This window comes from Streptomyces sp. RK62, from assembly GCF_018070255.1.
Taxonomy (GTDB): Bacteria; Actinomycetota; Actinomycetes; order Streptomycetales; family Streptomycetaceae; genus Streptomyces; species Streptomyces nigra.
In genome coordinates this window covers 1-112103 of record NZ_JAGPYD010000016.1, presented here as the reverse complement: position 1 = coordinate 112103, position 112103 = coordinate 1, and the positions used below count along the sequence as shown (strand labels likewise).

Genomic DNA, 112103 nt, shown 5'->3' with positions numbered 1-112103 from the left:
CCGAGACTCCAGGCGGTGGCCGAACCCCGATCCGAGCCGGGGCCCGTACGCGACGCCTTGCCTGGGGCCGTGCCCGGTGCCCTGCCGAGAGCCCTCAGCCCTCGCCGCGCGCTCACGACTCCACCACCACCATCTCCTCCGCCGCCGCCACGGCCTCCTCGCGCACCTCGAAGGGGAGCCCGCGCAGCACCGGCGGTCTTGCCACCACGACCACGCGGACCACGGCACCCTCCCGGGCGACCGTCACCTTCGCCCCGCGCGGTGCGACATCACCGGCGACCTTGACGACGGCGGCCTCCGGCTCCTGCCGAGCCGCCGCGCGGGCCCCGGTACGGGCCGCGTCCACGCACTGGATCTGCGCCGCCACCACGAGCAGACCCCACACCAGCGCCATCGCGAACATCACGAGCACCGGCAGGACGACAGCCGACTCGGCCGTCACGAACCCCCGATCCGACCCCAGCACACCGTCCCGCCGCCTCCACCGGCCCTTTCCACCGTCGGCGAGGGCCCCGCGGGCCGGACGACCGCCCGACCCGCGTCCCTCCTCCCGCTCACGCCCCGCCATCGAGTGCCCGCTTCACGATGTCCTGCAGCTCCGCACTGACCTCCCCGCTCGTCACGACCTTGTAGAGCACCACGGCGAACGCCACCGCCGCCACGATGCCCATCGCGTACTCGGAGGTGACCATCCCCGCGTCCCTCCGCGCCGTTCGCGCCCTGCCCGTCATGGCACCCATTCGTGCCCGTACCGCCTTGAACATCTGTAACCCCCGTAAGCTTTGGTCCCGTTGATTGAGCCGACTTGCATCCGTGCTCGACGCGCTCCTGTCGCGCGCCTCACGGCTCACCCCGTCATGCGCCTCCCCCTCCCAACACACCGCCCGCCAGCCCGATGACCACCGGCGCCACCCCGACCGCGATGAACGCGGGCAGGAAGCACAGCCCCACCGGAGCGGTGACCATGACGGCCGCCCGCCTGGCCCTCTCCGTCGACGCACGACTCCAGTCGGCGCGGGCCTCCGCCGCGAGCCGTGCGACCGGCCCAGCCGCCGGCAGTCCCGAGACCCCGGCGCGCTCCAGCAACCGCGCCAGCCCCGCGGCCCCCGGCATGGACGCCAACCGCCGCCAGGCGTCGCGCGGTTCACCGCCGAGCCGGCATTCCGCGGCGCCTCTCGCCAGCGCATCGCCGACTGGACCACCCAACGCCTCACCCACCGCCTGGGCGGCGATCACCGGACTGGCCCCGGCAGCGATGCATGCGGCCAACAGATCTGCCGCGAGCGGGAGTCGACGTGCCACCTCGCCACCGTCGACCGCGTCCACGCCCGCTCCAACTGCCCCCGCCCCCGCACCGGCGTCCTTCCTCCGACGCCACCACCACAGCCCAACCGCCCCGGCCACTCCGACCAGCAGCCCGGCCACACCACCCACGAGAGCCCAACCCGCAGCTCCGACGCCCGCCACGGGCGCCCACCGCCGCATCACCCGCCTGACATCGAGCCGTCTACGGCCCGGCCCCCGATCGGCACCTCTCAACAGGCCCGCCAGCCGTCCCCTGACCTGGCGCTCCCGGCGAACTTCCGCCCACCACCGCACCAGCCACCCGAGGATCAGCGCCGCCCCCACGGCCATCCCCAGCCTGTGGACAACTTCCCCACTCACCTCACACCCTCCTTCCTGTCGCACATGCCAGGTCGCTGCCTCATCCCGCCTCCGCTCCTCGCACGATGCGCGCCGCCCACCACATGCCGGCCCCTTCCAGCACGCCGCCGACCACCAGGCACCCGAACCCCGCGCCGGTGTGCAGCAGCACGTGCAGCGGCCTCGCTCCCATCGCCGCGCCGAGCAGCAGCCCCAGCACCGGCAGCCCGGCGAGCATCACCACCGTCGAGCGGGCTCCCGCCAACTGGGCTCTCAAGTCGGCGCGTTGATCGCGCTCGGCGCGGAGCGCCGCCTCCAACCGGTCCAGCCCGGCCGCGAGACCGGCGCCCTGGTCCACGGCGACCCGCCAGCACGCGGCCAGCCCCGACAGCCCTTCGGCGCCGGGCCGGCACGCCGCAGAAGCCAGCGCACCGGGCACATCGCCACCGAACCGCGCCGCCGCCAGCACGGCGGACTGCGCCGAGCCGAGCCCGCCGGAGTCACGCGCCGCCCTCAGCAACGCCTCTCCCGGCTGCCGCCCCGCCCGTACCTCCCCGGCCAGCGCCCCGCAGAGCGCGATCACCGAGCCCCCGCGCACCTCACGCGCCCGCCGCGCCTCCTGGGCCAGACGCATCCGCCTCAGCAACGGCACCCCGGCCGCCCCGGCGACCAGCGGCACCACCGACGCACCGAGCACCGCCAGCACCAACCCAGCGACCAGGGCCCACCCCTCGACCTTCAGCCGCCCACGTAACCGCCGTAGACTCCCCGCCACTCCCCGCCAGCCGGACGCCCCGGCCTCCAGGTCCCCACCATCCGCGAGCAGCCCCCGGAGCCTCCGAGCCCCCTGGTCCCGCCCACCCATCAGACAGACGGCCGCAGCTCCCAGACACGCACCGGCCGCCCCCAGCCCGTCCAGCGCGCCGGACGCCAGCTCATCCACGGACACCACCTCCCACGGCACCTCTGGCATCGACGCCCCCGCGCAGAAGGCACTGGAGCCGTTCCCAGCCCCGCTCGGCCACGAACCCCTCCGGGGCCCACCGCAACGCCGGCACCGTCCGCACCAGTCCGGTCGGGTCCCGCTCCAGCACCTGCACCTCGGCGATCCGCCGACGCCCGCCCCGGTCCCTTACAAGGTGCAGGACCACCGACAGCGCTGCCGCCAACTGGCTGTGCAGGGCCGCCCGGTCGAGCCCGGCCGCCGTCCCGAGGGCTTCCAGGCGGGCGGGCACATCGGAGGCGGCGTTGGCGTGAACAGTCCCGCAGCCGCCTTCATGGCCTGTATTGAGGGCTGCCAGCAGATGCACCACCTCGGGCCCGCGCACCTCGCCCACGACGAGCCGGTCCGGCCGCATCCGCAGGGCCTGCCGCACCAGGTCCTCCAGCGTCACGAGCCCCGCGCCTTCCTGGTTGGCGGGCCGGCTCTCCAGCCGTACGACGTGCGGATGGTCCGGCTTTAGCTCCGCCGAGTCCTCGGCGAGCACGATCCGCTCACCCGGCCCGACCAGCCCGAGCAGGGCACTGAGCAGCGTCGTCTTGCCGCTGCCGGTCCCGCCGCTGATGAGGAAGGACAGCCGCGCGTCGACCAGGGCCCGCAGCACCCGGTCCCCGCCCGGCGGCACCGTCCCCGCCGCGACCAGTTCGTCGAGCCTGAACGCCCGCGGCCGCGCCACCCGGAGCGACAGGCACGCGCACCCGACGGCCACCGGCGGGAGTACCGCGTGCAGACGGGTCCCGTCGGGCAACCGGGCGTCCACCCAGGGGCGGGCGTCGTCCAGCCGCCGGCCGGCCACCGCGGCGAGGCGCTGCGCGAGACGTCGTACGGCCGCCGCGTCGGGGAAGGACACGGAGGTCAACTCCAGGCCCCCGCCCCGGTCGACCCACACCCGGTCCGGTGCCGACACCAGCACGTCGGTGACCGCGGGATCGGCGAGGAGTGGTTCCAGCGGGCCGCTCCCGACCAGCTCCGACCGCAACTGCTCGGCCGCACCCAGCACTTCCGCGTCGCCCAGCACCCTGCCCTGCTCACGCAAGGCCTGCGCGACCCGGGCCGGGGTCGGTTCGGCCCCGCTCTCCGCCAGCCACTGCCGCACCCCGTCGAGCAACCCGGCCGGCACGTCCGCCGCAGCCCCGCCGGACGCCCACCGCGCCCCAGGCGAACAACCCCCACCACCGCGCACCTCAACGGCCCCCGACCGACCCCGCACCTCACCGGCCCCCGAGCGGACCGGCGCCCCGCCGGCCAACGACCGCACCCGCGCCCCACGCACCCCCGGCGCCAGCCCTTCCGGCCCTAACGCCACCTCTCTCCCACTCACATGCCGCGTCCCCCGCTCGGGAGGCCCACCCGTATCCCCCACACCACTCACAGCCCACCGAGGCACCCGAGGCCCCGGCCTCGCCCCCGCCTCCGACCTCACCACCGGTGCCGTCACCGTCCCCGCACCCACGCGCGCCCCCTCCGTACTCATCCGTCCGCCCGCCTCTCCCACAGCTCCACCCACTCCGTCACCCCGACCTTTGATCACGCCGCTCACCCCGGCCCTGCAACCGCCGCCCCTCACCCCACCCGCACCTCACACAACGCGCGCTCCCAGAACTCCCGGCAGAAGCGGGCCAGTGGGCCGCGCGCCGCCGCGCCGGGTGGCTCCCGGTGCTCGTGGGGCCGCAGCAGACCCGGCTCCACCGGCACCTCGCCCACCAACGGAAGATCGAGGAGCCGGGCCACCTCCCGGTCGTCCAGGCCGGGCGCGTAGGGCCCTCGTACAGTCACCCGCAGGTCCCTCAGCAGCAGCTGGACCGCCGAGGCCACCTGCCGGGCCGCCGCGACGGCGCGCAGTTCGGCGGGGACGACGAGGAGGCCGACATCGAGCTGGGCCAGGGCCTCGGCGACGCCGTCGTCGATCCGGCGCGGCAGGTCGACGACGACCGCCCCGCCTCGGCGCCGGGCCGCCGCCAGCACCGCGCGCATCGCCTGCGGAGGGACGGCGACGCTGTCGCCCCGGTCCCAGCTGAGAACGCGCAGGGAGTGCAGTTCGGGCAGGGACTCCTCCAAGGCGCCGCTGCCCAGCCGCCCCCTGGATCCGGCGAAGGCGGGCCAGCGCAGGCCCGCGGCGGCCTCCCCGCCGAGGACGACGTCGAGGCCGCCGCCCAGCGGATCACCGTCCACCAGGAGGGTCCGCAGCCCTTCCCGCGCGGCCGTCACGGCGAGGGCACACGCGAGCGTGGAGGCCCCGGCGCCCCCTCTGCCGCCGATGACGCCGACGGTGAGGGCGGGCCGGCCGACGCCTTCGGCTACGTCGGCGATCCGGTCGACCAACCACTGCTCGCCGTCGGGGAGCATCAGGACGTGGTCGGCACCGATCTCGACGGCCCGGCGCCAGACCCCCGAGTCGTCCTGGTCACGCCCGACGAGGACCACTCCGCCCCGGCGTCCGGCACCCCGCACCCGGCGTGCGGCGTCGTCGCCGACGAGCACGAGCGGCGCCGCCTCCCAGCTGCCGCGCGGCTCCGGCACCCCGTGGTGGACCTCGGGTGTCGCGCCGGCCGCCGCGCACAGGCGCAGCAGGTCGTCCAGCAGGTCGGCGTCCTCGGTGACGATCAACGGCTTCCCGGGGCGCCCGGAGGCGGGGCCCGGCGGATCGTGTGTGACGGCTGCGGTCACGGTTTCCATCCCCCATCGCTGCATCGCTCGCGCAGCCCTGCGGCCACGCCATTCCCAAAGGTGTGAAGAGCCGGTAAGCGGCCCCATATGAACGGCCGATACGAACCGGCCAATCACGCCCGACAAACCGGAACCGGCCATGAAGTCGGCCCGCCGGGACGCGTCGGAATCACGATGCAGCGATCCGGCAAATCGTGTGGATCTTGGTCAATAACTGTGGACAACTCGGTAGTTGTGAATATGACCGTCACCCAATCCGGTGAGGCATGCACCGATCCCTGGACGGTTCCCGCACAGCACCGTGTTAACTACTCAGCGTGACGAATCGGAAGCATGCCGAAAGGGCGGCACCAGCCGCCCGGCTACGGCCTCACAGCCGTACACGTAAGGGAAAAACCGCCCCGGACATGCGACGACCCCCGCCGGGGGGGAGAGCGGGGGTCGTCTCCACGGCCGACTCGGGGGGGGAGGAGTCGGACCGGGTTAGCACGGTCGCGAACGATCCGTGACTTCCATGGTGTACCCGAGAGCCTTCTCAAGCAAACCCACGCGCCAACCTTACGCCGAATGGGCTGCGCCTATGCTCAGGGTCGTGGAAAACCACTCCTTGCCCCGCACAGCCGCCTTCTTTGACCTGGACAAGACGGTCATTGCCAAGTCGAGCACGCTCACGTTCAGCAAGTCCTTCTACCAAGGCGGCCTGATCAACCGCAGGGCCGCCTTGCGGACCGCCTATGCGCAGTTCGTCTTCCGCGTGGGCGGTATGGACCACGACCAGATGGAGCGCACACGCGAGTACCTCTCCGCGATGGTCCGTGGCTGGAACGTCCAGCAGGTCAAAGAGATCGTCGCCGAGACGCTGCACGACCTCATCGACCCGATCATCTACGACGAGGCCGCCTCCCTCATCGAGGAGCACCACACGGCCGGCCGCGACGTCGTGATCGTGTCGACGTCCGGCGCCGAGGTCGTGGAACCCATCGGTGAGCTGCTCGGAGCCGACCGTGTGGTGGCCACCCGTATGGTCGTCGGCGACGACGGCTGCTTCACCGGGGAGGTGGAGTACTACGCGTACGGCCCGACCAAGGCCGAGGCGATCCGGGAGCTGGCCGCGTCCGAGGGCTACGATCTCGCGCGCTGCTACGCGTACAGCGACTCGGCGACCGACCTGCCGATGCTGCAGACCGTCGGACACCCGCACGCCGTGAACCCGGACCGCGCGCTGCGTCGCGAGGCGCTCGCGCGTGGGTGGCCGATTCTCGACTTCCACCGGCCGGTCCGGCTCAAGCAGCGCATCCCCGCGTTCTCGGTACCGCCGCGGCCCGCCCTCGTCGCGGCGGCCGCCATAGGGGCTGCGGCGGCCACGGCCGGCCTGGTCTGGTACGCGAGCCGGCGCCGTACGGCGCTCGTCTGATCCGCTACCCGCCGCCCCATCCGTCACGCACGGATATCGATGCCCGTTTGGCTCGTATTTGAGAGCAAAAGTAAAGAACTGCAGCGAGGTCTTCCGCTTGGTTGCGGTCTGGAGTACAAAGGACTCAACGGCCCGCGAGACCAAGGACATCCGAGAGGATCACCTTAGCTACGCAATTGGCCCCACGGACCGAGCATGAACATCGGGCACCCACGCGACGTCGACCCGTCGATTACGGGCCAGCCGCACCAGGTGACGGGCAAAGTTCCCGGCCTGATGGGCAATACATCGAGGACGCTTGGTAACCCGATGGACATGCCAGCGGCGGTACGAATCCTCGTACCGCCGCATTTAGTTGTCGGGGTTCTCCGCGGCCCGCGCGGCTTACGGAATTCGGGTCCTGCCGCGCGGCGTAAAACCGCTCAGGCGGCGCCGCGCTGCAGCGCCTCGCAGACCGCCATGGACTCACGCGCCCCGAGCTCGACCGCCTTGCCGCAGTGGGCGATCCAGGCCGCCATACCCTCGGGCGTGCCCGAGACATAGCCGTCGAGCGCCGCCAGATAGGCCGCGCGGCCCAGCTCGGCGTGCCCCACCTCGGCCGCGCACACCGACTTCGGGTCCAGTCCGCTGCCCACCAGGACGACCCGCTCGGCCGTACGCGCGACCAGGCCGTTGTGGGAGGTGAAGGGGCGCAGCGCGAGCAGCTCGCCGTGCACGACGGCGGCCGTCACCAGGGCGGGCGCGGAACCGCCCGCGATGATCAGCTCCGCGAGGCCGTCCAGCCGGCCGTGCGCCTCCGCCGCGCTCGGCAGGGGCAGCTCGATCAGCGGTTCCTCGACCGCCTCGCCCTCCTGCCGCGGCCGCCCGACCCGCTCGTCACCGTCCGCGGCGGCCACCAGGTGCAGCCGGGCCAGGACACGGAGCGGCGACTGGCGCCAGATCGACAGCAGTTGACCGGCCTCGGCGGTGAGCCGCAGGGCGGCGCCCATCACGCGCGCCTCGTCGTCCCCGCTGAAGTCGGTACGCCGGCGCACCTCCTCGAGCGCCCAGTCCGCCCCGGACAGCGCCGCCGAGCCACGGGCGCCACGCAGGGCCGCCTCGGACGTGATCTCGTTGCTGCGACGCCGCATGATGCGGTGCCCGTACACCCGGTCCACTGCCTTGCGCACCGACTCCACGGCCTCGGGAACACCGGGGAGCGACCCGAGGGCCGCGAGCGGATCGGCGGACGCTCCTGTCGTACTCATGAGTACGACATTACGCGCCGCCCCCGATCCGGCCGCCACCCCGCCCCGCTTCCCACGCCCGGAACAGCGGCCTCCACCCCTCCGACCGACGGCCTCCGACCCCTCGATCGACGGCCTCCCACTTCTCGACCGACAGCCTCCACCCCTCGATCGAGTGGCCTTCCGTCCCACGTATGCCACGTACAGCTATTAGCCGACTACGCTTGGTGAACATGAAAATTGCTTTCGTCGGGAAGGGCGGCAGCGGCAAGACGACGCTGTCCTCCCTGTTCATCCGCCATCTGGCGGCGGCCGGAGCGCCGGTCGTCGCCATCGACGCCGACATCAACCAGCACCTCGGAGCCGCGCTCGGTCTCGACGAGACGGAAGCCGCGGCCGTGCCCGCGATGGGCGAGCGGCTACCGCTGATCAAGGACCACCTGCGCGGCCACAACCCCCGGATCACGTCCACGGCGACGATGATCAAGACGACACCGCCCGGTGAGGGATCGCGGCTGGTGCGGGTGCGCGAGCCGAACCCGGTGTATGACGCCTGCGCCCGCCCGGTGGAACTCGACGGCGGCGCCGTCCGTTTGATGGTCACCGGCCCCTTCACCGACTCCGACCTCGGAGTCGCCTGCTACCACTCCAAGACCGGAGCGGTGGAGCTGTTCCTGAACCACCTGGTGGACGGCCCCGGCGAGTACGTCGTGGTCGACATGACGGCGGGCTCGGACTCCTTCGCCTCCGGGATGTTCACCCGCTTCGACATCACGTTCCTCGTCGCCGAGCCGACCCGGAAGGGGGTCTCCGTCTACCGCCAGTACCGCGACTACGCGCGCGACTACGGCGTCGTCCTGAAGGTCGTCGGCAACAAGGTGCAGGGCCAGGACGACCTCGACTTCCTGCGCGCCGAGGTCGGGGACGACCTGCTGGTGACCGTCGGGCACTCGGACTGGGTGCGGGCCATGGAGAAGGGCCGCCCGCCGCGGTTCGAGCTCCTGGAGGACGCCAACCACACGGCTCTGCGCCGCCTGCGGACGGCCGCGGACGCCACGTACGAGCTGCGCGACTGGGAGCGCTACACCCGTCAGATGGTGCACTTCCACCTGAAGAACGCCCAGTCCTGGGGCAACGAACGCACCGGGGCCGATCTGGCCGCGCAGATCGACCCCGGGTTCGTCCTCGGCGAGCACCTCGTCGCGCTCTCCGAGGCCGACGCCTCCTTGTCCCCCACCGCCTGATCGACCGATCGGCCCCTACCGTCCTGCCGGCGCCCCCGGCACCCCCTTCGGGGCCGGGGCCCCGCTGCCCGACAGGAAGGACGCCCAGCCCTGCTTCGGGGCCTCGCCGACGTTCAGCGAGCGCAGCTTGCGCAGGGTCGCGGGGTCCTGGGCGTCGAGCCAGTCGACGAGCTGGCGGAAGGAAACGCAGCGCACGTCGGGCTTGTTGCAGACGGCTTCGACGGTCTCCTCGACAGCACGCATGTAGGTACCGCCGTTCCAGGACTCGAAGTGGTTGCCGATGATCAGCGGGGCGCGGTTGCCGTCGTACGCCCGCCGGAAGCCCATGAGCAGCCCTTCACGCATCTGGTCGCCCCAGAAACGGTGCTTGGACGGGTCGCCCTGGGTCTTCGTGCCGGACTGGTTGACCATGAAGTTGTAGTCCATGGTGAGCTGTTCGTAGGAGTGCCCGGGGAACGGCACGAGCTGCAGCGACAGGTCCCACAGCCCGTGCCTCTTCGTGGGCCACAGCTGGTTGTTGACGCCGCTGGAGTCGTAGCGGAAGCCCAGGTCGCGCGCCGCCTTCACGAAGTTCGAGCGGCCCTCCAGGCAGGGCGTGCGCGCGCCGATGAGCTCCTTGTCGTAGTCGAAGGGCAGGGGGTCCGCCTGTGCCATCCCGGTGTTGGTCTTCCAGGACTTCACGAACTTCTTCGCCTGGCCGATCTCCTCCTTCCACTCCTTCACCGACCACTCGCCGACCCCGCCGCCGCTGCCGCAGAAGTGCCCGTTGAAGTGGGTGCCGATCTCGTTGCCCTCCAGCCACGCGAGCCGCAGCTGGCGCACGGTGTCGGCGATCCCCTCCTGGTCGTTGAAGCCGATGTCGGAGCGGCCCGGGGAGTGCTGGGGCGGCCGGTACAGGTCGCGCTTGTCCTCCGGCAGCAGGTACACGCCGCTCAGGAAGTACGTCATGGTCGCGTTGTTCTGCTTGGCGACCCTGCGGAAGTGCGAGAACAGCTTCTGGCTGTCCTCGCCGGCGCCGTCCCAGGAGAACACCACGAACTGCGGCGGCTTCTCGCCCGGCTTCAGCCTCTCGGGGCGCGGCAGACGCGGCTGTGCTCCGGTGTACGCCGTGGAGCCGTCGCCGATGAGGCGGATCGCGCTCTTCGGGGCGGGGGCCACAGGCTTCTGCTTCTGCGGCCCGGGCGCGGCGTGCCCGTCCGGCTCGGATCCGGCGCAGCCCGCCAGCGAGGCCGCGCAGACGGCGGCGAGCGCCGTGCACGCCGCGATTCTCCGGGCCCTGGCGGACCGGTGCGGTGGGACGACTCGGTGGGGTGTGGCCGACCTGGGGGCTGGGGCGGCAGTGCGGTGCGGAGCGGTCCTGCGGGTGGTGGCCATGTCCGTCCACCTTCTTCCTTCTCTCGGGTCCGGCGGCGCCGCCAAGATCGCATGAGCCGAAGGTGGAATTAGTACGACAAGCCGACTAATCCATTGCTTCACCCTCCAGAGCGATTTATTAGTCCATTTGCTCGGACACTCTATTCCCTCCCTTTACTCTCCATTACGATTCGTTTACCGACTGTCACCACCCGCCGCTGTACGCCGTGACCACACGGCCGCGACACCCCTGGCGCACGGCCAGGGGCCCGAAGAGATCCGCGACCGCGCTGCCCCGGAGGAGACGGGAACATGTCAGCCTGCACCCCCACCCGCCACGACGACCCCCATCGCAAGGAGCACAGCCACGAGCCCCACAGCCCGCCGTCGCCCCGGCCCCGCGGCCCCCGCCTCACGGGCGCCGACGTATCCGCGTCCATCGCGGTCTTCCTGATCGCCCTCCCCCTCTCCCTGGGCATCGCCCTCGCCACCGGCGCCCCGCTCCAGGCCGGCCTCGTGGCCGCCGCCGTCGGCGGAGTCGTCGTCGGACGGCTCGGCGGCGCCCCCCTCCAGGTCAGCGGCCCCGCCGCCGGGCTCACGGTCGTGACCGCCGAGCTCATCCAGCGCTACGGATGGCGTACGACCTGCGCCATCACCGTCCTCGCCGGACTCGCCCAGCTCGGCCTCGGACTCCTCCGCGTGGCCCGCACCGCGCTCGCCGTCAGCCCGGCCATCGTGCACGGCATGCTCGCCGGCATCGGCGTCACCATCGCCGTGGCCCAGCTGCACATCGTCCTCGGCGGCACCCCGCACAGCTCGGTCCTGCTCAACCTGCGGGACCTGCCCGCCCAACTGGCCCGGGTCCAGACGGCCGCCCTCTCGGTCAGCGCGCTGACCCTCTGCCTCCTGCTGGCCTGGCCCCGCCTCCCCGGCCGCGCCGGACGGCTCCTGCGGGTCGTCCCCGCACCCCTCGTCGCCGTCACCGGAGCCACCACCTCCGCGGCACTCCTCGGGTTCGGCCTGCCCAAGGTCGACCTGCCGTCCTGGAGCAGCCACGCCCTCGCCGGCCTCCCCGAGGGCCCCGCGCTCGGCCTGATCGCCGCCGTACTCACGATCACGCTCGTGTGCAGCGTGCAGTCGCTGCTCGGCGCGGTCGCCGTGGACAAGATGGTCGCCGCCCGGCCCGCGCTGTCCGGCCGCGTCCGCCGCGCCGACCTGGACCGGGAGCTGCTCGGGCAGGGCGCCGCCAACGTCGTCTCCGGCACCCTCGGCGGCCTGCCCGTCGCAGGAGTGGCCGTCCGCAGCACGGCGAACGTCAACGCCGGTGCCGTCAGCCGGAACTCCACGATGCTGCACGGCGTTCTCGTAGTGATCGCCGCGCTGCTGATGGTCCCGGTCCTCGAGCTCATCCCCCTCGCCTCGCTCGCCGCCCTGGTGATGGCCGTCGGCATCCAGATGGTGTCCCTGCACCACATCCGCACGGTGACCCGCCACCGCGAAGTGCTCGTCTACGCCGTCACCACCGTCGGCGTCGTGTTCCTCGGCGTCCTCGAGGGCGTCGCGCTGGGGATCGGCATGGCCGTCGCCGTCGCCCTGCACCGCCTCACCCGCACCCGGATCACGCACCACGAGAAGGAAGGAGTCCATCACGTACACGTCAGAGGGCAGTTGACGTTCCTCGCGGTGCCCCGGCTCAGCCGGACCCTGCACCTCGTACCCCAAGGAGCGCACGCCGTCGTCGAGTTGGACGGCTCCTTCATGGACCACGCGGCGTACGAGTCCCTGCAGGACTGGCAGAGCACCCAGACGGCGCACGGCGGCACCGTCGAACTGGTCGGCCGCCGCACCGGCGTCCGGATCGGCGAGCCGACGGGACCGGCCGGCCTCCACCCGGACGGCGGCACGACCGCACCGGACTCGTCCGGCTGCCGGTGCCACCCGTGGACTCCGTGGCGCAACCACCAGTGCGCCATCCCGGAAACCGGCTCCGCCCACCGGAGCGACGCCAAGACCACGACGACTCGCACGCCCGAGGACACAGAGCACACCGAGCCCTCCGGCCTCACCGCGAAACTCGACGCACTCGTCGCACTCGGCGCACTCGGCGCACCCGGCACCCCCGGCACCCCCGGCACCCCCGGCACCCCCGGTGCGACGGTCGAGGCCCCAGCGCCCCCCTCCAGCCCCCGCGCCCCGGACGCCACCACCCCGACAGCGAACCAACTCGCCCGCGGCATCAGCGCCTTCCAGCGCAACACCGCACCCCTTGTGCGGAGCGAGCTGGCGAGGCTGGCGCGGGAGGGGCAGCAGCCCTCGCAGCTCTTCCTCACCTGTGCGGACTCACGGCTGGTCACCTCGATGATCACCAGCAGCGGTCCCGGAGACCTCTTCGTCGTCCGCAATGTCGGCAACCTCGTCCCGCCACCCGGCGAGGAGAGCGGGGACGACTCGGTGGCCGCCGCCATCGAGTACGCCGTCGATGTGCTGCGGGTGCGGTCCATCACGGTGTGCGGCCACTCCGGGTGCGGGGCGATGCAGGCGCTGCTCGCCGCCGACCAGGACACCGCGCAGACCCCGCTGAGGCGATGGCTGCGGTACGGCGGGCCGAGTGTCGCCCGGATGGCCGACGGGAGCCGGCCCGCGGCCAGACTCGCCGGGCGGGCGGCGGCCGACACGGTCGAGCAGCTCTGCCTGACCAATGTGATCCAGCAGTTGGAGCATCTGCGGGCCCACGACTCGGTGAGCCGTGCCCTGCGGGCAGGGGAGCTGGAGCTGCACGGGATGTACTTCCACGTCGGCGAGGCACAGGCCTACCTGCTGTCCGAGGTGCACGAGGGCGAGGTGTTCGACCACGTGGGGGTGGCGGACCTGACGGCCTGACCCTCCGCAGACGCACGGCCCCACCCCAGCCCCTCCCCGGGCGCACGGCCCCGCCCCGCCCTTCCCGGGTGCGGTGCCGTGCGCCCCCACCGGCGGCCATCCGGGCGACTCCCCCGCGGATCCGCACAGGCCGGAGCATCAGGGAGCGTCCGAGTGTGAAAGGGATAACAGACCTGAACCGCGTGCATACGGCGTCCGTGGGAACGGATGACCCCCGGCGCCGACAGCACGTGTGCACCCGGCCGCAGACAGGTCTAAACCAATTATCCGTCGACCCTTGTCAGCGGGCCCTCGGGTCTGATGAGCTGTGGCCTGGGACACAACGGACACCCTGGGAAAGGGAGATGTCGTGAGCAACGAAAGCCTGGCCAACCTGCTCAAGGAAGAGCGCAGGTTCGCACCCCCCGCCGACCTGGCTGCCAACGCCAACGTCACGGCGGAGGCGTATGAACAGGCCAAGGCTGACAGGCTCGGCTTCTGGGCCGAGCAGGCCCGCCGCCTGACCTGGGCCAAGGAGCCGACCGAGACACTGGACTGGTCGAACCCGCCGTTCGCCAAGTGGTTCAAGGACGGCGAGCTCAACGTCGCCTACAACTGCGTGGACCGGCATGTCGAGGCCGGCCACGGCGACCGGGTGGCCATCCACTTCGAGGGTGAGCCCGGCGACAGCCGCGCCATCACCTACGCCGAGCTCAAGGACGAGGTCTCCAAGGCGGCCAACGCGCTGCTGGAGCTGGGCGTCCGCAAGGGCGACCGGGTCGCCGTCTACATGCCGATGATCCCCGAGACGGCCGTCGCGATGCTGGCCTGCGCACGCATCGGCGCCGCCCACTCGGTCGTCTTCGGCGGCTTCTCCGCGGACGCCCTCGCGACCCGGATCCAGGACGCCGACGCCAAGGTCGTCATCACCTCCGACGGCGGCTACCGGCGCGGCAAGCCGTCCGCGCTCAAGCCGGCCGTGGACGAGGCGATCTCCAAGGTGGACAACGTCGAGCATGTGCTCGTGGTCCGCCGTACCGGGCAGGACGTGGCCTGGGACGACAGCCGTGACGTGTGGTGGCACGAGCTGGTCGAGCGGCAGTCCGCCGAGCACACGGCTGAGGCGTTCGACGCCGAGCAGCCGCTCTTCATCCTGTACACGTCCGGGACGACGGGTAAGCCCAAGGGCATCCTGCACACCTCCGGCGGCTACCTCACCCAGACCGCCTACACGCACCACGCCGTCTTCGACCTCAAGCCGGAGACCGACGTCTACTGGTGCACGGCGGACGTCGGCTGGGTCACCGGGCACTCGTACATCGTCTACGGGCCGCTGGCGAACGGCGCGACGCAGGTCATGTACGAGGGCACGCCGGACACCCCGCACCAGGGGCGCTTCTGGGAGATCGTGCAGAAGTACGGCGTGACGATCCTCTACACGGCGCCGACCGCGATCCGGACGTTCATGAAGTGGGGCGACGACATCCCCGCGAAGTTCGACCTGTCGTCGCTGCGCGTCCTGGGCTCGGTAGGCGAGCCGATCAACCCCGAGGCGTGGATCTGGTACCGCAAGAACATCGGCGCCGACACCACCCCGGTCGTCGACACCTGGTGGCAGACCGAGACCGGCGCCATGATGATCTCGCCGCTGCCCGGCGTGACCGAGGCCAAGCCCGGCTCGGCCCAGCGGCCGCTGCCCGGCATCGCCGCGACCGTCGTCGACGACGAGGCCAACGAGGTGCCCAACGGTGGCGGCGGCTACCTGGTCCTCACCGAGCCGTGGCCGTCGATGCTGCGCACCATCTGGGGCGACGACCAGCGGTTCATCGACACGTACTGGTCGCGTTTCGAGGGCAAGTACTTCGCCGGTGACGGCGCGAAGAAGGACGACGACGGGGACATCTGGCTGCTCGGCCGGGTCGACGACGTGATGCTGGTGTCCGGACACAACATCTCGACCACCGAGGTGGAGTCGGCGCTGGTGTCCCACCCGTCGGTCGCCGAGGCGGCCGTCGTCGGCGCCACCGACGAGACGACCGGCCAGGCCATCGTCGCCTTCGTCATCCTGCGCGGCACGGCCGCCGAGACCGAGGACCTGGTCGCCGAGCTGCGCAACCACGTCGGCGCCACCCTCGGCCCGATCGCCAAGCCCAAGCGGATCCTGCCGGTGGCCGAGCTGCCGAAGACCCGCTCCGGCAAGATCATGCGCCGACTGCTCCGGGACGTCGCCGAGAACCGCCAGCTCGGTGATGTGACCACGCTGACCGACTCGACCGTCATGGACCTCATCCAGAAGAAGCTGCCGACGTCGTCCAGCGAGGACTGAGCACGCCCCACCGAAAGGCACCCGGCGACAGACACGCCGGGTGCCTTTCGCGTACGTACGACGCACCGGCCGTACACAGGACCACCCCCACACGACAAGCCCCCACGTGCACAGCTCTGCACCCTTAGGTAGGCTAAACAAAGCGAAACTCGTTCATAGGTGCGCCGGGAAGTCTGGTCGGCATGTGCTCCGTCCTGCCCACCGACCGAAGGTAGCCCCGTGACCGCGTCCCCTCCCCAGCCCCCCGCCCGCAAGGCCTTCGGACGGCTCTCGCTCCCCGAGCGGAACTTCGTGGCGGACGCGCTGCGCACCGAGACCGTCGGCGGCGTCCTGCTCCTCGTCGCCGCGATCGCCGCGCTGCTGTGGGCGAACCTCCCCGGGCTGGGACACAGTTACGAGACCGTCGGCCACTTCCACCTCGGCCCCGAAGCCCTGGGCCTCAGCCTCTCCATCGAGCACTGGGCGGCGGACGGCCTCCTCGCGATCTTCTTCTTCGTCGCCGGGATCGAGCTCAAGCGCGAACTGGTCGCAGGCGATCTGAAGGACCCGGGCAAGGCCGTCCTGCCGGTCGTCGCGGCGCTCTGCGGCATGGCCGTACCGGCGCTCGTGTACACGCTCACCGTGGTCACCGGCGGAGGCTCGACGGCGGGCTGGGCCGTGCCGACGGCGACCGACATCGCGTTCGCGCTGGCCGTCCTCGCGGTCATCGGCACCTCACTGCCGAGCGCGCTGCGCGCCTTCCTGCTGACCCTGGCCGTGGTCGACGACCTCTTCGCGATCCTGATCATCGCGCTCTTCTTCACCGAGACCCTCAACTTCGCCGCGCTCGGCGGCGCCGCGGCCGGCCTGCTCGTCTTCTGGCTGCTGCTGCGCAAGGGCGTACGCGGCTGGTACGTGTACGTGCCGCTCGCCGTCGTCATCTGGGGGCTGATGTACAACAGCGGCATCCACGCCACCATCGCCGGTGTCGCGATGGGCCTGATGCTGCGCTGCTCCCGGCACGAGGGCGAGGAGCAGTCCCCCGGCGAGCACATCGAGCACCTCGTACGACCGCTGTCGGCGGGTCTGGCCGTGCCGCTGTTCGCGCTGTTCAGCGCCGGGGTCGTGGTCTCCGGGGGCGCGCTGCGCGATGTGTTCACCCAGCCGGAGACGCTCGGGGTGCTGCTCGGGCTGGTCGTCGGCAAGGCCGTGGGCATCTTCGGCGGCACCTGGCTGACGGCACGCTTCACCCGGGCCTCGCTCAGCGACGACCTGGCGTGGGCGGACGTGTTCGCCGTGGCGGCCCTCGCCGGGATCGGCTTCACCGTCTCCCTGCTCATCGACGAGCTCGCCTTCGCGGGCGACACCGCGCTCACCGACTCGGTCAAGGCGGCCGTCCTCGTCGGCTCCCTGATCGCGGCCCTCCTGGCGACCGTGCTGCTGAAGATACGGAACGCCAAGTACCGCCGGATGTGGGAGGAAGAGGAGCGCGACGAGGACGCCGACGGCGTGCCGGACATCTACGAACAGGACGACCCCGCGTACCACCTGCGCATGGCCGCCCTGCACGAACGCAAGGCCGCCGAGCACCGCCGGCTCGCCGAGGAGAAGGCCGCGGCACGCCACGCGGTTGCCGAAGAGGCGGGCAGGGCAGGCGATGAGGGGCACCGTCGGGCATGATCTGACGGGACGGTACAAAAGACGGAACCGTACTCGGTCAGGCGGAAGACGGAACCGTGACTACGAGGGAGACCGCGATGAGCGCACCCGACGGCAGCCCGGTCGGCGCCGAACGCAGCATCGGCCAGCTGTTCGCCTCGGCGACGACCGAATTGTCGGCGCTGGTGCATGACGAGATCGCGCTGGCCAAGGCGCAGCTCAAGCAGGACGTGAAGCGCGGCGCGACGAGCGGCGGGGCGTTCTCGCTCGCCGGCGCGGTGCTGGTGTTCTCGCTGCCGATGCTGAACTTCGCGCTGGCGTACGGCATCAGGACCTGGAGCGACTGGAACCTCGCCATCTGCTTCCTGCTGTCCTTCGCCGCCAACGTCCTCGTCGCGGTCGTCCTCGCGCTGATCGGCGTCGTCTTCGCGAAGAAGGCCAAGAAGAGCAAGAGCCCGCAGAAGGTCGCGTCGTCGATGAAGGAGACGGCGGGCGTCCTGCAGAACGCCAAGCCGCACCCGCGTCCCGTTCCCGCGGCCGAGCTGGAGGACCGGGCACCCGCCGCCATCGAGGCTGTGGCACGCTCGTCGTCATGACGGATCCCGCCCCTTCGGCACCCACCGGTTCGGTCGTACGCCTCGACGGCCCCTGGACCCACCGGGACGTCGCGGCGAACGGCGCGCGTTTCCACATCGCCGAGATGGGCGACGGCCCCCTGGTCATGCTGCTGCACGGCTTCCCGCAGTTCTGGTGGGCGTGGCGGCACCAGCTCGTCGCGCTCGCCGACGCGGGCTTCCGCGCCGTCGCGATGGACCTGCGGGGCGTGGGCGGCAGCGACCGTACGCCGCGCGGCTACGACCCGGCCAACCTCGCCCTCGACATCACCGGCGTGGTCCGCTCGCTCGGCGAGCCCGACGCCGCCCTGGTCGGCCATGACCTGGGCGGATATCTGGCCTGGACGGCGGCCGTGATGCGCCCCAAGCTGGTCCGCCGACTCGCGGTCGCGTCCATGCCGCACCCGCGGCGCTGGCGTTCGGCGATGCTCTCGGACGTGAAGCAGACCAGCGCGAGCTCCTACATCTGGGGCTTCCAGCGGCCCTGGATCCCCGAGCGTCAGCTGACCGCCGACGACGGCGCCCTGGTCGGCCGGCTGATGCGCGACTGGTCGGGCCCGCGCCTGCCGGACGACGAGGCGGTGGAGACGTACCGCCAGGCGATCTGCATCCCGTCGACGGCGCACTGCTCGATCGAGCCGTACCGCTGGATGGTGCGCTCGCTGGCCCGCCCGGACGGCATCCAGTTCAACCGCCGGATGAAGCGCCCGGTCCGGGTGCCGACGCTCCACCTGCACGGCTCGCTCGACCCGGTGATGCGCACGCGCAGCGCGGCCGGTTCGGGCGAGTACGTCGAAGCCCCGTACCGCTGGCGCCTGTTCGACGGTCTGGGGCACTTCCCGCACGAGGAGGACCCGGTCGCCTTCTCCACCGAACTCATCAACTGGCTGAAGGATCCCGAGCCCGACCGGTGACCGGGCCGGCCCGCCCGCTATCCGGAACTGAACACCTGTTCTTCGAACAGCCAATTGCCTCCCGCATAGGCCAATTGGGGTCTCCCGGCGCGGTTATCGACCTTGGGGCGGGGGCAGACGTCGGGGTATGGGCTGGACGCACGACTACAGTGACGCGGCACGCAATCGGCGCTCGGCCGGCGGGCTGAGCTCCCACCAGCGAGGCAGCGCCCCGCAGATGCCGGTCGCGGACCCCCGGGTAGGGATTCCGCGCATCCTCCGCCGCCGGGCCCGCTGGGTCTCGGTACGCCTGCGCCACCCACGCGGCTGACCGGCGCGCGAGGCCCCCGGCGTCACAACGCGCAGCTGTCGCTGTCCACCTGCTGGTCGGCGGTACGCCCCTTGGCGATGTCCTCCCGGATCTCGTCCGCGGTCAGCGCGTAGCCGGTGTCGGCGTCGTCGAGAGACTTGGCGAACACCACGCCGTACACCTTGCCCCCGGGTGTGAGCAGCGGGCCGCCGGAGTTGCCCTGGCGCACGGTCGTGTACAGGGAGTAGACGTCACGGCTCACGGTGCCGCGGTGGTAGATGTCCGGTCCGTTCGCCGGCAGCCGCCCGCGGACGCGCGCCGCCCGCACGTCGTACGCGCCGTTCTCCGGGAAGCCCGCGATGATCGCGCCGTCGCCGCTCTCGGCGTCATCGGCCGTGAACCGCAGGGCGGGCGCGTCGAGCTTGGGCACGTCCAGGACGGCGATGTCGCGCTTCCAGTCGTACAGGACGACCGTCGCGTCGTACCGCTTGCCCTCGCCGCCTATCTGGACGGTGGGTTCGTCGACGCCGCCGACGACGTGCGCGTTGGTCATGACGCGGCGCTCGGCGAAGACGAAGCCGGTGCCCTCCAGCACCTTGCCGCAACTGGTCGCCGTACCCATGACCTTGACGATGGAGCGCTGGGCGCGGGTTGCCACGGGGCTCTTCGCGAGCGCGGGGTCGGGCGGCTGCACCTCGGTGATCGGCTCGTTGGAGAACGGGCTGAAGACCTGCGGGAAGCCGTTCTGCGCGAGGACGGAGGAAAAGTCCGCGAACCAGGTGTCGGCCTCGGCGGGCAGCGCCCGTGAGACCCCGAGGAGCACCTTGGAGCTGCGGACCTCCTTGCCGACCGTAGGCAGCGTCGTCCCGGCCAGAGCCGACCCGATCAGCCAGGCCACCAACAGCATCGCCACGACATTGACCAACGCACCGCCGGTGGCGTCCAGCGCACGGGCCGGGGACCAGGTGATGTAGCGCCGCAGCTTGTTCCCCAGATGAGTGGTCAGAGCCTGCCCGATGGAAGCACAGACGATCACCACCACCACAGCGACAACGGCCGCAGTGGTACTCACCTCGGCATTGTCCGTAAGGGCGTCCCAGATGACCGGAAGCAGGTACACGGCCACGAGCCCGCCGCCGAGGAAGCCGATCACCGACAGGATGCCGACGACGAAGCCCTGGCGATAACCCACGATCGCGAACCAGACGGCGGCGACCAGCAACAGGATGTCCAGCACGTTCACCGGTTCTTGCCTCGCCTCATCACTCTTCGCTCACCAGGTCAGCCATGGACCCGGCGGCATTTCGGACACGAGGCCCCCCGGGACGGCACAGCACCGCAGACACCCTGTCATGACCGCCAGTCGAGCGGGACCTGCTTCCCCCGGTCCCAGGGCCGCTCCCAGCCGGAGAAATGGAGCAGCCGGTCGATGACACCGGCCGTGAAGCCCCAGACGAGTGCCGATTCGACCAGAAATGCCGGACCTCGATGGCCACTGGGGTGAACAGTGGTGGCACGGTTGTCCGGATTCGTGAGATCCGCCACGGGGACGGTGAAGACCCGGGCGGTCTCGTTCGGGTCGACGACACCGACCGGACTCGGCTCACGCCACCAGCCCAGCACCGGGGTGACGACGAACCCGCTGACCGGGATGTACAGCCGGGGCAGCACCCCGAAGAGCTGCACGCCCGCCGGATCGAGCCCGGTCTCCTCCTCGGCCTCCCGCAGCGCGGCCCGCAACGGCCCGTCGGTCGCCGGATCACCGTCCTCGGGATCAAGAGCACCACCAGGAAACGACGGCTGCCCGGCATGCGACCTCAACGAGCTGGCCCGCTCCATGAGCAGCAGCTCAGGCCCCCGCTCGCCCTCCCCGAAAAGAATGAGGACGGCCGACTGCCGCCCGGCCCCGTCCTTGGGCGGCAGGAAACGGCTCAGCTGCAACGGCTCGACGGTGTCGACGACCCGCGCCACCGGCTCCAGCCAGTCGGGCAGCCCGTCCTTGCTGAGCACCACCGGGCCGCCCTGCGTACCGCTCACCCGCGCCATCGCCACCCCCGTCGCCCTGCCAGCTTCAACGCGGGACGCCCTCCAGATCGTTCCGCCGTGCAACGACTCACGCGGCCCCCAACGGCGGAGCCGGCCTGCCCCCCGCGTCCAGGTAGGCCTGCGGCGGCTTCAGGCGCTGCCCGGGGAAGCCGCCCTTCTCGTACTTCAGCAACTTCCGCGCCTTCTCCGGATCCGTCTCGCCCTCACCGTAAGCAGGACACAACGGGGCAATAGGGCACGCACCACAAGCAGGCTTACGCGCATGACAGATACGCCGCCCATGCCAGATCACATGGTGCGAAAGATCGGTCCACTCCTTCTTCGGGAACAGCGCCCCGACCTCGGCCTCGATCTTGTCCGGGTCGGTCTGCTCGGTCCACTGCCACCGCCGCACCAGCCGCTGAAAATGGGTGTCGACGGTGATCCCGGGCCGCCCGAACGCGTTCCCCAACACCACAAAGGCAGTCTTCCGCCCCACACCCGGCAGCTTGACCAGCTCCTCCAGCCGCCCCGGGACCTCCCCGCCGTAGTCCTCCACGAGCGCCTTGGACAGCCCCATCACCGACCGCGTCTTGGCCCGGAAGAACCCGCAGGGCCGCAGGATCTCCTCGACCTCCTCCGGATTGGCGGCAGCCAGATCCTCGGGCCCCGGATACTTGGCGAACAGCGCAGGCGTCGTCTGGTTCACCCGCAGATCAGTGGTCTGAGCACTCAGAACAGTCGCGACCAGCAGCTGGAACGGATTCTCGAAGTCCAGCTCGGGATGGGCGTACGGATACACCTCGGCAAGCTCCCGATTGATCCGCCGAGCCCGCCGCACCAGAGCGGTCCGCGACTGCCCCACGGCAAGCTTCGACGAGGCGGCCTTCTCAGCCGCCCTCTTGCCTCCACCAGGAGCCTGTTCGCCCACAGCGGAATCACGACGATCAACCACCCGCTCAGCCCCCTTGGCCTGTGCTCTCACCGGCGATTTGGACACTCGGCCAGCCTAAAGCCCGGCACCGACATCCGCCCTGGACCGCGAAGATCGGCCCCCAATTGGCCCCCTGCCGCTTACCCCAGGACAGGTGTGCGGCATCCTTGTGACAGATCACACTGTTTGGACCGTCCGGCAAAATGGGGAACACGGTCCCCTGGCACGCGGGGGAATCGACCCCCTGAGCAGGTCGACAAGGAGAGAACTCGTGGACGACGTTCTGCGGCGCAATCCGCTCTTCGCGGCTCTCGACGACGAGCAGTCCGCGGAACTGCGCGCCTCCATGAGTGAGGTGACGCTCGCACGGGGCGACTCCCTCTTCCATGAGGGCGACCCGGGCGACCGGCTCTACGTCGTCACCGAGGGCAAGGTCAAGCTTCACCGCACGTCCCCCGACGGCCGCGAGAACATGCTCGCCGTCGTCGGCCCCGGAGAGCTCATCGGCGAGCTCTCCCTGTTCGACCCGGGCCCGCGCACGGCCACGGCCACCGCGCTGACCGAGGTCAAGCTGCTGGGCCTCGGCCACGGCGACCTCCAGCCCTGGCTGAACGCCCGCCCCGAGGTGGCCACCGCGCTCCTGCGCGCCGTCGCCCGCCGCCTCCGGCGCACCAACGACGCGATGTCCGACCTCGTCTTCTCGGACGTCCCCGGCCGCGTGGCCCGTGCCCTGCTCGACCTCAGCCGCCGCTTCGGCGTGCAGTCCGAGGAGGGCATCCACGTCGTCCACGACCTCACGCAAGAAGAGCTGGCCCAGCTGGTCGGCGCCTCGCGCGAGACGGTCAACAAGGCCCTGGCCGACTTCGCCCAGCGCGGCTGGCTCCGCCTGGAGGCCCGCGCGGTGATCCTCCTCGACGTAGAACGCCTGGCCAAGCGCTCGCGCTAATCAGCCGCACACGAGGTCCCGCCCCCCACCGAGGCGGGACCTCGCTGCATGCGCCGCACCCGCGTACGGCGTGAGGGGCCGTGCCGGGGGGTGTCCGCCCGCAGCGGCCGGCGTCGACGTACGCCCACTGACAAACGCACCGAGCCGCCGGACCGAGGACGGACACCCCCCGGCACGGCCCCGCCCCCGAAAGACACCGCAGGCGCCAGGCGCACCCCCACGGCCCCGCACGGGCCGCCGCAGGCACAAACCCGCACCTCACCCCCCTGGCCCCCCTCGAACATCCGCGCGCCAAGAGATAGCCTCGCGCCCATGGCAAACGGGCAGTGGTACCCACCGGAGTGGCCGGACCGCATCCGCGCGCTCGCGGAAGGAAGCCTCACCCCGGTAGCCCCCAGACGCGCCGCGACGGTGATGCTGCTCAAAGACGACGACGCACCCACCGCAACCGCACCCGGCCCCCTGGTCCACATGCTCCGCCGCCGCACGTCGATGGCCTTCGCCGGCGGCGCCTACGCCTACCCCGGCGGCGGCGTGGACCCCCGCGACGAGCACGAGATCCGCTGGGCGGGCCCCACGCGCGCGTGGTGGTCCTCCCGCCTCGGCGTCGAGGAGGCCACGGCCCAGGCGATCGTCTGCGCCGCGGTCCGCGAGACCTACGAGGAGGCGGGCGTCCTGCTCGCCGGCCCCACCGAGGACACCGTCGTGGGCGACACCACGGGCGACGACTGGGAGGCGGACCGCGCGGCCCTGGTCGCCCGCGACCTGTCGTTCGCCGAGTTCCTGGACCGCCGCGGCCTCGTCCTCCGCTCCGACCTCCTCGGCGCCTGGACCCGCTGGATCACCCCCGAGTTCGAGCCCCGCCGCTACGACACGTGGTTCTTCGTCGCCGCCCTCCCCGAGGGCCAGCGCACCCGCAACGCCTCCACGGAGGCCGACCGCACCGTCTGGATCCACCCCTCCGAGGCCGCGGCGGCGTACGACAAGGGCGAACTCCTGATGATGCCGCCCACGATCGCGACCCTGCGCCAGCTGACCCCGTACGACACAGCAGCCGAGGCCCTCGCCGCCGCCCAAGACCGCGACCTCACCCCCGTCCTCGCACAGGCGACCCTCGTGAACGGCGAGATCGTCCTCGCCTGGCCCGGCCACGACGAGTTCACGAAGCACATCCCGACCGCCGGCGAAGCCCCCGCATGACCGCCCAGGCACCGGCACCCGCACCCGCCCCCGCACAGCCGCCAGCCCCCACACCCGCCCCGGAAGGCCGCACCGCATGACGGACGCCGCAACCCTCCCCGGCCAGCCACGAGACACGGTCGTCTCCGGCCCGGCCACCGCCCGCGCCGTCAACGTCCTGGCCCCCAACGCGTCGCCGATGACCTTGGACGGCACGAACACCTGGATCGTCGCGGAACCGGACTCCGACCTCGCCGTAGCGATCGACCCGGGCCCCCAGGACGAGGCCCACCTCCGCAACGTGATGTCGACAGCGGAACGCGCGGGCAGGCGCATCGCCCTGACCCTGCTCACGCACGGCCACCCGGACCACGCCGAGGGCGCCCTGAGGTTCGCGGAACTGACCGGCACGCACGTGCGTGCCCTCGATCCGGCGCTGCGCCTGGGCGACGAGGGCCTGGCCGCCGGGGACGTGGTCACCGTGGGCGGCCTGGAACTGCGAGTGGTCCCGACGCCGGGCCACACCGCCGACTCGCTGTGCTTCCACCTGCCCGCCGACCAGGCGGTCCTGACCGGCGACACGATCCTCGGCCGGGGGACGACCGTCGTGGCCCACCCCGACGGCCGCCTGGGCGACTACCTGGACTCCCTGAGGCGCCTGAGGTCCCTCACGGTCGACGACGGCGTCCACACGGTCCTGCCGGGCCACGGCCCGGTGCTGGAGGACGCGCAGGGAGCGGTCGAGTTCTACCTGGCGCACCGCGCCCACCGCCTGGCCCAGGTCGAGACGGCCGTGGAGAACGGCTACCGCTCACCGTCCGAGGTCGTGGCACACGTGTACGCGGACGTGGACCGCTCGCTCTGGCCGGCGGCGGAACTGTCGGTCCGGGCGCAGCTGGACTACTTGGAGGAACACGGCATCATCGAGCGCCCATCCCTCTGAAACCGGCCCGCAGGGACAAACCCACCTAAACCACAGAGGCTCGTCCCCACAAACCCCACCGCCCCGCAGGGCCAAGCGCCCCGCAGGACTAAGCCCCGCGCAGCTCCACCTGCACCTCGACCTCCACAGGCGCGTCCAGCGGAAGCACGGCGACCCCCACCGCGCTGCGCGCGTGGACGCCCTTCTCACCCAGCACCTCGGCGAACAGCTCGCTCGCGCCGTTGATGACACCCGGCTGCCCGGTGAAGTCCGAGGCGGAGGCCACGAAGCCGACCACCTTCACGACACGCGCGATCCGGTCGAGGTCACCCGCGACCGACTTCACGGCGGCGAGCGCGTTCAGGGCGCAGACACGCGCGAGGTCCTTCGCCTCCTCGGCGGTGACCTCGGCACCCACCTTGCCGGTCACCGGAAGCTTGCCGTCCACCATCGGCAGCTGCCCGGCGGTGTACACGTACACGCCGGACTGCACGGCAGGCTGGTAGGCGGCCAGCGGAGGAACGACCTCCGGCAGCGTCAGGCCCAACTCGGCGAGCTTCTCCTCGACCGCGCTCATGCCTGCCTCTCCCGCTTCAGGTAGGCGACGAGCTGCTCCGGGTTGTTCGGCCCGGGCACGACCTGGACGAGCTCCCAGCCGTCCTCGCCCCAGGTGTCCAGAATCTGCTTCGTGGCGTGGACGAGCAGAGGCACGGTTGCGTATTCCCACTTGGTCATGCGGCCGACTTTATCCGCTGCCCCGGCCGACCCGGACGGCCGACCGCGTCACGTTGTCCACAGGCTGTCGCGTAGTCGGCGCACCGACTGGTTAGGCTCGAAGACGTGAGCAGGCTCCAGGTCGTCAGCGGTAAGGGCGGGACCGGAAAGACCACGGTCGCCGCCGCACTCGCGCTCGCCCTCGCGACGGAGGGGAAGCGGGCGCTTCTCGTCGAGGTCGAGGGCAGGCAGGGCATCGCCCAGCTCTTCGAGACGGAGGCGCTGCCCTACGAGGAGCGGAAGATCGCCGTCGCACCCGGGGGCGGGGAGGTGTTCGCCCTGGCCATCGACCCCGAACTGGCCCTTCTGGACTACCTCCAGATGTTCTACAAGATGGGCGGCGCCGGCCGGGCCCTGAAGAAGCTCGGCGCCATCGACTTCGCCACCACGATCGCGCCGGGACTGCGGGACGTCCTCCTGACCGGCAAGGCCTGCGAGGCCGTGCGCCGCAAGGACAAGGCGGGCCGCTTCGTCTACGACTACGTGATCATGGACGCGCCGCCCACCGGGCGCATCACCCGCTTCCTGAACGTCAACGACGAGGTGGCGGGGCTGGCCCGGATAGGGCCGATACACAATCAGGCGCAGGCGGTGATGCGGGTCCTGAAGTCCCCGGAGACGGCTGTGCACCTGGTGACGCTGCTGGAGGAGATGCCCGTCCAGGAGACCGCGGACGGCATCGCCGAGCTGCGCGCGGCGCGGCTGCCGGTGGGCCGGATCATCGTGAACATGGTGCGCCCCGAGGTGTTGGACGCGACCGATCTGGAACTCGTCCGCAGCGTCCCGCGCGCCGCGGTGGCCAAGTCGCTGTCGGCGGCGGGGCTGGGCGGGGCGCGCCGGGGCGGGCTGGCCGAGCGGCTGGTCGACCCGCTGCTGGGCCAGGCCGCGGAGTACGCCGAACGGCACGCGCTGGAGCACGAGCAGCGCGGGGTCCTGACCGACCTGGGCCTTCCGGTGCACGAACTGCCGCTGCTGGCCGAGGGCATGGATCTGGCGGGCCTGTACGCCCTGGCGCGCGAGCTGCGGGAACAGGACCTGTCATGGTGACCGACCGCAGGTCAGGGGCGTGGGCCCTGGAAGCAGGGGATGAGGGGATGTCATGACTGGTCCGAAGCCCGCGGAAAAGAACCCGGCGCGGAAGCGGAACCCGGCGCAAACCCAAAGCCGAACACAGGCACAGCCACACCCACAGGCCCAGGACACCCCCCGCCGCCCCCACCTCTCCCCCTCCCGCGTCCTCGACCTGGACCCCCTGCTCGACGACCCGTCGACCCGGATCATCGTGTGCTGCGGCTCCGGCGGCGTAGGCAAGACCACGACGGCCGCGGCACTGGGCCTGCGGGCGGCCGAGCGCGGCCGCAAGGTGGTCGTGCTGACCATCGACCCGGCCCGCCGCCTCGCCCAGTCCATGGGCATCGACTCGCTGGACAACACTCCGCGCCGTGTGAAGGGCGTAGAGGGCGACGGCGAGCTGCACGCGATGATGCTCGACATGAAGCGCACCTTCGACGAGATCGTCGAGGCGCACGCGGACCCGGAACGCGCGGCCGCCATCCTGGGCAACCCCTTCTACCAGTCGCTCTCGGCGGGCTTCGCGGGCACGCAGGAGTACATGGCGATGGAGAAGCTGGGCCAGCTGCGGTCCAGGGACGAGTGGGACCTCATCGTCGTGGACACCCCGCCGTCCCGCTCCGCGCTGGACTTCCTGGACGCGCCCAAGCGGCTCGGCTCGTTCCTGGACGGCAAGCTGATCCGGGTCCTGCTGGCCCCGGCGAAGGTCGGCGGGCGCGCCGGCATGAAGTTCCTGAACGTCGGCATGTCGATGATGACCGGCGCCCTCGGCAAGCTCCTCGGCGGACAGCTGCTGAAGGACGTACAGACGTTCGTGGCGGCGATGGACTCGATGTTCGGCGGCTTCCGCACGCGCGCGGACGCCACGTACAAGCTGCTCCAGGCGCCCGGTACGGCGTTCCTGGTGGTGGCGGCGCCGGAGCGGGACGCGCTGCGGGAGGCGGCGTACTTCGTGGAGCGGCTGGCCGCGGAGGACATGCCGCTCGCCGGGCTGGTCCTCAACCGGGTCCACGGCAGCGGCGCCGACCGTCTGTCGGCCGAGCGGGCGCTCGCCGCCGCGGAAAATCTTGAAGAGCCCCGCATTGTGGATCAGGAGCACGGGAAAGCTGGTCTTCGTAACTCCCCCGACACGTACGACAGTTCAGACCCGGCCGCTCCCGAGGCACCAGCTCCCGACGCAGGCTCCCCCGCCGCCACGGACATGGAGCGCATCGCGGCCCCTGACGAGCCCGAGACGGGCGCTCCGCATGTGGAGCGGTCCGTCGACCAACTCACGGCCGGCCTGCTGAGACTGCACGCCGACCGTATGCAACTGCTCTCCCGCGAGCAGCGCACGCGCGACCGTTTCGCCGCGCTGCACCCCGAGGTGGCGGTGGCCGAAGTGGCCGCGCTGCCCGGCGACGTCCACGACCTGGCCGGGCTGCGGGACATCGGGAACCGGCTCGCGGCCAACAGGCCGGAGCTGCCGGACCCCGAGCCACCCACCACGGCGCCCGAGGCCTGACCCACCCTTGCGGCCGCGTTCACGGCCTCGATCCGTCAGCCGACGGCCGCGTAGTCCTCGTACACCTCGTCGTCGTCGAGGGGCAGCAGCCCCGCTCCCCGCTCGTACTCCGTGCGCGCCGTCTCCAGCAGCCGGCGCCACGACGTGACGGTGGGCCGCCGGCGCAGCAGTGCGCGGCGCTCTCGCTCCGTCATGCCTCCCCACACGCCGAACTCGACGCGGTTGTCGAGCGCGTCCGCCAGGCACTCCGTGCGCACCGGGCAGCCGGTGCACACCGCCTTGGCCCTGTTCTGCGCTGCTCCCTGAACGAACAGTTCATCCGGATCGGTAGTGCGGCAGGCCGCCTGCGCACTCCAGTCGACTACCCAGCCCATACCGGCGCCGTCCTCTCCCGAATCGAGGCTCCCCCACGGCGGCAGCGGCATATTCACCGCCGCCAGTTGAGGACGTTACGGAAGGTGGGCACAGCGCAACACCCCCAGCGGGCCCAATCTTGAATGGTCCGAACGGACTATGGGTAAGCGGCAGATCACCCGGGGGAGTGAGCTGGCGACATGCGCGACCTTCCCGGCAAAGCGGGACAGTTGGCTTGCGTCACAACGGACGCCGTGTGACACACGAGGCGGATTCGGACACGCGCCCACCAGAAAAAGTGGGGAACCTCCGGAACGATTCGGGGTCGCCGGACGTATTGATACGTGGCCGCACTGCTGTGACAGTTGAGAGCAGCTTAGGCCAAGGCCTGTGCGCCTGTCCGGCGAATGGGAAGGCACCGTGGCCCGCGTCACCCCGCCATGCCATGACCTGGCACGGTCGGCCCTCGGTTCGCTCATCTCTACGGTTTAGGCTTCCCCCATGCCAAAGAAGCGCTCGGGCGGTGGTCTGTCGGCAACGCAGCAGGCCGCGAAGTTCCTCGGTGTCAGTGTGCTCGCAGGAGCCGTGCTGGCGGGCATCGCGCTGCCCGCCGTCGGCGCGCTGGGGCTCGCGGCCAAGGGGTCGGTCGAGAGCTTCGACGAGCTCCCCGCCAATCTGAAGACCCCGCCGCTGAGCCAGCGCACCACGATCCTGGACGCCGAGGGCGGCATGATCGCCTCCGTCTACTCGCGCGACCGTACGGTGCTGGACCTCAAGGACATCTCGCCGTACATGCAGAAGGCGATCGTCGCGATCGAGGACGCCCGCTTCTACCAGCACGGCGCGGTCGACCTGAAGGGCATCCTGCGCGCGCTCAACAAGAACGCGCAGAGCGGCGGCGTCTCCGAGGGCGCCTCGACGCTCACCCAGCAGTACGTGAAGAACGTCTTCGTGGAGGAGGCCGGCGACGACCCGACCAAGGTCGCGCAGGCCACCCAGCAGACCCTCGGCCGCAAGATCAAGGAACTGAAGTTCGCGATCCAGGTCGAGGAGGAGCTCGGCAAGAAGAAGATCCTCGAGAACTACCTGAACATCACGTTCTTCGGCCAGCAGGCGTACGGCGTCGAGGCCGCCGCCCAGCGCTACTTCTCCAAGTCCGCCAAGGACCTGAAGCTGCAGGAGGCCGCGCTGCTCGCCGGCATCGTGCAGTCGCCGAGCCGGTACGACCCGATCAACGACGAGGCCGAGGCGACGAAGCGGCGCAATGTCGTCCTGCAGCGCATGGCCGACCTCGGTGACGTCTCGCAGCAGGAGGCCGACGCGGCGAAGAAGGCCCCGCTGGACCTGAAGGTCCACCGGCCGGAGAACGGCTGCATCACGGCCGTCAAGGGCGCCAGTTTCTTCTGCGAGTACGTCAAGCACGTCTTCCTCAACGATCCGGTCTTCGGGAAGAACCGCGAGGCCCGCGCCAAGATCTGGAACCGCGGCGGTCTGACGATCAAGACGACCATGGACCCGAAGGCCCAGAAGTCGGTCCAGGCCTCGCTCAAGCAGCACGTCTACAAGTCGGACAAGGTCGCCGCGGCGGCCACCCTCGTCGAGCCCGGCACCGGCAAGGTCCTCGCCATGGGCCAGTCGAAGCCGTACGGCTCCGGCAAGAACCAGACCGAGCTGAACTACTCGGTGGACGCGGCGTACGGCGGCTCCAACTTCGGCTTCCCGACAGGTTCGACGTTCAAGCCGTTCGTGGCCGCGGCCGCGCTGGAGGAGGGCCGGCCGCCGACGCAGGAGTACTCGTCGCCGTACCAGATGGAGTACCCGAGCCCGGTCCAGACGTGCGACAGCAAGCCGTGGACCAATCTGCGCGGCGAGAAGCTGGAGAACGAGAGCGAGTCGGAGCACGGCCCGTACCGCCTGCGCAAGGCGATGGAGCTGTCGGTCAACACGTACTTCGTGCAGATGATCGCCGACATCGGCCTGTGCCCGGTCGTGAACATGACCGACCACCTCCAGGTCCGCCAGGGCAACGGCGACAAGCTCCCGGAGCGGCCCGCCATCGCCCTCGGCTCCGTCGGCCTCTCCCCGCTGACCATGGCGAGCGCGTACGCCGCCTTCGCGTCGCGCGGCATGTACTGCACGCCGGTCGCCATCGAGGCGATCACGCAGCGGGTCGGCGACCAGCAGAAGACGCTGGAGGTGCCGAAGTCGACGTGCTCGCGGGCGATGTCCGAGAAGACCGCCGACACCGTGAACAGCCTGCTGCAGGGCGTGGTCGACTCCGGCACCGGCAAGGAGGCCGGCCTCACGTCCCGGGACAGCGCCGGCAAGACCGGTACGACGGACGAGCGGCGCAACGCCTGGTTCGTGGGCTACACCCCGAACCTGTCGGGCGCGGTCTGGGTCGGCAGCGCCACCCAGAAGGTCAAGATGCGGAACATCTACATCGGCGGCCAGTACCACGACCTGGTCTACGGCGGCCGGGTCCCGGGCCCGATCTGGCGGGACGCGATGTCGGGCGCGCTGGAGGGCAAGCCGGCCGACCAGTTCCACACCGTGCACATCCCGGACGAGGACGAGGACCGGGACAAGGGCCGCGGCGACGACGATGACGACGACCACGGGCGCGGCGACGACAACGGCAACGGCGACGGCTTCATCGGCGGCCTGGTCGGCGGGGCCAACGGCGGCGGCGCCGCCGACGGTGGCACGGGCGGCCCCGAGCCCGACCCGTCCGTCTCCATCCCGGAGGGCTTCTGGCGGGGCCAGTCGAACGGGAACGGCACCGGAGGGCGTGGCTGACGCCCGTTGATGCGGCAATGACGAAGGGCCCGGCACATAGGCCGGGCCCTTCGTCGTATCGCCCCTGGCTAGGGCCTTTCAGCCGGCGAGAAGCTTCTTCACGGCGGCGGCGACCCGGCCGCCCTCGGCCTGCCCGGCCACCTTCGGATTCACGATCTTCATGACCGCGCCCATGGCCCGCGGGCCCTCGGCACCGGCGGCCTTGGCCTCCTCGACGGCCTGCGCCACGATCTGGTTCAGCTCGTCGTCGCTGAGCTGCTTGGGCAGGTAGGCGGCGAGGACCTCGCCCTCCGCCTTCTCCCGCTCGGCCTGCTCGGCACGCCCGCCCTGCGCGAACGCCTCGGCGGCCTCCCGGCGCTTCTTCGCCTCGCGGGTGATCACCTTCTGCACCTCGTCGTCGGAGAGCTCGCGCTTCGTCTTGCCCGCGACCTCCTCCTTGGTGATCGCGGCGAGCGTCAGCCGGAGCGTCGAGGAGCGGAGCTCGTCGCGCTCCTTGATCGCGGCGTTGAGGTCTTCCTGCAGCTTCGACTTGAGCGTGGTCATGTGTCCGATTGTCGCAGGTGCGGGGACCGGAACGCCCGCTTATTTAAAGGGACCTGCGCCAGGAGGCCGTACCGGAGGCAGAGGCGGCCGCTCAGGGACCGCCGGGCGCGGGGCACTTCCCCGGTCTGACACGATGGTCGTATGCGCGCGCGATACGGAGTACCCCTTGGCATCACGGCGGTAGGCGCCGCCGGTCTGCTCTACTCGGCCGGTTTCGAGGCCCGTTCCTTCCGGCTGCGACGGGTGACGGTCCCCGTCCTCCCGGCCGGCATGCGGCCGCTGCGCGTGCTCCAGGTCTCCGACATCCACATGGTCGGCGGCCAGCGCAAGAAGCAGCGCTGGCTGCGCTCCCTGGCCGGGCTGCGCCCCGACTTCGTGATCAACACGGGCGACAACCTGTCCGACCCGGAGGGCGTGCCGGAGGTCCTGGACGCGCTGGGCCCGCTGATGGAGTTCCCGGGCGCGTATGTGTTCGGCTCCAACGACTACTACGGTCCCAAGCTGCGCAACCCGGCCCGCTACCTGCTGGAGAAGACGCAGGGCCGCCACGGCCTGAACGGCAACCCGCCCGCGGTCGGCGCGATCCACAACCCGTGGGAGGACCTGCGCGAGGGCTTCGACGCGGCGGGCTGGCTGAACCTGACGAACACGCGCGGGACGCTCAAGGTCGAGGGCGTGTCCGTGGAGCTGACGGGGCTCGACGACCCGCACATCAAGCGGGACCGCTACGAGCGGGTGGCGGGCGGCCCGTCCGGCGCGGCGGACTTCGCGATGGGCGTGGTGCACGCGCCGTACTTGCGCGTACTGGACTCCTACACGGCCGACGGCTACCCGCTGATCCTGGCCGGCCACACCCACGGTGGCCAGTTGTGCATCCCCTTCTACGGCGCCCTGGTCACCAACTGCGACCTGGACACGGACCGCGTGAAGGGCCTCTCCACCCACACGGCGGACGGCCACACGTCCTACCTCCACGTCTCGGCGGGCTGCGGCACGAACCGCTACACCCCGTTCCGCTTCGCGTGCCCTCCCGAGGCGACACTGCTGACGCTGGTGGGCCGGGAGTAGGCCTGCAGGGCGGGGCTCAGGTCCTGCGGACGGGCCGGGCGGGCCTCAGGTGCTGTTGCTGAGCCGGGCGGGGCCTCAGCTGAGCCGGCAGGGGCCTCACGCTCTGCGGCTGGGCCGGGCGGGGTAACCCACCCGGCCCACCCATATCGCCCATTTCACCCCCGCTCCCTAGCGTGAGGTGCATGAGCGCCCCGATACCCCCGATACCCAGGGACATCCCGGATCTGCCCGCGATACCGGGCGTGCCCATACTGATGCCGTCCCACGTCCCCGCCACGGCGGTGGCCACCCCGGCCCCCCGCCGCCCGACGGCCGCCTTCCGCCTCCTGACCGCCCTACTGGCTACAGCAGCCGTGGCAATCGAACTGACCCTGGGCAGCCCCCTGCGCACCCTGAGCCACTTCGCCATCCAGAGCAACATCCTCCTGGCCCTGGTCTTCGCCGCGTCGGCACGCCTGGCCTGGACGGCCCGCCGCCCGCTCCCCTCGTCCCTGACCGGGGCGACCCTGCTCTACGCCCTGGTCACAGGCCTGACCTACCACCTGCTCCTGGCGAACGACTCGAGCCCCTTCGCCCTCCCCGGCGTCCTCACGGGCTCGGCGGCCGACCCGACGGGCTGGCACGCGGTGACGACCCAGATCCTGCACACGGTGACACCGCTGGCGGCCCTGCTGGACTGGCTCCTCCTGACACCCCCACGCGACCTGCACCTGCGCCAGGCGGCGCCCTGGCTCCTCTACCCGGTGGTCTACCTGGGCTTCGTCCTGACTCGAGGCGAGTTCCTGGTCCCCCCCGAGCCGGTCCGCTACCTGTACCCCTTCCTCGACGTCGCCGGCCACGGCCTCAAGAGCGTCCTGGGCAACGCGCTGCTCATGGGCCTCGGCATATACGCCCTCGCGCTCCTCCTGGTGGCCGTGGACCACGTCCGCCCGAACCCACTGCGCGGCCGCGTCCACCACCGCTCACAAACCGGATTTCGTCTCCAGCCACCGGTGGGCTAAAGTAAACGACGTCGCCGCGACAAGCAGCGACATCGGGGTGTAGCGCAGCTTGGCAGCGCGCTTCGTTCGGGACGAAGAGGTCGTGGGTTCAAATCCCGCCACCCCGACAGTGAAACACCAGGTGAGGCACCTACCGAATTCGGTAGGTGCCTCACCTGTTTCTGCATGTGTGTCCATCCACATGCCCAGCGCTCCGGGCCCGCCCAGAGGCTCAGTGGTGGCGGTGGGCAGGATGGGGTTGTTTCTTGCCGCGGGCGGTGCCTCTGCCCGACGCTGCCTTGGGGGGCTCATTGATCATCGCTGCTTCGCACGCCTACGACCCGGTCTACCAGCTCCAGACAGGCGCGCTCACTCTGATCTTTGGGATAGCGCTCATCAGCTTCGGGCGGATGCTCCGGCGGAACGGGCGGCTACCAAGCTCTTTGGCTCTTGGACAACGGATCTCCGGCTCCCTGGTGGTGCGAGAACGCAAGAGTGCCGGAGTCGTCCGGCTCGGCTCCGTCATGATCGCCGTGGTCTGCTTCTTTCTCTTCGGCACGGTGTGTCTCGTGCTCGGTGCCATGGGTGCCATGGGGCCCGCATGAGCCGTGAGAGCGTGCTGAGCGGTGTTCTCCGCATCGGCGCCGGGCGGCTCGCCAGCGTCATGGTCTCCGATGATCTGCGCGAACTCGTCGCGCTGCACGACCGGGCCCTGGGGACAGCTGACCGATGAGACCTGCGGCTCATCCGTCGGCGTACGCGGCTACTTGAGGTCGATCATGTGGATCGGCTGGCCGGTGGTGCGGGCGATGGTCTCGAAGTCGCGGTCGTGATGCAGCAGCGTGAGGCCGGCTTCCTCCGCTGCTGCCGCCACGAGGAGGTCGATGGCTCCGGCGCTGCGGTGCTCTCCCTTGGCCGTGAGCTCGCGCTGGACGACGCGAGCGCGCCGGTAGATGCCGTCGGGCATGTGGCACCAGGCGAACTGGTTCAGTCGTTCCTGGAGGGCTTCGCGATCTTTCGCGGAACGTGCGGAGTAGAGCAGTTCCAGCTCCGTGAGGTCGCACAGGGCGACCAGCCCGGCCGCCATGCGCTGCTCCCACTCCTCCGTCGTGTGACGGAGGAGCATGCGAGCCAGGGCTGACGTGTCGATCAGGTAATCGGGCACGCTCACCGCGCGGAGCCGCCTCGGTAGGTGCGCTTGTCCAGGAGGAGTTCGACGTCGAGAGCACCCTCGGCCGCCAGGTCCTGCAGTTCGTGCAGGGCGCGCAGGCGGCGGTTGCGGGCGACGATCTCCCGCAGGGCGGTGTTGATGGTGTCCCTCTTCGTGGAGGTGCCCAGCTCCTTGGCTGCGGCCTCCAGAGCGTCGTCGTCAAGGTCGATGACGGTTCTGCTCATGGACCCACCTCCGTATACATCGAGACGTGTATCAGTATACATGGCGGGATGTATACGGGGCGGGGGGCTCGGTCAGTCAGGCGTGCGTGCCGTCCGGTGGACTAGCGCACGTCCACGTAGTCGCCCGGGGCCTTTACGGCACTTGTCGTCATCGTGCCTCTGAATTCGTAGCGCCAGTAGCGGTCCGCCGTGGCCGTGACCTTGGCCGTGGGGACGCCGGTGGAGTTCGTCAGGGTGTAGCCGAGGGACTCGTAGTAGGTGGTGCCCGGTCGGCGGAACTCCAGGTAGGCGCGTTGGCCGGTGTAGCCGCGGTAGTCGTGGGTGTCCCAGTTGGCACGGGAGAGCTTGCCCGTGATCGTGAGGGTGCGGCCCTTGGCGATGGGCTCGGGTGAGGCGTTGGCCGTGAGCTTGGCGTAGCGCTTCAGGAAGAACGAGGTGTGGCCGTCGGTGGTGACGTAGTCGCCGTCGTTCGCCTTGGCCTGGACAGCGACCTTCCAGGTGCCGGCCAGGGAGTTCTTCAGCGAGGCGCGCGGGTCGATCGTGTAGTGCTTCGTGCAGGTGGACGTGGTGCCGCTCGCGGTGCACGCCGCCGTCGTCTCCGTGGCCTTCAGCTTCGCGTCGGCCTTGGCCAGGGTGCTGCCGTGGTAGAGCGTGAAGTCCGCCGACTTGATGCCGGAGTCGTCGCTCGCCGTCAGCTTGACGGTGATCGTCCTGCGCTCGGTGATGCCGAGCACGACGTCGTTGCCCGAGCCGCCGCCACCCGTGATCTTGAAGGTGCCGAGGTCGAGGTTGCCCACCACGTCGTCCGCCCGCGCGCCCGGCGTGAGGAGGGCGGCCAGGGCCACGGAGCCGAGCAGGGCGGAACCGATCGTCGATCTTCGCATGGAGTCCCCGAGGGGTCGGGCCCGCCTGGTGCGGCGGGCCGCCGATGAAATCGACCGCAGTGTACGCAGGTGGATGATCAGTGCGGCAGGGGGGCGGGGGCGTTTCTTTGCTGGTCAGCGGCCGGTCAGTTGTGTCAGCGTCCTGCGTTGCGGTTTCTCCAGGACTGCCTGGCACAGGTGGCGGACCGGTGGGGTGCACAGGGCCGTCGTCAGTGCCGCCGCCAGCAGCGTCAAGGTCGCCGCGCCAGTCGGGTGGCGGAGCCACACCCCTCCGTACCAGCCCTCGTGTTCTGCCGTTCGGGCTACGAAGCCGTGCAGGAGCTACGCGTACAGCGTTCCGGCGCCCAGCGGGGTGAACCATGTCCGGTGCCGGGGTACGCAGGCCAGGAAGCAGGCCGCCAGGGTCAGCGAGCAGGCGAAGGTGGCCAGGGTCGTCAACGGGCCCGCCCAGGCCGGGGCGCCCAGGCCGGCCGCGCTGTCGTTGTGGAAGAACCACGCGTAGCCCAGGTCAGGGGCCATCCAGTAGGCGCAGGCCAGGGCGGCCATCAGGAGGGGGGCGGCCACGACGCGCGGGAGACCGTCGTGCAGCCGGGCGTCGCCCCTCTCGCCCAACGTCAGGCCCAGTACGAAGTACGGCAGGAACTGCAGGACGCGCTGCAGGTCGAGGTCGTCGCCGAGGGACGGGGTGAGTGTCGCCAGGGCGGCGATCGCCAGGGCCCGGGGGACGGGACGGCGTACCGAGCGCCACGCCGGTGCCGTCAGGCGTCGAAGTGCCGTGACAGATGGCCCGAGATGAGTGCGAACACCGGCATGTGGAAGGCGTAGACGAGCGTGTAGAGCGCGGTGACCGCTCTGCTGCCCTCGCGCAGCGGTTCCCAGGCGTGGCCCGCCGCGACCAACAGGACCGCCAGGTACTTCGTGTTGTCCAGGAAGGGGTCGCGGGCGGCGGGGGCCCGTCGGGGCTCCGCCGGTGTCCGCCCCTGCCGTCGTCCCGTCGCGGCGGTGGCCTCTCGTGCCGGTGCGTCCCCTGTGCGCGGCGCGACCGGTGCGGCTTCGGTGCGGAGCATCGCCTGCACCCTCACCACACCTGCCCGGCCGGTTTCAGCCTGTGCCGGCGACGCCCGGAGTCCGCCCCGCCTATTCTTCTACGCGCCTGTAGAACAACCATGCACGGACGTGAAGGAGTGGACGCCACGATGGTGTTCAAGCGACTGCTCGGCTCGCTCGGTGTCGGGGGGCCCACGGTGGACACGGCCCTCGACCCGGGCCCCGCCCTCCCCGGCGGCACACTCGGCGGTCAGGTCCTCCTCAAGGGCGGCACCGCCGACTTCGACATCGAGCAGATCACCCTCGAACTCGTCGCCCGGGTCGAGGCCGAGCACGCGGACGGGGAGAGCGAGGGCGTCGTCGCCTTCGAGCGGGTCACCGTCGGCGGTGGATTCCGGCTCGCGGCGGGCGAGGAGCGCTCGGTGCCGTTCGGCCTGGTGCTGCCGTGGGAGACGCCCATCACCGAGCTGTACGGGCAGCCGCTCGGCGTCGTCCTCGGCGTGCGCACCGAACTGTCCGTCGCCGGTGCGCGGGACAAGGGCGATCTGGACCCGCTCGCCGTCGCGCCCCTGCCCGTACAGGAGGCCGTCCTGGAGGCGTTCGGGCAGCTCGGGTTCGGATTCCGGTCGGCCGATCTGGAGTACGGGCACATCGGTGGGACCGGACAGCTGCTGCCCTTCTACCAGGAGATCGAGCTCACCCCGTCACCGCGGTACGCGCACCAGGTGAACGAGATCGAGGTGACCTTCCTCGCCGGGCCGGGCGGTGTGGAGGTGGTCCTGGAGGCCGACAAGCGCGGAGGGCCGGCCTCCGACGGTCATGACGCGCTCACGCACGTCACCGTCGGGCACGACGACAGCCGGGACTGGAACGCCGAAGTCGACGGGTGGGTACGGCGATTGGTCGAGCACCGGGCCTCGTCGTACGGGGACCCCCACAGCGGTGCCTCGCATCACGGCCACCACTCCGGTCCCGGTGTCGGGACCGCCGTCGCCGCCGGGGCCGCCGGGCTCGCGGTCGGCGTGGCCGGCGGCCTGGTCGCCGCCGAAGTCGTCGACGAGGTCGGGGACTTCTTCGAGGGCGAGGAGGACGAGGAGGAGTGAGTGGCGCCACCGGGCAGTGGCGCCACCGGGCAGTGATGTCACCGGGCACCTGATAGTTTCTACATCACTGTAGAAACAAATGCCGGGAACGAGCGACGGAGGAGTCCTCCCATGGCCCTGTGGGACCGCATCAAGGAGTCCGCATCGACGATGCAGACCCAGCTGGTGGCGAAGAAGAACGACCTCAAGAGCGGTGCCTTCCGCGACGCGAGCATGGCGATGTGCGCGCTCGTCGCCGCGGCCGACGGCACCGTCGATCCGTCCGAGCGGCAGCGGGTCGCCCAGCTCATCTCGGCCAACGAGGTGCTGCAGAACTTCCCCGCCGACGATCTGCGCCGTCGCTTCGAGGAGAACCTGGACCGCCTCACCACCGACTTCGACTTCGGCAAGGTGAGCGTCATGCAGGAGATCGCCAAGGCGAAGAAGAAGCCCGCCGAGGCGCGTGCCGTCGTCCAGATCGGCATCGTCATCGGCGGCGCCGACGGGCACTTCGACAAGGACGAGCAGGCCGTGGTCCGGGAGGCGTGCTACGCCCTCGGGCTGCCGCCGCACGAGTTCGACCTCTGAGCGGTCGCCGGAGCGTTCACACGTCGGGCCGGTCCGTGCGAGCGAGCACGGGCCGGCCCGACGCGCCGTATACCCGAAGGGTCAGCGGATCCGGTCCACGTCCAGATCGTCGCCCACGACCAGCGTGATCACGCCCGCCCCCGCGTTCGCGTCCGCCGCCTTCGGCCCCGGTGCCCCCGGCAGATGCGCGGCCAGCGCTCTCGCCTGCTGCTTCTGGTCCGCCGGGTAGGTGATCTCGGTGCTGCCGGAGGACTCGGGCGCGTTGCCCGTGCCGGTGACCGTGAGGCCGGCCTCGCGCAGCTTCGCGGCGACCGTGCCGGCCAGGCCGGCCGTCGACGTGCCGTTCAGGACCTGGACCTTGACCGAGGAGGCGTACAACGGCACCTTCGTGTCCGCCTTCAGACGGTCGCCGTCGACCTCCTTGTCCTTGGCCAGGGAGCTGAAGAGATCGGTGGCGTGCGGGTACTGCCAGGCGACGTTGGCCCTGTCGGTGGGGACGTCGGCCTCGCGCGGGTAGTTGGGGACCGTGACGAAGGTCAGCCGGTCGCTCGGGATGCCCCGCAGCTCGGACGCCAGGGCGTACAGGGGCTTGATTCCGGCCAGATCCGGGTCGGTGGTCAGGGACTTGGTGGCCGACTTCAGAAAGCCGTAGAGGGAGGTGGGGCTGGTCAGCCGGTCCTGCGCCTTCTCGGCGAGGGCGTTCATGAACTCCTGCTGGCGGCCGATGCGCCCGATGTCCGAGCCGTTCCCGACGCCGTAGCGGACGCGGACGTAGCCGAGGGCCTTCTCGCCGGTGACGGTCTGGCAGCCGGCCTCCATGTCCAGGCGGGCCTTCTCGGAGTGGATGGCCTCCTCGGGGCAGACCTCGATGCCGTCGAGGGCGTCCACCATGCCCTTGAAGCCCTGGAAGTCGACGGACATGAAGTGGTCGATGCGCAGGCCCGTCCGTGCCTCGACCGTCTTGATGGAGCAGGCGGCGGCCCCGGAGACCTCGCCGCCGGAGCCGCCGATCGCGAACGCCTCGTTGATCTTGGCGTGGTGGGGGCGCGAGGTGCCGCCGTTCCCGTTCTCGCAGGCCGGTATCTCCACCCAGGAGTCACGCGGGAACGACACGACCGTCGCCCACTTCCGGTTCGCCGGCACGTGGAGCACCATCAGCGTGTCCGACTGCATGGTGGTCAGGTCCTTGCCGTACTTGGCGTTCGCGCCGTCGCGGCTGTCGGAACCGACGACCAGGATGTTCTTCGAGCCGGGGCTGAGGTTCTCCGGCCGGTCGCCGCCGATCTTGTCGTCCACGTCGGCCGACCCGATGCTGCCGTCGAGGTCCTGGTAGATCCACGCGCCGACGCCGGCCACGCCGAGCACGACCGCCGAGGTGACGCCGACGGTCCAGGCCAGTATCCGGCCCCTCCGCGTCAGACGGGTCCTGCGCGCACCGGACGACGCCATGCGCCGCCTCCCCGTTCCGCTCACGTTCCCTCCCCCTGGGGTCCGTCGCACCCTACATGGATACGGACATACGACGACCCGACCGGCCGTCCGTCCCGTCCGTCCCCCCTTGAACAGACGACGACCCGCGCCCCTTCCGTTGCCCGGCGGACGGAATCCGTCAACTCGCGCGATGGACAAGGGGGGTCAGAGCGGGGTCGCCGCTTTCAGGATCAGGACCATGGTGACGGCGGCGTTCGCGGAGGACATCGCCGATACGGCCGTCCCGGCGGCCGCGCACCACGCGGCGAGGCCCACCGAGGTGAACAGCGACGGCCAGCGGCGTACGGCGGGCTCCGGGCCGAGCAGGGCGGCGACCCGCCGGGGCACCGGGCCGGGCGCCGCGAAGCCGGCCAGGGTGGGCGCGGGAGTGCCCCGGGACACCAGCGCGGCCTTGCCGATGGCGTGGGCGACGGTCCGGCGGCTGCCGATCCGCCGGGCGGCCTCCTCGTCGGCCCAGCGCTCGGCGGTGTAGACGACGGCCGTACGCAGCGGGCGCAGGAACGGGTTGGCCCGTGCCGCGAGCTGCACGGTGAGCAGGAACCGGTGGTGCCCGCCGGTCAGATGGGCCCGCTCGTGCGCGAACAGCGCCCGGCGTTCGGCGGGTTGCAGGCGGTCCAGCAGGCCGGTCGTCACGACCACGCGGTCGCGCCGGCCGCCGGGCAGGGCGTACGCGTACGGCGTCTCGTCGCGCAGGACGGCGACCCCGGTCGGCGGCAGCCCGGACAGCGCGCGGTGCGCCCGGCGGCGTACCCGGGCGTGCCGCCACAGCGTCCGGGCGCAGGCCACGACGACCGCGCACAGCGCCGGGATCGCCGCCTTGCCGACGACCTCGTCGTAGGGGACGGCGGCCCGCACCTCGGGGTCGGACCAGCCGTCGGGCAGCGGGTTGCCGGGGAGCTGGGCGGTGCCGACGACCATCACCAGGGCCAGGCACACCGTGCTGCACGCGGCCATCACCGCGGCGACGGCGGTCAGCAGCCGGGTCGCGGTGCGGGGGTGGAGATGCTGCTCGGCCAGCCGGGCGATCGGCCAGGCCGTCAGCGGCAGGACGAGCGGCAGAAAGACGAAGACCCCCATGAGGCGTCAGTCTTCCCCCGCGCCGTGCACCCGACCCGTCCGGCCGCCCGTCCGATCCGTTCGATCCGCCCCTCCGGCCCGGCCGAGCAGGTCGCGCAGCAGCCGTTCGTCGTCGGGGCCGAGACCGGTGACGAAGCTCGCCAGGACGGCCTCCCGGTCGCTCTCGGCGTCCAGGACCCGGCGCATCCGGTGCGCGGCGAGGCCCGCCTGGTCGGAGGCCGGGGTCCAGGCGAAGGAGCGGCCCGCACGCTCCCGCGTGACGGCGCCCTTGGCCAGCAGCCGGGTCAGGATGGTGATGACGGTGGTGTAGGCGAGGTCGCCGCCGAGGCGTTCCTGCACCCAGCCCGCCGTCGCCGGGCCGTCGGCCTCGCCCAGCGCCGACAGGACCAGCGCCTCCAGTTCGCCCTGCCCCCGGCGCCGGGAGCCTCGTCGCTCTTCCGTCATGCCCTGTTTCCCTCCCGCCGGCCCGCGCGTCACGTCGGCCCCGTACAACGGCTCGACGTAAGGAAAGCAGAGACGGTCTCCCCCCGGCTATCTACACTCCTGTAGATTCCTGGCGGTACGGCCCGCCGTCGCGGCCGGCCGCCCGGCCACCAGGAGGAGCGGACCTCATGTTCGGACTGAGCGAGATCGCGATCATCCTCATCGTCGTCATAGCCGTCCTCTGCGCCAAGAAGCTCCCCGAACTGACCCGCTCGGCGGGCAAGTCGGCGCGCATCCTCAAGGCCGAGGCCCGGGCGATGAAGGACGAGGACGACGGCGAGCGGGCCGCGCCGCGGGTGATCCCGGGCGAGACGGTCACCCCGCGCCCGGACGAGCCGAAGGCATGAGAGAGGGCCCCGCCTTCCGCCGGGGCCCCAAGATCCGGAGACGCCCTCCCGCCGGGGCGGACGTCACCAGCTGCGCATGTCGTCCCGCCGGGTGACGCACAGGGCCCAGATCACGAATCCGGAGATCGCGATGGCCACCACGGACCACACCGGGTAGTACGGCAGCGACAGGAAGTTGGCGATGATGATCAGCCCGGCGATGGCCACGCCGCCGACCCGGGCCCAGGTCGACGCCTGGAACAGCCCGATGCCGATGATCACGGCGATCGCCCCGAGGATGAGGTGGACCCAGCCCCAGCCGGTGAGGTCGAACTCGAACACGTAGTTGCGGGTGGCGAGGAAGACGTCGTCCTCGGCGATCCCCATGATGCCGCGGAAGATCGCGATGAGACCGGCGATCGTCAGCATGACCGCGGCGAAGGCCGTCAGGCCCGCGGCCCACGCGTACTTGGTCGTCTGGTCCTGGCGCGAGTGTGAGGTGGCCATGTGTGCCTCGATTCTCTGTTCCGCGGGGCCCCTGGTGGTTCCCCGTGGTGTCCGTCCCGGGCGGTCAGACCCGGGAGCCCGAGGAGGGCGGGGTGGAGGCGCCGGCCGTCGGGCCGGCACCGCTGAGCACGAGTTCCTTGGCCCGGCGGAACTCGTCGTCGTCGATGTCACCGCGGTTGCGCATCTCGGAGAGCCTGGCCAGCTCGTCCGCGCTGCTGCGGCCGCCCGCCTCACCGGCCCGGTCGCGCACGTACTCGTCGAACGCGCGCTGCCGCGCCTGGGCGTGGGCGATCTCGCGGGCGCCCATCCCCTTGCCGCGGGCGATGAGGTAGACGAAGACACCGAGGAACGGCAGCACGATCACGAAGATCAGCCAGCCGGTCTTGCCCCAGCCGCTCAGCGCGTCGTCCCGGAAGATGTCACCGATGATCCGGAACAGCAGGATGAACCACATGATCCAGAGGAAGAACCACAGCAGCGTCCAGAACATGCTGAGCAGCGGGTAGTCGTACGCGAGGTAGGTGTGACCGGTCATCGCTCTCCTCCGTCACGGCGTGCGGTCCCGTCCAGCGGTCCCGCTGCCATCAGAGTGCGCATGTTCACGTCGAGCGACCTCACCCTGGACGGGTGAAGTCGGTCTTGGGCGGCCTGGTCGCCGTCGCCGCCAGTACGGCGACCAGGGCCAGGGCGACCACCACCAGGCCGACGACCAGCGCCACCACGCCGACCGTGGGCCGGTTCCACAGCAGCAGGGCCAGCGCCCCGGCACCGATGACGATTCCGGTGCTCCAGGAGCGGTGGGTGTCCAGCCAGCGCCCGGCCGCGCCGGTGCGCAGTCCCGCGTCGCGCAGGGCGTGCCCGGCGGCGCCGGTGCCGCGCGCGGACTGGCCGCGCACCCAGCGGGCGACCCGGCTCGGGCCGAACAGATAGGCGGCGAGCGCCGTGATCACAGCGACGACCAGCAGGGTGCGGGTGCTGTCGCGCAGGAAGCGCACGAAGGTGTCGTAGATGGCCGCGGCGGCGTCGGTGGGCAGGACCGAGGTGGGCACGGAGTCCAGATAGATCCGGCGGGCGACGGCGAGGCCGACGAGCAGCACGATCATCATGACGGCGATGCCGGACGCCGTGATCAGCAGCATCACGCGGTGGGCCGGCGCGATCCACACGGTGAGCGCGGCCAGCACGATCGTGATGACCGGCAGCCAGGCGCCCATGACGTCGAGCAGCCGCAGCGCGTCCTGCGCCTCGTTCAGCTTGTCGGTCTGGAAGAGGGTGATCTGCGCGTCCGGCGCGGGGATCGCGGACGCCTTGTCGAAGCCCTGCGCGACCAGGCGCTGCTTGACGTCGTCGATCAGGGGACCGACGTCCAGCTTGATGCTGTCGCCCTCGGCGCGCACCGCCCCGCTGTCGTCACCGGTGAGCATGCCGACGACGGCCGCGTGGGCCCGCCGGTTGGCGTCGACCCACACCTCCTCGAAGGTGCCGCTGGTGACGACCCGGTTGATGATGCCGTGCACGACGTCCGTCACGGCGGCCTTCAGCGGCCCGGCGAGCGCCTCCGTCCGGTCGACGATGGCCGGGGGCGCCCCGGCGTCGGCGAGCGCCTTGCCGAGTTCCCTCGTCACCGCGTCGACGTCGACGTTGGCGACGACCCGGGCCGTCAGCCGGTCGGTGACGACGTCCTGCACGGCCGGTTCGGACGCGAGAGGCGCGACGGTGTCGACGTACCGGTCGGTGTCGGAGACCGTGTCGGCCGTCCAGGCGGCGACGACGGCCGGCACCGACAGCAGCAGGGTGATCAGCAGCAGCAGCGACGACCCGGCGTAGCGGGCCTTGCGGTGCCGTTGCGTGGAGGCGTGGCGCAGCCGTTCGTAGGCGGCCGCCTCCTCCGGGGAGAGCACCCGGTGGCCGGGGGTGCCGGGGCCGGATTCGGGGGGTTCGGGGGTGCCAGGGCCGGGCGTGCGAGGACCGGGCGTGCCGGGACCGGGCGTGCCGGGACCGGGCTCGGGGGGTTCGGGGGTGCCAGGGCCGGGCGTGCCGGGACCGGACATGCCGGCGCCGGATTCGGGGGGCTCGGGGGGCTCGGGGGTCGCATCCGGGGGCATCGGCGCCTCCTCGGTCGCTCAGGGGGCCGCCTGCCGAGGCGGCGGTTCGGGCAGCGCCTGGCGCAGCGCGGCCCGCCAGGCGAAGGCGACGCCCAGTTCGGCCAGGCCGAGCAGGACGAGCCACAGTCCGAGCAGCCGGGTCAGGACGACGGCGGACTCGCCGGGCAGGGCCAGGACGACGATGCCCGCGACGACGCCGAGACCGGCGGCCGCGAGGACGACCCCGCGGTGCGGCATACCCTTCAGCGCGAGCGCGGTCCAGGCGGTCAGCATGCCGGTGACGACCCAGACGGCGCCGACGATCAGGGAGAGCGCGGCGATGGTCTGGAGCGGATTGCGCAGGCAGAGCACACCGGCCAGGACGAAGAGCACGGCCGCCAGCAGCTCCAGATGCCGGTCGCCGTGCGCCCGCGCGAACGAGGCGACGAACCGGAACGCGCCGGTGACCAGCAGATACAGCCCGATGATCACCGCCAGGACGTGCAGGGTGGCGTCCGGCCAGGCCAGCGCCACGACGCCGGGCACGAGCGTGGCCACCGCCGAGGCGAGCAGCCACTTCCAGGAGCCGCCGAGCGCCGACAGCAGGCGCTCGGTCTCCTGGTCGGGTGGGGGGACCGTCCCGCCGGCCAGAGGATCGGATCCGGTGTGCGGCGCCGGGCCACGCGACATGGTCATGGCTCCTCCTCGCGTGATACGGCCGTCGCCACCGGTCCGCCCGACGGGACGGTGTGTGGCACCCCTCACCTGGATCAGCGTGCCCCGCGCCGCCGCTCGCCGGGTCACCCCTGGCGGGTGATCCGTGCGGGGCGCCCCGGCGATGAGGTGGACGGTGGAAGGGTCTGCCGGTGCGCCCGGACCGCGGGACACGCACCGGCGCCGGCCGCACGGACGTGGAGGGCGAGCCATGACGATTCCGAGCGCGTTCACAGCGTCGCTGTCCCCGGCCGAGCGGGCGGCCTACGGCAGGAACGCCCGCAAGCGAGCCCCGCGCTCGGGCCAGGCCCGCTACGAGGCCGATGGCCGCGAGGACCCGATCGAGGTGATCGAGCGTCAGTCGATCACGCGGGTCCGCGAGTTGGTGCCGATCCGGTACGCCCGGATGCTGGAGTCGCCGTTCCGCTTCTACCGGGGCGCGGCGGCGATCATGGCGATGGACCTCGGACGGCATCCGCACAGCGGTCTGACCGTGCAGCTGTGCGGGGACGCCCATCTGCTGAACTTCCGTCTGCTGGCCTCGCCCGAACGCCATCTGGTCTTCGACATCAACGACTTCGACGAAACGCTGGCCGGGCCCTTCGAGTGGGACGTCAAGCGGCTCGCGGCCAGCTTCGTGATCGCCGCCCGGGCGAACGGCTTCGGCGCGCCGGAGCAGGACGAGGCCGTCCGCGCCTGTGTGCGCGGGTACCGGACGCGGATGCGGGAGTTCGCCGGGATGCGGACCCTGGACATCTGGTACGCCCAGGACGACGCCGACCGGATGCGCGCGCTGCTGGCGTCCGCGATGAACAAGCAGACCCGGCGCCGTACGGCCGAGGCCACCGCGAAGGCCCGTACCCGCACCCATATGCAGGCGTACGCGAAGCTGACCCGGCGCACCGCCGCGGGCCGGGTCATCGCCTCGGACCCACCGCTGATCACCCCGTTGCGGGAGCTGCCGAGCGGCGCCTCCACGGACCGGCAGGAGAAGGAGCTGCAGGCGGTCGTCGAGGGCTACACGAAGACCCTGTCGTCGGAGCGCCGGCATCTGCTGCGCCGCTACCGGATGGTCGACATCGCCCGCAAGGTGGTCGGCGTGGGCAGTGTCGGCACCCGCTGCTGGATCATCCTCATGCTCGGCCGCGACGACGACGATCCGCTGCTGCTGCAGGCCAAGGAGGCACAGGAGTCCGTGCTGGCCGTGCACACCGGCGGCGAGCGCTTCGACAACCAGGGCCGCCGGGTGGTGACGGGCCAGCGGCTGATCCAGACGACCAGCGACATCTTCCTGGGCTGGACCCATGTCGTCAGCGGCCTCGACGGGCACGGCCGGGACTTCTACGTACGCCAGCTGCGGGACTGGAAGGGCATCGCGCGGCCGGAGCTCTGGGACCCGGCGACGCTGTGCCTGTTCGGGCAGGTGTGCGGTGCGAGCCTGGCCCGGGCGCACGCCCGCTCCGGCGATCCGGTGGCCCTCGCGGCCTACCTGGGCGCCGGCGACCGCTTCGACCACGCCCTGACCGAGTTCGCGCGCGCCTACGCCGACCAGAACGAACGGGACTTCGAGGCGCTGGGCACGGCGGTGGCCGCGGGCCGCGTCGAGGCGCGGGACCTCTGAGGCGGCCGTACGAACAAGGCTGTTCACTCGGGCAGTTGCCGCATCTCCACGACCCGCAGGCCCAGCGACTGGCAGCGGGCCAGGAGGCCGTACAGCTGGGCGTCGTCGACGATCGGCCCGTACAGCACGGTCTGGCCGGACATCACCACGTGGTCCAGTTCCGGGAAGAGTCTGGCCAGCGTCTCCGACACATGACCCTCGACACGGATCTCGTAGCGCATGTGCTGCTCTCCCGCCGACAGCGGTTGCCAGTCCTGCCATGGTCGCGCCGGGCCCCGGCCCTCACCTCACCCGGTGCAGGTGAGCCGGGCGCGCCGGCGGGCGCCTCAGTGCGACACGACGATCTTGAACACGACGATCAGGAGGCCGAACAGCAGGTTGACCGCGGCGCTCAGGGCGATCAGCCGCCGGGTCGCGCCGGCCCGTGCCGCCGCCGCCACGGACCAGCCGACCTGCCCGGCGACGGCGACCGAGAGGGCCAGCCACGCGGTGCCGGAGAGGTCGAGGCCCAGCAGGGGGCTGATCGCCACGGCCACGGCGGGCGGGACGGCCGCCTTGACGATCGGCCACTCCTCGCGGCACACCTGCCACACGGTCGCCCGGCTCCAGGGCCGGTCGGCCAGCCGCGCGCCGAACAGCTGGGCGTGCACATGCGCGGCCCAGAACACCAGGCCGGTCAGAAGCAGCAGGACCACCAGCTCGGTGCGGTGGAAGGAGCCGAGGGCACCGGCGCCGATCACCACCGACGCGGCCAGCATGGAGCCGTAGACGCCGCCGGTGTAGTCGGCATGCGCCCGCAGCCGCGCCCGCCGTTCGCGCGCGCTCGCCCGGTGCTCGACGGCGGGCCGGGACGTCACAGCAGGTCCAGTTCGCGGGCCCGCCGGACGGCGTCGTTGCGGCGGTTGACGGCGAGCTTGCGGTAGACGCTCTTCAGATGCGTCTTGACGGTGTTCACCGACACGTACAGGTCGGCGGCGATGTCCTCGGTGGACATCATCTGGGCGAGCCGCAGCAGCACGTCGTGCTCCCGTCCGCTCAGCGGCTCCACGAGGACGGGCGGCGGCTCGGCGTCGGCCGGCGGATGGTGCGGCGGGACGGCTGCCAGGTAGGGCTCGACCCAGGGTCCGGCTTCCCGGAACGGCCGGCGCAGCCGCTCGCGCCGGGCTTCCGCGACGGCCTGCACGACCAGCCGGCGGGCGGTGGCGGTGTCCCCGGCGGTGTGCGCGGCCTGCGCCCGCAGCAGCGTGGCGCGCACGAGCACCGCCGGGCCTCCGCCGCGTACGGGACCGCCGGGGTCGAGCAGCCGCAGTGCCCCGCCCGGGTCGCCGGCCGCGAGCCGGGCGCGGGCCGCGGCGACGGCGAGGCCGGGCTGTTCGCCGCCCACCTGGTCCAGCACCTTCGTCGCCAGGTCGGGCCGGCCCTCGGCGAGGTGGGCGGCCGAGGCGACCAGCGTGGTGTGCAGGTGCTGCCAGGGGGAGCGGACGGCGGCGGGCACCGCCGGTTCGGCGGCCTCCAGGGCGGCGCGCGTCCTGCCGCGGGCCAGCAGCAGCCGGGCCGTGGTGAGCGAGCGGCCCGCCGCCGTCACCGGGTCGTGGACCGCCGGTCCGGGGGTCCGGTCGAGCAGCGCCCGCGCCTCGGCGAGGTCGTCGCGCTCGACGGCCGCGGCGGCCAGGACGACCCGGCCGAGCCCGGAGCCGGCGCCGTCGGCCAGCCCGAACCGCTCGGTCTCGGCGAGGGCCGCGGCCGCCTTGCGCTCAGCCGTGGCAGGCCGGCCGGCGAGATGGTCGATGAGGGCCAGCAGCTCCAGGGACTCGGCCCGGGGCAGCGCGGTGGCCGCGCCGGTCGTGGTGCCGGCGACCGTGGTGAGCGCGGTCCGGGCCTCGTCGAAGTCGCCCGCCCACAGCCGGACCGAGCCCAGATGGGTCAGCAGCAGCGCGGACAGCTCCGGGTGCTTGTCCAGGAGCTCGGCGGGGAGTTCGTGCTGGAGCGCGCGGGCCGCGCGGACCGCCTCCTCGGCGCGCTGCGGGGAGCCGGTGAGCCGGGCCGCGAGCGCCTCCAGCAGGGCGCAGCCCAGCCGGACCGCGGCGGTGCCGGGCCCTTCGGCGGCCAGCCGCTCGCGGACGGGCCCGAGGCCGGCGAGGGCGTGGTCGAGGTCGCCGCGGGCGAGGTCCCGGGCCACCCGGACCAGTTCGGCGGCGGGGCTCGCCGCCTCCGGGTCCATACCGGAGAACAGGTCGGCGAGATGGTCGGTGCGCAGCCCGGTGAAGAGCTGCCCGAGCGCGAGGTCGTCGACGAGGGCCCCGGCGGTGAAGTCCCACTCCCCTGCCGCCGCGCCATGGGTCAGCGTCTCCGGCAGCTGGCCTGAGCGGCCCAGCCAGTGCGCGGCCCGCAGGTGCAGCCGCGGCTCCAGGTCGGCGGAGCGCTCCCGCAGATGGGCCCGGAGGATCTCGCGGAACAGCGGGTGCAGGCGGTACCAGCCGTGCCCGAGGTCCTCGACGAAGGCGTTCTCCCGGTGCAGGCCCGCGAGGATCGCCTCGGCGTCGCCGCGGCCGGTCAGCTCGTTGGCGAGGTCGGCGCAGAAGCGGTCCAGGACGCTGACGCGCAGCAGGAGGTCCTGGGTGGCGGGCGGCTGCCGTTTGAGGACCTCGGCGAGCAGGAAGTCGGCGACCGTGCTGTGCCCGGCCTCGAACTCCTTCAGATACTCCTCCGGGTCGGGGTGCTGCTGGGCGGCGAGCGCGCACAGCCGCAGCCCGGCCGCCCAGCCCCCGGTGCGTTCGACGAGGGCGGTCGCGGCCTGCACGGACAGCCGCAGTCCGTGCCGCCGCAGCAGCGCCACGGCCTCCTCGGGGGTGAACGCCAGCTCGGCGTTGCGGATCTCGGTGATGGCGCCGGCCGCGCGGTAGCGGTGCAGGGGCAGCAGGGGCTCGGTGCGGGTGACGAGGACCAGGTGCAGTCCGGGACCGGCGTGGTGCAGGACGAACTCCAGCTGCTCGGCGACCTCGGGGGTGCCGACCCGGTCGTACTCGTCCAGCACCACGGTGAGTTCGTCGGTGCCGAGCTGGGCGGCGAGCCGGGTGAGCAGGGTGTGGTGCACGCGCCCGGCGTCGGCGGGCGTGCCGACGTCGCCGGCCACCGGCACCCCGTGGGTGCGCAGCGCCTGCAGCAGATGGGCCCAGAACATCCCGGGGCCGCGCAGCGACGGGTCGAGGGTCAGCCAGACGACCGGGCGTTCCAGGCCGGCCGCCCAGTCGGCGACCAGCAGCGTCTTGCCGGCCCCGGCGGCGCCGTTGACCATCGTGAGCGGGGTGACCAGGGCCTGGTCGAGGTGGTGGACCAGGCGGGCGCGGCGCAGAAAGGTCGCGGGGCGGGCCGGGAGCGCGAAACGGGTCCGCAGGAACGGGTCGCCGAGGGGGTCCGCGTGGGGGGCGCCCGGTTCGCGGGGTATGCCGTCGCTCTCTGCCACCTCGTTCACCGCCTTGCAGCGCGAGACCGGCCTGCCGTCCCCTCCCCCACCACCATCACAGTTTTCGGGGGTTCGCGCGCGTCAAGCGGGTGCCACTCCCGGAACCGCGTCGTCCGGCACCGGTCCCTCCCCTCGTGGGGACCGGTGCCGGACGGCGGAGCGGGTGCCGGTCCACGACCTGTCTCCGGGCTCCGAGGACCGGCGCGGCCCGAACGGGTCGGGCGCGGGACGACGGCGGCGCGAAGCGCTCGCGACTCCCGCGGACAGCGAGGGTGTGAAAGCTGTCCGAGAACGTACGGCGCCGGGTGGGACGGCTTCGGGCTCTGCGGCTGGTGAGCCCGCCTCGGCGGGCCGCGGCGGCTCCCGCACCTGCGTCGTGATCCTGCCAGTCGGAGGGTGCCCGCGAGGAGGTTCCGGTCTCCGGAGCGGGTCTTCCTCGCAGGTCAGCCGTATAAGGTGAGTTTTCCGGTCCGGAAGACCCGGTGGCGCGCGAGTGAGGGAGTGACGGTCTTGAGTTCCGAGTCGGCGGCGCGCGCGGCCTTCGCGGAACGGCTCGCGCTGCTCTACAAGGAGGCCGGGAACCCACCCCTGAAGAGCGTGGCCGAGGCGGTCGTACGGCTGCAGCGGGTGGACGAGCGGGGGCGCCCGGTCCGGGTGTCCGCGCAGCGGATCAGCGACTGGCGGCGGGCGCGGAACGTCCCCGCGCAGTTCGCCGCCCTCTCGGCCGTCCTGCACGTCCTCGTCCCGCAGGCCCGGCGGCTGCGCCCCACCCCCGTGTCGGCCGGTCTGTACGACCTCGTGCAGTGGCAGCACCTGTGGGAGCGGGCGACCTCCGGTCCGGGGCAGGACCAGGAGCAGGAGGCCCCGGCGGCGGTGGCCGGCGGGGTGTGCCCGTACCGGGGGCTGGCGTCCTATCGGCAGGAGGACGCCCGCTGGTTCTTCGGCCGGGAGCGCAGCACCGGCACCCTGGTCGCCCGGCTCCGCTCGGCGGAGCGCACCGGCGGGCTGGTGATGCTGGTCGGCGCCTCGGGCGCCGGGAAGTCCTCCCTGCTCAACGCGGGACTGGTGCCGGTCGTGCGGGAGGGCGTGCTGGGCGGCGACGGCACTCCGAGGGCGAGCGCCGTGCTGCAACTGGTGCCGGGCGCCGATCCGCTGGGCGAGCTGACGCGCCGGGTGCCGGAGCTGACGGACGTCGTCTCCACGGCCCGGGCACCGGACGAGACGGACACCGGCACGGACGGCGGCCCCGATCTCGTACGGGACGTGCGCGCGGCCGTCCTCGCCTGGGCCCGGCGCGAGGCCTCCGCCACCGGACCACCGGGTTCGCCTCCCGACACCTCGCAGGGCCCACCCGTCCTGATCGTCGACCAGTTCGAAGAAACCTTCACCCTCTGTCCGGACGAGGCGGACCGCCGCGCCTTCGTCCGTGTCCTGCACGCGGCCTGCACCCCGCCCCGGCCCGGCGCCCCCGCTCCCGCCCTGGTCGTCCTCGGCATCCGCGCCGACTTCTACGAACAGTGCCTGGTCCACCCCGAGCTGGCCGACGCCCTCCAGCACCGGCACATGGTCCTCGGCCCGCTCACCACCACCGAACTGCGCGAGGCCGTCACCGGCCCGGCCAAGGCCGTGGGTCTGGAGCTGGAACCGGGGCTCGCCGAGCTGATCGCCCGGGAGGTCGGCGCGGACGGCCCGCGCGGCGCCCATGACGCGGGCGTGCTGCCGCTGCTGTCCCACGCCATGCTCGTCACCTGGCAGCGCCGCAAGGCCGGCCGGCTCACGCTCGCCGGGTACCGCGCGGCCGGCGGCATCCAGGGCGCGGTCGCCGCGACCGCCGAGCGCGCCTGGGCGCAGCTGGACCCGGCGGCCCGCACCGCCGCCCGGCTGCTCCTGCTGCGCCTGGTCCGGATCGGCGAGGACACCCAGGCGACCCGGCGGCGCGGCACCCGCCGGCAGCTCGCGGCCGAGGCGGCCGACCCGGCGAAGACCGAGGAGTCGCTGGAGGCGCTGGTGCGGGCCCGGCTGGTCACCCTGGACGCGGACACCGTGGAGATCACGCACGAGGCCCTGCTGCACGCCTGGCCCCGGCTGCGGGACTGGATCGACGAGGACCGGCAGGGCCATCTGCTGCGCCAGCGGCTGGAGGAGGACGGCCGGTCCTGGGAGGAGTCCGGGCGGGACTCCGCGCTGCTGTACCGGGGCTCCCGGCTGGAGCAGGCGCACGACTGGGCGCGCTCCGCCGGGAACACCTTCCTCACCCGTGGCGCCGTGGAGTTCCTGGCCGCGTCCGTCCGGCTGCGCCGGCGCACCGTGTGGATCCTGCGCGGCGGCGTCGCGGTCCTCATGGCGCTCGCGCTGGTGGCCGTCGGGGCGGCGGCGGTGGCGTGGAAGCAGCGCGACGACGCCCTGTTCGCGCAGGTGCTCGCCGAGGCCGACCGCTTCCAGTACACCGATCCCTCGCTGTCCGCCCAGCTCGACCTGGTGGCGCACCGGCTGCGCCCGGACGACGAGGAGACCGGCAGCCGGCTCGTCTCGATCGTGAACGCGCCGCTCGCCACCCCGCTCAGCGGCCACTCCGGCGCCGTCTACCTGACCTCGTTCCGTCCCGACGGCAAGGTCATGGCCACCGCCGGCTACGACCGGACCGTCCGTCTGTGGGACGTGTCGGACGCGCGCCGCCCCCGCCCGCTGGGCGCGCCCCTGACCGGGCACCGCAGCTGGGTGAGCAGCGCGGTCTTCAGCCCCGACGGCCGCACCCTCGCGAGCGCCGCCGACGACGGCACGATCCGGCTGTGGGACGTACGGCGTCCGGAGCGGCCGGAGCCGATCGCCGCCCCGCTGACCGGGCACGAGGGCACCGTCTACCTGGTCGCGTTCAGCCCGGACGGCCGCACCCTGGCCTCCGTGAGCGAGGACCGCACGGTCCGCCTGTGGGACGTGTCGGATGCCGGGCGCCCGAAAGCGCTCGCCACCCTCACGGGGGCGAAGGCCGCCGTGCGCTCGGTGGCGTTCGGCCCGGACGGCCGCACCCTGGCGGCGGGCGGCGACGACGACACCGTACGGCTGTGGGACGTGTCCGACCGGCGGCGGCCGGAGCGGCTGGCCACGCTGACCGGGCACACCGGCCTGGTGCACTCGGTGGCGTTCAGCCCCGACGGCCGCACCCTGGCCAGCGGCAGCGGCGACGACACCGTCCGGCTCTGGGACGTCTCCGACGGGGCCCGCGCCCACCAGCTCGGCACCCCGCTGACCGGGCATCTGGGGCCCGTCTGGTCGGTGGCGTTCAACCCGGACGGGACGATGCTCGCCGCCGCCAGCGCGGACAGCACCGCGAGCCTGTGGAACGTCAGCGATCCGGCGGACGCCTCGCAGGTCGGCGAGCCGCTGGCGGGCGGCAGCGGGGAGATGTACGCGCTCGGCTTCAGCCCGGACGGCCGCACCCTCGCCACCGGCAGCGGCGACGGCAAGGTCCGGCTGTGGTCCGTCCCGACGTCCGACATGACCGGCCGCACGGGCGCGTTCCGGCCGGACGGCAAGGTGCTGGCGACCGCCGCCCGGGACGGCAGCGTCCGGCTGTGGGACGTGGCCCGGCCCGACCGGCCCGTGCTGCTCAACGAGCCCTTCCTGCCCGGCGAGGGCGGACAGCGGTCCCTGGCGTTCTCCCCGGACGGGCACACCCTCGCGGTGCTGACCGGCAGCCGGGCGGTCCATCTCTGGGACGTCCGCGACCTCGCCCGTCCGGTCCCCCTGGGCTCGCCGCTCACGCTGCACACCCGGTTCATGGGCCCGGACGCGCTCGCGTTCAGCCCGGACGGGCGCACGCTGGCCACCGCGTACGACGACCGCACGATCCGGCTGTGGGACGTGCGCGACCCGGCCGACGCGACACCGCTCGGGGAGCCGCTGACCGGCCACGGCGGCTACATCAACTCCCTCACCTTCAGCCCGGACGGGCGCACCCTGGCCAGCGGCAGCGCGGACGCCACGGTCCGGCTGTGGGACGTGCGCTCCCCCGCCCGCGCGAAACCGCTCGGGGACCCGCTGACCGGGCACGGCGGGCCGGTCAACTCGGTCGCCTACGCCCCGGACGGCCGCACGCTCGCCAGCGCCGGCGACGACGACGCGGTCCGGCTGTGGGACGTCACCGACCCGGCCCGGGCACGGGCGCAGGGGGACCCGCTCACCGGCCACACCGAGGCGGTCGTCTCGCTGACGTTCGGCCCGGACGGCCGCACCCTCGCCAGCGGCGGCAACGACAACACGGTGCGGATGTGGGACGTCCGGGACCCGGCGCACGCCTCGGCGGTCGGCCGGGCCATGAGCCCCAACGCCCGGACGGGCAACTTCCTGGCGTTCCGGCCCGCGAGCAGCATGCTCGGCGTCTCCAGCGGCACGGACACCGTCCGGCTGTGGAACCTGGACGTCGACCAGGCGATCCGCCGCGTCTGCGCGACGACCCGGGGCGTACTGACCCGGGAGCGGTGGGACGAGTATCTGCCCCGGCTGTCCTATGAACCTCCGTGCTCCGGGTGAACTCCTGTGACCTGTGCGGAGCGTGAGGGCGCGGGGACGCAAGTGATATGCCTGAGGCAACTTTGACAGCGTTTTCCGTGATCCCGATCACAACGCCTCACCGCAGCCGATCCGGCGGCTCCCACGAGGCTCGCGGCCTTGTTACTGTTGGCCACAGCCCGATCGCTGGTGCATCCCCCGTCGCCAGCGGTCGGGCCTTCGCATGTCCGTGGAAGGGTGGTGGGTCGCTCCGTGCTCCGGCGGGTCGTCGTCGTGACCGCGGTCCACGGACCCTCGGCCGCGTTCCTGCCGCAGGCCCACGCGTCCCTGTGCGCCCAGGAGTTGCCGTCCGGCTGGGAGTGGCACTGGGTGATACAGGAGGACGGGCGCACCGACGCCGTCCGCCCGTACGTCCCCGATGGAGACCCGAGAGTGACGTTCCGTCAGGGCCGGCCCGGAGGCCCCGGTGTGGCCCGCACGCTCGCCCTCGCGCACACCGAGGGCGCCTACGCCAAGATCCTGGACGCCGACGACCAGTTGACCCCGGGCGCGCTCGCCCGCGACCTCGCCGTCCTCGAGGGGCACCGCTCCGTCGGCTGGACCACGTCCCGGGTGCTGGACCTGCTGCCGGACGGCTCGACGGCCGCGTTCCCCGGCGACCCGGCCGACGGCCCGATCGAACCCGGCACCCTCGTCGGCACCTGGCGGGCGAACGACTGGCTCGCCCCGGTCCACCCGGCGACCCTGTGCGTGCGCCGGGACCTGCTGCTGGCGCTCGGCGGCTGGATGGCGCTGCCCGCCTCCGAGGACACCGGTCTGCTGCTCGCGCTCAGCTCGGTCAGCCGCGGCTGGTTCTCCGCCGAGGTCGGGCTGCTGTACCGCAAGTGGGAGGGCCAGGCGACGGGGCAGGCGGCCCATGTCGACCCCGCCGAACGGGCCGCGCGGATGGCGGTGGTGGAGGCCAGGGCCCGCGCGCTCGGCTCGTTCGGCTGGACGTACCCGCCGGTCACGGCGCCGGACTGACCGCCCGGTCCTCGCGGTCGAAGGGCAGGTCGAGCATCCGGATCGCGTTGCCCCGCAGCAGCTTGTACGCCACCTCGTCGGAGAGCCCGCCGACATGCTCCTCGGCGACCCGTTTCGTCTCCGGCCAGGTGGAGTCGACGTGCGGATAGTCCGTCTCGAAGGTGGCGTTGTCCACGCCGACCGTCTCGATGGCCTCGATGCCGTGCCGGTCCCGGAAGAAGCAGCAGAAGATCTGCCGGTAGTAGTACGTCGACGGCGGCTCCGGGATCAGGTCCTTCACCCCGCCCCACGCCCGGTGCTCCTCCCACACGTCGTCGGCGCGCTCCAGCGCGTACGGGATCCAGCCCATCTGGCCCTCGCTGTAAGCGAGTTTGAGCCGGGGGAACTTCACCAGCACACCCGAGAAGAGGAAGTCCATCATCGACGCCATGGCGTTGTTGAAGCTGAGGGACGCCTGGACGGCGGGCGGGGCGTCGGGCGACGCGGCCGGCATCTGCGAAGAGGACCCGATGTGCATGTTGACGACCGTGCCGGTCTCCTCGCAGGCCGCGAAGAACGGGTCCCAGTGACCGGAGTGGATCGACGGCAGCCCCAGATAGGTGGGGATCTCGCTGAAGGTCACCGCGCGCACGCCCCGGGCCGCGTTGCGCCGGATCTCCGCGACGGCGAGATCGATGTCCCACAGCGGGATCAGGCACAGCGGGATGAGCCGTCCGCCGCTGTCGCCGCACCACTCCTCCACCATCCAGTCGTTGTAGGCCCGTACGCAGGCCAGGGCGACCTCCTTGTCCTGGGCCTCCGCGAAGGTCTGGCCGCAGAAGCGCGGGAAGGTGGGGAAGCAGAGCGAGGCCTCGACATGGTTGAGGTCCATGTCCGCGAGCCGGGCCTTGGGGTCCCAGCAGCCGCGCCGCATCTGCTCGCGCGTGATCCCGTCGAGGGTCATCTCGTCCCGCGAGAAGCCGACGGCCGCGATGATCCGCTTGTACGGGAACAGTCCGCCCTCGTACTCCCACCAGTCGGTGATCTGGCCGTCCGGGTCGGTGGTGAACCGGTACTTCCCGCCGACGTACGCGAGTTCGCCGATCCCGGCGGTGAGGGGCTTCGGGCCCCGGTCCCGGTACTTGGCCGGGAGCCAGGTCTCGAAGAGGTGCGCGGGTTCGATCACATGATCGTCCACGCTGATGACCTTCGGCAGGTCCTTCGTGCCGCTCTCGGTGTGGGCCACGCCTACCTCCTGGCTGCTGCGCCGCCGGCCGCCGGTGCCGCCTCGTTTCTGACGGGCCGTCAGATACAGGGTTCAGGGTAGTCCCCGGCCCGGGTCCCGCCAAGGGCCCGCCGGGCGGCGCCCGGCGCACAGAGGTCACCGGCTGTGGAACCGGCGATCACGATGAGGCAGTCTTCTCCCTCGTGGCAGTCCCGCAGCAGACCTCGATCAGTGACAGCACCGCGCACATGGTGGTGTGCGGCGACGACGGACTCGCGCACCGGCTCACGGCCGAACTGCGCGGCGTGTACCGGGAACAGGTCACACTCGTCGTGCCGCCGTCGGAGCGGACGGTACGGCCACCGGTCGTCGGCCGGGCCCGGGCCGCCTCGGCGGCGCTGCTGGGCGCGGTGACCGCGGCCGTGAACCGCGCGGGCACCGGCCCCGTCCCCGGCGAACCGGGCGGCACCCGGGTGCTGGAGGCCGCCGAGCCCAGCGAGGCCACGCTCGCCGAGGCCGGGGTGGAACGGGCCGCCGCCCTCGCCCTCGTCTACGACGACGACGAGACCAACATCCGCGCCGCCCTCACCGCCCGCCGCCTCAACCCCCGCCTCCGGCTCGTCCTGCGCCTCTACAATCGCCGGCTCGGCCAGCACATCGAGGAACTGCTCGACCAGGCCGCCGCGTTGGCGACGGGCGCCGGCGAGGGCGGCCTGGACGCCTCCACGACCGTGCTCTCGGACGCCGACACGGCCGCCCCGGCGCTGGCCGCCACCGCCGTCGCCGGCACCACCAAGGTCGTCCAGACCGACGGCCTGTTACTGCGCGCGGTGGAACGGCCGCCCGGTGAGACCCGCCCCACCGACCTCGCCACCCTCGCGCTGCTGTCCACGACCCGCAGCGACCCGGCGGGCACCGACGGCTCGGAGGACAGCGGCGAGCACGGCCCGCTGATGCTGCCGGACGCCGCCCAGGTCGAAGCCGCCGCCGGACGCGGCACCGTCGTCCTGGAGCAGGTGTCCTACGCCGGTCCGCCGATGCCCTCGGGCCGCGGCGGAGGCGGCCTGATGCCGTCGTTCGGCTCGCTGTTCTCCCGGCGGCTGCGCTGGTCGCTGGCCGGTCTGGTGACCTGTGTGGCCGGACTCGCGGTGGCGCTGACCGTGGTGACCGGCGACCACCCCCTGCACGCCACCTATCTGACCCTGCTCGACCTCTTCGCCATCAACGAGCCCGCGCTCCACCAGCCCCTCGCCCGCCAGATCCTGCAACTGCTGTCCGGGCTCACCGGACTGCTGCTGCTCCCGGTCCTGCTGGCGGCCGTGCTGGAGGCCCTCGGCACCTTCCGCTCGACGTCCGCGCTGCGCAAGCCGCCACGGGGCCTCGGCGGCCATGTGGTGCTGCTCGGCCTCGGCAAGATCGGCACCCGGGTGCTGACCCGGCTGCGCGAGCTGCACATCCCGGTGGTGTGCGTCGAGGCCGACCCCGAGGCGCGCGGCATGCCCACGGCACGGCGGCTGCGGGTGCCGGTGGTCCTCGGCGACGTCACCCAGGAGGGCGTCCTGGAGGCCGCGAAGATCCACCGCGCGCACGCCTTCCTCGCCGTGACCAGCGAGGACACCACCAATCTGGAAGCGGCCCTGTACGCCCGCTCCGTACGCCCCGACCTGCGAGTCGTCCTGCGCCTGTACGACGACGACTTCGCCAAGGCCGTGTACCGCACCCTGCGTGCCGCGCACCCGCGCGGCTACACCCGCAGCCGGAGCGTGACGCACCTGGCCGCGCCCGCCTTCGCCGGGGCGATGTCGGGCCGGCAGATCCTGGGCGCCATCCCCGTGGAGCGGCGGGTGCTGCTCTTCGCCACGCTGGAGGTCGGCGGGCACCCCCAGTTGGAGGACCGGACCGTCGGCGAGGCGTTCCGGCCCGGGGCGTGGCGGGTGCTGGCCCTGGACCGGACCCCGCCCGGCGAGCGCCGGGAGGAACCGGCCGCCGACCGGGCCCACGACGAGCGGGCCGGCGCCCCCTCCGGCTGGGTGTGGGACCTGCCCGACACCTATGTCCTGCAGAGCGCGGACCGGGTCGTCCTGGCCGCCACCCGCCAGGGCATGGCCGAACTGCTCCGCCGCCGGGGCCGGGAGCGGGCGGGGACCTGAACCGGCGGGTTCCGGGGCGGTCGGCCCCGGAACCCGGCCGCTGCCGCTGCTTTCCGCGCGTTCTACTTCCCGCGCGCGGGAAGGTGCCGCTCGGCGAAGTCCAGCTCCAGGCGCACCTGCTTGATCCGCTCGTCCACGACCAGCGAGCCGTGCCCCGCGTCATAGCGGTACACCTCGTGCACGGCGCCGCGCGCCTCCAGCCGCTTGACGTAGTTGTCGACCTGGCGGATCGGGCAGCGTGGGTCGTTGACCCCAGCGGAGATGTAGACCGGGGCCTTCACCCGGTCCACGTAGGTCAGCGGGGACGACGCCTCGAACCGCTCGGGCACCTCCTCGGGCGTGCCGCCCAGCAGGGTGCGGTCCATGGCCTTCAGGGCCTCCATCTCGTCGTGGTACGCCGTGACGTAGTCGGCGACCGGGACCGCCGCGATGCCCAGTGTCCACGCGTCCGGCTGGGTGCCGAGGCCGAGGAGCGTCAGATAGCCGCCCCAGGAGCCGCCGGTCAGGATCAGCCGCTCGGGGTCGGCGAGACCCGAGGAGACCGCCCACTCCCGGACCGCCGCGATGTCCTCCAGCTCGATCAGACCCACCCGGTGCTTCAGCGCGTCCGTCCAGGCCCGCCCGTAGCCGGTGGAGCCCCGGTAGTTGACCCGTACGACCGCGTACCCGTGGTCCACCCAGGCCGCCGGGCCGGCCGCGAACGAGTCGCTGTCGTGCCAGGTCGGGCCGCCGTGGATGTCGAAGACCGTCGGCAGCGGGCCCTCGGCGCCGGCCGGCCGCTGCACCAGCGCGTGGATACGGCCGCCGGGGCCCTCCACCCACACGTCCTCCACCGGGACCGAGCCCGGGGACCTCATGCCGGGCGGGTCCAGCACGACCCGGCCGGTCGTGGACCGCACGGCCGACGGCTCCGCAGCCGACGACCACAGGTACTCGACGCTGCCGTCGGGCCGGGCCGTCGCCCCCGACACCGAGCCGGCCGGGGTGTCGACCCGCTCCAGCGCCCGGCGCCCCAGGTCGTACCGGAACAGCTCGCTGCGGGCCTCGAAGCTGTGCACGATCAGCAGACCCGTCCCGTCCGGGTACCACTCCGCGCTGACGTCGCCCGGCAGCTCCAGCGCCAGGTCCGTCTCCTCGCCCGTCGCCACGTCCCACACCAGCGGCTCCCAGCGGCCGCGCCGCTGATGACCGACGAGCAGCCGCGCGTCACCGACCACCGGGGCGAAGCCCAGCACCTCCAGGCCCAGCTCCTCGGTGCCGCCCTTGGTGTCGTCCAGCTCGGCGACCGTCGAGCCGTCCGGGCGCAGCACCCGCAGCGCCGCGTGCATCGCGTCGCCGTGCTCGGTGTGCTCGACGGCGATCAGGGTGCCGTCGTGCGAGAAGTCGCCGACGCCCGCGGACTCGCGGTGCCGGTAGATCTCCACCGGCGGCTCGCCCGTGCGCACCAGATGGATCGTGGTGCCCTCCTCGTCGGTGGAGCGGCCGACGACCGCGGTCCTGCCGTCCCGGCCTAGGGCGAGGCCCGCCGGGTAGGAGGCGTCCAGGCCCGGGGCCGCGAGCTCGTCCTCGCCGCCGTCGAAGGGCTGACGGCGCCAGACGCCGAACTCGTCGCCGTCCTTGTCGTCGAACCACCAGATCCACGCGCCGTCCGGGGAGAGCACGCCGTCCGTCGTGCCGTTCGGCCGGTCGGTCACCTGGCGCTGCTCACCGGTCGCCCGGTCCCACGCGTACAGCTCGTACGTGCCCGTCGCGTTCGACACGAACAGCGAGCGGTCCGGGGCGTCCTCCGCCCAGTCGGGAAGCGACACCCGGGGCGCCCTGAAGCGCCGCTCCCAGTCCGGCATGTCCTCGTCCTGCTTCCGGTGATCCCGCGAAGCGGACCCGTGGCTCTCAGTCATGACCCCATAGTGCCTGGTCCGGACGACATCGTGCGGCCGGGATCCCCAGCCTGTGGAAAACTTCCCGCGCGCCCGGCCACGACCGCACCCCGCGCCCCGCCGCCGCCCCGCCGCACCGTACCGTTATGGGCGTGTACCGGTTTCTGCTGACGCCCCGCTGGTGGGGGATCAACGTCTTCGTGCTGCTCGCCATCCCCTTCTGCGTGTTCATGGGGTCCTGGCAGCTCGGCCGGTTCGAGGACCGGGTCGAGGACCACCGCGGCGCCGGCGACCGGGCCGCGGAGAACCGGCGCGAGCCCGCCCGGCCGCTCACCGAGCTGCTGCCTGTGGACAAGGAGACAGTGGGCCGCCAGGTCACCGCCCGCGGCCGGTACGCCGAGCAGTTCCTCGTCCCCGACCGCAAGCTCGACGGCGAGCGCGGCACCTATGTCGTCACGCTGCTGCGCACCGGCGACGGCAGGGCCCTCCCGGTCGTCCGCGGCTGGCTGCCCGGCGCCGCCGACCCGGCCGCGGCCCCCGCCGCCCCCACCGGCGAGGTCACCGTCACCGGGGCGCTCCAGGCCTCCGAGGTGCCCGGCGAGAACGGCGTCCCCGCGCGGGGCGGCCTGCCCGCCGGCCAGACCGCGGCGATCAGCGCCGCTTCCCTGGTCAACCTGGTGCCCTACGACGTCTACGACGCCTGGATCACTCTGTCGAAGGCCGACGCCGGGATGAAGGCGGTGCCGGTCGCGACCGTCAACGACTCGGGCCTGGACCTGAAGGCGTTCCAGAACCTCGGCTACACCGGCGAGTGGTTCGTCTTCGCGGGCTTCGTGGTCTTCATGTGGTTCCGGCTGCTGCGCCGCGAGGTGGAGGCCGCGCGGGACGCGGAGCTCGGCCTCCTGCCGGACGCCGGCCCGGCGCCGGAGAAGGCCGGCGCCTGACCGCTCACGGCTTACGCCCCCGGCAGCACGCCCGTCCAGTAGACGGTCCCCGCGCAGGCGTTGGACACCGTCACCGCGGCCGTCGGCGCGGCGGCCACCGTGGTGTTGGACACCGTGACGCTTCCGTCGGCCGTCGGGTCCTCGCCCAGCAGCTGGGTGGAGGTGCCGGTGTCGCCGCCCGTCGAGGTTCCGGTGGTGGTGCCGCCCGCGCCGGTGCCCTCGGACGGGGTCGGGTCGGGGGTCGGGTCCGGACCGCCGGAACCGCCGCCGTTGCTCTCCCCCGTCGAGGGGCAGGTCGCCGACGGCACCCAGGCGAACTTCACCTCGTACGAGCCACCGGGCTTGAGGACCAACGCGGCGACCTCCTGGGACGGGTCGGGCAGACCGGCCGCCGGGTCACCGGCGACATGCCGGAGCTGACCGATCTTGGTGCCGTCCGCCGCGCCCGCCGGGGACAGCGACACCGTGCCCGGGCCGGCCACCGTGCAGTCGGCCGTGGAGGTGTTGCTGAAGCGGAAGGTGCCGTACACCGCGCCGGACGAGTCGGGGACGCCCGCCTCCTGACCGGCGACACCCAACTGCCCGGCCGTGCACGCCGGAACCCCGGCCGTGCTGGTGGCCAGCGGGTCGTCGGCGCCTCCCGAGCCGGTGCCCTGACCGGCGCCGTCACCCTTGTCCTTGTCCTTGCCGCCGCCCTGGCCCTCGGCGTGGCCGCCGCCGGAGGAGCCCCCGGACGTGCTCTCGCCGCCCTGCGTCTCCTTGCCCTGGCCGGCCCCGCCCTGCGTCTGCTCGCCGTGCCCGGCGTTGGAGGAGTTGACGTGGGCGCCACCGGAGTTCGACACATGCACCAGGGCCGGGACCGCGGTGCCCACGAAGAGGACCGCGGCCGCCGCGCCGACCAGCGCCTGACGCTTGCGGGCCCGCCGGGCCGGCACCGCACGGCGCAGATGTTCCAGCGTGCCGTCGCGCGGTTCGATCTCCTGGACCGCGTCGTGCAATATGCGGCGCAGTGCCAGCTCGTCCGAGTCGAGCCCGTCGGCGGGGCCCTGGTCGTCGGGGCCGTGGTTCACAGTTCCGTTCCCAGCGTGCGATTGCTTCGGCTGATGCTCGTCGGGGCGCTCATGCGGCCCGTTGCGGTCCCCGCTCATGCCGGCGCCTCCATCGCGACCCGCAGCGCCGCGATGCCGCGCGAGCCGTACGCCTTCACCGAGCCCAGCGAGATGCCGAGCGTCTCGGCGACCTGCGCCTCGGTCATGTCCGCGAAGTACCGCAGGACCAGCACCTCGCGCTGGCGGCGCTGCAGGTTCTTCATCGCCTTGATGAGGGAGTCGCGCTCCAGCTGGTCGTAGGCCCCCTCCTCGGCGCTCGCCATGTCGGGCATCGGCTTCGACAGCAGCTTCAGGCCGAGTATGCGGCGGCGCAGGGCGGAGCGGGACAGGTTGACCACGGTCTGCCGCAGGTAGGCGAGCGTCTTCTCGGGGTCCCGGACGCGTTTGCGCGCGGAGTGGACCCGGATGAACGCCTCCTGGACGACGTCCTCGCAGGAGGCGGTGTCGTCGAGCAGGAGCGCCGCGAGGCCCAGCAGCGAGCGGTAGTGCGCCCGATAGGTCTCCGTGAGGTGGTCGACGGTCGTCCCGGCCGCCGCGGCGCTCTCCGCCTCGGAACCGTCACGCTGACTGGGGATGCGGGTCGGCCGCGCTGCGGGCATGGGCGCGATCACCGGCATGCCGCCGGGCGCACCGGGCATGCGGGGTCGGACGGGACGGCGGGGCGGCCGTAGGGCCGTACCGCGGGTCGCCGCGCTGAAGTCGAGAACCTCTGCCACGCCTGTTGGACACGCGTCCCCCCTGGAGGGTTGTACGTGCCGGACGTCACTTTTGCGTCAGTCGCCGCCACCGGCCCTCTCGTGCCAGGCAGCACGACCGACCGTGCGTCAAACGCCCACATGCCTACCCGCTCTTCCCTTGTGCCTCATCTGTGAACGGGCGTCCCCACGCCTGCTCCTGGCGTCCCCACGCCGGAAAAACGCGTCCTCGCGCCCTTGAGGGCGACCGCAAAGACGCTCCCCGCCCTGCAAGCGGTTGCAGGCGCGGGGAGAAAAATCTTCTGTCGCCGCGACGGTCCTGATCAAGGGGCCAGGGCCATCGATCGGCTCACATTGTTCTCACAGATCCTACAAATGCGGCGGCGGGCCTTCAGCCGATTTCCGCGGCCACCAGTTCGGCGATCTGCGCGGTGTTGAGCGCGGCGCCCTTGCGGAGGTTGTCGCCGCAGACGAAGAGCTCCAGGGCGGTGGGGTCGTCGAGGGCGCGGCGCACCCGGCCCACCCAGGTCGGGTCGGTGCCCACGATGTCGGCGGGGGTGGGGAACTCGCCCGCCTCGGGGTCGTCGTACAGCACGACGCCCGGCGCGGTGGCCAGGATCTCGCGGGCCTTGGCGACGGTGACCTCGCCCTCGAAGCGGGCGTGCAGGGTCAGCGAGTGCCCGGTCAGCACGGGGACGCGGACACAGGTCACGGCGACCGGCAGCTGGGGCAGACCGAGGATCTTGCGGGTCTCGTCCCGCACCTTCATCTCCTCCGACGACCAGCCGTCCTCGCGCGGCGATCCGGCCCACGGCACGACGTTCAGCGCGACCGGCTCCGGGAACGGCCCGGTGTCGTCGCCGACGGCCCGCCGTACGTCTCCGGGGCTGGTGCCCAGCTCGGTGCCGGCGACCAGGGACAGCTGCCGGCGCAGGGTGTCGACGCCGGCCCGGCCGGCCCCGCTCACCGCCTGGTAGGAGGAGGCGACGAGGGAGCGCAGCCCGAACTCGGCGTGCAGCGCGCCGAGGGCCACGATCATGGAGAGGGTCGTGCAGTTGGGGTTGGAGACGATCCCGCGCGGCCGCATCCGCGCCGCGTGCGGATTGACCTCGGGGACGACGAGGGGCACCTCCGGGTCCATCCGGAAGGCGCCCGAGTTGTCCACCACCACGGCACCCCGGGCGGTGGCGACCGGCGCCCACCGGGCGGCCACGTCGTCCGGCACGTCGAACATGGCGATGTCGACGCCGTCGAAGGCCTCCTCGGTGAGCGCCACCACCTCGACCTCCTCCCCGCGCACGGCCAGCTTGCGGCCGGCCGAGCGCGGGGAGGCGATCAGACGGATCTCACCCCAGATGTCCGCGCGCTGGGACAGGATCTGGAGCATGACCGAGCCGACGGCTCCGGTCGCCCCCACGACGGCGAGCGTCGGGCGGCGTGATCCCAGGGGGGCCATCAGCGCCCGGTGCCTCCGTACACGACAGCCTCGTCGCTGTCGGAGTCCAGGCCGAAGGCGGTGTGCACGGCGCGCACGGCCTCGTTGACGTCGTCGGCGCGGGTGACGACCGAGATACGGATCTCCGAGGTGGAGATCAGCTCGATGTTGACGCCCGCGTCGGACAGCGCCTTGAAGAAGTCGGCCGTGACGCCCGGGTTGGTCTTCATACCGGCGCCGACCAGGGAGATCTTGCCGATCTGGTCGTCGTAGCGCAGGGAGTCGAAGCCGATGCGCGAGCGGCTCTTCTCGAGCGCGTCGATGGCCTTGCGGCCCTCGGACTTCGGCAGCGTGAAGGAGATGTCCGTCAGGCCCGTGGAGGCCGCGGACACGTTCTGCACGATCATGTCGATGTTGATCTCGGCGTCGGAGATCGCACGGAAGATCGCGGCGGCCTCGCCCGGCTTGTCCGGCACACCGACGACCGTGACCTTGGCCTCGGACGTGTCGTGCGCGACCCCCGAGATGATGGCCTGCTCCACCTGCTTGTCCCCTCGCTGAATCGGCTCGCTGCTGACCCACGTGCCCTGCAGCCCGCTGAAGCTGGACCGGACGTGGATCGGGATGTTGTAACGGCGGGCGTACTCCACACAGCGGTGGAGCAGCACCTTCGAGCCGGACGCCGCCAGCTCCAGCATGTCCTCGAAGGAGATCCAGTCGATCTTCCTCGCCTTGCCGACCACGCGCGGGTCGGCGGTGAACACGCCGTCGACGTCGGTGTAGATCTCGCACACCTCGGCGTCGAGGGCGGCGGCCAGCGCGACGGCGGTCGTGTCGGACCCGCCGCGGCCCAGCGTGGTGATGTCCTTGCTGTCCTGGCTCACGCCCTGGAAGCCGGCGACGATCGCGATGTTGCCCTCGTCGACCGACGTCCGGATGCGGCCCGGGGTGACGTCGATGATCCGGGCCTTGTTGTGGACCGAGTCGGTGATGACACCTGCCTGGCTGCCCGTGAACGACTGGGCGGAGTGGCCCAGGTTTTTGATCGCCATGGCCAGCAGGGCCATGGAGATCCGCTCTCCGGCGGTCAGCAGCATGTCGAGCTCGCGACCGGCAGGCATCGGGGATACCTGCTCGGCGAGATCGATCAGCTCGTCCGTCGTGTCGCCCATCGCGGAAACCACGGCGACCACCTGGTGGCCGTTCTTCTTGGCTTCCACGATCCGCTTGGCGACGCGCTTGATGCCCTCGGCATCGGCTACGGAGGAGCCTCCGTACTTCTGCACGACAAGGCCCACGTGCGCTCCTCGCTCAGTCCGTGTGTGTCGGCTCAGTTTACCGAGCGTCCGAAAACGACCATCGGGTTCCCAGATGGTGAGATTCGGTAGCTCCGGGATGGTCCCTGCCCGGTCGGGCGCCGGGCACTCCGAAAGTGGGGGAGGTCACTCCGGGACGTACGGCGGAAAGGAGCGCTCGCCGGACGCCCCGCTACGGGGCCGAACGCATCCCGAGCTGGCCGCCGATCTCCTGCTGCATGACCCGGCCGGCCTCGAACTCCAGGGTCTCGTCGCCCATCACGCCCTGGTCGGTGTCCAGGCCGTCCAGCTCCTCCAGCGGCTGGTCGAGCCGGACGTGGGCGAGGACGGAGTGCAGCGCGCGCAGGGTCGCCGACGCCGTGGAGCCCCAGTTGGAGAAGTAGGAGAACTGCCACCACCACAGGGCCTCGGCGGTGCGCCCGGCACGGTAGTGCGCCATGCCGTGCCGCAGGTCGGCGATGACGTCGGCCAGGTCGTCGGAGATCCGGGCCGGCACCGGCGCCTTGCGGGGCTCGTAGGGGTCGAAGACCTCGGAGTAGACGTCCACGGGGTCCAGCAGGCGCGCGAGGTTCTCGCGGAGCTCGTCCACGTCCTGCTCGGGGCCCAGGTCGGGCTCGTAGCGCTCGTCGGGGACGATGTCCTCGTGGGCGCCGAGACGGCCGCCGGCCAGCAGCAGCTGGGAGACCTCCAGCAGCAGGAAGGGCACCGTCGAGCCCGGCTCGTCGCCCTTCGCGACCTCCGTCACCGCGACCAGGAAACTCTCGATCTGGTCCGCGATCTGGACCGCGAAGTCGTCCGGGTTCGGCTCTGTCGCGTGCAGCGTGGCGTCAGACATCTAGGAGTCGTCTCCCCTCGAAGGCGCGGCCGAGGGTGACCTCGTCCGCGTATTCCAGGTCGCCACCCACCGGGAGGCCGCTGGCCAGGCGGGTGACCTTCAGGCCCATGGGCTTGATCATGCGCGCGAGATAGGTGGCCGTGGCCTCGCCCTCGAGGTTCGGGTCCGTGGCCAGGATCAGCTCGGTGACCGTCCCGTCCGCCAGCCGCGCGAGGAGTTCCCGTATCCGCAGATCGTCCGGGCCGACGCCCTCGATGGGGCTGATCGCGCCGCCCAGCACGTGGTAGCGGCCCCGGAACTCACGGGTCCGCTCGATCGCCACGACGTCCTTCGGCTCCTCGACCACACAGATGACCGAGGGGTCGCGGCGGGTGTCGCGGCAGATGTTGCACAGCTCCTCCTGCGCGACGTTCCCGCACGTCGCGCAGAAGCGGACCTTCGCCTTGACCTCCATGAGGGCCTGAGCGAGGCGCCGTACGTCCGTCGGTTCCGCCTGGAGGATGTGGAAGGCGATCCGCTGCGCGCTCTTGGGACCGACGCCGGGGAGCCGCCCCAGCTCGTCGATGAGGTCCTGGACCACGCCTTCGTACAACGGACTGCCGTCCTTCCTGGGTTCACTTGGTACGTACGGTAGTTGGCGCGCACCCGCCGGTGGAAGGCGGCGGGATGACGCGCCGGGGTCAGAAGGGGAGACCGGGCAGGCCTCCGCCGCCCAGCCCCTGCGCCAGCGGGCCCAGCTTCTGCTGCTGGAGGGCCTGCGCGTTCTCGTTGGCGGCCTGGACGGCGGCGACGACCAGATCGGCCAGCGTCTCGGTGTCCTCCGGGTCGACCGCCTTCGGGTCGATCGTCAGCGACCTCAGCTCGCCGGAGCCGGTCACGGTGGCCCGCACCAGGCCGCCACCCGCCTGGCCCTCGACCTCGGTCTGCGCCAGCTCCTCCTGCGCGCGCTGAAGATCCTGTTGCATCTTCTGCGCCTGCTGGAGCAGCTGCTGCATGTTCGGCTGGCCACCACCGGGGATCACGTCGGGCTCCTCGCGTCTGTACGGCTTTCCCGTTCAGGACGAGCCTACGTGCTCCGGGCGGCCGTCGCCCCGGCACTCTTTCGAGTGAGTGGAACTCGGTTGAACTGGCGTCCTATACCTGATCAAGACCCACTTCCGGGCGGAAAAGACGCGAAAGACATCTCTTCGCCACCCATTGGGCGGTAGGAAGGGTCCGGCGCGTCAGCCTCAGGTGTCGCGTGACGTTCCGTGCGCCACGGGGGTCGTACCCGGCGCGCACGTCCCACGCACCGTGATCAGTAGGGAGTGCCGGGTGGGTCAGCCGGAGATGCAGCCCGAGAGGTCGCCGCAGGACGGGTGGGGCGGCGAGGGGGCGACCGGACTTCGGCCGGGCGATCTGACGGGGCGGGCCTTCCCGCTCGGGGACTGGGGGGAGCCCGCGGTGCGGTTGCACGAGCTGTACCGGTGGGTGGAGCGCAGGGCGCTGGAGACCGCCACCTGGTATCTCGCGGACCGGGTGTGGAAGCGGCGCGGGGCCAGGGCGCTGCGCGGCGGCGCGGCGACGGGCGCGGTCGTCGGGGCGGCGCTCCCGCTGCTCGATCTGACGGGGGTCGCCGACGGGGCGGCGCGCTGGGGGTATCTGGCGCTGCTGCTCGGCGTCGCGTGTGTCGCGGCCGACCGGTTCTTCGGGGTGACGTCCGGCTGGATAAGGGACGTCGCCACGGCCCAGGCCGTCCAGCGGCGGCTGCAGGCGCTCCAGTTCGACTGGGCGACGGAGAACGTCCGCGAGGTCCTGGGCCCCGCCGAGGGCACGGCGAGCGAGGCGGCCGAGCGGTGCCTGGGCGTGCTGCGCCGGTTCTCGGAGGACCTGAACGAGCTGGTGCGGGCGGAGACGGCGGACTGGATGGTGGAGTTCCGCACCGGCTCGGCGCCCCTGGGCATCCAGTCGGTGCTGTCCGGCGGCGCCCGGCAGGACGCCGGGGTGGGCGGCGGCCGTTTCCCGGTCCCCCCGGCGAACGGCGCGCGCCCGAACATGCCCCGTCAGCGGCCGCCCGAGCCGCGCTGACCCCTCACTGCTTCGTGTAGGTCAGCTTCTCGCCGCTGCCCACGGTCACCCGCTCCAGCCTGCCGTCGGGCAGCAGCCTGATCTGCGTGGCCTTGCCCGGGGAGCAGGTGGGGGCTTCGCCGGCGGTCACCGTGGACGGGCCGATCGGCAGGGTGCCGTCCGGGTTGGGCTCGGCGGACAGGGCCGCGCTGAACTCGCAGTGGTAGGTGCCGCTCCCGGCGGGCCCGTCGGCGACGAGGGTGAGGACGGTGTCGCCCACCTCGCCCTGCCGCAGGGTCAGCCGGCGGCTGCTCGCGCCGTCGGCGCCGGCGATCGAGGCGGTCCAGGTGCCCAGCATCTCGGCGGGGATCGCGCCGTCGTCCGCCGACTGGCTCGGGGACGGCGTCGGGGAGGCGGTCGTCGGATCGCCGGACGGGTCCTCGGTGGCACCGGCGGTGGTGGGCGCGGGGGTCGGCCGGCCGCCGCCCTCGTCCTCGTGACCGCCGCTCATCATCGCGTAGACCGAGCCGCCCGCGGCGAGCGCCACGACCAGGGCCACGATCACCAGCACCACGGTGGACCGCCCCCCACGGCCCCCGCCCTCGGGCGGCGCCGGGTAGGCCGGGTCGTACGCCGCCGGGGGCCCGTACGGCGAACCCGGGCCGTACGGCGGGGTCGGCCCGTACGGCGGGGTGGCGCCGAGCGCGGGGGCCTGTCCGTGGGACGCCTGCTGGTACGGCGGGTTGGGGCCGGCCGGCGGATAGCCGTACGCGTGCTGCTGCGGATGCTGCTGCGGGACGCCGTAGCCGGGGTGGGCCGGGGCGGGTGTACTCGGCGGACCGGGCGGACCCGCCGGACCGGGCCGGCCGGGTGTGCCGGGCGGGCCCGGCGGCGGGGTGCTGAGACCGCCCTGCTGGGCGGCGACGGTCGGCAACTGGTGCGGGGGCGTCGCCGGACCGGCGGGCGCGTGCTCGGGGGAGGCGGCGGGAGTGGGTTCCTCGGGGCCGGGGCCCGAGGGGGCGCCCTGGGACGCGGGACCGGCGGGCGTGCCCGGGGACGCGGCGCCGGGCCGTGCGGGGGCTTGCGGGGATGCGGCACCGGAGGAGGCCGGGCCCGGTGCGGCGGCAGGGGCGGCCTTTCCGGCTGCCGGTGCCGAAGGCGCACCGCCCTCCGCCGGACCAGCCGGCGCCGGCACCGGATCCTCCGCGTCCAGCAGCCGTACCGCGTGCCGTCCGAGCTGGGCGACCAGGGCGCTCGGCAGCCAGGGGTCACGGGAGCGGCCCCCGGAGACGGTGTCCTCGGCGCCCGTGCGCTCCAGGATCACGTCCAGCGAGGGCCGGGCCTCCGGCGCCTTGCGCAGACAGTCGCGGACCAGTTCGGCGACCCCCTCGGGCACGCCCTCCAGGTCGGGCTCGTCCTGGGCGATACGGAACATCACGGCGTGCGCCCCGCTCTCGAGCGAGCCGAAGGGCAGCCTGCCGGTGGCCGCGTACGCGAGCACCGAGCCCAGGCAGAACACGTCGCAGGCCGGGGTGATCCGGTCGCCGCGCACCTGCTCGGGCGCCATGAAGCCGGGCGAGCCGATGAGCGAGCCGGTGCGGGTGAGGCCGGTCTCGTCGACCGACTCCAGCGCCCGGGCGATCCCGAAGTCGATGACGCGGGGCCCGTCGATGGTGACGAGGACATTGGACGGCTTCAGGTCGCGGTGCACTATCCCGGCGGCGTGGATGTCCTGCAGGGCGTGTGACAGACCGGCCGCGAGGATCCGCACCGACCGCTCGGGCAGCGCCCCGTGGTCATGGCCGACGACCTGCTGCAGGCTCGGCCCGGCGACATAGCCGGTGGCGACCCAGGGCACCTCGGCCTCGGTGTCCGCGTCGAGCACGGGCGCGGTCCAGAACCCGCCGACCTGCCGGGCGGCCCGCACCTCCTGCCGGAACCGGGCCCGGAACTCGTCCTGTGCGGCCAGCTCGCGCCGGACCAGTTTCACGGCGACGGTGCGCCCGCGGTCCGACCGGGCGAGGTACACGTCCCCCATGCCGCCCGCGCCGAGCCGCGCCAGCAGCCGATACGCCCCGATCTGTGGCGGATCCCCCGGCCCCAGCTTCTCCATCGCACGCCCCCAACAGCCCCCGCCTATGCGTCGGCCCCACGATAGTGCGGCGTCCGGCGAGGTGAGCGGGGCGGCCTCTACGGTTCGGTAACGGGCAGGCCGGTCCGCTCCAGCACGTCCGACAGCCGTTCCAGCACACGGACGGCCTCCGCGAGTTCCTCCTCGCCCATGGCCTCGGCCAGCCGGTCCGCGAAGGCCGCGTGACCGGGGTCGATCCGGGCGACCGCCGCGCGCCCGGCGTCGGTGGGCGCGAGGAGCTTGGCGCGCCGGTGCGCCGGGTTGGGCCGGTACTCGGCGAGGCCCTTGTCCACCAGCAGGTCGGCGACGCGCTGCACGCTCTGCCGGGTGATGCCCATGGCGCGGGCCACCCCGGCGACGGGCAGGGGCTCGCGCAGGACCGCCCCGAGCACCTGCCACCAGGAGGCCGTCAGCCCGGCGGGCCGGGCCAGCTCCTCGGCGACCGCGAGGAACTGCCCGTTGAGCCGGAAGACCCCGAGCGCGCTCCGGCTGAGCAGGTCCTGACGGGCCCGGCTCACAGCACGCCGGCCTTCTCGAGGACGGCGTACGCGCCGGCGTCGGAGTCGTGGAAGAGCCGGTACCAGGCGTCGACGGCCTCGTCGTCGTAGACGTGGAGCAGACGCAGGATCTCCCGGGCGAAGGCGACGGGTTCGGTGGGTCCTGCGGTGACGAGTCCCCCGTCGGTGACGGCGTCGGCGTCGACGTACCGCTCGCCGCCGCCGTATCCGGTGGCCGCCAGATAGAAGGAGACGGCGCTGGTGTGGTCCCGGTCGTCGAGCAGGCCCTCGCGGGCCAGTCCGGCCGCCGCCCCGCAGATCGCGGCCACCGGCACCCCGGCGTCCAGGAAGGCGCGGGCGGTGCGGGCGAAGGGCGCGAGGTCGTCGCCGGCGTCCCACAGGTCGGCGCCCGGGAGGATCAGCAGGGCAGCGTCGGACGGCCGGACGTCGGCCAGGGCCAGGTCGGGCTGGACACGCAGCCCGCCGACGCTCCTGACGGGCTCCCGGGTGGGGCCGACGGTACGGATCTCGTAACCGGCCCGGGCGAGCTGGGCGGTGGCATGACCGGTCTCCCAGTCGGCGAGGGTGTCGTAGACGGCGAGGTACACGGGCTTGCGGGTGGTGCCGGTGCTGCTGCTCATGGCTCCTCCTGGAGACGAGGACCGACCCTCGAAGATGACAGCATTCTGTCTTTTGGACAGCCTGCTGTCAACACATGCCGATGCGGGACGGCCGCACACGTCGACAAGGTGTCGTCAAAAACCCCGGACCGCGGGACAGGACGCCGATACCGCGTCCGGGCCGCCCCTCCCTACCCTCGGGCGCATGACCCCTCAGCCCCACCCCCAGGCAGGCGCCGCCGTGAAGGCCGCGGACCGCGCGCACGTGTTCCACTCCTGGTCCGCGCAGGAGCTCATCGACCCGCTCGCCGTCGCCGGTGCGGAGGGGTCGTACTTCTGGGACTACGACGGCAGGCGCTACCTGGACTTCACCAGCGGGCTCGTCTACACCAACGTCGGCTACCAGCACCCGAAGGTCGTCGCCGCGATCCAGGAGCAGGCCGCGCGGATGACGACGTTCGCGCCCGCCTTCGCGATCGAGGCGCGCTCGGAGGCGGCCCGGCTGATCGCCGAGCGCACGCCCGGCGACCTGGACAAGATCTTCTTCACCAACGGCGGCGCGGACGCCGTGGAGCACGCCACCCGGATGGCCCGGCTGCACACCGGCCGCCCCAAGGTCCTGTCGGCGTACCGCTCGTACCACGGCGGCACCCAGCAGGCCGTGAACCTCACCGGCGACCCGCGCCGCTGGCCGTCCGACAGCGGCACCGCCGGCGTCGTGCACTTCTGGGCGCCCTACCTCTACCGCTCCCGCTTCTACGCCGAGACCGAGGAGCAGGAGTGCGCCCGCGCGCTGGAGCACCTGGAGACGACGATCGCCTTCGAGGGGCCCGGCACCATCGCCGCGATCATCCTGGAGACCATCCCCGGCACGGCCGGGATCATGGTCCCGCCGGCCGGCTACCTCGCCGGGGTCCGGGAGATCTGCGACAAGTACGGGATCGTCTTCGTCCTGGACGAGGTGATGGCCGGGTTCGGACGGACCGGTGAGTGGTTCGCCGCCGACCTCTTCGGTGTCGTGCCCGACCTGATGACCTTCGCCAAGGGCGTGAACTCCGGTTATGTGCCGCTCGGCGGTGTCGCCATCTCCGAGGAGATCGCGCAGACCTTCGCGCGCCGCCCCTACCCGGGCGGCCTCACCTACTCCGGGCACCCGCTGGCCTGCGCCGCCGCCGTCGCCACGATCCAGGTGATGGCCGAGGAGGGCGTCGTCGAGAACGCCGCGCGACTCGGCCGTACGGTCGTCGGCCCCGCCCTCGCCGACCTGGCCGAACGGCACCCGAGCGTCGGGGAGGTGCGCGGCACCGGCATGTTCTGGGCCGTCGAGCTGGTCCGCAGCCGGGAGACCCGCGAGCCGCTGGTGCCGTACAACGCGGCCGGTGAGGCGAACGCGCCGATGGCGGCCTTCGCCGCCGCCGCGAAGGAGCACGGCGTCTGGCCCTTCGTGAACATGAACCGCACCCATGTCGTGCCGCCCTGCAACGTCTCGGAGGCCGAGCTGAAGGAGGGTCTGGCCGCCCTGGACGCCGCCCTGAGCGTGGCGGACACCTTCACCGAATAGCGCCGGGGGCGACGCCGGCGAGGAAGGTGCCGTCGCGAAAACTCCCGTCGCGGCCGAACGCGTAAGGTGGCGTGCTCGTAGACATGTACGTGCACTCGGACACGTGCACGCCACCTCATCGCGATCGACGGGAGACGCCCTGACCATGGCCGGGATCGGCGGCACCGGCTCCGTGACACGGAGCACCCTGCGGCAGCAGCTCGCGGACGCCCTGCGGGACGAGGTGCTGGCCGGCCGGCTGCAGGCGGGGCGGGAGTTCACCGTCAAGGAGATCGCCGAGCAGTACGGCGTCTCCGCCACCCCGGTCCGCGAGGCCCTGGTCGACCTGTCCGCGCAGGGGCTGCTGGAGGCGGACCAGCACCGCGGCTTCCGCGTGCACGAGTACACCGTCGACGACCACCGCGGCATCGTCGAGGCCCGCGCGCTGGTCATCGAGGGCATGTTCCAGGTCCTGGACCGGGACATGACGGGCCGCCGCGACCCGGACGACCCGCGCGTCGCCGCCGCCGTCGCCGGGGTGCGCCGCCGCGCCGAGGAGGCGCAGCGCGCCGCCGGCGCCGGCGACCTCACCGTGCTCGTCGGCTACGACCTGCGCTTCTGGCGGGAGTTGGGCGCCCTGTTCGGCAACCCCTATCTCGCCGACTTCCTGCACCGGCTGCGCGTCCAGGCCTGGGTGTGCACGGTGCAGCATCTGCGCCGGCTGCACGATCTGCGCGGGCATCTGTGGGCCCGTCACATCGAGCTGACCGACGCCCTCGCCCGCCGGGACCTCGCCACGGCCCGGGCCGTCATCGCCGCCCACGATCAGGAGGCGCTCGCCCTGATCGAGCGGCTGGCGGCCGGATGAGCCACCGGCACGGCCTGCCGGAGGCGTCCACGGACGACCGGCGGCCCGGCTCCGGCACGCCCGAACTCTCCGTGGTGGTCCCCGTGGACGACGGGTCCACCGACGGCACCGCCGGACTCGTCACCGCCCGCGAGGACCCCCGGATCCGGCTCGCCGGGGGCTCGTCGCGGCCCCGCGGCCGAACGCCGGCGCGCGGCGGGAGACCGTGCGCAAACTGGTGGGCCCGCCCGGCAGGTGGGTGGACGGAGTATGGGTATGGGACCTCCACGGACCGGGACGTCCGTGAGCGGCACTGTCTATCCTTCCCTGACCACCGTGCTACGCCTTTGCCACGTTGTGCGACCGTTGTGTGAGGAGCCCTCTTTTGGCCTGTGACCTGTGGCTGGTACCGCTCGTCGACGTGTTGTGCCACACCCCCGACAACCCGTTCGCCGAGGAACTCGCGCAATACAACAAGGTGCTCGCCGAGGCCGGGCTGCCGCCGGTGCCGGTGTACCAGTACATGCCGGGCCTGTCCGGCGACGTCGCCCCGGTCGCCGGTTTCGACTACGACGCGCTGCACTTCCTGCGCCGGGCGTATCTCCTCCAGGTGTGCGGGCTGCCCGTGACGCCGGTCGACGAACTCGGCGGCGACTACGAGCAGTTGCTGGAGATGTTCGAGTCGACGGCCCAGCAGTCCCATCTGGTCTGGCACTACGACCACGCGGGCGCCTACGTCCCCGTCGACTTCCCGCATCCGCTGGCCGACGACGACCTTCTCGCGGGCGGCGGACCGCTGGGCTCCTCGCAGGCGCTGCTGCGTGAACTGGAGGCGGTGGCGCAGGTCATCGGCATCGACCCGGCGAACCCGCCCGCGCCGCCGCAGCCCCCGCTCGCGCCGACGGCCCTGGAGGAACCGGCCGTCCCCGCCCCCTACGACCCGAGCCCCTTCGCCCGCGAACGGCATGTGTGGCTGGGCCTGCACGCGGCGGCGACGCGGAGCCTGGCGCAGGGCTCGATGATCGTCTTCAGCTGACCGTTCCGGGGAGGGGGCGCTCGGTCGTCCCCCTCCCCGAGCCGGTCAGTGCTGCTCGACGATGCGGATGGTGCGGATGCCGGTGCCCTGGTAGCGGGTCGGCGTTCTGGTCAGGACGGGGCGTCCGCGCGGCCACTCGACGGTGGGCAGGGCGAGATGCAGCACATGCGCACCGCTCCAGTCCGCCTCGTCCTTGCCCTCGTCACCGGCATCGGCCGTCCGCAGTCGCTTGCCCACAGCGGCGGCTGCGGGGAAGTCGAGCCCCTCGACATGGACCGACGGCAGAGCGCCCAGGTGCTCGGCGACCCCGGCTCGCTCACGCTCGGCGGCGGCGAGGCTCAGTGCCGGGATGTAGACCCGCAGGGCGGGGTTCTTCTGCGCCTCGACGACCAGGCGCGAAGCCATGCTGTTCCCCGCGCCCAGGGCGAGGGCGGCCGTGTCGTCGAGGATGACGGCGCGCGGCAGCGGGTACCGCTTCTCGTCGGTCACTGGACCTCTCCGATGCGCCCGGTCTCGAGGTCCGCCCACAGCTTCTCCCCGGCCCGCTCGTCGTCCTCGGTGTACGGCCTCCCGAGGAAGTGCTCCTCGACGTACGCCTTGGTCTCCTCGTACCGCTTCCGCAGCTCTTCCTTGGTGGGCGTGGCCCCGGCCAGCTCCGCCACGAAGTCCCGCATGCTCATCCCGCGCTCCCGGGCCAGCTCCTGCAGCCGGTCGCGGACGGCGGGGTCAACCTTGATCGTGGTGTCGGCCATGAGGACAGTATACCGGCGGTATACCACCTCGGGCCGCTCCGATACGACAGTCATCGAACACGTTCCCTTTCGCTAGAAGGACCGCCCGGCGCGCAGCCGGGCCTCCGTGTGGCCGTAGGCCGACGGCAGGAACGGCGGGGCACCCCAGGTCACCGCCCTGCGGATCAGCGCGTCGCTCGCGCCCCGCCGCCACCACTCCTCGACCAGCGGGGCGAGCCGCCGCGCCTCGGCGCCGGAGAGGGTGAGGCGCCGGTCGTAGTCCCCGAAGGTGAGCAGCAGACGGGCCGCAGCGGCGGTCCGCGCGCCCGGCGGCACCTGCCGGCGCGGAACTTTTTCGATTTCACCCGTTCGTGGAGCCGCGTCGCACGGCACCTCGAACACCGTGTGAACGACGGGGAGTTGGGGAACAGGGGCCGCACCCGCCGCGCCCCCCACCACACGCCGCCGATACCGGAGTTCGTCCAGCTCACGCAGAGTCGAGGCGACCCGCGACCGCCCGTCGGCCCACACGTCGGCGAGCACCCGGAGGAGGACACGGACGCTGTTCGGGAAGGCCGGGAGGTACGTCAGTACGCTCACCGCGCACCAGAAGGTGCCGCGATCGCCCAGAAGGTCGGCGGACAGGCCTGAAATGACGCGCGCAGGCGTCGTACGATGACCACGCATTGGGAGGTGGAAGCTCCTGGTGTCGAGCCCCCGGGTGTTGGCGCACCGCGGGGGCGTTCCTGTTGGCGTGACTCTAAGGCCACGCAGAGCGACGCGCGCAAGCCGAAACCGCCTTTTTCCAGGCGGAAGTTGATGTTCTTCACTCCTGCGAGTGAAGGCCGCCGGCCGTTCCTGTCGTGTCCCCGCCCGGCGTGACCAGCCCCGTCTCGTACGCCACCACCACCGCCTGCGCGCGGTCCCGCAGCCGGAGCTTGGACAGGATGCGGGCGACGTGGGTCTTCACCGTGGCCTCGCTCAGGGCGAACCGGGCGGCGAGTTCGGCGTTGCTGAGACCCGTGCCCAGGCACTGGAGGACCTGCCGTTCGCGCGGGGTGAGGACCGCCAGGTCGCGATGGAGCGCGGCGGTCGCCGTGTCCTGTGTGACGAAGCGTTCGACCAGGCGGCGGGTGATGGCCGGGGCGAGCAGCCCGTCGCCGGTGCTCGCCAGCCGGACGGCGGCCACGAGGTGTTCCGGGGTGACGTCCTTGAGGAGGAAGCCGGTGGCGCCCGCGGTGAGGGCGGCGTAGACGTATCGGTCGAGGTCGTAGGTGGTGAGGATCAGGACGCGGGGCGGGTCGGGGATCGCGCCGGAGAGGATGCGGCGGGTGGCCTCCAGGCCGTCGAGGCCCGGCATCCGGATGTCCATGAGGACGAGATCCGGGCGGGTGCGCTCGACCGCCGCGACCGCCTCCCCGCCGTCCGCCGCCTCCGCCACCACGTCGATGCCGTCGGCGGTGAGGATCATCCCGAATCCGGTGCGGACCAGGGCCTGGTCGTCGGCGATCACCACACGCGGGGCGCCGGTCACGACACCCCCTCGGCCGGCCGGTCCTCCCGCACGGGCAGGACCGCGCGCACCCGGAAGCCTCCCGTCGGGCGTGGGCCCGCCTCCAGCGTGCCGCCGTAGACGGCGAGCCGCTCCCGCAGGCCGAGCAGGCCCCGGCCGCCACCGGGGCCGGCCGGGGTCGCGGCCGTGCCCCCGGTGTTGGACACCTCCACGTGCACGGCCTGGGGTGTGTGGCCGACGAACACATTCACCCGCGCGCCGGCGGCGTGCTTGACGACGTTCGTCAGCGCCTCCTGCACAACCCGGTACACGGCCAGACCGGGGCCGGCGGCCAACGGCGCCGGGGTACCGGTGACGGTCAGCTCGACGGGGACGCCGGTCGCGCGGACGCGGTCCACGAGCACGTCGAGCTGGTCGAGACCCGGCTGCGGGGCGAGGCCCGTGTCGGCGGCCGGGTCCGGGCCCGCGTCGCCGTCCATCGTCAGCAGGCCCATCACGTGGCGCAGTTCGGCCATCGCGGTGCGCCCGCCCGCCTCGACGGCCAGCAGCGCCTCGCGGGCGCGGTGCGGTGCGGCGTCCATCACCTTCCGGGCCGCTCCCGCCTGGATCACCATCACACTCACATTGTGGGTGACGACGTCGTGCAACTCCCTTGCGATCCGCGCGCGTTCGCGTTCGACCGCGAGTCGGGTGGCCGTCTCCTGCTGTTCCTGGAGGTCCCTCACGCGCTGCTGCCAGGTGTGGATCGCGTTCGCGCCGAGTCCCACCCCGAGCAGCACCAGGAACGGCACGAAGCTCTGGGTGAAGTACGGAAAGTACTCCTCGTGGAACACCGCCATGAGCACCGCGCCGAACACGACGCCGGCCAGCGCCGGGACGCGGCGCGGACTGTGCACGGCGGCGCTGTACGCGGCGACCACGCACGACAGGAAGGCGTACACGGTCGCGTCCGTCGCGCCGGTGCGCTGGCCGAACACCAGGGTCGCCCCGAGCACGGCCCAGAACGCGGCCAGCGGACAACGACGGCGGGCGACCAGGGGCAGTGCGGTCAGCGCGGCGAGGAGCAGTTCCCCAGGGTCGGGCGAGGGGACCGGGAGGACGTCCGGCGGCCCGAAGGGCGGCGGGACGGCCGGCTCCCCCATGCCGACCCGCGGCACCTGCACGGCGGCGTCCTGATCGAGCGCCGCGCTGACCGTGCAAAGGGCCAGGACGAGCGCCAGGACCGCGTCGGCCGTCCACATCCACCGCGACGACCGCGGCAGGGCCGTGTCGGCGGCCCTCCGCCGCCCCGCACCCGCCCGTCCGAACATCCCGGCTGCCCCGGCCACCCCGCTCATGGCGCCAGTCTCGCAAGGGCACGGCACACGCACATCCCTCCCGCCGGGGACCGCCGCGCGGCACCGTACATCCTCCTCGTACATCCCGGGGATGACGTCCCCGCCGTGTCCCCCCGGTACGGCAGCCGCTCTCGACGTCGAGGGCGACGCGCCCGGCACGCCCCCGCGCCTAGCGTCACGCCGGACCGACCGCACCAGCCGGGGAGAGCCCATGACCACGACCGCGCCGCCTCTGATCGACATCCGCGACGTGAGCAGGACGTACGGGGAGGGGCCGCCGGCGCTGGCCGGGGTGAGCCTGAGCGTGCGGGCCGGGGAGGCGCTGGCCGTCCTCGGGCCGTCGGGCAGCGGCAAGTCGACGCTGCTCAACCTGATCGCGGGCCTGGACCGGCCGAGCGGCGGGAGCGTCACCGTCGACGGGCTGCGGGTGGACCGGCTCGGCGAGGCCGCGTCGGCGCGGTACCGCAGGACCCGGATCGGCATGGTCTTCCAGTTCTTCAACCTGCTGGACGACCTCACGGTCACCGACAACGTCCTGTTGCCGGCCCAGCTCGCCGGGGTGCCCCGCGCCGAGGCCCGGCGGCGCGCCGCGGAGCTGCTGGCCCACCTCGGTGTCGAGCGGCACGCGGACGCCCACCCCGGCCGGCTGTCCGGCGGGGAGCGGCAGCGTGTCGCGGTGGCCCGCGCCCTGATGAACCGTCCGCCGCTGCTGCTGGCCGACGAGCCGACCGGCGCGCTGGACACCGCGTCCGGCGACGACGTCCGGGAGCTGCTGGCCGCGCTCAACGCGGACGGGCAGACGATCGTGCTGGTCACCCACGATCTGGGGCTCGCCGCGTCCTGCGCGACCCGGACGATCGAGCTGGTCGACGGCCGGATCGTCCGGGACTCCCAGGACGTCCGTCCGGCGGTGGCCCGGTGAGCGCCCTGGGCAAGGTGGTGCGGGCGGGCGTCGGGCGGCGGCGGACGCAGACCGTGGTGCTGGTGCTGACGACGCTCGTCGCGGTCGCCGCCTCGGTCGTGGCCACCGGGGTGCTCACCGCGTCCCGCGCCCCCTTCGAGCAGGCGATGGCCGAGTGGCGCGGGGCCCATCTGGCCGCGCAGTTCGACGGCGGCGAGGTCAGCGAGCGGGAACTCGCGGTCACGGCACGGGCGTCGGGGGTGACGGCCGCGGCCGGACCGTTCCGCACCCTGCGGCTTCGTCCGCGCACGGTCTCGGCGTCCGACGCGCTGCCGGCCGGGGTGACCCTGCCCGCGCTGAGCGTGACCGGACGCGCGGACCCCGCAGGGCCGGTCGACCGCCTGCGGCTGACCGCGGGCCGCTGGGTCACCGGGCCCGGCGAGATCGTGCTGGCCGGGGACGAGTGGCCGTTGCGGCCGGGGGCCCGGCTGGCCCTCCCCGGAGCGGCGGGCGGCCCGACGCTGACCGTGGTCGGCCTCGCCCGGTCGGTCACCGGCACCGCGGACGCCTGGGTGACCCCCGCCCAGGCCGCGGCTCTCTCCCCCGGATCCGGTGCCGGCACCTTCGAGATGCTGTACCGCTTCCGGCACGCCGGCACGGACACGCGGATGTCCGCGGCGCGCGACACGATCGCCGGCGCCGTGCCGCCGGGCGCCCTGACCGGGACGCGGTCCCACCTCGTCGTCCGGCAGGAACAGCTTGCCAACGCGCTGGCCTTCGTGCCCTTCGTGGCCGCTTTCGGGGTGCTCGGTCTGATCCTGTCGGTGCTGATCGTCGGCATCGTCGTCAGCGGCGCGGTGGGCGCCGCCACCCGGCGTATCGGCGTCCTCAAGTCCCTCGGTCTCACCCCCGCCCAGGTGGTCCGGGCGTACGTCGCCCAGGCGCTGGTCCCGGCCGCGCTGGGCTGCGCGCTGGGGGTGGCGCTCGGCAATGTGCTGGCGTGGCCGGTGCTCGGCGACCTCGGCGACGTGTACGGCGGCGCGTCAGCGTCGGTGCCCTGGTGGGTCGATGTGGCCGCGCCCGCCGCCACCCTGGCGCTGGTGGCCGTCTCCGCCCTCCTGCCCGCACTGCGCGCCGGCCGGCTGCGCACGGTGGAGGCGATCTCCGTGGGGCGGGCGGCGGGCGGCGTACGGGGGCGGACGGCCCGGCGGCTCACCGGGCGGCTGCCGTTGCCGCGTCCGGTCGGGCTCGGTCTGGCGCACCCGTTCGCCCGCCCGGCCCGCTCGCTGACGACGGCCGCCGCGGTGGCCGTCGCGGCGGTCACGGTCACCTTCGCGGCCGGGCTGGTGCTGAGCCTCGGTGCCGTGCAGTCGCACCGGCTGCTCGACTCCACCGCCCCGGTCGTCGTCACCGTCGGAGGCGGGCAGGGGCCGCCCGGCGCGCAGGTCGTCCGGGGTCCCGGCCGGCCGGAGAAGCCGGCCGCCGACCCGGCCGAGGTCGCCGCCGTCCTGCGCGCCCAGGAGGGGACCCGCCGCTTCTACGGCACCGCGCGGGCGGAGGTGGGCGCGGCCGGTGTCGCCGGCCGGACCGTCGTGACCGGGTACGAGGGCGACGCTTCCTGGGCCGCTCCCGACCTGGTCGCGGGTACCTGGCTGACCGGGCCCGGCCAGGCGGTGGTCACGCGGCGCTTCCTCGACGCCGCCGGGATCGGGCTCGGCGACCGCCTGACCCTGACGGAGGCCGGGCGCCGCACCACCGTCCGGGTCGTCGGGGAGGCGTTCTTCACCGAGAACGACGGCATGACCGTGCTGACCCCGGCCGGCACCCTCACTGCCCTGGGCCTGGACGCCGGGCCGACCGGCTTCTACGTCCAGCCGGACCCGGGAACCTCCGAGGACGCCTACCTGGCCTCCCTGAACAAGGCCCTGGACGCCCTCGGCGCGTACGCCCACCCGGGCGGGGACGGCTCCTCCGACGTGATCGCGGCCATGGACGCGCTCATCGGCACCCTCACCCTGCTGCTGGTGACGGTCGCGGGCCTGGGGGTGTTCAGCACGGTCGTCCTCGACACCCGCGACCGCGTCCACGAACTCGGCGTCCACAAGTCGCTGGGCATGACGCCCCGTCAAGTCGTCGGCATGGTCCTCACATCGGTCGCCGGTATCGGCGTGGTCGCCTCGGCCGCGGGGATCCCGCTCGGTGTCGCCCTGCACCAGCGGGTGACGCCGCTGATGGGCGACGCGGTGGGGATGGACCTGCCCGGCGCGTACCTCGACGTCCACACCTCACCGGTCCTGGCCGTGCTCCTGCTGGGCGGTGTGGTGGTCGCGGTGGCGGGCGCCCTGGTCCCGGCGGGCCGGGCCGCCCGGACGGACGCGGCCGTGGCACTGCGTACCGAGTGAGCGCCTGAACGCGCGAGCGCCCGGCCGGAGTTCCGGCCGGGCGCTCGCACATGTGGATCTACAGGAACGAGTTGATCTCGATGGTCTCGTCCCGGCCCGGGCCCACGCCGATCGCGGAGATCGGGGCGCCGGACATCTCCTCCAGCGCCTTGACGTACGCCTGGGCGTTCTTCGGCAGGTCGGAGAACGACTTCGCCTTCGAGATGTCCTCGGACCAGCCGGGCAGCATCTCGTAGACCGGCTTGGCGTGGTGGAAGTCGGACTGCGAGTACGGCAGTTCCTCGACCCGCTTGCCGTCGATCTCGTAGGCCACGCAGACCGGGATCTGCTCCCAGCCGGTGAGGACGTCGAGCTTGGTGAGGAAGAAGTCCGTCAGGCCGTTGACCCGGGTCGCGTAGCGGGCGATCACCGCGTCGAACCAGCCGCAGCGCCGGTCACGGCCGGTGGTGACGCCCCGCTCGCCGCCGATCCGGCGCAGCGCCTCGCCGTCCTCGTCGAACAGCTCCGTCGGGAACGGACCGGCGCCGACACGGGTCGTGTACGCCTTGAGGATGCCGATGACCCGGCTGATCTTCGTCGGACCTACGCCGGCACCCGTGCAGGCGCCGCCCGCGGTCGGGTTGCTGGACGTCACGAAGGGGTACGTGCCGTGGTCGATGTCGAGCAGGGTGCCCTGCCCGCCCTCGAACAGGACGACCTTGTCGTTCTCCAGCGCCTCGTTGATGACGAGGACGGTGTCGGCGACGTACGGGCGCAGCTTCTCCGCGTAGTCCAGCAGCTCCTCGACGACCTGGTCGACGGCGATCGCGCGCCGGTTGTAGAGCTTGGTGAGGATCTGGTTCTTGACGTCGAGCGCCGCCTCGACCTTCTGGGTGAGGATCGACTCGTCGTACAGGTCCTGCACGCGGATGCCGACGCGGTTGATCTTGTCGGCGTAGGTCGGGCCGATGCCCCGGCCCGTGGTGCCGATCTTCCGCTTGCCGAGGAAGCGCTCGGTCACCTTGTCCACCGTCACGTTGTACGGCGTGATGATGTGCGCGTTTCCGCTGAGGAGGAGCTTGGACGTGTCGACGCCACGCTCGTTCAGACCGCTCAGCTCGGAGAGCAGGACCGACGGGTCGACGACGACGCCGTTGCCGATGACCGGCGTGCAGCCGGGAGACAGGATTCCGGAAGGGAGCAGGTGGAGGGCGTACTTCTGATCACCCACGACTACCGTGTGGCCGGCGTTGTTGCCGCCCTGGTAGCGCACCACATAGTCGACGGAGCCGCCTAGCAGGTCCGTCGCCTTTCCCTTGCCTTCGTCACCCCACTGAGCACCGAGCAGCACAAGTGCGGGCACGCGCGTACACCCCTTCCGGGCGGGGCATGTCCAAGGTCAGGGGTGTACGCCGCACGTGTGCGGGTGATACACCGGCGACCTTCGTTGGCCGCAAACCGTCGGACCGGATGCCCCGGAATAGACGAAGCCCCTGGCGCAATAGCGCAAGGGGCTCTTGCACAAAGATGCTACCCGAGGAAGCGAGGCATGGCCGAGGTGGCGACTTTCGCGAGGTCCGATCAGCTGCTGGTGGTGATCGATCCGGCAGCCCGCACGACGGACGGAGAGTCCGTACGCATCGCGAAAGACGTGCTCAGCGCGGGTGCGACCACCAAGGTGTGCCTGCCGGAGGACTCGGACGAGTTCGCCCGCGCCCTGGCCCGGCGCGGCGCGCGCCGGCCGGTCGTGATCGGCGACGACGGCGCTCTGCTGCGCGCGGTGTCGCTGCTGCACCGGCAGCGGCAGCTGGCCGAATGCGTGCTGTCGGTGGTGCCCGTCGGGGGCGCGCTGACGCTGGCCGCGTCCCTCGGGGTGCCGCTGGGGGCGGTGGCGGCGGCACGGGCGGCCCTGGACGGCGTGGAGCGCCGTCTGGACCTGCTCGTCGACGACAGCGACGGTGTGGTGCTGGGCGGGCTGCGGATACCTCCGATACGGGACCCGGCCGCGCCGGACGGGGCCACCGTGGTGGGCCCGGGTGCCGGACGGCCGTGGCTGCGGACGTGCCAGTCGCTGGTACGGACGCTGGTGCCGCCGAAGGGCTCGTCCCCGGCCGCCGCCCAGGGGCCGTCGCGGCTGCGCGTCGAGGTCGACGGGACGACGCTGGTGGATCTCGACCAGCCGGTGGAGGCGGTGTCGGTGACGCCGGGGCTCGCGGGCCTGGCGGAGGTGGAGGTACGGCCGTCCTCGGTGGGCGCGGAGGCGTCCCCGCTGCGCGCCGAGGGCCGCACGGTGACCGTGTCGGGGGCGCACTTCCGCTACCGCGCCGACACGGCGGTCTCCGGGCCGGTGCGCAGACGCACGTGGACGGTGGGGGAAGGCGCGCTACGGCTGGTGCTGCCGGGCCGCTGAAGGCTGGTGCCTCAACGGCCGCTGAAGGCCTACCCGATGCCGCCGGGCCCCGACGAGGTCCTACGGGGCGCTCGGGCCGAAGGTCTTGTCGCGGTGTTCGCGCCAGCGTTCCATCAGGTGGGCGAGCTCGCCCTCCAGGTACTCGAAGAAGGCCAGTGTCTCGGCGATGCGCTGCCCGCCCGGGGTCGCCGGGCCGAGGCTGTCGACGCCCTCGCGCAGGGTCTGGCCCCAGCGCCTGAGGACGGCGTCGCGGTTGGTCAGCGCCTCGTACCACTGGTCGCTGTGCACCCGGTAGCGCTCGCGCCGTGAGCCCGGTTCGCGCTCGCGGGAGACCATGTGGACCTGGGCGAGGTAGCGCACGGCGCCGGAGATCGCGGCGGGGCTGACCTGGAGCTGTTCGCCGAGCTCGGCGGAGCTCATGGTGCCGGAGTCGGACGCGAGGAGCGCGGCGAACACCCGCGCCGCCATGCGCTGCATCCCGGCCTCGACGAGCTGCGCGGCGAACGCCTCCACGAATTTCGACACCGCCTCGGGGTCCCGCCCCGCCTCGCTCGGTTCCATCATTCGTAGATCATCTCCCCTGCGTCCGCCCAGCTCGCGCGCCGTCCCCGAGTCTATCCGCGATTTATACGCTTCCTTAACTTCACAAATTTCTGAAGGAAGCGTACGTTCTGAACCATGACGAAGGCAAACCCCGCCATCGAGGTATCCGGACTGCACAAGTCGTTCGGCAAGACGCACGCCCTGGACGGCCTCGACCTGGACGTCGAGACGGGCGAGGTCCACGGCTTCCTCGGCCCGAACGGCGCCGGAAAGTCCACCACCATCCGCGTCCTGCTCGGCCTGCTGCGGGCCGACTCCGGCGGCGCCCAGGTACTCGGCCGCGACCCCTGGACGGACGCGGTGGAGGTGCACCGCCGGATCGCCTACGTGCCGGGGGACGTGACGCTGTGGCGGAACCTGTCGGGCGGTGAGGTCATCGATCTCTACGGCCGGCTGCGCGGCGGGCTGGACTCCCGGCGCCGCGCCGACCTGATCGAACGGTTCGAGCTGGACCCGACGAAGAAGGGCCGCACCTACTCCAAGGGCAACCGGCAGAAGGTCGCCCTCGTCGCCGCGTTCGCCTCGGACGTCGATCTGCTGATCCTCGACGAGCCGACCTCGGGCCTGGACCCGCTGATGGAGGAGGTCTTCCAGCGCTGCGTGGAGGAGGAGCGCGACCGCGGCCGGACGATCCTGCTGTCCTCGCACATCCTCAGCGAGGTCGAGGAGCTCTGCGACCGGGTCAGCATCATCCGCAAGGGCCGCACCGTCGAGAGCGGTTCCCTCGCCGACCTGCGCCATCTGACACGCACGAGCGTCACCGCCGACCTGGCCGGGCCGCCCAACGGGCTGTCGCATCTGCCCGGCGTCCACGACCTCGACGTCCAGGGTCACCGCGTCCGGCTCCAGGTCGACACCGACAAGCTCGACGCCGTCCTGCGCTCGCTCAGCGAGTCCGGCGTACGGTCGCTGACCTCGACACCGCCGACCCTGGAGGAGCTGTTCCTGCGGCACTACCAGGCCGACACGGACGAGGTGGCCGCCCGATGACCGCCACCGCTTTCGGGGCACGGCACGGCGGCTCGCGCCAGCTCGCCAGCACCGGGACCCTGCTGCGCTTCGCCCTGCGCCGTGACCGGGTGATGATCCCGGTCTGGGTGGCGGTGAACGCGCTGATGGTCCTCTCCATGCCGAACACGCTGGAGAACCTGTACGCCACCCCGGCCGACCGCGCCAACCTGGTGCAGGACACCGCGACCAACGCCTCCTTCCGCGCGCTGATCGGCCCGGTCTTCGGCGACTCGATCGGCGCCCTGACGGCCTGGCGGGTCGGCGTCTACGCCGGCGCGCTCGCGGCCGTGGTCAGCATGCTCCTCGTCGTACGGCACACCCGGGACGAGGAGGAGAGCGGCCGTCAGGAGCTGGTCGCGTCCGGGATGGTGGGGCGCCGGGCCTCCCTGACGGCCGCTCTGCTGACGGCCGTGGTCGCGAACGCCGTACTGGCCCTGCTGGTCACGGCCGGACTCGCGGGCCAGGGCGCCACGGGAGCCCTGGCGCTCGGGCTCGGGCTCGCCGGGGTCGGCATGGTCTTCGCCACGCTGGCGGCGATCGTCGCCCAGTTCACCGAGAGCGCCCGGCTGGCGCGGGGCCTGACGGCCGGGCTGCTGGGCGCCGCGTTCGTGCTGCGCGCGGCGGGCGACTCGGCGTCGGACGACGGCTCGTCCGCGCTGACGTGGGCGTCGCCACTGGGCTGGCTGGAGAACCTGCGGCCGTTCGCGAGCGAACGCTGGTGGGTGCTGCCGCTGTTCGCGGGGGCGGCCCTCGTGCAGGGCGTGGTGGCGTACGAACTCGCCGGGCGCCGGGACGTGGGGATGAGCTTCCTGCCCACCCGTCCGGGCCCCGCGCTCGGGCGCCTCGGCACGGCGGGCGCGCTGGCCTGGCGCCTCCAGCGCGGCAGCGTGCTCGGCTGGAGCATCGGCTTCTTCCTCGCCGGGGTCATCTACGGCGGGCTGACCGACGGGGTGGCCGACCTGGTCGGCGACAACGACAACGCGCGCGAGATCTTCGAGCGCATGGGAGGCCAGGCCGGGCTGACGGACGCCTTCCTGGCGTCGATGGTCGGCATGCTGGGCCTGATCGCGGCCCTGTACGTCGTGGCGTCGGTCCTGCGGCTGCACGGGGAAGAGACCTCGATGCGGGCGGAGCCGATCCTCGCGAACGCCGTGGGCCGGCTGCGCTGGGCGGCCGGTCACCTGGTGATCGCCTTCGCCGGCTCGGCCCTGATCATGCTCCTCGCCGGCCTGGGCTTCGCCGTCGGCTACGGCAAGGAGATCGGCCCGATCCTGGGCGCCTGCCTGGTCCAGCTCCCCGCGGTCTGGGTCGTCGGCGGTCTGGCGGTCCTGCTGTACGGCCTGCTCCCGCGGGCGGCGATGGCGGCCTGGGCGGTGGCCGGCGCGATCCTGCTGATCGGCTGGGTGGGCCCCGCGCTGGACGTGCCGCAGGCCGTGCTGGACCTGTCCCCGTTCGGGCATCTGCCGAAGCTGCCGGGCGGCGGAATGGAGTGGAGGCCGGTGCTGACCCTGCTGGCACTGGCGACGACACTGGTCACCGCGGGGTTGGCAGGCCTACGGCACCGGGACATGACCACATGAGGGCTATCGGTCGACGTACTGCTTGAGTTCATCGGTGTCGAGTGCACGCTCTGCCATAACCGTCATGGTGCCTCCCTTCGCAGGCATGCACCAGGATGACGAGCCGCCGACGGCCGTCGATCGGGATTCGCTCAGCGATCAGACGAACGAGTGATCACCTCAGCTCGACGCTCAAACCCTCCAGACCCCGGATCACGAAGTTCGGCTTGCGGTCGGGTTCCCCCGCCGCCCGCAGGGTCGGCGCCTGGTCCAGGAGTGCCGACATGGATGCCGCCAGTTCGATGCGGGCCAGGGGGGCGCCGATGCAGTAGTGGATGCCCGCGCTGAAGGAGATGTGCGGGTTCTCCGTGCGGGTCAGGTCCAGGTGCTCCGGGTCGGTGAAGACCTCCGGGTCGTGGTTGGCGGAGCCGAAGAGCATGGCGATCTCGGCGCCGCGCGGGATCGTGGTGCCGTCGATCTCGATGTCGTCCAGGACCCAGCGCTCGAAGAGCTGGAGCGGGGTGTCGTAGCGCATCAGCTCCTCGATCGCGGAGGGGATCAGGGAGTGGTCGGCGCGCAGGGCCGCGAGCTGGGCCGGGTTGCGGAACAGCGCCCACCAGCCGTTGACGGTGGCGTTCACCGTGGCCTCGTGCCCGGCGTTGAGCAGCAGGACCGCCGTCGAGATCATCTCCTGCTCGGTGAGCCGGTCGTCCTCGTCGTGGGCCGCGATCAGCCCGGAGATCAGGTCGTCGCCCGGTTCCTTGCGGCGGGCCGCGATCAGCTCGCGCAGGTAGTCGGAGAACTCGATCGAGGCGCGGACCGCCTTCGCGGCCGTCTCCGGCGGCGGGTTCAGCTCGTACATCCCGCAGATGTCCGCCGACCAGGGCCTCAGCGGTCCCCGGTCGGACTCCGGGATGCCGAGCATCTCCGCGATCACGGCGACCGGCAGCGGCTCGGCGACCTCCGTCAGCAGGTCGCCGCCGCCCCGCTCGACCAGCCCGGCCACCAGCTCGCCCGCGAGGTCGCGGACGTACGGCCGCAGCCGCTCGACCGTGCGCGGGGTGAACGCCTTGGACACCAGGCGCCGGATCCGGGTGTGGTCCGGCGGCTCCAGGTCGAGCATGCCGTGGTCGTTGAGCGTGTGGAACGGCTCGTGCTCCGGCGGCGGCGCGCTGCGCCCGAACTCCTCGTGGGTGAAGCGGTGCAGATACGTCCGCCCCAGCCGGCGGTCGCGCAGCAGCGCCGACACGTCGGCGTGGTGCGGGACCAGCCACTGGTTCGTGGGCTCGAACCAGTGCACCCGTCCCCGGGCCCGCAGTTCGGCGTAGGCGGGGTAGGGGTCGGCGAGGAACGCCGGGTCCCAGGGGTCGAAACCGAGGTCGGAAGGAGCTGCCATGCACGGACGGTAGACCGCCGTCCCCCCTCCTGACCAGGGGGGCACCCTAGGCGGCGCCGAAGTCCGGGAGCGTGACCGTGCCGTCGTCGGCCAGCGGGAAGGACGGGTTGTGCGCGACCTCCCACGGGTGCCCGTCGGGGTCCGTGAAGGCCCCCGAGTAGAAGCCGACGACGTTGACGGCCGCCGGCTTGGTGACCGTCCCGCCCGCGTCCGGCACGGCCGCGAGCAGGGCGTCGACCTCGTCCCGCGAGCGGACGTTGTGGGCGAGGACGATGCCGCCGAACCCGCCGGGCTCCCCCGGCTCCAGCCCGCAGTCCCGCGCCAGCTTCTCCCGGCTCCACAGCACCAGACCGAGGCCGCCCGCCTGGAAGAAGACGGTCTCCTCGACCTCCTGCCCCCGCCAGCCCAGCGCCGCGTAGAACGCCTTGGCACGGGCGAGGTCACAGACTCCCAGCGTGATCAGGGTGATGCGCTGTTCCATGAAAGTCACCGTAGCCCCGCACCCCTTCTCTAGCCGGGTGTCACCAGCCGGGCCTCGTACGCGAAGACCGCCGCCTGCGTACGGTCGCGCAGCCCGAGCTTGACCAGGATGCGGCTGACATGGGTCTTGATCGTGGACTCGGCGACCACGAGCCGCTCGGCGATCTCCGAGTTCGACAGGCCCTGCGCGATCAGCACCAGCACCTCCGTCTCCCGCTCGGTCAGCTCCCCGTACGCCGCGTGCGCGGACGACATCGCGCGCGGGGCGTCGGACAGCTTGGAGAACTCCGTGATCAGCCGGCGGGTGACCGACGGGGCGAGCAGCGCCTCCCCGGAGGCCACGACCCGCACCCCGTCCGCGAGCTGGCGCGCGGAGGCGTCCTTCAGCAGGAAGCCGGACGCCCCGGCGCGCAGCGCCTGGTACACGTACTCGTCGAGGTCGAACGTGGTCAGCACCAGCACCTTCGCCGTGCCGTCGGCGGCGACGATCTCGCGGGTCGCCTCGATGCCGTTCAGCTCGGGCATACGGATGTCCATCAGGACGACGTCCGGGCCGAGCTCGCGGACCCGCTCCACCGCCTCGCGGCCGTTGACGGCCTCTCCGACGACCTCGATGTCCGGCATCGCGTTCAGCAGGACCGAGAAGCCCTCGCGGACCATCATCTGGTCGTCGGCGATCAGCACCCGGATGGTCATGCGCTGTCCTCCGCGGCCGCCTCGACGGGCAGGAACACCGCCACCTCGTAGCCGCCGTCGTCCGTCGCGGCGGCCGTCATCCGCCCGTTGAGCATGGAGACCCGCTCCCGCATACCGGTGATGCCGTGCCCGGCGCCCGGCGACGGTTTCAGCAGGGCCGGCGCGGGCGGCGGGCCGTTGACTATGCGCAGGCCGAGCCCGCCGAGGACATAGCCGACCTCGACCTGGGCGCTCGCGCCGGGCGCGTGCCGCAGGCTGTTGCTCAGCGCCTCCTGCACGATCCGGTACGCGGACAGCTCCACTCCGGGCGGCAGTTCGCGGACCGCGCCGGTCACCGTCTTGCGCACGTCGAGCCCGGCCTCCCGCACATTGGCGAGCAGGGCGTCCAGGTCGGCGAGGGTGGGCTGCGGGGCGTCGGGCGCCTCGTAGTCCTCGGCCCGTACGACACCGAGGACGCGCCGAAGCTCGGTCAGGGCCGCCACCGCGTTCTCCCGGATGGTGGCGAACGCGCGCTCCAGCTCGGGCGGCGGGTTCTCCACCCGGTAGGGCGCGGCCTCCGCCTGGATGGCGACGACGGACATGTGGTGGGCGACCACGTCGTGCAGCTCCCGGGCGATGGTGGTGCGCTCCTCCAGCAGGGTCCGCCGGGACCGCTCCTGCGCGGTGACCGTCTGCTGGGCGCTCACCTCCTGCTGCGCGGCCTGGCGGACGTGCCGCAGCGAGACGACGAGCAGGGCGAACGCGGACGTCACCAGCATCGGGGCGCCGTTGGAGTAGTAGTACGACCCGCCGATGACACCGTCCGAGAGGACGACGTACACGGCCGTGACGACCCACATCCAGACGGCGGTACGGGGCCGGGTGCGCAGCGCCACCACGACCAGCACGGTGAGGTGGCAGAGGAACGCGCCGGGCATCCACGGCCAGTCCGACCCGCCGCCGTTGAGGGCCGCGGTCACCGGCGTGATCGCCAGCGACAGCCAGAACGCGCCGACGGGCCGGGTCAGCGTGGTGACGACGGGCAGCGCGCACAGCAGACCGGTCAGCAGGGCCCTGCCGTCCCCGCCGGGCTCGCTGCCGGACAGGGCGCCGATCATCAGGGTGAACAGCGCGATCCCCGCGATCACCGCGTGCGGGAGGCGTTCGGCGGCGGTGCGCATCCGGCCGGGCAGCCGGCGCACGAACGGGCCGTCGGTGCGGCGGTGCGGCAGCGGGCGGTAGGCGAACGGATCGCGGAACAGGTCCTCGCGCAGTCCCTGGAGGGAGTTGCGGGCCAGCCGGTACTCGGGGCTGCGCTGTCTGCCCGCGTCCCCCGGTGGCGGGGGCGGCATCTGGGTCGTCTCGGTCACGTACAGCACCGTAGGCGCCGGGCGGGCGCCCGGTCGTCCCCATGGAGGCGGGTTCTTCCGCGTACCTCTCAGGTACTACGGGGAGCGTCGCAGGTCGCGAGGGGTACGGCCGGGGCGGCGGGCCCGCTCACCAAGCCAGCTGGGCGATCTCCTCCACCACGACCGCGCAGGCGTCCGCCGCCGGGTCGATCAGCGGGAAGTGACCGACGTCCTCGAGCAGCGTCAGCCCGGCCACCTCGCCCGCCTTCGCCGCCGCGTCCGCGTACGCCTCGGCGACGGCCTGCGGGACCACGATGTCGGTACGGCCCTGGACCAGCGTCGTCGCGATCCCGGTGGGCAGCAGCAGCGCGGGATCGGCGTACGGCTGCCGCTCGGCGAACTCCGGCCCGGACCCGAGCAGCTGGCGTACGGCGCCGCCGCAGACGTCCAGCTTGTCGGCGACCGCGAGGTCGGCGATCGGGGCGAGTGCCACGACCCCGCGCAGCGGCGGGGGCCCGTCGGTGCGCCAGGGGGACCCGGCGGGCAGAACGTGCCGGGCGGCCGCCCACAGGGCCAGATGCCCGCCCGCGGAGTGCCCGGCGAGCACCATCCGGCGCGCGTCGGCCTGCGGCAGCGCCTCCCGGGCCAGCGCGGGCAGCGCGTCCAGCGCGGCGGCGACGTCGTCGAAGGTGTCCGGCCAGCGCCCGGCCTCCGCCTCGGACCCTTCGGCGCCCCGCCGGTACTCCACGTTGGCCACGGCGAAGCCGCGCCGCGCCATGAAGGCCGCGAACGGGGTGAGGTGCCGCCGGTCGTACGGGGCCCGCCAGGCGCCGCCGTGCAGCAGGACGACCAGCGGGACCGGACCGGCGGGCGCGGTGGTTCCGCGCGGCGCGTAGAAGTCGACGACCTGGTCGGGGTGGGCGCCGTAGGAAGCCGTGGCGTCGGGGTCGACGGGCGGGTGCGAGAAGGCCGACTCCTCCTCGGCGGCGTCCCGGGCAGCGGCGACGTCGTCCGGCATGCTCCAACCTCTCAGCGACGAAACGGAATTGGACGGAAGCGGGGGTGGCGGTCCAGGGGACACCTCGGCCGTTGGCGGGGACGGTATCAGGCGGATGACGTGCGCGAACACGCGCATGTCACACACCGTGAGGGTCACACGGCCGCCCGGCGCACCGAGGAGACCCATATGTCCGCCGAACCCGGAACGCCCCCGCCGCCGCGACGGGGGCGTCGGCCGTCTATCCGTCCAGCACGTCCGCGAGGACGCGGGCCGCCCGCTCCGTGTCCGCGAAGGACACGTACAACGGGGTGAAACCGAAGCGCAGCACGTCCGGGTGACGGAAGTCGCCGACCACGCCCCGCGCGATCAGCTCCTTCATCACCTGCCCGGCATCGGCACACCGCAGCGCCACCTGACTCCCCCGCTCGGCGTGCGCGCCCGGCGTCACGGACTCCACCCGCCCGGCGGGCACATACGCCTCGACGCACTCCAGGAAGAAGTCCGTCAGCGCCAGCGACTTGGCCCGCACCGCCTCCACCGGCACCCCGTCCCACACGTCCAGGGCCGCCTCCAGGGCGAGCATGGACAGGATGTCGGGCGTGCCGACCCGGCCGCGCATGGCGCCGGACGCCGGGGCGAACTCCCGGTGCATCCCGAAGGGTTCGGCGTGCGAGTTCCACCCCGGCAGCGGCGAGTCGAACCGGTCCTGCAGACCGTGGCGCACATACAGGTACGCCGGTGAACCCGGGCCGCCGTTCAGGTACTTGTAGGTGCAGCCGACCGCCAGGTCCACGCCGTGCTCGTCCAGCCCGACCGGCAGCGCGCCCGCGCTGTGGCACAGGTCCCACACGGACACCGCGCCCGCCGCGCGCACGGCGGCCGTGAGCGACGGCAGGTCGTGCAGCCGCCCGGTGCGGTAGTCGACGTGGTTGAGCAGCACGGCGGCCGTACGGTCGCCCAGCGCGTCCGGCACCTCGGCGGGCGTCACCGGCCGCAGCGTACGGCCGGTCATCCGGGCCGCCGACTCGGCGATGTACCCGTCGGTGGGGAAGGTGGTGGCGTCGACGAGGATCTCGTCGCGGCCGTCCCCGGCGATCCGCACGGCGGCGACCAGCGCCTTGAAGACGTTCACGCTGGTGGAGTCGCCGACGACGATCTGCCCGGGCGCCGCGCCGACCAGCGGGGCGATCCGGTCGCCGATCCGCTCGGGCGCGGTCCACCAGCCGCTCTCCTCCCAGGAGCGGATACGCAGCTCGCCCCACTGCCGGCGTACGACGTCCTCGATCCGGCCGGGGACGTGCGCGGGCAGCGCGCCCAGCGAGTTCCCGTCGAGGTAGACGACATGGTCGAGAACGAACCGGGCACGACTGCCCGCGAGTATGTCTTCGGCGTCCAGCTTCTCGGCCCGCGCGGCGAGCTCGCTCGGCTCAGACATGGGACCTCGCCGTCCACAGCTCCGGGAAGACGTTCTTCTGGGCGCGCTTCTCCAGCCAGGCCACCCCGGCCGAGCCGCCGGTGCCGGTCTTGGCGCCCATCGCACGGCGGGTGGCGACCAGGTGGTCGTTGCGCCAGCGCCACACCAGCTCGGCGACGTCCGTGAGGGCCTCGCCCAGACGGGTGAGCTCGGCGTTCTGGTCGCCCGTGTAGATCTCCGTCCAGACCGCCTCGACGGCCTCCGAGGGCTCGTAACGGCGGGTGACGTCCCGGGTGAGCACCTGCTCGGGGATCGCGTGGCCGCGCCGGGCGAGGAAGCGGAGCACCTCGTCGTACAGGCTGGGCTCGTGCAGGGCCTTCTCCAGCTCCGCGTGGACGCGCGGGGCGCCGCGGTGCGGGACGAGCATGGACGCCGACTTCTCGCCGAGCAGGAACTCCAGCCGGCGGTACATCGCGGACTGGAAGCCGGACCCCTCGCCGAGCGCGCTGCGGTACGAGTTGAACTGGGCCGGCGTGAGCTGCCCGAGCGGCGTCCAGGAGGCGTTCAGCGCCTCCAGCTCCCGCACGGACCGCTTCAGGGCGTCGATCGCCACACCGGGGCGGTCCTCGCGCAGCGCGCGGGCCGCGGTCTCCCACTCGTGGACGATGACGGTGAACCACAGCTCCATGACCTGGGTCGTGACCAGGAAGACCATCTCTCCGGGATCGTCGGAGAGGGTGTGCTGCAGGTGGGTGAGGACGTCCGCCTTGACGTAGTCCTCGTACGGTGTCGTACCCGCGAAGTCGAGATTCGGGGTCTCGGGCTCCTGAGTCCCCGCGGTGGTGTCCGCGGACCGATGAGCCTGCTGGGACATCGCTGTCTCCTGTGTAACTCCGGGTAGCGGTCCGCCCTGCCGTTATCGGCAAAGGGGCCCCGGTCCCCACCCGCATCCTCAGCCATGCCCCCGGAACCCCGCAAGGCCCGCCCGGTCACACCGGGGGGCCTCACGGGAACGCCGGAAACGACTAGCCCAGAGTCTGGGCGGCGGTCGGCGAGGAGTCCTTCAGGAACTGCGAGCAGCGCTCGTACTCCTCCTGCTCACCGATGGACCCGGCGGCCCGGGCGAGGGCGTGCAGGGCCCGCAGGAAGCCCCGGTTCGGCTCGTGCTCCCACGGGACGGGCCCGTGGCCCTTCCAGCCGTTGCGGCGCAGCGCGTCCAGACCGCGGTGGTAGCCGGTGCGCGCATAGGCGTACGACTCCACGACGCTGCCCCGCTCGAACGCCTCGTCGGCGAGCTGGGCCCAGGCCAGGGAGGAGGTCGGGTACCGGGCGGCGACTTCGGAGGGCGCGGTACCGCCCGCGAGCAGCTCACGGGGCTCCGGGTCGTCGGGCAGATGGGTCGGGGGCGGCCCCCCGAGCAGATTCTCATGAATGGCCATGGCCCCAGTGTCGTCCATCCCACCCACGTGGACCCCACCGCCCAGCCCGGACCTATCCAGCCCGCCCGGCGCTTGAGGACACACCTCATCCCCCCAGCCTCCCCTTGCTCCCCTGCCCCTCCAACGGCGGCGACACGACAGACCCGTGCCGCAGACACTCCGGCTTCCGGCACCCCGCGGGCAGCGACCGCACCGTCACGAACGCCACCACCGCCCCCACCACCAACACCCCCGCACAGATAGGCATCGCCCGCCGAAACGCCGCATCGAACGCGGACGCCGACCGGTACGCCTCCTCCCCCATCCCCGCGAGCAGCGGCAACGCGGCCACCGCCACCAGCCCCGCCGCCCGAGCCGCCGCATTGTTGATCCCACTGGCCAGCCCCGCCCGAGCGGTATCGACGGACCCGAGAACCGTCGCCGTCAGCGGCGCGACCAGCGTGACCATGCCGAGCCCCAGCACCAGCAGCGCGGGCAGCACATCCGACACGTACACCGCCCCCGGCCCCACCCGCAGCATCAACAGCATCCCGCCCGCACACACCAGCGGCCCCACGGTGAGCGGCACCCGCGGCCCGATCCGATCCGCGAGAGCCCCCGACCGCGCCGAGAACAGCAGCATCAGCGCGGTCGTCGGCAGCAGCGCCGCCCCCGCCCCGAGCGCCGAATACCCGGCGACCACCTGCAACTGCAGCGCGGCCAGGAAGAAGAACCCGCCGAAGGCCGCGTACACGCACAGCGTGACCAGATTGACGGCCGTGAACTGCCGCGAGCGGAAGATGTCGGGCGGCATCATCGGATCGCTCCGATGCCGCTCCACCCACACGAACGCGACCCCCGCACCGACCCCCGCCACCGCGGCCACCACCACCGTCGCCGACCCCTGCGGCGCCTCGATCAGCGCGTACGTCACCAGCGCCAGGGCCAGCGCCCCCAGGGCGGCCCCGAGCACGTCGAAGCGGCCGTGCCGGGTCCCGTCGCCCGACTCGGGGACGTGCCGTACGGCGATCGGGGCGCACACCAGCGCCACCGGCACGTTCAGCAGGAACACCCACCGCCAGCCCGGCCCGTCGACCAGCCAGCCGCCCACGAAGGGCCCGACGGCCGCCCCGACCCCGCCGAACCCGGACCACAGGCCGACCGCCCGCGCCCGGTCGTCGGGGTGGAAGGACGCCTGGATCAGCGCCAGCGACCCCGGGGTCAGCAGCGCCCCGCCGATCCCCTGCAGGGCGCGGGCGGCGACCAGCACCTCGACGCCGGGCGCGAGCCCGCACAGCAGCGAGGCCGCCGCGAACCACACCACGCCCACCACGAAGATCCGGCGCCGCCCGTACCGGTCGCCGAGCGAGCCGCCGAGCAGGATCAGCCCGGCCAGCGTCAGCATGTACGCGTTGACGGTCCACTGGAGCGCGGCGAGGTCGGCGTCGAGATCCCGGCCGATGCGGGGCAGGGCGACGTTGACGACGGTGGAGTCCAGCATCGCCATGCTGGAGCCGAGGACGGTGGTGAGCAGAACCCACCGGCCCTGCGATGAGGCCAGCCGGACGTCGGGCATGTCCCCAGGTATACAGCGAGCCCGGCGCCATGGCAGGCGCCGGGCTCACGGGGTCCCCGAGGGGACGGAACTACTTGATCTTCGTACCGGCGGAGCGCAGGTGCGTGCAGGCCTCGGTCACCCGGGCGGCCATGGACGCCTCGGCGAGCTTGCCCCAGGTCCGCGGGTCGTAGGTCTTCTTGTTGCCGACCTCGCCGTCGACCTTCAGGACGCCGTCGTAGTTGCGGAACATGTGGTCCGCGACCGGACGCGTGAACGCATACTGGGTGTCGGTGTCGATGTTCATCTTGACGACGCCGTTCTCCAGCGCGGTGCGGATCTCCTCCTCGGTGGAGCCCGAGCCGCCGTGGAAGACGAAGTCGAACGGCTGCGAGCCGGCCGGCTTGCCGTACTTGGCGGCGACGCCCTCGTTGAGCTCCTTCAGCAGCTCGGGACGGAGGACGACGTTGCCCGGCTTGTACACGCCGTGGACGTTGCCGAAGGAGGCGGCGAGCAGGTAGCGGCCCTTCTCACCGAGGCCGAGCGCCTCGGCGGTGCGGATCGCGTCGTCGACCGTGGTGTAGAGGGAGTCGTTGATCTCGTGGGAGACGCCGTCCTCCTCGCCACCGGTCGGGGTGATCTCGACCTCGAGGATGATCTTGGCGGCGCGGGCGCGCTCCAGCAGCTCCTGCGCGATGGCGAGGTTGTCGGCGAGGGTCTCCGCCGAGCCGTCCCACATGTGCGACTGGAACAGCGGGTTCTCACCGCGCGCGACGCGCTCCTCGGACACGGCGAGCAGCGGACGGACGTACCCGTCGAGCTTGTCCTTGGGGCAGTGGTCGGTGTGCAGCGCGACGGTGACGTCGTACTTCTTGGCGACGATGTGCGCGAACTCGGCCAGGGCGACGGCGCCGGTGACCATGTCCTTGTTGTACTGACCGCCCAGGAACTCGGCACCACCCGTGGAGATCTGGATGATGCCGTCGCTCTCCGCCTCCGCGAAGCCGCGCAGGGCCGCGTGCAGGGTCTGGGAGGAGGTCACGTTGATGGCCGGGTAGGCGAACTTGCCTGCCTTCGCCCGGTCGAGCATCTCGTTGTAGACCTCGGGGGTTGCGATGGGCATCTGTCCGCTCCTTGGAGTGTGCGGGTCGGCGTACTGCGTACGGCGTTCTTCTTGGCCCTGACCTAGACCTTGGGGGGTTGTGACGTCGTCGTCGGCGCCCATCTTTCCAGACGAACCCGGATGCTCCGAGCGTCTGTCACCAGCCGAGACGGACCCGGCCGGAAGGGGGTGTCAGTCCAGGCCGAGCTCGTCCTTGGAGTACGCGTACAGGTACGGCACTTGGGCGCCCTCGCGGATCTTCTCGGCGGCGCCGGTGGCCCGGTCGACGATGGTCGCGACACCGGCGACCTCGGCGCCCGCCTCGCGCACGGCCTCGACGGCGGTGAGCGGCGAACCGCCGGTGGTGGAGGTGTCCTCGACGACGAGCACCCGGCGGCCGGCGATGTCCGGTCCCTCGACGCGGCGCTGCAGGCCGTGCGCCTTGGCGGCCTTGCGGACGACGAACGCGTCGAGCCTGCGGCCGCGCGCGGCGGCGGCGTGCAGCATGGCGGCGGCGACCGGGTCGGCGCCCATGGTCAGCCCGCCCACGGCGTCGAACTCCAGGTCGGCGGTCAGGTCGAGCAGCACCTGCCCGACCAGGGGGGCGGCCTCGCCGTCGAGGGTGATGCGCCGCAGGTCGACGTAGTAGTCGGCTTCGAGGCCCGACGACAGGGTCACCTTGCCGTGCACCACGGCCTTGTCCTTGATCTGCTGCAGCAGCGCCGCACGAACGTCAGTCATGCCGCCCAGCTTAAGGGCGTGTCCAGCGCCAGACGGTCGTGGCCTCCAGCGGCTCCAGGGGCGTGACCAGGCGGGGATGGGTGTTCAGCCCATTGGGCGGGCCGGTCTGCGGTTCGACGCAGACGGCGGCCTCCTGCTCGTCGTAGACGACGACCCACTCCTCGCGGCTGGTCACCTTCAGCTCCAGGCGCTCCGGCCAGGTGAGGGTGACGTCGACGCCGCCGGGCATCCCGAAGCAGTCGTCCCAGGGGCCGGGCCGCGGCTCGATCCGGTTGCCGGTGGGGAGGTGGTCGTCGCCGCGCTCCTCCTGCCAGGCGGGGCTGAAGTCGAGCCGGACGTCCTCGCCGCCGTCGCCGAGGTTCCGGTTGAACCAGGGGTGCCAGCCGATCTGCGCCGGGAAGGAGGCGTCGTACGTCTCCACGGACATGGTCAGGGTGAGGCTGTCCGGGGTGAGCGCGACGAGCTGGGTGACGCGGCCCGGGTAGGGCCAGGGCTCGGTCAGGTCGTAGGTGAGGACGGTCTCGGCGTCGGTGTGCCGCGCGACCTTCCACACCCCGTCGCGGGCGGTGCCGTGGATGGCGTGGGGCGGGGCGTTGAGCGGCATCTGCCGTACCTCGGCGCCGTCGCGGAAGCGGCCGTCGCGGATCCGCCCGCACCAGGGCACCATCGGGAAGCAGCCGAACCGCTCGCCCTGCCGCAGCAGCTCCGTCCCGCCGACGCGCAGTCCCCCGACCCGTCCGCCGTTGCCCGGCAGTACGTCCACCTCCGCGTCGCCCGCGGTCAGCGTGATGTGTTCGGTACGCACAGCACGACCCTACCGGGGGCGATCAAGACCGCCCGGCGCGTCAGCGGCGGCGGCGCAGCATCCGGCCGGCCACGATCGCCGAGGCCAGCACGACGGCGGCGGCCGGGGCGGCCCACCGCAGCGCGGAGTTGGGCGCGAGGGACTGGGGCGGCGGCACCGGCGCGTACCGGCCGCGCGGCGGGGCGTGGTCGACCTCCTCCGCGCTGCGCCCGATCATCGTGCGCCGGGCGTGCGCGGCCTCCGCGACGGGCGCCTCGCCCGCCTCCTCGCTCTCCTCGCTCCCCTCGCTCTCCTCGTCCTCCGCTTCGAGGGCGGGCGGCGGCACCTCGGTGTCGAACACGGACGGCGGCTCCGGCACGGGCGGGTCCTCGGCGTCCGGGGTCGTCTCGAAGTCGCTGGTCACGCGTGGCTCGAACTCGCCGGGAGCGAGGGACTCCTCGACGCCGTCGTCGGCGGCCTCGGGTCCGGCGGACTCCGCCGCCACCGCGCCGAGCTGCTCGGCGAACCGGTTCAGCAGCCGGGTGACGGCCGTGTGGACGGCGTCGGCGTCGAACTCGGTGACGCGCCCGTCCGCGGAGGCGCCGCCCTCGAACACGAGCGTGGCCCCGCCGTCGGCGTCCCGCGTGCGCAGGGTGAGGGCGAGCTTCACGGAACCGGTTCCGCGCGCCTCGGCCGCGTCGCCCTCCACGGTGTACGCGCCGTCGTCCCGCGCGGAGATCCGTACGGCGCCCCGGTAGGTGATGGTGTGCCCGGCGACGCGCAGCTTCAGGCGCCCCGCGACGGGCTCGGCACCGGCGTCCTGCTGGAGCCCGGGGACCGCGCGGGCGACCCTCACGGGGTCGGCCAGCACCTCCCTGAGCCGCTCGGCCGGGACCGGAACGAACACCTCATGCTCCATGCCGATCGAGCCTACCCAGCATGGCGTGAACCGCACCCACACAATCCCGGATTCCCGTGGGCCGTGTGCCCGCCGGGGAGCCTCAGTACCGCGGATGCACGAGGGTCGACGCGGGCAGGCCGGCGACCCGTGACGCCTCGGCCACCCGCATACCCGCCGGCAGCGGTGGCGGGCCGTCCCGCCCGGCCAGGACGAACCCCCAGTCGTCCGGCGCCCGCGCCGGGCCCTCCACCGCCTCGCGCGGTGCGAGGGAGTACGGCGTGGTCCGCAGCCCGGCGGCGCGCAGCGTGGCCTCGACGGTCCGGAAGACGCGCGGGTCCGGGGAGACCGTCCCGGCGTGCACGGCGAGGCGCCCGTGCGGGGTGAGGGCGCGGCGGGCGAGGCCGTAGAACTCCTGCGAGTACAGCTTGGCGCTGTCCGTGACCCCGGGGTCGGGCAGATCGGAGACGATCACGTCGTACGAGCCCGGCGGGACCGACCGCAGCACATGGAAGGCGTCGGAGTCGCGGACCCGCACGCGCGGGTCGCCGTAGACGTACCCGTTGAGCCGGGACAGCGGCGGGTCCTCGCGGGCCAGCCGCACCACCTCGGGGTCGGACTCGACGATGTCGACCCGGCGCACGCCGGGGTGGCGCAGCACCTCGCGCGCCGCCAGTCCGTCGCCGCCGCCGAGGATCAGCACGCGCGCGTGCCCGCCGCTCATCGCGGGGTGCACCAGCGCCTCGTGGTAGCGGCCCTCGTCCCGGCCGCTGACCCGGAGCCGCCCGTCGAGGAAGAGGTCGAGGGGCCGGCCGCCCGTGCCGCCGGTGATGACGACCTCCTGCGTACCGGTCCGCACGGCCACCCGCACGTCCTGCCCGTACACCGCGTGCCGCGCGGCCCGCTCGAAGTCGTCGACGAGGACGGCGGCGACGGCGAGGACACCGAGCACGGCGAGGTTGACGGCGAGGAGGACCCGGCGGGCGCGGGGGCTGAGGTCGGCGCGGAACACCCCGAGGACGAGCGCGGCGCCGACGACCGCGTTGACCCCGCCGGTGATGAGGGCCGACGTCAACTGCCCCAGCAGCGGCAGGAGAAGGAACGGGAAGGCCAGCCCGCCGACGAGCGCGCCGACGTAGTCCGCGGCGAACAGGTCGGCCACCGCGCCGCCCGCGTCCTGGCGGCGGATGCGCTGGATCAGCTCCATCAGCAGCGGGACCTCGGCGCCGATGAGCAGCCCGATGACGAGGGAGAAGGTGACGAGGAGGGCGCGGGGGGCGTGCGCCCACGGGCCGCCCCAGTCGCCGGTCCAGGCGAAGACGGCGTACAGGGCGAGCGCGCTGCATCCGCCGACCAGGGCGAGGACCGCCTCGATGGCGCCGAACCCGGCGGCGGCGCGGGGGCGCAGGCGCTTGGCGGCGAGGGAGCCGATGCCCATGGCGAACACCATGACGGACAGCACGACGGACGCCTGGGTGACCGAGTCGCCGATCAAGTACGAGGCGAGCGCGACGAGTTCCAGTTCGTACACGAGTCCGCAGGCGGCGCAGACGAAGACGCCCGCGAGGACCAGGAACCGCCCGGTGTCCGGCCGGACCGGCAGCCGCGCCCGGCCGCCCCAGGAGGGCGTCGTGCCGGGAGGCGCGGGGGCGTGCGGTTCGATCACGTTGCCGACGGTACGTGACGCCTGGGGCACGCTTCGTCACCCACACGTGTGGAACTGGCGGCTCCGGAGGCGTCGGTGGTTTATCCGGCGAGGACGGCGGAGGGGCGCAGCCGGTTCGCCGTGGGCCGGCCGGGCCCCGCCGGGACGCGCACCCCGACCCGGGTCTGGGTGGCCACCAACTGGCCGTCCTGCGGGTAGGCGTGCCAGGTCCGCCAGTGCACCTGGCCCTCGTGCCGCCGGGCCAGCATCGCGGTGAAGGCGTGCGGGCTGCCGGGGAACACCCCGGCCAGGCCGTGCGGATGGTCGGCGACCAGCGCCAGCAACTCCTGGGCGCGGCCCGCGAACTGGCCCGGTGACAGCACCTCGACCCGGGCGGCGAACTCGTACTCCCAGTCGCCCGCGCGCTTGGCCGCGCCGAGCGGGAGGGGGGTGCTGCTGCCCGGAATGCAGGCCACCGTCTCCGAACAGCGTCCCCGCTCCTCGTCGAGGAGGACCTGGTGGGAGGCGCCGAGCAGCCTCAACTGGAGTCTGGCCGCGCCGAGTTCCAGGTCGAGCGTGGCGAGTGCGGGAAGCGGCTCCCGCCCCAGGGTCCAGGCCAGGTCGGCGGCGCGCGTGTCGGTATAGGCGGTGTTCAGGGTCGTGAGCATGGATGGGCTCCGCTAGCAGCAGGAGGAAGGTGGGGTGCCGGCCGTCGTCGCACTGCCGGCACCGGGACGTCGGCCCCGTCAGCCCGGTCGGCGGTCAGATGGGTGTCCGGGGGACGTCCGAGGGGGCTGCGTAGGTGAACTTCACTGAATCATGAACTGCTTCGACGACACAGCGTTTTTACCCAAGTTCGTAGGGTTTCCATCCCTCGGAGGGCTTATCAGCTCAACTGTTCAACTCCGGCGCGCGCCTGTACGAGGGGCGCGCGCGCCGGAGCCCTTCGCCGGGAAACGGAGAGCGGGGCCGGTCCAGGCACCGGCCCCGCTCCCTGGTGGATACGGCTCCCCCTGCCGGGTGGAGCTCAGCTGCCCCGTGTCAGCTGCCCCCGCCACCGCATCCGCCCCCTCCGCCGCACGACGACCCGCCTCCGCAGGACGAGCCGCTGGAACAGGAGGAGCTGCCGCTCGAACAGGACGACGAGCTCCCGCCGTCCCCACCGCCGACCCACCAGCTGTTGCTGCTGCCCCCGTCGCTGCCGCTGTACGAGCTGCGGCTGCGCCCCCGCGCCCTGCTGACCGACCGCCGCCCCGCGTTGCGGGCGATGGACACGAAGACCAGGACGAACACCACTGCGACCAGCGCCACGACAAGTCCTGTGACCATGGCGTCAGCCTCCTTCCGCTCCCCCGAAGCGACCCGAGACGTCCCCCCGTGGGCGCCTCCGCTCGGTGTGTGCGGGGGAGATGCCCGGGCCGCTCCCCGCCCAAAGCAGAGTTGAGCAACTTCAGAGGGTTGGCCCGCGGGTCAGGCCCCGAGGTGCGCTCCGTCGCCCGTGCCGAGGAGCGGGGTCGTGAGCCGGCGTTCGACGGCGCTGGGCAGGGACCACAGTTCCGCCCGCCGCTTCCGGTCCGCCGCGCCCTGCCGTTCCGCGCGGCGGATGCCCGGCACGGCGAGGCCGAGGGCGGCCAGGGACACGACGAGCCCGGCGCCGAGGAGCGCACCGGCGAGCAGGGGGCCGTCGGCGAGGGCGAACGGAAGCGCGAACCCGAGGCAGAGCGTGCCGAGACCGCCGAGGACGGCGACCGTCCACCACAGCGGTGTGAGCGGGTGTTCGTCGCGCAGATGGCCGACGAGCTGCCGGTCGGTGGGACGCCGCCGCGGGTGGTCGCCGGCGGCGGCGAACAGCTCGGCCCGCCCGCGCAGCGCCCACACGGCGTGCACGCCCACCCAGACGACGGGCAGCACGAACAGCGCCACCAGCACCAGGACGGCCTGGACCGCCCGTGACACCGGCATCCAGCCGACGGCGTCGGCGACCACGGACGCCACGGCGACCGCCACGAGCACGGCACCGCCCGTACTCGTGACCACCAGCCACCGCCGGGCCGCCCGCACCCGGCCGCTGAGCGGGAACTCGACCGCGTCCACCGTCTTCTCCCCTCGACGACGGCAGGCACTCTACGCACCGCGCCGAGGACGACGGGCGGCGAGTGTCGGTTGAGGAAAGCCCGGGCTCGGGCGGAGGATGACGGGCATGACCTCCTCCTCGCGCCCCCTGCTCAACCGCCGGCTCGCCGAGTTCGGGACGACGATCTTCGCGGAGATGTCGGCGCTCGCCCTGAGCACCGGGTCCATCAACCTCGGGCAGGGCTTCCCGGACACCGACGGCCCCGAGGAGGTCCGGGAGGCCGCCGTGCGGGCGCTGCGCGACGGGCGGGGCAACCAGTACCCGCCGGGCCCCGGCGTCCCCGAGCTGCGCGCGGCGGTCGTCGCGCACCAGGAGCGCCGCTACGGCCTGGCGTACGACCCCGACACCGAGGTCCTGGTCACGGCGGGCGCCACCGAGGCCATCGCGGCGGCGCTGCTCGCGCTGGTGGAGCCCGGCGACGAGGTGATCGCCCTGGAGCCGTACTACGACTCCTACGCGGCCTGCATCGCCATGGCGGGCGGGACCCGGGTGCCCGTCACCCTGCGCCCGCACGACGGCGCGTTCCGGCTGGACCTGGACGAGCTGCGCGCCGCCGTCACCGACCGCACCCGCCTCCTTCTCCTCAACACCCCGCACAACCCGACCGGCACGGTCCTCACCCGCGCGGAGCTGGCCGCGATCGCCGAACTGGCCGTCGAGCGCGACCTGCTCGTCGTGACCGACGAGGTGTACGAGCACCTGGTGTTCGACGCCGCCGAGCACCTCCCGCTGGCCTCGTTCCCCGGCATGCGCGAGCGCACGGTGACGATCAGCTCGGCGGGCAAGACGTACTCGTTCACGGGCTGGAAGGTCGGCTGGGTCACGGCCTCCCCCGCCCTGGTCACGGCCGTCCGCTCGGCCAAGCAGTACCTGACCTACGTGTCGGCGGGCCCGTTCCAGTACGCGGTCGCCGAGGCGCTGTCCCTCCCCGACTCCTACTTCGCCGAGTTCCGCGCGGACATGCTCGCCAAGCGGAACATCCTGGCCGGCGGCCTGGAGGAGGCGGGCTTCACGGTCTACCGCCCCGCCGGCACCTACTTCGTCACCGCCGACATCCGCCCCCTCGGCGAGACCGACGGCATCGCGTTCTGCCGCACCCTGCCGGAGCGGGCCGGCGTCGTCGCCATCCCGACGGCGGTCTTCTACGACCACCGCGACCAGGGCGCCCCCTTCGTCCGCTTCGCCTTCTGCAAGCAGGCCCACGTCCTGGAGGAGGCGGCCACCCGCCTGAAGACGCTGTCGGTCTGACTGCGGACGGACCTACGACCGGCCGTCCGACTCGGGCTCGGGACGCGGCAGCTCAGGAGGCCGTGCGCTGGGGATGGGCACCCCGGCGGCCTCTGGGCAAGACCGCAAGACCGTGTGGGCGGAGGTGTCCGTCGGGGTGCCGAGGTCGGGGTGCTGAGTACCTGGGCAGGTACCTGCTCGGGTAGCCGTACTCATGTCTGAGCGGGGCCGCACGGCGAGACTCGTCGGCATCGACCTGTACGAGCGGAAGGGCGCTCCCGATGCAGACCTCTTCCCGCCTCCGCCTGCCGCGGCTCCTCGTGCTCGGCACCGACAGCCGGCTCGCCCGGGGCTATCTCGTGGTGTTCGGCCTGAGTGTCCTGGTCATGCTCGTCCTCCCGGACAGCCCCGTCGCCATGGCGCCGATGCTGCTCACCGCGCCGCTCTCGCTGATCGGCGTGGCTCTCCCGTTCGGGCCCGGCACCGAGGGCGGCGGGCCGGGTGAGGCGCTCGCCGTCGGGTTCTGGGCGGCCTGGGTCCTGCTGTGCGCCCTCGTCAACGCCGCCGCCCTCGGCGCTCTCACTGCGAAGCGGTCGGCGCCGGCGCCGGTGCGGTCGAACGTGCCCGCCAGGAACCCGCTCGCGCCCGCCGTCGACAACTGGCTCGCCCGCGCCTACTGCGCCGTCGTCGCCGTGGCGCTCGGCTTCTTCCTGTACGCCGTGCTCCTGTCGCCGGACCCGGGCTTCGCGGGGATCTGGCCCCTCATCACCGCCGCCCCGTTCAGCTTCCTCGCCGTGCCGCTCTCGCTGCCCGCGGAGTACTCCGGGATACCGGGGCTGGGCACGCTGGTCTTCACCGTCGCCGTGGGCCTCGCGGGGCTGGTCAACGCCGTGCTGATCGGGCGGCTCGCCCACCGGCTGCGCGAGGGACGCTGAGACGCGGAAGAGCCCGGCATCAGGGCCGGGCTCTCCTCCGCCCGCGGCACCGCGCCGCGGGCACGTCCGTCGTGACGACTACTCGTCGTCCTCGGGCTTGTCCGCCTCGTTGATCTCCTGCTCCAGGCCGAGCTGCTCGACGAGCCACTTGTCGAACTCGATGGCGGCCCGCACCCAGCTGACCGTCGACGAGACGAAGTGCTCCAGGCTGACGCCCGTGCCGATCAGCATCTGCGCCTCGCCGATGAGGCGGACGGTGCCGTCGTCGTGCGTGTGGCTGTAGACCTTCGGCCACAGCGTCCGGCGGTTCCAGTCGTCGATCGACTCGAGGAGCGCGGGCTTCTCGTCGATCTGGTGGGGCCGGTCGTAGAACGTCCGCACCGAGAAGACCTGCTGGTCACCCTCGCCGCGGAACATGAAGTACGTACGGAACTGCTCCCACGGCGCCGCGAGGTCACCCTCGTCGTCGACGACGTACTTCAGCTCCATCTGGTCGAGGAGCTGCTTCACGAGGTCCTGATCCGGGATTACGGGGCCGGGCGGTGGCCCGGGCTGCGGCTGCTGGCCCCCGAAGTTCGGAATCGAGGACGGGTCGATGCTCACCGTGATTTTCCCTTCGTACGGATTCCGCCATCCTCCCCCATGCAGGGAGGGGGGTGGCAAGCCCGGACGGGCCCTGTCAGCCCTGGGCTGACTCGATCCGGTCAACGGGACGGGTACCCGGTTCGCACCGGGTACCCGCGATCACGGTGCCATCGCCCCTCAGAGCGTCTTTCCGGTGGCCGGTCCCACGATCAGGCCGTCGCCGAAGGCGTCCACCCGGACCGTGTCGCCGTCCTTGACCTCCCCGGCCAGGATCTCCTTCGCGAGCCGGTCCCCGATGGCCGTCTGGACCAGGCGGCGCAGCGGCCGGGCACCGTACGCCGGGTCGTTGCCCTCGTCGGCGAGCCAGGCCAGCGCCTCGTCGGTGACCTCCAGGGTGAGCCGGCGCTCGGCCAGCCGCTTGGCGAGCCGGTCGATCTGCAGCCGGGCGATCCGGACCAGCTCGTCCTTGGTCAGCGCCGAGAAGACCACGAGGTCGTCCAGCCGGTTCAGGAACTCGGGCTTGAAGGAGGCGCGGACCACCTCCAGGACCTGCTCCTTCTTCTCCTCCTCGCTGGTGATCGGGTCGACCAGGTACTGGCTGCCCAGGTTGGACGTCAGCACGAGGATCGTGTTGCGGAAGTCCACCGTGCGGCCCTGCCCGTCGGTGAGGCGCCCGTCGTCCAGCACCTGCAGCAGGATGTCGAAGACCTCCGGGTGCGCCTTCTCCACCTCGTCCAGCAGCACGACGCTGTACGGCCGCCTGCGCACCGCCTCGGTGAGCTGGCCGCCCTCCTCGTAGCCGACGTAGCCGGGGGGCGCGCCGACCAGCCGGGCCACGCTGTGCTTCTCGCCGTACTCCGACATGTCGATGCGGACCATGGCCCGCTCGTCGTCGAAGAGGAAGTCGGCGAGCGCCTTGGCCAGCTCGGTCTTGCCGACACCGGTCGGGCCGAGGAAGAGGAACGAGCCGGTCGGGCGGTCCGGGTCGGCGATACCCGCCCGGGTGCGCCGTACGGCGTCGGACACGGCCTGCACGGCCTCCGTCTGCCCGATGAGCCGCTTGCCCAGCTCCTCCTCCATGCGCAGCAGCTTCTGCGTCTCGCCCTCCATGAGGCGGCCCGCGGGGATGCCGGTCCAGGCGGCGACGACGTCCGCGATGTCGTCGGCGCCGACCTCGTCCTTGACCATGGTGTCCCGCGCGGCCTCCTCCTCGGCCTCCGAGGCGGCCTCCAGCTCCTTCTCCAGGGCCGGGATCTCGCCGTACAGCAGCTTGGAGGCGGTGTCGAAGTCGCCGTCGCGCTGGGCGCGCTCGGCCTGGCCGCGCACCTCGTCGAGCCGTTCCTTCAGCTCACCGACGCGGTTCAGGGACTGCTTCTCCTTCTCCCAGCGTGCGGTCAGGTGGCGCAGCTCCTCCTCCTTGTCGGCGAGGTCGCGGCGCAGCTTCTCCAGGCGCTCCCGGGAGGCGGGGTCGGTCTCCTTCTCGAGGGCCAGCTCCTCCATCCGCAGCCGGTCCACGGAGCGCTGGAGCTCGTCGATCTCGACCGGCGAGGAGTCGATCTCCATCCGCAGCCGGGAGGCGGCCTCGTCGACGAGGTCGATGGCCTTGTCGGGCAGGAAGCGGGAGGTGATGTACCGGTCGGACAGGGTGGCGGCGGCCACCAGCGCGCTGTCGGCGATCTGCACCTTGTGGTGGGCCTCGTAGCGGCCCTTGAGCCCGCGCAGGATGGCGATGGAGTCCTCGACGGAGGGCTCGGCGACCAGCACCTGCTGGAAGCGCCGCTCCAGCGCCGGGTCCTTCTCGATCCGCTCGCGGTACTCGTCCAGCGTGGTCGCGCCGACCATGCGCAGCTCACCGCGGGCCAGCATCGGCTTCAGCATGTTGCCGGCGTCCATGGCGGAGTCGCCGCCCGCGCCCGCGCCGACGACGGTGTGCAGCTCGTCGATGAAGGTGATGATCTGCCCGTCGGAGTCCTTGATCTCGGCGAGGACGGTCTTCAGACGCTCCTCGAACTCACCGCGGTACTTGGCGCCCGCGACCATCGCCCCGAGGTCCAGCGCGACGAGCCGCTTGTCCTTCAGGGACTCGGGCACGTCGCCCTTGACGATGCGCTGGGCGAGCCCCTCGACGACGGCGGTCTTGCCGACGCCGGGCTCACCGATGAGGACGGGGTTGTTCTTCGTACGGCGCGACAGCACCTGCACGACCCGGCGGATCTCCTGGTCCCGTCCGATGACGGGGTCGAGCTTGCCCTCGCGGGCGGCGGCGGTGAAGTCGGTGCCGAACTTCTCCAGCGCCTTGTACTGCCCCTCGGGATCGGCGGTGGTCACGCGGCGGCCTCCCCTGGCCTTACGGAAGGCGTCCAGCAGCTTCTTCGCGGTCGCGCCCTGACGGGTGAGCACGTCGGCCGCGGGACCGCCCTTGGCGGCGATCCCGATGAGCAGGTGCTCGGTGGACAGATACTCGTCGCCGAGGTCCTTGGCGCGGGCCTGCGCGTCCGCGATCACGGCGAGCAGATCGCGGTTGGGCTGCGGGGGCGCAACGGTGGACCCCGTCACGCTGGGCAGGGCGGCGAGCGCCTTCTCGGTACCGGCCCGTACGGCGGCCTGGTCGGCCTCGGCGGCGGCGAGCAGATCGACGATGTTCTCGTTGTCCTGGCCCTCGAGCAGAGCCAGCAGCAGGTGGGCGGGGGTGAGGTCCGGGTGTCCCTCGGTCACGGCCCGGTTGCTGGCCGCGTTGATCGCGTCCCGGCTCCTGTTGGTCAGCTCGGCGTCCACGTGTCCGTTCTCCTCCTGGCGTCAGCGTCTCCCTTTAACTGACAAAGTCAGCGTACACAAACTTGAGTCTATTCCACTCAAGGTGGGCCGGGGAGCCCTGCGCCCGTTAGGTTCCCCACCATGGCCGCATACCCCCAGGATCCGGGCGCTCCCGACGCGCCGTACCTCTCCTTCTGGCAGGAGAGGCATCTGTGCACGCTGACCACGCCCCGCCCGGACGGCACCCCGCACGTGGTGCCCGTCGGTGTCACATACGAACCGGAGGCCCGGCTGGCTCGGGTGATCACGAACAAGTCCAGCAGGAAGGTGGCGCATGTGCTGGCCGCCGGGGCCGCCGGGGCCCCGGTCGCCGTCTGCCAGGTGGACGGCGGACGCTGGGCCACGCTGGAGGGGGTCGCGCACGTCAGCTCGGAGCCGGAGCGGGTGCGGGAGGCCGAGCGGCGCTACGCCGTCCGGTACGGGCGGACGCCGGCGCCCAATCCGGACCGGGTGGTCATCGAGATCGCGCTGACGCGGGCGATGGGGCGCGGCTGAGACCGGCAACTTGGCCGCGGAGGCGGACCGGCCGGTTCCGGCCCCGTCGAGGGTCGCCGTAAAGCGGGAAATATCCCGGAAAACTGCAGCGGCGTCCCCGGGTTGAGGGCACGGGGCCGGCGGTGGGGGGGGAACCGGCGGCGCGCT

Annotated in this window: 106 protein-coding genes and 1 tRNA gene (1 of these 107 running past the window's edge); 38 read left to right on the top strand and 69 right to left on the bottom strand. The window is 72.5% G+C overall.

The features are described from left to right. The 7 genes from KBY32_RS28420 to ssd all read right to left on the bottom strand — a co-directional run. Nucleotides 1–116, bottom strand: partial view of an Rv3654c family TadE-like protein gene (locus KBY32_RS28420; RefSeq protein WP_374225002.1) — the beginning only. 376 nt of this gene lie to the left of the window's left edge; 116 of the gene's 492 nt are visible here — the first part of the coding sequence; the start codon lies at nucleotides 114–116; its stop codon lies off the left edge, out of view. Continuing rightward, the gene (locus tag KBY32_RS28415) at nucleotides 113–442 is read right to left on the bottom strand and encodes a TadE family type IV pilus minor pilin (RefSeq protein WP_374225001.1); all 330 of its coding nucleotides are present in this window, start codon (nucleotides 440–442) and stop codon (nucleotides 113–115) included. Before KBY32_RS28415 ends, KBY32_RS28420 begins: the two co-directional genes overlap by 4 nt. A 112-nt stretch (nucleotides 443–554) precedes the next feature. After that, nucleotides 555–764 (bottom strand): DUF4244 domain-containing protein, encoded by a 210-nt coding sequence (locus KBY32_RS28410; protein ID WP_210982111.1) that lies wholly within the window; start codon nucleotides 762–764, stop codon nucleotides 555–557. A 91-nt stretch (nucleotides 765–855) separates the two neighbouring features. Then, complete coding sequence (locus KBY32_RS28405) at nucleotides 856–1665, bottom strand: type II secretion system F family protein (protein WP_210982110.1); 810 nt, start codon at nucleotides 1663–1665, stop codon at nucleotides 856–858. A 40-nt stretch (nucleotides 1666–1705) separates the two neighbouring features. Next, nucleotides 1706–2509: a type II secretion system F family protein gene (locus tag KBY32_RS28400; protein ID WP_247690139.1), complete on the bottom strand. Its 804-nt coding sequence runs from the start codon at nucleotides 2507–2509 to the stop codon at nucleotides 1706–1708. Nucleotides 2510–2579: 70 nt separating this feature from the next. Beyond that, nucleotides 2580–3764, bottom strand: a complete 1185-nt coding sequence (locus tag KBY32_RS28395; RefSeq protein WP_308293806.1) for a TadA family conjugal transfer-associated ATPase — start codon at nucleotides 3762–3764, stop codon at nucleotides 2580–2582. Nucleotides 3765–4207: 443 nt separating this feature from the next. Next, entirely contained in the window at nucleotides 4208–5320 is a 1113-nt protein-coding gene (gene ssd / locus KBY32_RS28390; protein WP_055625066.1) for a septum site-determining protein Ssd, read from the bottom strand. 571 nt (nucleotides 5321–5891) lie between these two features. Here ssd and KBY32_RS28385 point away from each other — a divergent pair. Continuing rightward, nucleotides 5892–6725: an HAD family phosphatase gene (locus KBY32_RS28385; RefSeq protein WP_210982108.1), complete on the top strand. Its 834-nt coding sequence runs from the start codon at nucleotides 5892–5894 to the stop codon at nucleotides 6723–6725. 422 nt (nucleotides 6726–7147) lie between these two features. Here KBY32_RS28385 and KBY32_RS28380 read toward each other — a convergent pair whose 3' ends face one another. Next, nucleotides 7148–7972: a Fic family protein gene (locus tag KBY32_RS28380; protein ID WP_210982107.1), complete on the bottom strand. Its 825-nt coding sequence runs from the start codon at nucleotides 7970–7972 to the stop codon at nucleotides 7148–7150. A 212-nt stretch (nucleotides 7973–8184) separates the two neighbouring features. Between KBY32_RS28380 and KBY32_RS28375 the strand changes: the two genes are divergently transcribed. After that, nucleotides 8185–9195: an ATP-binding protein gene (locus KBY32_RS28375; protein ID WP_210982106.1), complete on the top strand. Its 1011-nt coding sequence runs from the start codon at nucleotides 8185–8187 to the stop codon at nucleotides 9193–9195. Between the two features lie 15 nt (nucleotides 9196–9210). Here the strand turns inward: KBY32_RS28375 and KBY32_RS28370 are convergent, their stop codons facing one another. Continuing rightward, nucleotides 9211–10569, bottom strand: coding sequence for a hypothetical protein (locus KBY32_RS28370; protein WP_247690110.1), 1359 nt, complete (start codon nucleotides 10567–10569; stop codon nucleotides 9211–9213). 291 nt (nucleotides 10570–10860) lie between these two features. On the opposite strand from KBY32_RS28370, the gene KBY32_RS28365 reads away from it, so the two are divergent. The 6 genes from KBY32_RS28365 to KBY32_RS35545 all read left to right on the top strand — a co-directional run bounded on the left by KBY32_RS28365 (nucleotide 10861) and on the right by KBY32_RS35545 (nucleotide 19209). Next, complete coding sequence (locus tag KBY32_RS28365; RefSeq protein ID WP_210982105.1) at nucleotides 10861–13428, top strand: SulP family inorganic anion transporter; 2568 nt, start codon at nucleotides 10861–10863, stop codon at nucleotides 13426–13428. 349 nt (nucleotides 13429–13777) lie between these two features. After that, on the top strand, nucleotides 13778–15733 hold the full coding sequence (gene acs, locus KBY32_RS28360) for an acetate--CoA ligase (RefSeq protein ID WP_210982104.1): 1956 nt from the start codon (nucleotides 13778–13780) through the stop codon (nucleotides 15731–15733). Nucleotides 15734–15952: 219 nt separating this feature from the next. Beyond that, nucleotides 15953–17392: a Na+/H+ antiporter NhaA gene (gene nhaA / locus KBY32_RS28355; protein ID WP_210982103.1), complete on the top strand. Its 1440-nt coding sequence runs from the start codon at nucleotides 15953–15955 to the stop codon at nucleotides 17390–17392. Nucleotides 17393–17469: 77 nt separating this feature from the next. Continuing rightward, entirely contained in the window at nucleotides 17470–17967 is a 498-nt protein-coding gene (locus tag KBY32_RS28350) for a phage holin family protein (protein ID WP_055625073.1), read from the top strand. Then, nucleotides 17964–18899 (top strand): alpha/beta fold hydrolase, encoded by a 936-nt coding sequence (locus KBY32_RS28345; RefSeq protein WP_055625074.1) that lies wholly within the window; start codon nucleotides 17964–17966, stop codon nucleotides 18897–18899. The genes KBY32_RS28350 and KBY32_RS28345 overlap by 4 nt, the downstream gene beginning before the upstream one ends. Nucleotides 18900–19026: 127 nt before the next feature. Beyond that, the gene (locus tag KBY32_RS35545) at nucleotides 19027–19209 is read left to right on the top strand and encodes a hypothetical protein (protein WP_079033903.1); all 183 of its coding nucleotides are present in this window, start codon (nucleotides 19027–19029) and stop codon (nucleotides 19207–19209) included. A 22-nt stretch (nucleotides 19210–19231) separates the two neighbouring features. On the opposite strand, the gene KBY32_RS28340 is transcribed toward KBY32_RS35545, so the two are convergent. The 3 genes from KBY32_RS28340 to nth form a co-directional block, all read right to left on the bottom strand. Further along, nucleotides 19232–20431 carry a MarP family serine protease gene (locus tag KBY32_RS28340; RefSeq protein ID WP_055625075.1) on the bottom strand — a complete coding sequence of 400 codons (1200 nt, stop codon included), beginning with the start codon at nucleotides 20429–20431 and terminating at the stop codon, nucleotides 19232–19234. A 107-nt stretch (nucleotides 20432–20538) separates the two neighbouring features. Further along, nucleotides 20539–21234, bottom strand: coding sequence for a CoA pyrophosphatase (locus KBY32_RS28335; RefSeq protein WP_115504909.1), 696 nt, complete (start codon nucleotides 21232–21234; stop codon nucleotides 20539–20541). A 67-nt stretch (nucleotides 21235–21301) separates the two neighbouring features. Then, nucleotides 21302–22213: an endonuclease III gene (gene nth, locus KBY32_RS28330; protein WP_234350955.1), complete on the bottom strand. Its 912-nt coding sequence runs from the start codon at nucleotides 22211–22213 to the stop codon at nucleotides 21302–21304. Nucleotides 22214–22418: 205 nt separating this feature from the next. Between nth and KBY32_RS28325 the strand changes: the two genes are divergently transcribed. The 3 genes from KBY32_RS28325 (at nucleotide 22419) to KBY32_RS28315 (ending at nucleotide 25215) form a co-directional block, all read left to right on the top strand. Continuing rightward, complete coding sequence (locus KBY32_RS28325; protein WP_015658871.1) at nucleotides 22419–23093, top strand: Crp/Fnr family transcriptional regulator; 675 nt, start codon at nucleotides 22419–22421, stop codon at nucleotides 23091–23093. Nucleotides 23094–23405: 312 nt separating this feature from the next. After that, on the top strand, nucleotides 23406–24293 hold the full coding sequence (locus tag KBY32_RS28320; RefSeq protein ID WP_210982102.1) for an NUDIX hydrolase: 888 nt from the start codon (nucleotides 23406–23408) through the stop codon (nucleotides 24291–24293). A gap of 76 nt (nucleotides 24294–24369) precedes the next feature. After that, nucleotides 24370–25215: an MBL fold metallo-hydrolase gene (locus tag KBY32_RS28315; protein WP_210982101.1), complete on the top strand. Its 846-nt coding sequence runs from the start codon at nucleotides 24370–24372 to the stop codon at nucleotides 25213–25215. 88 nt (nucleotides 25216–25303) lie between these two features. On the opposite strand, the gene KBY32_RS28310 is transcribed toward KBY32_RS28315, so the two are convergent. Continuing rightward, nucleotides 25304–25771, bottom strand: a complete 468-nt coding sequence (locus tag KBY32_RS28310) for a RidA family protein (RefSeq protein WP_115504570.1) — start codon at nucleotides 25769–25771, stop codon at nucleotides 25304–25306. Then, complete coding sequence (locus tag KBY32_RS28305; RefSeq protein ID WP_010986011.1) at nucleotides 25768–25929, bottom strand: DUF4177 domain-containing protein; 162 nt, start codon at nucleotides 25927–25929, stop codon at nucleotides 25768–25770. Before KBY32_RS28305 ends, KBY32_RS28310 begins: the two co-directional genes overlap by 4 nt. A gap of 105 nt (nucleotides 25930–26034) precedes the next feature. Between KBY32_RS28305 and KBY32_RS28300 the strand changes: the two genes are divergently transcribed. Next, entirely contained in the window at nucleotides 26035–27015 is a 981-nt protein-coding gene (locus tag KBY32_RS28300) for an ArsA-related P-loop ATPase (protein ID WP_055625080.1), read from the top strand. A 52-nt stretch (nucleotides 27016–27067) separates the two neighbouring features. Further along, nucleotides 27068–28543, top strand: coding sequence for an ArsA family ATPase (locus KBY32_RS28295; protein WP_247690109.1), 1476 nt, complete (start codon nucleotides 27068–27070; stop codon nucleotides 28541–28543). A gap of 35 nt (nucleotides 28544–28578) precedes the next feature. Here KBY32_RS28295 and wblA read toward each other — a convergent pair whose 3' ends face one another. Beyond that, a complete protein-coding gene (gene wblA, locus KBY32_RS28290) occupies nucleotides 28579–28917 on the bottom strand; it encodes a transcriptional regulator WblA (RefSeq protein ID WP_055625082.1) in 339 nt (112 codons plus the stop codon). 481 nt (nucleotides 28918–29398) lie between these two features. On the opposite strand from wblA, the gene KBY32_RS28285 reads away from it, so the two are divergent. Continuing rightward, nucleotides 29399–31696, top strand: coding sequence for a transglycosylase domain-containing protein (locus tag KBY32_RS28285; protein ID WP_210982100.1), 2298 nt, complete (start codon nucleotides 29399–29401; stop codon nucleotides 31694–31696). 78 nt (nucleotides 31697–31774) lie between these two features. On the opposite strand, the gene KBY32_RS28280 is transcribed toward KBY32_RS28285, so the two are convergent. Further along, a complete protein-coding gene (locus KBY32_RS28280; RefSeq protein WP_055625084.1) occupies nucleotides 31775–32239 on the bottom strand; it encodes a GatB/YqeY domain-containing protein in 465 nt (154 codons plus the stop codon). Between the two features lie 141 nt (nucleotides 32240–32380). Between KBY32_RS28280 and KBY32_RS28275 the strand changes: the two genes are divergently transcribed. From KBY32_RS28275 to KBY32_RS35725, 4 genes are all read left to right on the top strand, one after another. After that, complete coding sequence (locus KBY32_RS28275; RefSeq protein WP_210982099.1) at nucleotides 32381–33307, top strand: metallophosphoesterase; 927 nt, start codon at nucleotides 32381–32383, stop codon at nucleotides 33305–33307. A 182-nt stretch (nucleotides 33308–33489) separates the two neighbouring features. After that, nucleotides 33490–34308, top strand: a complete 819-nt coding sequence (locus tag KBY32_RS28270) for a Pr6Pr family membrane protein (RefSeq protein ID WP_210982098.1) — start codon at nucleotides 33490–33492, stop codon at nucleotides 34306–34308. A 33-nt stretch (nucleotides 34309–34341) separates the two neighbouring features. After that, nucleotides 34342–34415 (top strand) — tRNA-Pro (locus KBY32_RS28265). Between the two features lie 473 nt (nucleotides 34416–34888). Next, nucleotides 34889–35020, top strand: coding sequence for a hypothetical protein (locus KBY32_RS35725; protein ID WP_282108030.1), 132 nt, complete (start codon nucleotides 34889–34891; stop codon nucleotides 35018–35020). A gap of 30 nt (nucleotides 35021–35050) precedes the next feature. Here the strand turns inward: KBY32_RS35725 and KBY32_RS28260 are convergent, their stop codons facing one another. The 5 genes from KBY32_RS28260 to KBY32_RS35885 form a co-directional block, all read right to left on the bottom strand. Beyond that, a complete protein-coding gene (locus KBY32_RS28260) occupies nucleotides 35051–35458 on the bottom strand; it encodes a PIN domain nuclease (protein ID WP_210982097.1) in 408 nt (135 codons plus the stop codon). Beyond that, nucleotides 35455–35682 carry a type II toxin-antitoxin system VapB family antitoxin gene (locus KBY32_RS28255; protein WP_055621285.1) on the bottom strand — a complete coding sequence of 76 codons (228 nt, stop codon included), beginning with the start codon at nucleotides 35680–35682 and terminating at the stop codon, nucleotides 35455–35457. The genes KBY32_RS28260 and KBY32_RS28255 overlap by 4 nt, the downstream gene beginning before the upstream one ends. A 101-nt stretch (nucleotides 35683–35783) precedes the next feature. Then, nucleotides 35784–36566 (bottom strand): DUF5707 domain-containing protein, encoded by a 783-nt coding sequence (locus tag KBY32_RS28250; RefSeq protein WP_210982096.1) that lies wholly within the window; start codon nucleotides 36564–36566, stop codon nucleotides 35784–35786. A 321-nt stretch (nucleotides 36567–36887) separates the two neighbouring features. Beyond that, complete coding sequence (locus KBY32_RS35890) at nucleotides 36888–37130, bottom strand: hypothetical protein (protein WP_210982095.1); 243 nt, start codon at nucleotides 37128–37130, stop codon at nucleotides 36888–36890. A gap of 194 nt (nucleotides 37131–37324) precedes the next feature. Continuing rightward, on the bottom strand, nucleotides 37325–37633 hold the full coding sequence (locus tag KBY32_RS35885; protein WP_210982094.1) for a hypothetical protein: 309 nt from the start codon (nucleotides 37631–37633) through the stop codon (nucleotides 37325–37327). Between the two features lie 129 nt (nucleotides 37634–37762). Here KBY32_RS35885 and KBY32_RS28235 point away from each other — a divergent pair, with 129 nt between their 5' ends. Both KBY32_RS28235 and KBY32_RS28230 read left to right on the top strand, forming a co-directional pair. Further along, nucleotides 37763–38716 carry a sporulation protein gene (locus KBY32_RS28235; RefSeq protein WP_210982093.1) on the top strand — a complete coding sequence of 318 codons (954 nt, stop codon included), beginning with the start codon at nucleotides 37763–37765 and terminating at the stop codon, nucleotides 38714–38716. Nucleotides 38717–38827: 111 nt separating this feature from the next. Beyond that, nucleotides 38828–39283: a tellurite resistance TerB family protein gene (locus KBY32_RS28230; RefSeq protein ID WP_055621281.1), complete on the top strand. Its 456-nt coding sequence runs from the start codon at nucleotides 38828–38830 to the stop codon at nucleotides 39281–39283. An 81-nt stretch (nucleotides 39284–39364) separates the two neighbouring features. Here KBY32_RS28230 and KBY32_RS28225 read toward each other — a convergent pair whose 3' ends face one another. From KBY32_RS28225 to KBY32_RS28215, 3 genes are all read right to left on the bottom strand, one after another. Further along, nucleotides 39365–40732, bottom strand: coding sequence for an LCP family protein (locus KBY32_RS28225; protein ID WP_210982092.1), 1368 nt, complete (start codon nucleotides 40730–40732; stop codon nucleotides 39365–39367). A gap of 186 nt (nucleotides 40733–40918) precedes the next feature. After that, on the bottom strand, nucleotides 40919–41851 hold the full coding sequence (locus KBY32_RS28220; RefSeq protein ID WP_055621280.1) for a M56 family metallopeptidase: 933 nt from the start codon (nucleotides 41849–41851) through the stop codon (nucleotides 40919–40921). Nucleotides 41852–41857: 6 nt separating this feature from the next. Next, entirely contained in the window at nucleotides 41858–42295 is a 438-nt protein-coding gene (locus tag KBY32_RS28215; protein WP_210982091.1) for a BlaI/MecI/CopY family transcriptional regulator, read from the bottom strand. Between the two features lie 167 nt (nucleotides 42296–42462). Here KBY32_RS28215 and KBY32_RS28210 point away from each other — a divergent pair, with 167 nt between their 5' ends. After that, the gene (locus tag KBY32_RS28210; RefSeq protein WP_055621279.1) at nucleotides 42463–42681 is read left to right on the top strand and encodes a twin-arginine translocase TatA/TatE family subunit; all 219 of its coding nucleotides are present in this window, start codon (nucleotides 42463–42465) and stop codon (nucleotides 42679–42681) included. A gap of 63 nt (nucleotides 42682–42744) precedes the next feature. Here the strand turns inward: KBY32_RS28210 and KBY32_RS28205 are convergent, their stop codons facing one another. The 4 genes from KBY32_RS28205 to KBY32_RS28190 form a co-directional block, all read right to left on the bottom strand. Continuing rightward, on the bottom strand, nucleotides 42745–43167 hold the full coding sequence (locus KBY32_RS28205) for a hypothetical protein (protein WP_055621278.1): 423 nt from the start codon (nucleotides 43165–43167) through the stop codon (nucleotides 42745–42747). Nucleotides 43168–43231: 64 nt separating this feature from the next. After that, the gene (locus KBY32_RS28200; protein ID WP_055621277.1) at nucleotides 43232–43702 is read right to left on the bottom strand and encodes an SHOCT domain-containing protein; all 471 of its coding nucleotides are present in this window, start codon (nucleotides 43700–43702) and stop codon (nucleotides 43232–43234) included. 79 nt (nucleotides 43703–43781) lie between these two features. After that, nucleotides 43782–45272, bottom strand: coding sequence for a hypothetical protein (locus tag KBY32_RS28195; RefSeq protein ID WP_247690107.1), 1491 nt, complete (start codon nucleotides 45270–45272; stop codon nucleotides 43782–43784). Nucleotides 45273–45290: 18 nt separating this feature from the next. Then, nucleotides 45291–45947 carry an HdeD family acid-resistance protein gene (locus KBY32_RS28190; protein ID WP_210982090.1) on the bottom strand — a complete coding sequence of 219 codons (657 nt, stop codon included), beginning with the start codon at nucleotides 45945–45947 and terminating at the stop codon, nucleotides 45291–45293. A 229-nt stretch (nucleotides 45948–46176) separates the two neighbouring features. Here KBY32_RS28190 and KBY32_RS28185 point away from each other — a divergent pair, with 229 nt between their 5' ends. Then, nucleotides 46177–47586 (top strand): DUF2252 domain-containing protein, encoded by a 1410-nt coding sequence (locus KBY32_RS28185; protein WP_210982089.1) that lies wholly within the window; start codon nucleotides 46177–46179, stop codon nucleotides 47584–47586. 23 nt (nucleotides 47587–47609) lie between these two features. Here KBY32_RS28185 and KBY32_RS28180 read toward each other — a convergent pair whose 3' ends face one another. The 3 genes from KBY32_RS28180 to KBY32_RS28170 form a co-directional block, all read right to left on the bottom strand. After that, the gene (locus KBY32_RS28180) at nucleotides 47610–47807 is read right to left on the bottom strand and encodes a hypothetical protein (protein WP_055621273.1); all 198 of its coding nucleotides are present in this window, start codon (nucleotides 47805–47807) and stop codon (nucleotides 47610–47612) included. Between the two features lie 105 nt (nucleotides 47808–47912). After that, entirely contained in the window at nucleotides 47913–48443 is a 531-nt protein-coding gene (locus KBY32_RS28175; RefSeq protein WP_055621272.1) for a hypothetical protein, read from the bottom strand. Continuing rightward, nucleotides 48440–51058: a LuxR C-terminal-related transcriptional regulator gene (locus tag KBY32_RS28170; RefSeq protein ID WP_374224999.1), complete on the bottom strand. Its 2619-nt coding sequence runs from the start codon at nucleotides 51056–51058 to the stop codon at nucleotides 48440–48442. The genes KBY32_RS28175 and KBY32_RS28170 overlap by 4 nt, the downstream gene beginning before the upstream one ends. A gap of 492 nt (nucleotides 51059–51550) precedes the next feature. On the opposite strand from KBY32_RS28170, the gene KBY32_RS28165 reads away from it, so the two are divergent. Then, entirely contained in the window at nucleotides 51551–55579 is a 4029-nt protein-coding gene (locus KBY32_RS28165; protein WP_210982087.1) for a WD40 repeat domain-containing protein, read from the top strand. A gap of 231 nt (nucleotides 55580–55810) precedes the next feature. Continuing rightward, the gene (locus tag KBY32_RS28160; RefSeq protein WP_210982174.1) at nucleotides 55811–56581 is read left to right on the top strand and encodes a glycosyltransferase; all 771 of its coding nucleotides are present in this window, start codon (nucleotides 55811–55813) and stop codon (nucleotides 56579–56581) included. Here KBY32_RS28160 and KBY32_RS28155 read toward each other — a convergent pair. Further along, nucleotides 56565–57806, bottom strand: a complete 1242-nt coding sequence (locus tag KBY32_RS28155) for an amidohydrolase family protein (protein ID WP_210982086.1) — start codon at nucleotides 57804–57806, stop codon at nucleotides 56565–56567. The two genes, KBY32_RS28160 and KBY32_RS28155, sit on opposite strands and share 17 nt — an antisense overlap. 227 nt (nucleotides 57807–58033) lie before the next feature. Between KBY32_RS28155 and KBY32_RS28150 the strand changes: the two genes are divergently transcribed. Continuing rightward, nucleotides 58034–59935, top strand: a complete 1902-nt coding sequence (locus KBY32_RS28150) for an NAD-binding protein (protein ID WP_210982173.1) — start codon at nucleotides 58034–58036, stop codon at nucleotides 59933–59935. A 62-nt stretch (nucleotides 59936–59997) separates the two neighbouring features. Here the strand turns inward: KBY32_RS28150 and KBY32_RS28145 are convergent, their stop codons facing one another. After that, on the bottom strand, nucleotides 59998–61833 hold the full coding sequence (locus tag KBY32_RS28145; protein WP_055621269.1) for a prolyl oligopeptidase family serine peptidase: 1836 nt from the start codon (nucleotides 61831–61833) through the stop codon (nucleotides 59998–60000). A 125-nt stretch (nucleotides 61834–61958) separates the two neighbouring features. Here KBY32_RS28145 and KBY32_RS28140 point away from each other — a divergent pair, with 125 nt between their 5' ends. Then, the gene (locus KBY32_RS28140; protein ID WP_210982085.1) at nucleotides 61959–62756 is read left to right on the top strand and encodes an SURF1 family protein; all 798 of its coding nucleotides are present in this window, start codon (nucleotides 61959–61961) and stop codon (nucleotides 62754–62756) included. A gap of 11 nt (nucleotides 62757–62767) precedes the next feature. Here KBY32_RS28140 and KBY32_RS28135 read toward each other — a convergent pair whose 3' ends face one another. The 7 genes from KBY32_RS28135 to KBY32_RS28105 all read right to left on the bottom strand — a co-directional run bounded on the left by KBY32_RS28135 (nucleotide 62768) and on the right by KBY32_RS28105 (nucleotide 69168). After that, nucleotides 62768–63826, bottom strand: a complete 1059-nt coding sequence (locus KBY32_RS28135; protein WP_210982084.1) for a hypothetical protein — start codon at nucleotides 63824–63826, stop codon at nucleotides 62768–62770. A 74-nt stretch (nucleotides 63827–63900) separates the two neighbouring features. Next, nucleotides 63901–64503: a SigE family RNA polymerase sigma factor gene (locus tag KBY32_RS28130; protein ID WP_079033579.1), complete on the bottom strand. Its 603-nt coding sequence runs from the start codon at nucleotides 64501–64503 to the stop codon at nucleotides 63901–63903. Nucleotides 64504–64951: 448 nt separating this feature from the next. After that, nucleotides 64952–66016: an aspartate-semialdehyde dehydrogenase gene (locus tag KBY32_RS28125; RefSeq protein WP_210982083.1), complete on the bottom strand. Its 1065-nt coding sequence runs from the start codon at nucleotides 66014–66016 to the stop codon at nucleotides 64952–64954. Then, entirely contained in the window at nucleotides 66016–67293 is a 1278-nt protein-coding gene (locus tag KBY32_RS28120) for an aspartate kinase (protein WP_055621265.1), read from the bottom strand. The genes KBY32_RS28125 and KBY32_RS28120 overlap by 1 nt, the downstream gene beginning before the upstream one ends. A gap of 190 nt (nucleotides 67294–67483) precedes the next feature. Beyond that, nucleotides 67484–68146 (bottom strand): DUF5063 domain-containing protein, encoded by a 663-nt coding sequence (locus KBY32_RS28115; protein ID WP_055621264.1) that lies wholly within the window; start codon nucleotides 68144–68146, stop codon nucleotides 67484–67486. Further along, complete coding sequence (gene recR, locus KBY32_RS28110; protein WP_055536881.1) at nucleotides 68139–68738, bottom strand: recombination mediator RecR; 600 nt, start codon at nucleotides 68736–68738, stop codon at nucleotides 68139–68141. The genes KBY32_RS28115 and recR overlap by 8 nt, the downstream gene beginning before the upstream one ends. Before the next feature lie 88 nt (nucleotides 68739–68826). After that, nucleotides 68827–69168: a YbaB/EbfC family nucleoid-associated protein gene (locus KBY32_RS28105; protein WP_055621263.1), complete on the bottom strand. Its 342-nt coding sequence runs from the start codon at nucleotides 69166–69168 to the stop codon at nucleotides 68827–68829. A 292-nt stretch (nucleotides 69169–69460) separates the two neighbouring features. On the opposite strand from KBY32_RS28105, the gene KBY32_RS28100 reads away from it, so the two are divergent. Next, on the top strand, nucleotides 69461–70213 hold the full coding sequence (locus KBY32_RS28100) for an SLATT domain-containing protein (protein ID WP_055621262.1): 753 nt from the start codon (nucleotides 69461–69463) through the stop codon (nucleotides 70211–70213). Nucleotides 70214–70217: 4 nt separating this feature from the next. On the opposite strand, the gene KBY32_RS28095 is transcribed toward KBY32_RS28100, so the two are convergent. From KBY32_RS28095 to KBY32_RS28085, 3 genes are all read right to left on the bottom strand, one after another. Beyond that, nucleotides 70218–72305, bottom strand: coding sequence for a serine/threonine-protein kinase (locus KBY32_RS28095; protein ID WP_210982082.1), 2088 nt, complete (start codon nucleotides 72303–72305; stop codon nucleotides 70218–70220). Between the two features lie 77 nt (nucleotides 72306–72382). After that, nucleotides 72383–72841 carry a MarR family winged helix-turn-helix transcriptional regulator gene (locus tag KBY32_RS28090; RefSeq protein WP_108707962.1) on the bottom strand — a complete coding sequence of 153 codons (459 nt, stop codon included), beginning with the start codon at nucleotides 72839–72841 and terminating at the stop codon, nucleotides 72383–72385. Next, nucleotides 72838–73461, bottom strand: coding sequence for a type 1 glutamine amidotransferase family protein (locus KBY32_RS28085; protein ID WP_210982081.1), 624 nt, complete (start codon nucleotides 73459–73461; stop codon nucleotides 72838–72840). The genes KBY32_RS28090 and KBY32_RS28085 overlap by 4 nt, the downstream gene beginning before the upstream one ends. A 184-nt stretch (nucleotides 73462–73645) precedes the next feature. Between KBY32_RS28085 and KBY32_RS28080 the strand changes: the two genes are divergently transcribed. From KBY32_RS28080 to KBY32_RS28070, 3 genes are all read left to right on the top strand, one after another. Continuing rightward, complete coding sequence (locus tag KBY32_RS28080; protein ID WP_055621258.1) at nucleotides 73646–75001, top strand: aspartate aminotransferase family protein; 1356 nt, start codon at nucleotides 73646–73648, stop codon at nucleotides 74999–75001. Between the two features lie 145 nt (nucleotides 75002–75146). Next, a complete protein-coding gene (locus tag KBY32_RS28075) occupies nucleotides 75147–75848 on the top strand; it encodes a GntR family transcriptional regulator (RefSeq protein ID WP_115504547.1) in 702 nt (233 codons plus the stop codon). 364 nt (nucleotides 75849–76212) lie between these two features. Continuing rightward, a complete protein-coding gene (locus tag KBY32_RS28070; RefSeq protein WP_055621256.1) occupies nucleotides 76213–76863 on the top strand; it encodes a hypothetical protein in 651 nt (216 codons plus the stop codon). 45 nt (nucleotides 76864–76908) lie between these two features. On the opposite strand, the gene KBY32_RS28065 is transcribed toward KBY32_RS28070, so the two are convergent. The 5 genes from KBY32_RS28065 to KBY32_RS28045 all read right to left on the bottom strand — a co-directional run bounded on the left by KBY32_RS28065 (nucleotide 76909) and on the right by KBY32_RS28045 (nucleotide 80444). After that, nucleotides 76909–77352, bottom strand: a complete 444-nt coding sequence (locus KBY32_RS28065) for a hypothetical protein (RefSeq protein ID WP_055621255.1) — start codon at nucleotides 77350–77352, stop codon at nucleotides 76909–76911. After that, nucleotides 77349–77615 carry a hypothetical protein gene (locus KBY32_RS28060; protein ID WP_234350823.1) on the bottom strand — a complete coding sequence of 89 codons (267 nt, stop codon included), beginning with the start codon at nucleotides 77613–77615 and terminating at the stop codon, nucleotides 77349–77351. The genes KBY32_RS28065 and KBY32_RS28060 overlap by 4 nt, the downstream gene beginning before the upstream one ends. Before the next feature lie 72 nt (nucleotides 77616–77687). Beyond that, nucleotides 77688–78194 (bottom strand): hypothetical protein, encoded by a 507-nt coding sequence (locus KBY32_RS28055; protein ID WP_210982079.1) that lies wholly within the window; start codon nucleotides 78192–78194, stop codon nucleotides 77688–77690. Between the two features lie 226 nt (nucleotides 78195–78420). After that, on the bottom strand, nucleotides 78421–79128 hold the full coding sequence (locus KBY32_RS28050) for a response regulator transcription factor (RefSeq protein WP_210982078.1): 708 nt from the start codon (nucleotides 79126–79128) through the stop codon (nucleotides 78421–78423). Continuing rightward, a complete protein-coding gene (locus KBY32_RS28045) occupies nucleotides 79125–80444 on the bottom strand; it encodes a sensor histidine kinase (RefSeq protein WP_247690104.1) in 1320 nt (439 codons plus the stop codon). Before KBY32_RS28045 ends, KBY32_RS28050 begins: the two co-directional genes overlap by 4 nt. Nucleotides 80445–80655: 211 nt before the next feature. Between KBY32_RS28045 and KBY32_RS28040 the strand changes: the two genes are divergently transcribed. Further along, on the top strand, nucleotides 80656–81366 hold the full coding sequence (locus KBY32_RS28040) for an ABC transporter ATP-binding protein (RefSeq protein WP_115504543.1): 711 nt from the start codon (nucleotides 80656–80658) through the stop codon (nucleotides 81364–81366). Further along, nucleotides 81363–83747 carry an ABC transporter permease gene (locus tag KBY32_RS28035; protein WP_210982077.1) on the top strand — a complete coding sequence of 795 codons (2385 nt, stop codon included), beginning with the start codon at nucleotides 81363–81365 and terminating at the stop codon, nucleotides 83745–83747. The genes KBY32_RS28040 and KBY32_RS28035 overlap by 4 nt, the downstream gene beginning before the upstream one ends. Nucleotides 83748–83805: 58 nt before the next feature. Here the strand turns inward: KBY32_RS28035 and KBY32_RS28030 are convergent, their stop codons facing one another. Next, nucleotides 83806–85089, bottom strand: a complete 1284-nt coding sequence (locus KBY32_RS28030) for an adenylosuccinate synthase (RefSeq protein WP_055621248.1) — start codon at nucleotides 85087–85089, stop codon at nucleotides 83806–83808. 186 nt (nucleotides 85090–85275) lie between these two features. On the opposite strand from KBY32_RS28030, the gene KBY32_RS28025 reads away from it, so the two are divergent. Then, a complete protein-coding gene (locus KBY32_RS28025) occupies nucleotides 85276–86136 on the top strand; it encodes a diacylglycerol kinase family protein (RefSeq protein WP_210982076.1) in 861 nt (286 codons plus the stop codon). Nucleotides 86137–86196: 60 nt separating this feature from the next. Here the strand turns inward: KBY32_RS28025 and KBY32_RS28020 are convergent, their stop codons facing one another. Then, nucleotides 86197–86700: a MarR family transcriptional regulator gene (locus KBY32_RS28020; RefSeq protein WP_055621246.1), complete on the bottom strand. Its 504-nt coding sequence runs from the start codon at nucleotides 86698–86700 to the stop codon at nucleotides 86197–86199. Between the two features lie 114 nt (nucleotides 86701–86814). On the opposite strand from KBY32_RS28020, the gene KBY32_RS28015 reads away from it, so the two are divergent. Together KBY32_RS28015 and KBY32_RS28010 are read left to right on the top strand one after the other, a co-directional pair. Further along, on the top strand, nucleotides 86815–87729 hold the full coding sequence (locus KBY32_RS28015) for an ABC transporter ATP-binding protein (protein ID WP_210982075.1): 915 nt from the start codon (nucleotides 86815–86817) through the stop codon (nucleotides 87727–87729). Beyond that, a complete protein-coding gene (locus KBY32_RS28010; RefSeq protein WP_210982074.1) occupies nucleotides 87726–89330 on the top strand; it encodes an ABC transporter permease in 1605 nt (534 codons plus the stop codon). The genes KBY32_RS28015 and KBY32_RS28010 overlap by 4 nt, the downstream gene beginning before the upstream one ends. 154 nt (nucleotides 89331–89484) lie before the next feature. Here KBY32_RS28010 and KBY32_RS28005 read toward each other — a convergent pair whose 3' ends face one another. The 17 genes from KBY32_RS28005 to KBY32_RS27925 all read right to left on the bottom strand — a co-directional run bounded on the left by KBY32_RS28005 (nucleotide 89485) and on the right by KBY32_RS27925 (nucleotide 105860). Next, nucleotides 89485–90705, bottom strand: a complete 1221-nt coding sequence (locus tag KBY32_RS28005) for a cytochrome P450 (protein WP_115504539.1) — start codon at nucleotides 90703–90705, stop codon at nucleotides 89485–89487. Nucleotides 90706–90751: 46 nt separating this feature from the next. After that, the gene (locus tag KBY32_RS28000; RefSeq protein WP_210982073.1) at nucleotides 90752–91186 is read right to left on the bottom strand and encodes a VOC family protein; all 435 of its coding nucleotides are present in this window, start codon (nucleotides 91184–91186) and stop codon (nucleotides 90752–90754) included. 29 nt (nucleotides 91187–91215) lie between these two features. Further along, entirely contained in the window at nucleotides 91216–91881 is a 666-nt protein-coding gene (locus tag KBY32_RS27995; protein WP_210982072.1) for a response regulator transcription factor, read from the bottom strand. Next, a complete protein-coding gene (locus tag KBY32_RS27990; protein ID WP_308293804.1) occupies nucleotides 91878–93230 on the bottom strand; it encodes a histidine kinase in 1353 nt (450 codons plus the stop codon). The genes KBY32_RS27995 and KBY32_RS27990 overlap by 4 nt, the downstream gene beginning before the upstream one ends. Before the next feature lie 127 nt (nucleotides 93231–93357). Next, nucleotides 93358–94227 (bottom strand): alpha/beta hydrolase, encoded by an 870-nt coding sequence (locus KBY32_RS27985; RefSeq protein ID WP_210982071.1) that lies wholly within the window; start codon nucleotides 94225–94227, stop codon nucleotides 93358–93360. 220 nt (nucleotides 94228–94447) lie between these two features. Then, nucleotides 94448–95644, bottom strand: a complete 1197-nt coding sequence (gene kynU, locus KBY32_RS27980) for a kynureninase (RefSeq protein ID WP_210982070.1) — start codon at nucleotides 95642–95644, stop codon at nucleotides 94448–94450. Continuing rightward, nucleotides 95637–96497, bottom strand: a complete 861-nt coding sequence (locus KBY32_RS27975) for a tryptophan 2,3-dioxygenase family protein (RefSeq protein ID WP_210982069.1) — start codon at nucleotides 96495–96497, stop codon at nucleotides 95637–95639. Before KBY32_RS27975 ends, kynU begins: the two co-directional genes overlap by 8 nt. 151 nt (nucleotides 96498–96648) lie before the next feature. Next, nucleotides 96649–97062, bottom strand: coding sequence for a DUF3151 domain-containing protein (locus KBY32_RS27970; protein ID WP_055621237.1), 414 nt, complete (start codon nucleotides 97060–97062; stop codon nucleotides 96649–96651). A gap of 85 nt (nucleotides 97063–97147) precedes the next feature. Then, nucleotides 97148–98617 carry an MFS transporter gene (locus KBY32_RS27965; protein ID WP_210982068.1) on the bottom strand — a complete coding sequence of 490 codons (1470 nt, stop codon included), beginning with the start codon at nucleotides 98615–98617 and terminating at the stop codon, nucleotides 97148–97150. A 70-nt stretch (nucleotides 98618–98687) separates the two neighbouring features. Next, nucleotides 98688–99719: a class II fructose-bisphosphate aldolase gene (gene fbaA / locus KBY32_RS27960; RefSeq protein WP_055621235.1), complete on the bottom strand. Its 1032-nt coding sequence runs from the start codon at nucleotides 99717–99719 to the stop codon at nucleotides 98688–98690. Nucleotides 99720–99890: 171 nt separating this feature from the next. Then, entirely contained in the window at nucleotides 99891–100439 is a 549-nt protein-coding gene (gene pyrE / locus KBY32_RS27955; protein WP_055621234.1) for an orotate phosphoribosyltransferase, read from the bottom strand. A gap of 10 nt (nucleotides 100440–100449) precedes the next feature. Continuing rightward, entirely contained in the window at nucleotides 100450–101244 is a 795-nt protein-coding gene (locus KBY32_RS27950; protein ID WP_210982067.1) for an aldose 1-epimerase, read from the bottom strand. Nucleotides 101245–101284: 40 nt separating this feature from the next. Continuing rightward, a complete protein-coding gene (locus KBY32_RS27945) occupies nucleotides 101285–102142 on the bottom strand; it encodes an SRPBCC domain-containing protein (RefSeq protein ID WP_210982066.1) in 858 nt (285 codons plus the stop codon). A gap of 82 nt (nucleotides 102143–102224) precedes the next feature. Next, the gene (locus KBY32_RS27940) at nucleotides 102225–103787 is read right to left on the bottom strand and encodes a polyamine aminopropyltransferase (protein WP_210982065.1); all 1563 of its coding nucleotides are present in this window, start codon (nucleotides 103785–103787) and stop codon (nucleotides 102225–102227) included. An 80-nt stretch (nucleotides 103788–103867) separates the two neighbouring features. After that, complete coding sequence (locus KBY32_RS27935; protein ID WP_210982064.1) at nucleotides 103868–104434, bottom strand: DUF2617 family protein; 567 nt, start codon at nucleotides 104432–104434, stop codon at nucleotides 103868–103870. 373 nt (nucleotides 104435–104807) lie between these two features. Further along, complete coding sequence (locus KBY32_RS27930) at nucleotides 104808–105095, bottom strand: hypothetical protein (RefSeq protein ID WP_079033577.1); 288 nt, start codon at nucleotides 105093–105095, stop codon at nucleotides 104808–104810. A gap of 141 nt (nucleotides 105096–105236) precedes the next feature. Beyond that, nucleotides 105237–105860 (bottom strand): hypothetical protein, encoded by a 624-nt coding sequence (locus tag KBY32_RS27925; RefSeq protein ID WP_210982063.1) that lies wholly within the window; start codon nucleotides 105858–105860, stop codon nucleotides 105237–105239. Nucleotides 105861–105957: 97 nt separating this feature from the next. Here KBY32_RS27925 and KBY32_RS27920 point away from each other — a divergent pair, with 97 nt between their 5' ends. After that, nucleotides 105958–107148 carry a pyridoxal phosphate-dependent aminotransferase gene (locus KBY32_RS27920; RefSeq protein ID WP_210982062.1) on the top strand — a complete coding sequence of 397 codons (1191 nt, stop codon included), beginning with the start codon at nucleotides 105958–105960 and terminating at the stop codon, nucleotides 107146–107148. Between the two features lie 260 nt (nucleotides 107149–107408). Beyond that, nucleotides 107409–108062 carry an SCO4225 family membrane protein gene (locus tag KBY32_RS27915; protein ID WP_210982061.1) on the top strand — a complete coding sequence of 218 codons (654 nt, stop codon included), beginning with the start codon at nucleotides 107409–107411 and terminating at the stop codon, nucleotides 108060–108062. Nucleotides 108063–108140: 78 nt separating this feature from the next. Here the strand turns inward: KBY32_RS27915 and KBY32_RS27910 are convergent, their stop codons facing one another. Then, nucleotides 108141–108665 carry a YbjN domain-containing protein gene (locus KBY32_RS27910; protein ID WP_055621227.1) on the bottom strand — a complete coding sequence of 175 codons (525 nt, stop codon included), beginning with the start codon at nucleotides 108663–108665 and terminating at the stop codon, nucleotides 108141–108143. Nucleotides 108666–108824: 159 nt separating this feature from the next. Continuing rightward, nucleotides 108825–111422 (bottom strand): ATP-dependent chaperone ClpB, encoded by a 2598-nt coding sequence (clpB, locus tag KBY32_RS27905; RefSeq protein ID WP_055621226.1) that lies wholly within the window; start codon nucleotides 111420–111422, stop codon nucleotides 108825–108827. 120 nt (nucleotides 111423–111542) lie between these two features. Between clpB and KBY32_RS27900 the strand changes: the two genes are divergently transcribed. Then, complete coding sequence (locus KBY32_RS27900; RefSeq protein ID WP_115504524.1) at nucleotides 111543–111956, top strand: pyridoxamine 5'-phosphate oxidase family protein; 414 nt, start codon at nucleotides 111543–111545, stop codon at nucleotides 111954–111956. Nucleotides 111957–112103: the final 147 nt, after the last annotated feature.

What these genes read in the sequence shown, in the direction of transcription:
- KBY32_RS27995 (WP_210982072.1), bottom strand. Translation starts at nt 91,881, where the DNA reads ATGACCATCCGGGTGCTGATCGCCGACGACCAGATGATGGTCCGCGAG.
- KBY32_RS28145 (WP_055621269.1), bottom strand. Translation starts at nt 61,833, where the DNA reads ATGACTGAGAGCCACGGGTCCGCTTCGCGGGATCACCGGAAGCAGGAC.
- KBY32_RS28000 (WP_210982073.1), bottom strand. Translation starts at nt 91,186, where the DNA reads ATGGAACAGCGCATCACCCTGATCACGCTGGGAGTCTGTGACCTCGCC.
- KBY32_RS27970 (WP_055621237.1), bottom strand. Translation starts at nt 97,062, where the DNA reads ATGGCCATTCATGAGAATCTGCTCGGGGGGCCGCCCCCGACCCATCTG.
- KBY32_RS28310 (WP_115504570.1), bottom strand. Translation starts at nt 25,771, where the DNA reads ATGAGCGCGGTCGAGGAGAAGCTCGCCGAGTTGGGCCTGACGCTGCCG.
- KBY32_RS28095 (WP_210982082.1), bottom strand. Translation starts at nt 72,305, where the DNA reads ATGGAGAAGCTGGGGCCGGGGGATCCGCCACAGATCGGGGCGTATCGG.
- KBY32_RS28140 (WP_210982085.1), top strand. Translation starts at nt 61,959, where the DNA reads ATGGGCGTGTACCGGTTTCTGCTGACGCCCCGCTGGTGGGGGATCAAC.
- KBY32_RS28015 (WP_210982075.1), top strand. Translation starts at nt 86,815, where the DNA reads ATGACGAAGGCAAACCCCGCCATCGAGGTATCCGGACTGCACAAGTCG.
- KBY32_RS27935 (WP_210982064.1), bottom strand. Translation starts at nt 104,434, where the DNA reads ATGCTCACGACCCTGAACACCGCCTATACCGACACGCGCGCCGCCGAC.
- KBY32_RS28190 (WP_210982090.1), bottom strand. Translation starts at nt 45,947, where the DNA reads ATGACCATGTCGCGTGGCCCGGCGCCGCACACCGGATCCGATCCTCTG.
- KBY32_RS28280 (WP_055625084.1), bottom strand. Translation starts at nt 32,239, where the DNA reads ATGACCACGCTCAAGTCGAAGCTGCAGGAAGACCTCAACGCCGCGATC.
- KBY32_RS28185 (WP_210982089.1), top strand. Translation starts at nt 46,177, where the DNA reads ATGACGATTCCGAGCGCGTTCACAGCGTCGCTGTCCCCGGCCGAGCGG.
- KBY32_RS27920 (WP_210982062.1), top strand. Translation starts at nt 105,958, where the DNA reads ATGACGGGCATGACCTCCTCCTCGCGCCCCCTGCTCAACCGCCGGCTC.
- KBY32_RS28080 (WP_055621258.1), top strand. Translation starts at nt 73,646, where the DNA reads ATGACCCCTCAGCCCCACCCCCAGGCAGGCGCCGCCGTGAAGGCCGCG.
- KBY32_RS28230 (WP_055621281.1), top strand. Translation starts at nt 38,828, where the DNA reads ATGGCCCTGTGGGACCGCATCAAGGAGTCCGCATCGACGATGCAGACC.
- KBY32_RS28285 (WP_210982100.1), top strand. Translation starts at nt 29,399, where the DNA reads ATGCCAAAGAAGCGCTCGGGCGGTGGTCTGTCGGCAACGCAGCAGGCC.
- KBY32_RS28040 (WP_115504543.1), top strand. Translation starts at nt 80,656, where the DNA reads ATGACCACGACCGCGCCGCCTCTGATCGACATCCGCGACGTGAGCAGG.
- KBY32_RS28380 (WP_210982107.1), bottom strand. Translation starts at nt 7,972, where the DNA reads ATGAGTACGACAGGAGCGTCCGCCGATCCGCTCGCGGCCCTCGGGTCG.
- KBY32_RS28020 (WP_055621246.1), bottom strand. Translation starts at nt 86,700, where the DNA reads ATGATGGAACCGAGCGAGGCGGGGCGGGACCCCGAGGCGGTGTCGAAA.
- fbaA (WP_055621235.1), bottom strand. Translation starts at nt 99,719, where the DNA reads ATGCCCATCGCAACCCCCGAGGTCTACAACGAGATGCTCGACCGGGCG.
- wblA (WP_055625082.1), bottom strand. Translation starts at nt 28,917, where the DNA reads ATGGGCTGGGTAGTCGACTGGAGTGCGCAGGCGGCCTGCCGCACTACC.
- KBY32_RS28210 (WP_055621279.1), top strand. Translation starts at nt 42,463, where the DNA reads ATGTTCGGACTGAGCGAGATCGCGATCATCCTCATCGTCGTCATAGCC.
- KBY32_RS27975 (WP_210982069.1), bottom strand. Translation starts at nt 96,497, where the DNA reads ATGTCCCAGCAGGCTCATCGGTCCGCGGACACCACCGCGGGGACTCAG.
- ssd (WP_055625066.1), bottom strand. Translation starts at nt 5,320, where the DNA reads ATGGAAACCGTGACCGCAGCCGTCACACACGATCCGCCGGGCCCCGCC.
- KBY32_RS35545 (WP_079033903.1), top strand. Translation starts at nt 19,027, where the DNA reads ATGGGCTGGACGCACGACTACAGTGACGCGGCACGCAATCGGCGCTCG.
- KBY32_RS35885 (WP_210982094.1), bottom strand. Translation starts at nt 37,633, where the DNA reads ATGCTCCGCACCGAAGCCGCACCGGTCGCGCCGCGCACAGGGGACGCA.
- KBY32_RS28200 (WP_055621277.1), bottom strand. Translation starts at nt 43,702, where the DNA reads ATGACCGGTCACACCTACCTCGCGTACGACTACCCGCTGCTCAGCATG.
- KBY32_RS28255 (WP_055621285.1), bottom strand. Translation starts at nt 35,682, where the DNA reads ATGAGCAGAACCGTCATCGACCTTGACGACGACGCTCTGGAGGCCGCA.
- KBY32_RS35725 (WP_282108030.1), top strand. Translation starts at nt 34,889, where the DNA reads ATGAGCCGTGAGAGCGTGCTGAGCGGTGTTCTCCGCATCGGCGCCGGG.
- KBY32_RS27930 (WP_079033577.1), bottom strand. Translation starts at nt 105,095, where the DNA reads ATGGTCACAGGACTTGTCGTGGCGCTGGTCGCAGTGGTGTTCGTCCTG.
- KBY32_RS28045 (WP_247690104.1), bottom strand. Translation starts at nt 80,444, where the DNA reads ATGAGCGGGGTGGCCGGGGCAGCCGGGATGTTCGGACGGGCGGGTGCG.
- KBY32_RS28270 (WP_210982098.1), top strand. Translation starts at nt 33,490, where the DNA reads ATGAGCGCCCCGATACCCCCGATACCCAGGGACATCCCGGATCTGCCC.
- KBY32_RS28125 (WP_210982083.1), bottom strand. Translation starts at nt 66,016, where the DNA reads ATGGCCCCCCTGGGATCACGCCGCCCGACGCTCGCCGTCGTGGGGGCG.
- KBY32_RS28375 (WP_210982106.1), top strand. Translation starts at nt 8,185, where the DNA reads ATGAAAATTGCTTTCGTCGGGAAGGGCGGCAGCGGCAAGACGACGCTG.
- KBY32_RS28235 (WP_210982093.1), top strand. Translation starts at nt 37,763, where the DNA reads ATGGTGTTCAAGCGACTGCTCGGCTCGCTCGGTGTCGGGGGGCCCACG.
- KBY32_RS28075 (WP_115504547.1), top strand. Translation starts at nt 75,147, where the DNA reads ATGGCCGGGATCGGCGGCACCGGCTCCGTGACACGGAGCACCCTGCGG.
- KBY32_RS28060 (WP_234350823.1), bottom strand. Translation starts at nt 77,615, where the DNA reads ATGGCCGACACCACGATCAAGGTTGACCCCGCCGTCCGCGACCGGCTG.
- KBY32_RS28335 (WP_115504909.1), bottom strand. Translation starts at nt 21,234, where the DNA reads ATGGCGCGGGTGAGCGGTACGCAGGGCGGCCCGGTGGTGCTCAGCAAG.
- KBY32_RS28025 (WP_210982076.1), top strand. Translation starts at nt 85,276, where the DNA reads ATGGCCGAGGTGGCGACTTTCGCGAGGTCCGATCAGCTGCTGGTGGTG.
- KBY32_RS28350 (WP_055625073.1), top strand. Translation starts at nt 17,470, where the DNA reads ATGAGCGCACCCGACGGCAGCCCGGTCGGCGCCGAACGCAGCATCGGC.
- KBY32_RS28150 (WP_210982173.1), top strand. Translation starts at nt 58,034, where the DNA reads ATGGTGGTGTGCGGCGACGACGGACTCGCGCACCGGCTCACGGCCGAA.
- KBY32_RS28365 (WP_210982105.1), top strand. Translation starts at nt 10,861, where the DNA reads ATGTCAGCCTGCACCCCCACCCGCCACGACGACCCCCATCGCAAGGAG.
- KBY32_RS28215 (WP_210982091.1), bottom strand. Translation starts at nt 42,295, where the DNA reads ATGACGGAAGAGCGACGAGGCTCCCGGCGCCGGGGGCAGGGCGAACTG.
- KBY32_RS28275 (WP_210982099.1), top strand. Translation starts at nt 32,381, where the DNA reads ATGCGCGCGCGATACGGAGTACCCCTTGGCATCACGGCGGTAGGCGCC.
- KBY32_RS28010 (WP_210982074.1), top strand. Translation starts at nt 87,726, where the DNA reads ATGACCGCCACCGCTTTCGGGGCACGGCACGGCGGCTCGCGCCAGCTC.
- KBY32_RS28370 (WP_247690110.1), bottom strand. Translation starts at nt 10,569, where the DNA reads ATGGCCACCACCCGCAGGACCGCTCCGCACCGCACTGCCGCCCCAGCC.
- KBY32_RS27915 (WP_210982061.1), top strand. Translation starts at nt 107,409, where the DNA reads ATGCAGACCTCTTCCCGCCTCCGCCTGCCGCGGCTCCTCGTGCTCGGC.
- KBY32_RS28130 (WP_079033579.1), bottom strand. Translation starts at nt 64,503, where the DNA reads ATGCCCGGTGCGCCCGGCGGCATGCCGGTGATCGCGCCCATGCCCGCA.
- pyrE (WP_055621234.1), bottom strand. Translation starts at nt 100,439, where the DNA reads ATGACTGACGTTCGTGCGGCGCTGCTGCAGCAGATCAAGGACAAGGCC.
- KBY32_RS28315 (WP_210982101.1), top strand. Translation starts at nt 24,370, where the DNA reads ATGACGGACGCCGCAACCCTCCCCGGCCAGCCACGAGACACGGTCGTC.
- KBY32_RS28320 (WP_210982102.1), top strand. Translation starts at nt 23,406, where the DNA reads ATGGCAAACGGGCAGTGGTACCCACCGGAGTGGCCGGACCGCATCCGC.
- KBY32_RS28295 (WP_247690109.1), top strand. Translation starts at nt 27,068, where the DNA reads ATGACTGGTCCGAAGCCCGCGGAAAAGAACCCGGCGCGGAAGCGGAAC.
- KBY32_RS28085 (WP_210982081.1), bottom strand. Translation starts at nt 73,461, where the DNA reads ATGAGCAGCAGCACCGGCACCACCCGCAAGCCCGTGTACCTCGCCGTC.
- KBY32_RS28180 (WP_055621273.1), bottom strand. Translation starts at nt 47,807, where the DNA reads ATGCGCTACGAGATCCGTGTCGAGGGTCATGTGTCGGAGACGCTGGCC.
- KBY32_RS28195 (WP_247690107.1), bottom strand. Translation starts at nt 45,272, where the DNA reads ATGCCCCCGGATGCGACCCCCGAGCCCCCCGAGCCCCCCGAATCCGGC.
- KBY32_RS28305 (WP_010986011.1), bottom strand. Translation starts at nt 25,929, where the DNA reads ATGACCAAGTGGGAATACGCAACCGTGCCTCTGCTCGTCCACGCCACG.
- KBY32_RS28250 (WP_210982096.1), bottom strand. Translation starts at nt 36,566, where the DNA reads ATGCGAAGATCGACGATCGGTTCCGCCCTGCTCGGCTCCGTGGCCCTG.
- KBY32_RS28005 (WP_115504539.1), bottom strand. Translation starts at nt 90,705, where the DNA reads ATGGCAGCTCCTTCCGACCTCGGTTTCGACCCCTGGGACCCGGCGTTC.
- KBY32_RS28115 (WP_055621264.1), bottom strand. Translation starts at nt 68,146, where the DNA reads ATGTCTGACGCCACGCTGCACGCGACAGAGCCGAACCCGGACGACTTC.
- KBY32_RS28220 (WP_055621280.1), bottom strand. Translation starts at nt 41,851, where the DNA reads ATGGGGGTCTTCGTCTTTCTGCCGCTCGTCCTGCCGCTGACGGCCTGG.
- KBY32_RS28225 (WP_210982092.1), bottom strand. Translation starts at nt 40,732, where the DNA reads ATGGCGTCGTCCGGTGCGCGCAGGACCCGTCTGACGCGGAGGGGCCGG.
- KBY32_RS28385 (WP_210982108.1), top strand. Translation starts at nt 5,892, where the DNA reads ATGCTCAGGGTCGTGGAAAACCACTCCTTGCCCCGCACAGCCGCCTTC.
- KBY32_RS27945 (WP_210982066.1), bottom strand. Translation starts at nt 102,142, where the DNA reads ATGGAGCATGAGGTGTTCGTTCCGGTCCCGGCCGAGCGGCTCAGGGAG.
- KBY32_RS27965 (WP_210982068.1), bottom strand. Translation starts at nt 98,617, where the DNA reads ATGCCCGACGTCCGGCTGGCCTCATCGCAGGGCCGGTGGGTTCTGCTC.
- kynU (WP_210982070.1), bottom strand. Translation starts at nt 95,644, where the DNA reads ATGTCTGAGCCGAGCGAGCTCGCCGCGCGGGCCGAGAAGCTGGACGCC.
- KBY32_RS28345 (WP_055625074.1), top strand. Translation starts at nt 17,964, where the DNA reads ATGACGGATCCCGCCCCTTCGGCACCCACCGGTTCGGTCGTACGCCTC.
- KBY32_RS28205 (WP_055621278.1), bottom strand. Translation starts at nt 43,167, where the DNA reads ATGGCCACCTCACACTCGCGCCAGGACCAGACGACCAAGTACGCGTGG.
- KBY32_RS28400 (WP_247690139.1), bottom strand. Translation starts at nt 2,509, where the DNA reads ATGGGTGGGCGGGACCAGGGGGCTCGGAGGCTCCGGGGGCTGCTCGCG.
- KBY32_RS27985 (WP_210982071.1), bottom strand. Translation starts at nt 94,227, where the DNA reads ATGCCGGACGACGTCGCCGCTGCCCGGGACGCCGCCGAGGAGGAGTCG.
- KBY32_RS27900 (WP_115504524.1), top strand. Translation starts at nt 111,543, where the DNA reads ATGGCCGCATACCCCCAGGATCCGGGCGCTCCCGACGCGCCGTACCTC.
- KBY32_RS28410 (WP_210982111.1), bottom strand. Translation starts at nt 764, where the DNA reads ATGTTCAAGGCGGTACGGGCACGAATGGGTGCCATGACGGGCAGGGCG.